Source organism: Ruegeria sp. Ofav3-42 (assembly GCF_022347725.1).
Classification (GTDB): Bacteria; Pseudomonadota; Alphaproteobacteria; order Rhodobacterales; family Rhodobacteraceae; genus Ruegeria.
This window is the reverse complement of record NZ_JAKRGB010000014.1, coordinates 1-114351: the sequence shown is the minus strand read 5'-3', so window position 1 is coordinate 114351 and position 114351 is coordinate 1. Positions and strand designations below refer to the sequence as shown.

The 114351-nt window shown below is 57.8% G+C and carries 109 protein-coding genes and 1 pseudogene (1 of these 110 only partly in view); 43 read left to right on the top strand and 67 right to left on the bottom strand.

Annotation, left to right across the window (positions count from 1 at the left end):
- A protein-coding gene (locus MHN28_RS18935; protein ID WP_239344136.1) for an alpha/beta hydrolase crosses the window boundary here: on the top strand, positions 1 to 81 show its 3' portion. It extends 747 nt beyond the left edge of the window; only the last 81 of its 828 coding nucleotides appear in the window; the start codon falls outside the window, past its left edge; it ends in the stop codon at positions 79 to 81.
- Between the two features lie 344 nt (positions 82 to 425).
- On the opposite strand, the pseudogene MHN28_RS18930 reads toward MHN28_RS18935, so the two are convergent.
- Positions 426 to 1485: pseudogene (locus tag MHN28_RS18930) on the bottom strand (IS110 family transposase).
- Between the two features lie 147 nt (positions 1486 to 1632).
- Here MHN28_RS18930 and MHN28_RS18925 point away from each other — a divergent pair.
- Entirely contained in the window at positions 1633 to 2517 is an 885-nt protein-coding gene (locus tag MHN28_RS18925; protein ID WP_239344135.1) for an ankyrin repeat domain-containing protein, read from the top strand.
- 232 nt (positions 2518 to 2749) lie between these two features.
- Here MHN28_RS18925 and infB read toward each other — a convergent pair whose 3' ends face one another.
- The 8 genes from infB to pip form a co-directional block, all read right to left on the bottom strand.
- Positions 2750 to 5224 (bottom strand): translation initiation factor IF-2, encoded by a 2475-nt coding sequence (gene infB / locus MHN28_RS18920; protein WP_239344134.1) that lies wholly within the window; start codon positions 5222 to 5224, stop codon positions 2750 to 2752.
- Positions 5225 to 5232: 8 nt separating this feature from the next.
- A complete protein-coding gene (locus MHN28_RS18915; RefSeq protein WP_239344133.1) occupies positions 5233 to 5856 on the bottom strand; it encodes an RNA-binding protein in 624 nt (207 codons plus the stop codon).
- A 22-nt stretch (positions 5857 to 5878) separates the two neighbouring features.
- A complete protein-coding gene (gene nusA, locus MHN28_RS18910) occupies positions 5879 to 7498 on the bottom strand; it encodes a transcription termination factor NusA (RefSeq protein WP_239344132.1) in 1620 nt (539 codons plus the stop codon).
- The gene (rimP, locus tag MHN28_RS18905) at positions 7498 to 8088 is read right to left on the bottom strand and encodes a ribosome maturation factor RimP (RefSeq protein WP_171125954.1); all 591 of its coding nucleotides are present in this window, start codon (positions 8086 to 8088) and stop codon (positions 7498 to 7500) included. Before rimP ends, nusA begins: the two co-directional genes overlap by 1 nt.
- Positions 8089 to 8252: 164 nt before the next feature.
- Positions 8253 to 8423: a hypothetical protein gene (locus MHN28_RS18900; protein WP_239344131.1), complete on the bottom strand. Its 171-nt coding sequence runs from the start codon at positions 8421 to 8423 to the stop codon at positions 8253 to 8255.
- A 9-nt stretch (positions 8424 to 8432) separates the two neighbouring features.
- On the bottom strand, positions 8433 to 9350 hold the full coding sequence (locus MHN28_RS18895; RefSeq protein WP_239344130.1) for a hypothetical protein: 918 nt from the start codon (positions 9348 to 9350) through the stop codon (positions 8433 to 8435).
- Positions 9351 to 9443: 93 nt separating this feature from the next.
- Positions 9444 to 10265 carry an ABC transporter substrate-binding protein gene (locus MHN28_RS18890; RefSeq protein ID WP_239344129.1) on the bottom strand — a complete coding sequence of 274 codons (822 nt, stop codon included), beginning with the start codon at positions 10263 to 10265 and terminating at the stop codon, positions 9444 to 9446.
- A complete protein-coding gene (pip, locus tag MHN28_RS18885) occupies positions 10262 to 11239 on the bottom strand; it encodes a prolyl aminopeptidase (protein WP_239344128.1) in 978 nt (325 codons plus the stop codon). Before pip ends, MHN28_RS18890 begins: the two co-directional genes overlap by 4 nt.
- A gap of 48 nt (positions 11240 to 11287) precedes the next feature.
- On the opposite strand from pip, the gene ubiG reads away from it, so the two are divergent.
- Entirely contained in the window at positions 11288 to 12043 is a 756-nt protein-coding gene (ubiG, locus tag MHN28_RS18880; RefSeq protein WP_239344127.1) for a bifunctional 2-polyprenyl-6-hydroxyphenol methylase/3-demethylubiquinol 3-O-methyltransferase UbiG, read from the top strand.
- Positions 12044 to 12064: 21 nt separating this feature from the next.
- Here the strand turns inward: ubiG and MHN28_RS18875 are convergent, their stop codons facing one another.
- The 5 genes from MHN28_RS18875 to MHN28_RS18855 are packed head-to-tail and all read right to left on the bottom strand — an operon-like array spanning position 12065 to position 15103.
- A complete protein-coding gene (locus MHN28_RS18875) occupies positions 12065 to 12754 on the bottom strand; it encodes a hypothetical protein (RefSeq protein ID WP_239344126.1) in 690 nt (229 codons plus the stop codon).
- A gap of 40 nt (positions 12755 to 12794) precedes the next feature.
- The gene (locus MHN28_RS18870; RefSeq protein WP_239344125.1) at positions 12795 to 13235 is read right to left on the bottom strand and encodes a MarR family winged helix-turn-helix transcriptional regulator; all 441 of its coding nucleotides are present in this window, start codon (positions 13233 to 13235) and stop codon (positions 12795 to 12797) included.
- Positions 13236 to 13249: 14 nt separating this feature from the next.
- Complete coding sequence (locus MHN28_RS18865) at positions 13250 to 14080, bottom strand: carbon-nitrogen hydrolase family protein (protein WP_239344124.1); 831 nt, start codon at positions 14078 to 14080, stop codon at positions 13250 to 13252.
- A complete protein-coding gene (gene grxC, locus MHN28_RS18860) occupies positions 14080 to 14337 on the bottom strand; it encodes a glutaredoxin 3 (protein ID WP_239344123.1) in 258 nt (85 codons plus the stop codon). Before grxC ends, MHN28_RS18865 begins: the two co-directional genes overlap by 1 nt.
- Before the next feature lie 37 nt (positions 14338 to 14374).
- Positions 14375 to 15103, bottom strand: a complete 729-nt coding sequence (locus MHN28_RS18855) for a ComF family protein (RefSeq protein WP_239344122.1) — start codon at positions 15101 to 15103, stop codon at positions 14375 to 14377.
- Between the two features lie 16 nt (positions 15104 to 15119).
- Between MHN28_RS18855 and MHN28_RS18850 the strand changes: the two genes are divergently transcribed.
- Positions 15120 to 15950: a methyltransferase domain-containing protein gene (locus MHN28_RS18850; protein ID WP_239344121.1), complete on the top strand. Its 831-nt coding sequence runs from the start codon at positions 15120 to 15122 to the stop codon at positions 15948 to 15950.
- Positions 15951 to 16006: 56 nt separating this feature from the next.
- Positions 16007 to 17056, top strand: coding sequence for a ferrochelatase (hemH, locus tag MHN28_RS18845; protein ID WP_239344120.1), 1050 nt, complete (start codon positions 16007 to 16009; stop codon positions 17054 to 17056).
- A 75-nt stretch (positions 17057 to 17131) separates the two neighbouring features.
- On the opposite strand, the gene MHN28_RS18840 is transcribed toward hemH, so the two are convergent.
- Together MHN28_RS18840 and MHN28_RS18835 are read right to left on the bottom strand one after the other, a co-directional pair.
- Positions 17132 to 17314, bottom strand: a complete 183-nt coding sequence (locus MHN28_RS18840) for a hypothetical protein (protein WP_170379961.1) — start codon at positions 17312 to 17314, stop codon at positions 17132 to 17134.
- Between the two features lie 139 nt (positions 17315 to 17453).
- On the bottom strand, positions 17454 to 18053 hold the full coding sequence (locus MHN28_RS18835; protein WP_239344119.1) for a L,D-transpeptidase: 600 nt from the start codon (positions 18051 to 18053) through the stop codon (positions 17454 to 17456).
- Between the two features lie 169 nt (positions 18054 to 18222).
- Here MHN28_RS18835 and MHN28_RS18830 point away from each other — a divergent pair, with 169 nt between their 5' ends.
- Entirely contained in the window at positions 18223 to 18738 is a 516-nt protein-coding gene (locus tag MHN28_RS18830) for a CAP domain-containing protein (RefSeq protein WP_239344118.1), read from the top strand.
- 66 nt (positions 18739 to 18804) lie between these two features.
- Here MHN28_RS18830 and ptsN read toward each other — a convergent pair whose 3' ends face one another.
- The 7 genes from ptsN to MHN28_RS18795 form a co-directional block, all read right to left on the bottom strand.
- Positions 18805 to 19269 carry a PTS IIA-like nitrogen regulatory protein PtsN gene (gene ptsN / locus MHN28_RS18825; protein WP_239344117.1) on the bottom strand — a complete coding sequence of 155 codons (465 nt, stop codon included), beginning with the start codon at positions 19267 to 19269 and terminating at the stop codon, positions 18805 to 18807.
- Positions 19270 to 19329: 60 nt separating this feature from the next.
- Positions 19330 to 19893, bottom strand: a complete 564-nt coding sequence (gene hpf / locus MHN28_RS18820) for a ribosome hibernation-promoting factor, HPF/YfiA family (protein ID WP_239344116.1) — start codon at positions 19891 to 19893, stop codon at positions 19330 to 19332.
- A gap of 253 nt (positions 19894 to 20146) precedes the next feature.
- On the bottom strand, positions 20147 to 20905 hold the full coding sequence (lptB, locus tag MHN28_RS18815) for an LPS export ABC transporter ATP-binding protein (RefSeq protein ID WP_239344115.1): 759 nt from the start codon (positions 20903 to 20905) through the stop codon (positions 20147 to 20149).
- Complete coding sequence (locus MHN28_RS18810; protein WP_239344114.1) at positions 20905 to 21396, bottom strand: LptA/OstA family protein; 492 nt, start codon at positions 21394 to 21396, stop codon at positions 20905 to 20907. The genes lptB and MHN28_RS18810 overlap by 1 nt, the downstream gene beginning before the upstream one ends.
- Positions 21397 to 21399: 3 nt before the next feature.
- Entirely contained in the window at positions 21400 to 21981 is a 582-nt protein-coding gene (locus tag MHN28_RS18805; RefSeq protein WP_239344113.1) for a hypothetical protein, read from the bottom strand.
- Between the two features lie 33 nt (positions 21982 to 22014).
- Positions 22015 to 22977, bottom strand: coding sequence for an SIS domain-containing protein (locus MHN28_RS18800; RefSeq protein WP_239344112.1), 963 nt, complete (start codon positions 22975 to 22977; stop codon positions 22015 to 22017).
- Positions 22974 to 23588 (bottom strand): ribonuclease D, encoded by a 615-nt coding sequence (locus MHN28_RS18795; protein WP_239344111.1) that lies wholly within the window; start codon positions 23586 to 23588, stop codon positions 22974 to 22976. The genes MHN28_RS18800 and MHN28_RS18795 overlap by 4 nt, the downstream gene beginning before the upstream one ends.
- A 133-nt stretch (positions 23589 to 23721) precedes the next feature.
- Here MHN28_RS18795 and MHN28_RS18790 point away from each other — a divergent pair, with 133 nt between their 5' ends.
- The 8 genes from MHN28_RS18790 to MHN28_RS18755 all read left to right on the top strand — a co-directional run bounded on the left by MHN28_RS18790 (position 23722) and on the right by MHN28_RS18755 (position 30779).
- Positions 23722 to 23985, top strand: a complete 264-nt coding sequence (locus tag MHN28_RS18790) for a metal-sensing transcriptional repressor (RefSeq protein ID WP_239344110.1) — start codon at positions 23722 to 23724, stop codon at positions 23983 to 23985.
- Between the two features lie 3 nt (positions 23986 to 23988).
- Complete coding sequence (locus tag MHN28_RS18785; protein WP_304622134.1) at positions 23989 to 25221, top strand: MFS transporter; 1233 nt, start codon at positions 23989 to 23991, stop codon at positions 25219 to 25221.
- A gap of 34 nt (positions 25222 to 25255) precedes the next feature.
- The gene (locus MHN28_RS18780) at positions 25256 to 25684 is read left to right on the top strand and encodes an Lrp/AsnC family transcriptional regulator (protein WP_239344109.1); all 429 of its coding nucleotides are present in this window, start codon (positions 25256 to 25258) and stop codon (positions 25682 to 25684) included.
- 73 nt (positions 25685 to 25757) lie between these two features.
- Positions 25758 to 26444 carry a transglycosylase SLT domain-containing protein gene (locus MHN28_RS18775; RefSeq protein WP_239344108.1) on the top strand — a complete coding sequence of 229 codons (687 nt, stop codon included), beginning with the start codon at positions 25758 to 25760 and terminating at the stop codon, positions 26442 to 26444.
- 12 nt (positions 26445 to 26456) lie between these two features.
- On the top strand, positions 26457 to 28544 hold the full coding sequence (gene flhA / locus MHN28_RS18770) for a flagellar biosynthesis protein FlhA (RefSeq protein ID WP_239344107.1): 2088 nt from the start codon (positions 26457 to 26459) through the stop codon (positions 28542 to 28544).
- Positions 28541 to 29314 (top strand): flagellar biosynthetic protein FliR, encoded by a 774-nt coding sequence (locus MHN28_RS18765; RefSeq protein WP_239344106.1) that lies wholly within the window; start codon positions 28541 to 28543, stop codon positions 29312 to 29314. The genes flhA and MHN28_RS18765 overlap by 4 nt, the downstream gene beginning before the upstream one ends.
- Complete coding sequence (locus MHN28_RS18760; protein WP_239344105.1) at positions 29311 to 30396, top strand: flagellar biosynthesis protein FlhB; 1086 nt, start codon at positions 29311 to 29313, stop codon at positions 30394 to 30396. Before MHN28_RS18765 ends, MHN28_RS18760 begins: the two co-directional genes overlap by 4 nt.
- On the top strand, positions 30396 to 30779 hold the full coding sequence (locus MHN28_RS18755; protein ID WP_239344104.1) for a hypothetical protein: 384 nt from the start codon (positions 30396 to 30398) through the stop codon (positions 30777 to 30779). Before MHN28_RS18760 ends, MHN28_RS18755 begins: the two co-directional genes overlap by 1 nt.
- 33 nt (positions 30780 to 30812) lie before the next feature.
- Here the strand turns inward: MHN28_RS18755 and MHN28_RS18750 are convergent, their stop codons facing one another.
- Genes MHN28_RS18750 through MHN28_RS18710 form a run of 9 tightly spaced genes read right to left on the bottom strand, consistent with a single transcriptional unit; the run spans position 30813 to position 35381 of the window.
- Entirely contained in the window at positions 30813 to 31343 is a 531-nt protein-coding gene (locus MHN28_RS18750) for a flagellar basal body-associated FliL family protein (RefSeq protein WP_239344103.1), read from the bottom strand.
- 9 nt (positions 31344 to 31352) lie between these two features.
- The gene (flgH, locus tag MHN28_RS18745; protein ID WP_239344156.1) at positions 31353 to 32084 is read right to left on the bottom strand and encodes a flagellar basal body L-ring protein FlgH; all 732 of its coding nucleotides are present in this window, start codon (positions 32082 to 32084) and stop codon (positions 31353 to 31355) included.
- A complete protein-coding gene (flgA, locus tag MHN28_RS18740; protein WP_239344102.1) occupies positions 32084 to 32500 on the bottom strand; it encodes a flagellar basal body P-ring formation chaperone FlgA in 417 nt (138 codons plus the stop codon). The genes flgH and flgA overlap by 1 nt, the downstream gene beginning before the upstream one ends.
- Positions 32500 to 33285 (bottom strand): flagellar basal-body rod protein FlgG, encoded by a 786-nt coding sequence (flgG, locus tag MHN28_RS18735; RefSeq protein ID WP_239344101.1) that lies wholly within the window; start codon positions 33283 to 33285, stop codon positions 32500 to 32502. The genes flgA and flgG overlap by 1 nt, the downstream gene beginning before the upstream one ends.
- A gap of 21 nt (positions 33286 to 33306) precedes the next feature.
- Positions 33307 to 34017 carry a flagellar hook-basal body complex protein gene (locus MHN28_RS18730; protein WP_239344100.1) on the bottom strand — a complete coding sequence of 237 codons (711 nt, stop codon included), beginning with the start codon at positions 34015 to 34017 and terminating at the stop codon, positions 33307 to 33309.
- A complete protein-coding gene (locus MHN28_RS18725) occupies positions 34017 to 34289 on the bottom strand; it encodes a flagellar biosynthetic protein FliQ (protein ID WP_239344099.1) in 273 nt (90 codons plus the stop codon). The genes MHN28_RS18730 and MHN28_RS18725 overlap by 1 nt, the downstream gene beginning before the upstream one ends.
- Positions 34290 to 34293: 4 nt before the next feature.
- Positions 34294 to 34584 carry a flagellar hook-basal body complex protein FliE gene (fliE, locus tag MHN28_RS18720; protein ID WP_239344098.1) on the bottom strand — a complete coding sequence of 97 codons (291 nt, stop codon included), beginning with the start codon at positions 34582 to 34584 and terminating at the stop codon, positions 34294 to 34296.
- 11 nt (positions 34585 to 34595) lie between these two features.
- Positions 34596 to 34982, bottom strand: a complete 387-nt coding sequence (gene flgC, locus MHN28_RS18715; protein ID WP_239344097.1) for a flagellar basal body rod protein FlgC — start codon at positions 34980 to 34982, stop codon at positions 34596 to 34598.
- A 12-nt stretch (positions 34983 to 34994) separates the two neighbouring features.
- Positions 34995 to 35381, bottom strand: a complete 387-nt coding sequence (locus tag MHN28_RS18710; RefSeq protein ID WP_239344096.1) for a FlgB family protein — start codon at positions 35379 to 35381, stop codon at positions 34995 to 34997.
- An 86-nt stretch (positions 35382 to 35467) separates the two neighbouring features.
- Between MHN28_RS18710 and MHN28_RS18705 the strand changes: the two genes are divergently transcribed.
- The 6 genes from MHN28_RS18705 (at position 35468) to MHN28_RS18680 (ending at position 42709) form a co-directional block, all read left to right on the top strand.
- Positions 35468 to 36805: a FliI/YscN family ATPase gene (locus MHN28_RS18705; RefSeq protein WP_239344095.1), complete on the top strand. Its 1338-nt coding sequence runs from the start codon at positions 35468 to 35470 to the stop codon at positions 36803 to 36805.
- Between the two features lie 84 nt (positions 36806 to 36889).
- A complete protein-coding gene (locus tag MHN28_RS18700) occupies positions 36890 to 37729 on the top strand; it encodes a flagellar motor protein MotB (RefSeq protein ID WP_239344094.1) in 840 nt (279 codons plus the stop codon).
- A gap of 98 nt (positions 37730 to 37827) precedes the next feature.
- A complete protein-coding gene (locus tag MHN28_RS18695) occupies positions 37828 to 39123 on the top strand; it encodes a flagellar hook protein FlgE (protein ID WP_239344093.1) in 1296 nt (431 codons plus the stop codon).
- Positions 39124 to 39156: 33 nt separating this feature from the next.
- Positions 39157 to 40608, top strand: a complete 1452-nt coding sequence (gene flgK, locus MHN28_RS18690; RefSeq protein ID WP_239344092.1) for a flagellar hook-associated protein FlgK — start codon at positions 39157 to 39159, stop codon at positions 40606 to 40608.
- Positions 40608 to 41618, top strand: a complete 1011-nt coding sequence (locus tag MHN28_RS18685) for a flagellin (RefSeq protein WP_239344091.1) — start codon at positions 40608 to 40610, stop codon at positions 41616 to 41618. The genes flgK and MHN28_RS18685 overlap by 1 nt, the downstream gene beginning before the upstream one ends.
- Positions 41615 to 42709: a flagellar basal body P-ring protein FlgI gene (locus MHN28_RS18680; protein ID WP_239344090.1), complete on the top strand. Its 1095-nt coding sequence runs from the start codon at positions 41615 to 41617 to the stop codon at positions 42707 to 42709. Before MHN28_RS18685 ends, MHN28_RS18680 begins: the two co-directional genes overlap by 4 nt.
- A 47-nt stretch (positions 42710 to 42756) precedes the next feature.
- Here the strand turns inward: MHN28_RS18680 and MHN28_RS18675 are convergent, their stop codons facing one another.
- From MHN28_RS18675 to MHN28_RS18640, 8 genes are read right to left on the bottom strand one after another with little or no spacing between them, the layout of a single operon-like run.
- Positions 42757 to 43401 carry a DUF1523 family protein gene (locus MHN28_RS18675; protein ID WP_239344089.1) on the bottom strand — a complete coding sequence of 215 codons (645 nt, stop codon included), beginning with the start codon at positions 43399 to 43401 and terminating at the stop codon, positions 42757 to 42759.
- An 11-nt stretch (positions 43402 to 43412) separates the two neighbouring features.
- Positions 43413 to 43679, bottom strand: coding sequence for a hypothetical protein (locus tag MHN28_RS18670; protein ID WP_239344088.1), 267 nt, complete (start codon positions 43677 to 43679; stop codon positions 43413 to 43415).
- Entirely contained in the window at positions 43680 to 45017 is a 1338-nt protein-coding gene (locus tag MHN28_RS18665) for a DUF6638 family protein (protein ID WP_239344087.1), read from the bottom strand.
- Between the two features lie 2 nt (positions 45018 to 45019).
- On the bottom strand, positions 45020 to 45901 hold the full coding sequence (locus MHN28_RS18660; protein ID WP_239344086.1) for a hypothetical protein: 882 nt from the start codon (positions 45899 to 45901) through the stop codon (positions 45020 to 45022).
- Complete coding sequence (locus MHN28_RS18655; protein ID WP_239344085.1) at positions 45894 to 47828, bottom strand: ATP-binding protein; 1935 nt, start codon at positions 47826 to 47828, stop codon at positions 45894 to 45896. Before MHN28_RS18655 ends, MHN28_RS18660 begins: the two co-directional genes overlap by 8 nt.
- A 22-nt stretch (positions 47829 to 47850) precedes the next feature.
- Positions 47851 to 48969: a hypothetical protein gene (locus MHN28_RS18650; protein WP_239344084.1), complete on the bottom strand. Its 1119-nt coding sequence runs from the start codon at positions 48967 to 48969 to the stop codon at positions 47851 to 47853.
- Positions 48962 to 49339, bottom strand: coding sequence for a hypothetical protein (locus tag MHN28_RS18645; protein WP_239344083.1), 378 nt, complete (start codon positions 49337 to 49339; stop codon positions 48962 to 48964). Before MHN28_RS18645 ends, MHN28_RS18650 begins: the two co-directional genes overlap by 8 nt.
- A 21-nt stretch (positions 49340 to 49360) precedes the next feature.
- Positions 49361 to 50440 (bottom strand): hypothetical protein, encoded by a 1080-nt coding sequence (locus tag MHN28_RS18640; RefSeq protein ID WP_239344082.1) that lies wholly within the window; start codon positions 50438 to 50440, stop codon positions 49361 to 49363.
- Between the two features lie 284 nt (positions 50441 to 50724).
- Here MHN28_RS18640 and MHN28_RS18635 point away from each other — a divergent pair, with 284 nt between their 5' ends.
- Entirely contained in the window at positions 50725 to 52200 is a 1476-nt protein-coding gene (locus tag MHN28_RS18635) for an NAD-dependent succinate-semialdehyde dehydrogenase (RefSeq protein ID WP_239344081.1), read from the top strand.
- A 129-nt stretch (positions 52201 to 52329) separates the two neighbouring features.
- Complete coding sequence (locus MHN28_RS18630; protein WP_239344080.1) at positions 52330 to 54513, top strand: esterase-like activity of phytase family protein; 2184 nt, start codon at positions 52330 to 52332, stop codon at positions 54511 to 54513.
- Between the two features lie 346 nt (positions 54514 to 54859).
- On the opposite strand, the gene MHN28_RS18625 is transcribed toward MHN28_RS18630, so the two are convergent.
- Positions 54860 to 57307 (bottom strand): transporter substrate-binding domain-containing protein, encoded by a 2448-nt coding sequence (locus tag MHN28_RS18625; RefSeq protein WP_239344079.1) that lies wholly within the window; start codon positions 57305 to 57307, stop codon positions 54860 to 54862.
- Between the two features lie 329 nt (positions 57308 to 57636).
- Between MHN28_RS18625 and MHN28_RS18620 the strand changes: the two genes are divergently transcribed.
- From MHN28_RS18620 to MHN28_RS18610, 3 genes are all read left to right on the top strand, one after another.
- Positions 57637 to 58266 (top strand): response regulator transcription factor, encoded by a 630-nt coding sequence (locus MHN28_RS18620; protein ID WP_239344078.1) that lies wholly within the window; start codon positions 57637 to 57639, stop codon positions 58264 to 58266.
- A gap of 159 nt (positions 58267 to 58425) precedes the next feature.
- Positions 58426 to 60087 (top strand): arylsulfatase, encoded by a 1662-nt coding sequence (locus MHN28_RS18615; RefSeq protein WP_239344077.1) that lies wholly within the window; start codon positions 58426 to 58428, stop codon positions 60085 to 60087.
- A gap of 68 nt (positions 60088 to 60155) precedes the next feature.
- The gene (locus MHN28_RS18610; protein WP_239344076.1) at positions 60156 to 61163 is read left to right on the top strand and encodes a haloacid dehalogenase-like hydrolase; all 1008 of its coding nucleotides are present in this window, start codon (positions 60156 to 60158) and stop codon (positions 61161 to 61163) included.
- A 334-nt stretch (positions 61164 to 61497) separates the two neighbouring features.
- On the opposite strand, the gene MHN28_RS18605 is transcribed toward MHN28_RS18610, so the two are convergent.
- The 6 genes from MHN28_RS18605 to MHN28_RS18580 all read right to left on the bottom strand — a co-directional run bounded on the left by MHN28_RS18605 (position 61498) and on the right by MHN28_RS18580 (position 67711).
- Complete coding sequence (locus tag MHN28_RS18605; protein ID WP_239344075.1) at positions 61498 to 61965, bottom strand: Hsp20 family protein; 468 nt, start codon at positions 61963 to 61965, stop codon at positions 61498 to 61500.
- A 122-nt stretch (positions 61966 to 62087) separates the two neighbouring features.
- Entirely contained in the window at positions 62088 to 62903 is an 816-nt protein-coding gene (locus tag MHN28_RS18600; protein WP_239344074.1) for a serine protease, read from the bottom strand.
- Complete coding sequence (locus MHN28_RS18595; RefSeq protein WP_239344073.1) at positions 62900 to 63694, bottom strand: serine protease; 795 nt, start codon at positions 63692 to 63694, stop codon at positions 62900 to 62902. The genes MHN28_RS18600 and MHN28_RS18595 overlap by 4 nt, the downstream gene beginning before the upstream one ends.
- 118 nt (positions 63695 to 63812) lie before the next feature.
- The gene (glcF, locus tag MHN28_RS18590; protein ID WP_239344072.1) at positions 63813 to 65132 is read right to left on the bottom strand and encodes a glycolate oxidase subunit GlcF; all 1320 of its coding nucleotides are present in this window, start codon (positions 65130 to 65132) and stop codon (positions 63813 to 63815) included.
- Positions 65133 to 65136: 4 nt separating this feature from the next.
- Positions 65137 to 66237, bottom strand: a complete 1101-nt coding sequence (locus MHN28_RS18585; protein WP_239344071.1) for an FAD-binding protein — start codon at positions 66235 to 66237, stop codon at positions 65137 to 65139.
- Between the two features lie 25 nt (positions 66238 to 66262).
- Positions 66263 to 67711: an FAD-linked oxidase C-terminal domain-containing protein gene (locus MHN28_RS18580; protein WP_239344070.1), complete on the bottom strand. Its 1449-nt coding sequence runs from the start codon at positions 67709 to 67711 to the stop codon at positions 66263 to 66265.
- An 81-nt stretch (positions 67712 to 67792) separates the two neighbouring features.
- Between MHN28_RS18580 and MHN28_RS18575 the strand changes: the two genes are divergently transcribed.
- Complete coding sequence (locus tag MHN28_RS18575) at positions 67793 to 68503, top strand: DUF599 domain-containing protein (protein WP_239344069.1); 711 nt, start codon at positions 67793 to 67795, stop codon at positions 68501 to 68503.
- Positions 68504 to 68538: 35 nt separating this feature from the next.
- Complete coding sequence (locus MHN28_RS18570) at positions 68539 to 68886, top strand: hypothetical protein (protein ID WP_239344068.1); 348 nt, start codon at positions 68539 to 68541, stop codon at positions 68884 to 68886.
- A 4-nt stretch (positions 68887 to 68890) separates the two neighbouring features.
- Here MHN28_RS18570 and MHN28_RS18565 read toward each other — a convergent pair whose 3' ends face one another.
- The 4 genes from MHN28_RS18565 to MHN28_RS18550 all read right to left on the bottom strand — a co-directional run bounded on the left by MHN28_RS18565 (position 68891) and on the right by MHN28_RS18550 (position 71769).
- On the bottom strand, positions 68891 to 69376 hold the full coding sequence (locus tag MHN28_RS18565) for a flavodoxin family protein (protein ID WP_239344067.1): 486 nt from the start codon (positions 69374 to 69376) through the stop codon (positions 68891 to 68893).
- A gap of 1 nt (position 69377) precedes the next feature.
- Positions 69378 to 69848, bottom strand: coding sequence for a 23S rRNA (pseudouridine(1915)-N(3))-methyltransferase RlmH (rlmH, locus tag MHN28_RS18560; RefSeq protein WP_239344066.1), 471 nt, complete (start codon positions 69846 to 69848; stop codon positions 69378 to 69380).
- Between the two features lie 44 nt (positions 69849 to 69892).
- A complete protein-coding gene (rsfS, locus tag MHN28_RS18555; RefSeq protein WP_058276550.1) occupies positions 69893 to 70252 on the bottom strand; it encodes a ribosome silencing factor in 360 nt (119 codons plus the stop codon).
- 164 nt (positions 70253 to 70416) lie between these two features.
- A complete protein-coding gene (locus MHN28_RS18550; RefSeq protein ID WP_370645750.1) occupies positions 70417 to 71769 on the bottom strand; it encodes a mechanosensitive ion channel family protein in 1353 nt (450 codons plus the stop codon).
- Between the two features lie 253 nt (positions 71770 to 72022).
- Here MHN28_RS18550 and leuC point away from each other — a divergent pair, with 253 nt between their 5' ends.
- From leuC to leuB, 6 genes are all read left to right on the top strand, one after another.
- Positions 72023 to 73426, top strand: coding sequence for a 3-isopropylmalate dehydratase large subunit (gene leuC / locus MHN28_RS18545; protein ID WP_239344065.1), 1404 nt, complete (start codon positions 72023 to 72025; stop codon positions 73424 to 73426).
- Positions 73427 to 73463: 37 nt separating this feature from the next.
- Positions 73464 to 74015, top strand: coding sequence for an HdeD family acid-resistance protein (locus MHN28_RS18540; protein ID WP_239344064.1), 552 nt, complete (start codon positions 73464 to 73466; stop codon positions 74013 to 74015).
- A gap of 42 nt (positions 74016 to 74057) precedes the next feature.
- Complete coding sequence (leuD, locus tag MHN28_RS18535; RefSeq protein ID WP_239344063.1) at positions 74058 to 74663, top strand: 3-isopropylmalate dehydratase small subunit; 606 nt, start codon at positions 74058 to 74060, stop codon at positions 74661 to 74663.
- A 384-nt stretch (positions 74664 to 75047) separates the two neighbouring features.
- The gene (locus tag MHN28_RS18530) at positions 75048 to 75827 is read left to right on the top strand and encodes a hypothetical protein (RefSeq protein ID WP_239344062.1); all 780 of its coding nucleotides are present in this window, start codon (positions 75048 to 75050) and stop codon (positions 75825 to 75827) included.
- The gene (locus MHN28_RS18525; RefSeq protein ID WP_239344061.1) at positions 75824 to 76852 is read left to right on the top strand and encodes an endonuclease/exonuclease/phosphatase family protein; all 1029 of its coding nucleotides are present in this window, start codon (positions 75824 to 75826) and stop codon (positions 76850 to 76852) included. The genes MHN28_RS18530 and MHN28_RS18525 overlap by 4 nt, the downstream gene beginning before the upstream one ends.
- 174 nt (positions 76853 to 77026) lie before the next feature.
- Entirely contained in the window at positions 77027 to 78130 is a 1104-nt protein-coding gene (gene leuB / locus MHN28_RS18520) for a 3-isopropylmalate dehydrogenase (protein ID WP_239344060.1), read from the top strand.
- A gap of 58 nt (positions 78131 to 78188) precedes the next feature.
- Here leuB and MHN28_RS18515 read toward each other — a convergent pair whose 3' ends face one another.
- Complete coding sequence (locus MHN28_RS18515; RefSeq protein WP_239344059.1) at positions 78189 to 80372, bottom strand: transglycosylase domain-containing protein; 2184 nt, start codon at positions 80370 to 80372, stop codon at positions 78189 to 78191.
- A gap of 258 nt (positions 80373 to 80630) precedes the next feature.
- On the opposite strand from MHN28_RS18515, the gene MHN28_RS18510 reads away from it, so the two are divergent.
- The 3 genes from MHN28_RS18510 to MHN28_RS18500 all read left to right on the top strand — a co-directional run bounded on the left by MHN28_RS18510 (position 80631) and on the right by MHN28_RS18500 (position 82787).
- Positions 80631 to 80969 (top strand): P-II family nitrogen regulator, encoded by a 339-nt coding sequence (locus MHN28_RS18510; protein WP_170336579.1) that lies wholly within the window; start codon positions 80631 to 80633, stop codon positions 80967 to 80969.
- Between the two features lie 33 nt (positions 80970 to 81002).
- Complete coding sequence (locus MHN28_RS18505) at positions 81003 to 82328, top strand: ammonium transporter (protein ID WP_239344058.1); 1326 nt, start codon at positions 81003 to 81005, stop codon at positions 82326 to 82328.
- A gap of 135 nt (positions 82329 to 82463) precedes the next feature.
- The gene (locus tag MHN28_RS18500) at positions 82464 to 82787 is read left to right on the top strand and encodes a hypothetical protein (RefSeq protein ID WP_239344057.1); all 324 of its coding nucleotides are present in this window, start codon (positions 82464 to 82466) and stop codon (positions 82785 to 82787) included.
- Positions 82788 to 82877: 90 nt separating this feature from the next.
- Here MHN28_RS18500 and MHN28_RS18495 read toward each other — a convergent pair whose 3' ends face one another.
- Together MHN28_RS18495 and sseA are read right to left on the bottom strand one after the other, a co-directional pair.
- Positions 82878 to 84062: an amino acid aminotransferase gene (locus MHN28_RS18495; protein ID WP_239344056.1), complete on the bottom strand. Its 1185-nt coding sequence runs from the start codon at positions 84060 to 84062 to the stop codon at positions 82878 to 82880.
- Complete coding sequence (gene sseA, locus MHN28_RS18490; RefSeq protein WP_239344055.1) at positions 84062 to 84916, bottom strand: 3-mercaptopyruvate sulfurtransferase; 855 nt, start codon at positions 84914 to 84916, stop codon at positions 84062 to 84064. Before sseA ends, MHN28_RS18495 begins: the two co-directional genes overlap by 1 nt.
- An 828-nt stretch (positions 84917 to 85744) precedes the next feature.
- Here sseA and MHN28_RS18485 point away from each other — a divergent pair.
- A complete protein-coding gene (locus tag MHN28_RS18485; protein ID WP_239344054.1) occupies positions 85745 to 86851 on the top strand; it encodes a transporter substrate-binding domain-containing protein in 1107 nt (368 codons plus the stop codon).
- Between the two features lie 113 nt (positions 86852 to 86964).
- Here the strand turns inward: MHN28_RS18485 and MHN28_RS18480 are convergent, their stop codons facing one another.
- Positions 86965 to 87528, bottom strand: a complete 564-nt coding sequence (locus MHN28_RS18480) for a helix-turn-helix domain-containing protein (RefSeq protein WP_239344053.1) — start codon at positions 87526 to 87528, stop codon at positions 86965 to 86967.
- Positions 87529 to 87634: 106 nt separating this feature from the next.
- On the opposite strand from MHN28_RS18480, the gene ilvD reads away from it, so the two are divergent.
- Together ilvD and MHN28_RS18470 are read left to right on the top strand one after the other, a co-directional pair.
- On the top strand, positions 87635 to 89467 hold the full coding sequence (gene ilvD / locus MHN28_RS18475; protein WP_239344052.1) for a dihydroxy-acid dehydratase: 1833 nt from the start codon (positions 87635 to 87637) through the stop codon (positions 89465 to 89467).
- A gap of 115 nt (positions 89468 to 89582) precedes the next feature.
- Positions 89583 to 90032, top strand: coding sequence for an NUDIX hydrolase (locus tag MHN28_RS18470; protein WP_239344051.1), 450 nt, complete (start codon positions 89583 to 89585; stop codon positions 90030 to 90032).
- Positions 90033 to 90041: 9 nt separating this feature from the next.
- Here the strand turns inward: MHN28_RS18470 and MHN28_RS18465 are convergent, their stop codons facing one another.
- Entirely contained in the window at positions 90042 to 90860 is an 819-nt protein-coding gene (locus tag MHN28_RS18465) for a sulfotransferase family protein (RefSeq protein WP_239344050.1), read from the bottom strand.
- A gap of 143 nt (positions 90861 to 91003) precedes the next feature.
- Between MHN28_RS18465 and MHN28_RS18460 the strand changes: the two genes are divergently transcribed.
- Positions 91004 to 92581, top strand: coding sequence for a DUF5928 domain-containing protein (locus MHN28_RS18460; protein WP_239344049.1), 1578 nt, complete (start codon positions 91004 to 91006; stop codon positions 92579 to 92581).
- A gap of 34 nt (positions 92582 to 92615) precedes the next feature.
- Here MHN28_RS18460 and MHN28_RS18455 read toward each other — a convergent pair whose 3' ends face one another.
- Together MHN28_RS18455 and MHN28_RS18450 are read right to left on the bottom strand one after the other, a co-directional pair.
- Complete coding sequence (locus MHN28_RS18455) at positions 92616 to 94112, bottom strand: aldehyde dehydrogenase family protein (RefSeq protein ID WP_370645753.1); 1497 nt, start codon at positions 94110 to 94112, stop codon at positions 92616 to 92618.
- Between the two features lie 18 nt (positions 94113 to 94130).
- Positions 94131 to 95237 (bottom strand): saccharopine dehydrogenase family protein, encoded by a 1107-nt coding sequence (locus MHN28_RS18450; protein ID WP_239344047.1) that lies wholly within the window; start codon positions 95235 to 95237, stop codon positions 94131 to 94133.
- A 422-nt stretch (positions 95238 to 95659) separates the two neighbouring features.
- On the opposite strand from MHN28_RS18450, the gene MHN28_RS18445 reads away from it, so the two are divergent.
- Positions 95660 to 99301 (top strand): flavoprotein, encoded by a 3642-nt coding sequence (locus tag MHN28_RS18445; protein WP_239344046.1) that lies wholly within the window; start codon positions 95660 to 95662, stop codon positions 99299 to 99301.
- On the opposite strand, the gene MHN28_RS18440 is transcribed toward MHN28_RS18445, so the two are convergent.
- The 9 genes from MHN28_RS18440 to MHN28_RS18400 form a co-directional block, all read right to left on the bottom strand.
- Complete coding sequence (locus tag MHN28_RS18440) at positions 99280 to 100455, bottom strand: hypothetical protein (RefSeq protein ID WP_239344045.1); 1176 nt, start codon at positions 100453 to 100455, stop codon at positions 99280 to 99282. The genes MHN28_RS18445 and MHN28_RS18440 overlap by 22 nt on opposite strands.
- On the bottom strand, positions 100456 to 103734 hold the full coding sequence (locus MHN28_RS18435) for an adenylate/guanylate cyclase domain-containing protein (RefSeq protein ID WP_239344044.1): 3279 nt from the start codon (positions 103732 to 103734) through the stop codon (positions 100456 to 100458).
- 132 nt (positions 103735 to 103866) lie between these two features.
- Positions 103867 to 105576 (bottom strand): ABC transporter ATP-binding protein, encoded by a 1710-nt coding sequence (locus MHN28_RS18430; protein WP_239344043.1) that lies wholly within the window; start codon positions 105574 to 105576, stop codon positions 103867 to 103869.
- 4 nt (positions 105577 to 105580) lie between these two features.
- A complete protein-coding gene (locus MHN28_RS18425) occupies positions 105581 to 106531 on the bottom strand; it encodes an ABC transporter permease (protein ID WP_239344042.1) in 951 nt (316 codons plus the stop codon).
- Positions 106528 to 107505, bottom strand: a complete 978-nt coding sequence (locus tag MHN28_RS18420; protein ID WP_239344041.1) for an ABC transporter permease — start codon at positions 107503 to 107505, stop codon at positions 106528 to 106530. The genes MHN28_RS18425 and MHN28_RS18420 overlap by 4 nt, the downstream gene beginning before the upstream one ends.
- A gap of 172 nt (positions 107506 to 107677) precedes the next feature.
- Positions 107678 to 109243, bottom strand: a complete 1566-nt coding sequence (locus tag MHN28_RS18415; RefSeq protein ID WP_239344040.1) for an ABC transporter substrate-binding protein — start codon at positions 109241 to 109243, stop codon at positions 107678 to 107680.
- Between the two features lie 172 nt (positions 109244 to 109415).
- Complete coding sequence (locus tag MHN28_RS18410; RefSeq protein WP_239344039.1) at positions 109416 to 110996, bottom strand: ABC transporter substrate-binding protein; 1581 nt, start codon at positions 110994 to 110996, stop codon at positions 109416 to 109418.
- Between the two features lie 184 nt (positions 110997 to 111180).
- Positions 111181 to 112152, bottom strand: a complete 972-nt coding sequence (locus MHN28_RS18405; RefSeq protein ID WP_239344038.1) for an alpha/beta hydrolase — start codon at positions 112150 to 112152, stop codon at positions 111181 to 111183.
- 155 nt (positions 112153 to 112307) lie between these two features.
- Entirely contained in the window at positions 112308 to 113225 is a 918-nt protein-coding gene (locus tag MHN28_RS18400; RefSeq protein ID WP_239344037.1) for a LysR family transcriptional regulator, read from the bottom strand.
- Between the two features lie 107 nt (positions 113226 to 113332).
- Here MHN28_RS18400 and MHN28_RS18395 point away from each other — a divergent pair, with 107 nt between their 5' ends.
- Complete coding sequence (locus tag MHN28_RS18395; RefSeq protein WP_239344036.1) at positions 113333 to 113635, top strand: DUF1330 domain-containing protein; 303 nt, start codon at positions 113333 to 113335, stop codon at positions 113633 to 113635.
- A 45-nt stretch (positions 113636 to 113680) separates the two neighbouring features.
- Positions 113681 to 114031, top strand: a complete 351-nt coding sequence (locus MHN28_RS18390) for an antibiotic biosynthesis monooxygenase (protein WP_239344035.1) — start codon at positions 113681 to 113683, stop codon at positions 114029 to 114031.
- Positions 114032 to 114351: the final 320 nt, after the last annotated feature.

Genomic DNA, 114351 nt, shown 5'->3' with positions numbered 1-114351 from the left:
GTCAGTTTCGATCTGAAACGGGGTATGCATCATTTCGATATCATCATGCATTCCGGAACGTTTCTGCCCGTATCTCGGTAGTCAGAGGTATTGGGCGTTAGGCAGGTTTGGCCTTTACTTCGCAAACCAAAACAACAATTTCAGACAGCACTTTTAAGGCCGAACCTCGAATGACCGGTTCGAGCCCAGATGTATGAACCGGCTGCTGTTCGCAAGTGAGGTTTTGCGCGTTCTCGGAAGTCGCTGGTATGTATTCGGCCTTTGGGTCGGCGCGATGGCCGTGGCCATTTTGGGGTTACGCGCGCACCTTGGTCTCATTAGCGGACAGGCCGTGATGGCCATCAGGGCTCTCAGACTCTGGGGGCGTGTGGTTTCCGTTCCATGCTGTTTCTCGTTCGCAAACTCCTTCGGGTCATAAGCGGTGTCTAAATGCCGGCCATGACCTCATCTCTTGATACATCGAATAGCCTCCCGTGCCTCAGCACGCTCCAAGCGATGCGTGCAAGTTTAATGGCCAGAGCGATAGCCAGCTTGCTTCGATGCATCCGTGTCGCAGCCTGCGCCAGCCAGTCGCCGAAACTGAAGCTAGGCCAGTGATGGGGGCGCATCAGAACCACGTTGGCGGCCTGAACAAACAACATGCGCAAGTATCGGCTGCCCCGCTTTGAGATGCGTCCAAGCACCGTTCGCCCGCCGGTGCAATATTGCCGGGGGATAAGGCCGATCCAGGTGGTGAAATCGCGTCCTCTGTCGAACGCCTCGCCCTGACCGATTGCTGCAACCATGGCTGTCGAGATCAGCAGGCCAATACCGGGAATGGTCATGGCGTTGGCGCAGTTCTCTTCTGTTCGGCTGATTTCTTCGATCTCCCTTGAGATGGTGTCGATCCGTTCGTCCAGCCACAGCCAGTCGCCGTACAGACCGTTCAACAAGACACGCATGCGAGACGACATCTCATCCTGACGCTCTTCAAGGTTCGTCGGAAACGAGCTCTTCAAAGCGTTCAGCCCATTGCGCACCGTAATGCCCTGTTCGATCAGAAAGGCCCGGATCTGATTGATCGTTGCCGTGCGACGGGACATCAGGCGCGACCGCACCCGGTGTAGCGCCTGCCGGTCCAATTGATCCTGGCTCTTCTCCGCAACGGTCTTCAGGTTCGGGCGAAGCGCCGCCTCAGCAATCGCTTCTGCATCATTAAAGTCGTTCTTCTGACCTTTGATGAAGAGCCTCACGTAAATCGCCGGGAAGATCCATGGCTCAAACCCCAAGCTGCGTAGTGTTCGGCTCACAAAGTGCGCGCTGAGGCAGGCTTCCATCCCGACCGCACAGCGCGTCATAGATCTCCACCAACGCAAATCGCTTGATCTTCTGGCGCAGCACCAAATGGCCGTCATCATCGAAACCCAACAAATGAAAGACATCCTTGCCGATGTCGACGCCGATAACTACCAGTCTGGGCAGGTCTTCTACCTTTTTCACACTCATCGCCATTTCTCCTTCTGCTACGGGTAAATCATTTCAGATTAACCCAACCGAGGGAGCAGCCGGTTCATCCCATTAGCGGACACCTAAAAAGGTTACGCCTGTGATATAGTAGATCCGGCAAGACCCGACACAAGGAGGGAAAGTTTGATGAAACCTCTTGTTTGTTCTCTGGCGCTTTTGGCTTTTCTTATCTTTCCGAGTAGTCAGGTGTCCGCAGACGAAGTAGCTGATGCGGCCCGATCCGGTGACATTGACCGGCTTATTTCGCTTTTAGAGGATGGAGCACCCGTGAGCGGAGACGGGGCTATACAGCCAATTCATTTTGCCTGCATGGCTGGCCAAATTGACGCGGTGCGTGTTTTGCTGGAACGCGGTGCTGATCCGAATGCTTCCTCTCTTCTTGGCACCCCACTGATAATTGCTGCAGGTAGAAAACACGCGGAAATAGTCGAATTATTGCTGAACAACGGCGCCGACTTAGAGCTCGCCGGTGGAAAAGAGAAACACGCTCCAATGCACGCGGCGGCCCATGCTGGCGCTACGGATATCGTGCTTATCCTGATTGACCACGGCGCGGATCCGGATGTTCGTACGAAATACGGTGAACCCGCATTACATCTGGCGGTCAAGCGTGAGCACATCGAAACTGCAAACGTGCTTCGGGACGCATCGAATTGGACACCGCCCTACCCCCCGACCGAAACAGATCTTGCAGTCATAGGCGATGACGTTGCCCGTGAAGCTGTCGAACAGTGTACGCTTTGCCATTCCCTGAAGCAGGGTGAAGTGCACCATGGTCCGCCGCTATGGGGTGTGCTGGGCGGCCCAGTCGCGAGAATCGAAGGGTTCACCTATTCAAAGGCAATGAAATCGGTTGATGGTGATTGGGACATCGCGAGGCTGGATGCTTTCATTGCCGATCCCAGAATGGCAATACCTGGAAATACCATGGCAAAGAGTGGGGATGACATAAGGGTAGAAGACCGCGATACTCGGTGGGCTATCGTCGCGTTCCTTTCGAGACTACAGTAATTACCCTTCCAATCTCCAAATTGAGCTTCCATTGGATAGCCAAAGCGTTGGCTGCTTTGTCCGTATAGCCGACATCAAGCCAGACTCATCTCGTTTTTGGGACAGGATTGTAAGTCGCGCGGTTCTGACTGGAGACAAAAAATCTCACACATACGATCAAAGCCTTGCGACCTTCCCAAAAAAAACAGCGGCCAAAGTGAGCCGCTGTTTTCTATTTCTGTGCAGAACCAGATCAGTCCAGCGTGCGGGTGACTTCTTCGCGCTCGAAGATTTCGATCACGTCGCCTGCGCGGATATCGTCGTAGTTCTCGAACGCCATACCGCATTCCTGACCCGACTGAACCTCGGACACTTCGTCCTTGAAGCGTTTCAGCGTTTTCAGCGTGCCTTCGTGGATCACCACGTTGTCGCGCAGCAGGCGGACGCCTGCGGAGCGGCGGGCAACACCTTCGGTGACCAGACAGCCGGCAACCTTGCCAACACCGGTGACCTTGAAGACTTCGCGGATCTCGGCGTAACCGATGAACTTCTCGCGGATCTCGGCGCTCAGCAGGCCGGAAGCAGCCGCTTTCACGTCGTCCACGAGGTCATAGATCACCGAGTAATAGCGGATCTCAACACCCTTCTGGTTCGCCGTATTCCGCGCCGAGGCATTGGCACGAACGTTAAAGCCAAAGATCGGTGCGCCCGAGGCTTCGGCCAGGCCGACATCCGTCTCGGTAATCGCGCCAACGCCCGAGTGCAGAACGCGTACGCGCACTTCGTCGTTGCCGATCTTTTCCATCGCCTGAACGATGGCTTCGGCCGAACCCTGTACGTCCGCTTTCATCAGAATCGGCAACTCGGTGACGTTTTCGTCTTCCTTGGCCTTCTGCATCAGCTGCTCAAGGGTGGTAGCGGCGCCAGCGGCGGCGCGTTTGTCCTTGGCGGCCTGCTCGCGGTATTCCGCGATCTCGCGGGCCTGCGCTTCGGTCTCGGTCACGTTCAGAACATCGCCCGCTTCGGGCGTGCCGTTCAGACCCAGAACCTCGACAGGAACCGAGGGGCCAGCTTCCTTGACGCGTTCACCCTTGTCGTTGATCAGCGCACGAACCTTACCGTACTGCTCACCCACAACGAAGATGTCGCCCTGATGCAGCGTGCCGTTCTGAACCAGAACGGTAGCCACAGGACCACGGCCCACGTCCAACTGCGCTTCGATCACGGCACCTTGCGCCGCACGGTTCGGGTTTGCCTTCAGTTCCAGAATCTCGGCCTGCAGCGCAATGGCTTCCAGCAACTCGTCCAAACCCTGACCGGTGATGGCAGACACTTCGACGTCCTGAACCTCACCCGACATTTTCTCGACAATCACTTCGTGCTGCAGCAGATCGGTGCGCACCTTGTCCGGGTTCGCATCAGGCTTGTCGACCTTGTTGATCGCCACAATCATCGGCACTTCGGCCGCTTTCGCGTGGTTGATCGCCTCGATCGTCTGCGGCATCACAGCGTCATCCGCTGCAACAACCAGAACCACGATATCCGTGACCTGAGCACCGCGCGAACGCATAGACGTAAAGGCCGCGTGGCCCGGCGTGTCCAGGAAGGTCAGCGTGGTACCGCCATCGGTTTTCACCTGATAGGCGCCGATATGCTGGGTGATGCCCCCAGCCTCACCTGCCACAACACGCGCATCGCGGATCGCATCCAGCAGCGAGGTCTTACCGTGGTCAACGTGACCCATGATGGTGATGACCGGCGGGCGCGGTTTCAGGTCTTCTTCTTTGTCTTCGGCTTCATTGATGACATCTTCGACGTCCGAATCAGAGACGCGTGTCACCTTGTGGCCAAATTCTTCGATGATCAGCTCGGCGGTGTCTGCGTCAATGGTCTGGTTTTGCGTAACCATCATGCCCATCTGCATCAGCGATTTCACAACGTCAGCAACACGCTCGGCCATACGGTTGGCCAGTTCCGAAACCATGATAGCTTCGGGCAACTGAACGTCGCGGATCACCTTTTCCCGCTCGACCGGGCCGCCCATGGCTTTTTGACGCGCGCGTTCCTGCTTGCGCTTCATCGACGCCATCGAGCGCTGACGGTTGCCTTCGCCACCGGTGGCCTGACCCAGTGTCAGCTTGCCCGAACGACGGTTGTCGTCACGACCTTTGCCACGACCACGCTGTTCGCGTTCACGATCCTGCTTGCGCGGGGCCGCAGCAGGTGCAGGTTTGCTCGCCGGGGTGCGGGCCGCTTTGGGCTCTTCCGGTGCAGGCGCTGCAGCAGCGCGTTTGGCGGCTTCTTCCGCCTCTTTGCGCTTGCGCTCTTCCTCTTCGGCCTTGGCACGCGCACGTTCTTCGGCCTCACGCTGTTCGCGCTCCTTGGCCTCTTGCTCTGCACGGCGGCGGGCGCGTTCTTCTTCACGCGCCTTTTCCGCAGCTTCGCGTGCGGCAGCCTCTTCGGCCTCGCGGGCCTTGGCGGCCTGCAACGCTTTCATCCGGCGCGCCATTTCGGCGTCAGAGATACCCGCAGGGCGACGCGACGGATCACCCGAGGGCGTAGCACCGCCACCCGGTTTGCCGGCGCCCGGCTTGGGAACCACCACGCGTTTGCGTTTGGTTTCCACCACGACATTCTTGGTGCGTCCGTGGCTGAAACTCTGTTTCACATTTCCGGGGCGTGCCCCGCCACGAAGACCCAATGTCTTTTTGCCGTCATTATCGCTCATAAAGCTTTTTACCCTTCCGTGCGGCCCCTGCCGCCGTCATCCGTTTCGCGCAAGCCACGCAGGCGCTGCGCTTCCTCTACAACACGTTTGGCGAGTCCGCCAGAGGCCAGCGCCGCATGAATCACGGTTTGGCGCCCAAATGCCTGTCCTAACTCGTCCGCAGTCAGCCAACCGATGTATTTTCCGAAGTGCGGCGTGCTGAGTTTCGACTTGCCGCGCCCCGATCCATCGATGGCCTGAATCAGCACCTGGGCCTCTTCCCGGTCCAGCCACGTCTTGACCTTTTCATATCCTGCGACCGCGTCACCGGACTTGCGCGCAAGGCTCAGCAACTCGATCACACGGCGCGCAACCTGACGTTCCACTTCATCCGCCAGATCCTTTGGCACGCTCACTTGCGCCTTAAAACCACGCGCAAACAGCTTCTTACCAACGGCCTTGTCCAAGGCGCTGCGATCCGCAGCAACATAGACACCACGTCCCGGCAGTTTCGCCGCGACATCCGGAAAGACCTGACCGTCCGGTCCCGTCACAAAGCGGATCAACCCAAATTTAGGTTGAACCTCGCCCGTGGCGATGCACTTGCGTTCAGGTCCTTCGGACCGATCCTTATGGACGCCACCGCGACCCATTCGCGACACCCGAGGCCTGAGTTCAGGCCTCGGCCTCCTCTTCAGTTACTTCGCCGTCAACGTCTTCTTCGGCCTGTTCCAGCTCAGCCGGATCGACCCAGCCCAGCATGACACGGGCGGTCATGACAAGATCCTGCGCTTCTTCCAGCGAAACGCCGAATGGTTCGAGTACACCGTCATCCTTGATTCGCTGGCCGTCGACCGTGGTCCAACCACCGGCCAGTTCCCAGTCGGCGCAGGTGGCGAAGTCTTCCAGAGTCTTCACATCATCCTTGGCCAGTGCCTCAACCATCTGGGGTGTCAGACCTTCAAATTCAATAAGGCTGTCCTCGGCACCCAGCGCGCGGGCGCTTTCCAGCGCAGCCTTGGCTTGCGCTTCCAGGAACTCGCGCGCACGAGTTTGCAGTTCTTGCGCGGTGCCTTCGTCTACACCGTCGATGACCAGAAGTTCGTCGATCTCGACATAGGCAACCTCTTCGAGGTTAGTGAACCCTTCCGCGACCAGCAACTGCGCGAAGAATTCGTCCAGATCCAGGCTGTCCATGAACAGTTTGGTGCGAGCTTCGAATTCCTTCTGACGACGCGCCGATTCTTCGGCTTCGGTCATGATGTCGATGTCCAGACCGGTCAGCTGGCTGGCCAGACGCACGTTCTGACCGCGGCGGCCGATGGCCAGTGAAAGTTGCTCTTCCGGAACCACAACTTCGATCTTGCCGGCTTCTTCGTCCAGAACCACCTTGGAAACCTCGGCGGGCTGCAGCGCGTTCACCAGGAAGGTCGGCTGATCTTCGTTCCACGGGATGATATCGATCTTTTCGCCCTGCAGTTCGTTCACAACGGCCTGTACGCGGCTGCCGCGCATACCAACGCAGGCACCCACGGGGTCGATCGAACCATCATACGAGATCACGGCAATTTTGGCGCGCGAACCGGGGTCACGGGCGACGGCTTTGACTTCGATGATGCCATCATAAATTTCCGGCACTTCCATCTTGAACAGCTCAGCCATGAATTCCGGTGCGGTGCGCGACAGGAATATCTGGTGGCCACGTACTTCGCGGCGGACTTCCTTGATGTAAGCACGCACGCGGTCATTCGGGCGATAGCTTTCGCGGCCGATCTTGTCATTGCGGCGCAGAACGGCCTCAGCCCCACCCAGATCGATGATGACGTTGCCGAATTCCTCGCGCTTAACAGCACCATTGATGATAGTGCCTGCGCGATCCTTGAATTCCTCGTACTGACGATCACGCTCTGCCTCACGGACCTTCTGCAGAATCACCTGTTTGGCCGACTGTGCCGCGATACGGCCCATTTCAACCGGCGGAACTTCTTCCACGAAGACATCACCAACTTCGGGCGATTCCATGTATTGCTTCGCCTGCTCGACGGTCATCTCAGCCTGGTAGTTTTCCAGCTCTTCATCCTCGACCACGGTGCGGACGCGGGTAAAGGTCGCCTTGCCGGTCTTGCGGTCGATCGAAACACGGATGTCCATCTCGGCGCCATAGCGGCTCTTGGCAGCACGGGCGAGCGATTCCTCCATCGCTTCGACGACCAGACCGGGGTCGATCATCTTTTCGCGGGCCACGGCCTCGGCGGTTTGCAAAAGCTCCAGCTGGTTGGCTGAGGTAATTGCCATCAGTTCGTCTCCTCTTCGGACCCTTCGGTCTCAATCTCGTCGAAGGCGTTTTCGTTCAGAGCACCCGCATCTTTGCGTTGGCGCAGCATTTCCTTGATCAGGTCGTCGGTCAGAACCAGCTTGGCGTCACTCAGCCAGTCGAATTGCAGGCCAATGGTAATTGTCTCATCCCCTTCAGGGATGTTGATCAAAACCTCATCACCCTCGATCCCGGCCAGTTCGCCTTTGAATCGGCGGCGGCCATCGATCAGTTCAGCGGTCTCGATCTTGGCCTCATACCCCTCGAAGGTCTCGAAGTCCTTGAGGCGGGTCAGGGGGCGGTCGATACCGGGGCTCGATACCTCAAGCGTATAGGCATCAAGGATCGGGTCCTCGACGTCCAGCGTGGCGCTGACCGCGTTCGAGATTTCGGCACAATCATCCACTTCGATGCCGCCATCGGGCTTGTCAGCCATGATTTGCAGCGTGGTCAGTTTGCCGCTCATCAGGCGGATGCGGACGAGTTCGTACCCCAGATCCTCGATCACGGGGGTGATGATCTCGGCCAGTCGCCGATCAATGGCTGCTTTGGCTATCAGGTCGTTTGTCATCTGGTTCTCTACCCTTCAACCGGGCACAAAAAAACGGGCGCGCGGCCCGTCGATCTTTTCCGGTGGTGCCCCGGACCGTAGCCCGACACGCCGCTGTTAACGGCCATATAGCCGTGCCAATACGAGATTGCAAGCCCACAGCGCCCGCATTGGCAATCACAATATCATTCCGAGATTATCCACTCGCCATCGTCACAGACATACGGACCAACACGAGCCCCGTCTTCGTAAACTTCGCCATCAAAAATGCATTGCCTGTTCTGGGCCGTTGCGGCACCGGTCAGGGCGACAGTTAACACTGAGATGGCGGCGGCCAGAACAACGAATCCTTTCATTCCAAGCTCCTATTCCGCCGATGACGCAAAAAGCGCCGGTTGCGTGTTACGCGGGTAGATGATCACGGACAATGTTCCCCGACCCAACAATTGCTCGGACCGCGCCAACCTGGGAGGAAACAGCTGATCGAAGGCGGCGCGGTTCAACCCCAGCTTCATTTCCGACCCCGAAAGAAACTCAAACGGAGTCCGGGCGGCGCAGGAGTGGAAGACCGCGTTTTGGTTCAACCGGAACTGGCGCATGATGTTGGATGAACCACCTGCCGATTTGACCAGAACAGTGATCCCCTGTTTCAAAAAACTGTCCGGACAGGTGAAAACCATCGGTTTGCCGTTCCCATCCGTCTGAGGCAGCAATACGCCTTCGGCCTTCACTTCGTGCTTGAACGGGCTGAATACCGTCTCTTGCTCGATGAAGTTGGTGTAGAGCGTCGCAAACAGCTGACTGTCATCATGAGGTTCGGCCTTTAGCCCGTCATACAGATCGGCAATGGCTTGCCACATCCGGGAATCGGCCCCGCGCAAAGTTCCGGGCAGAGAGAACGGACCTTCCAGATCATAAAGCACGTCGCGAAGCCGGACCGACAAAGGGTGATCTTTGTCGAGAACGCGAATCTGGTCTGCCAATGCCGTATCGTCCAACGCATAGTAGCCGTGCGACCGCAAAGTTCGCGTCAGAGCCCGCATATCCGAGGTCTTTTGAGCGATACTGTCGGCATCGTCATCCGGGGTCGGTTCGACGGCTTCAAACCCGATGTCCAGTAGTTGGGTCAGCGACTGCCCATCGCGGGCGTCGAAGACGATTGTGCCGTCTTTGCTGACTTTTACCGTCACGTCTTTGCCCGTTTCCAAGGCAAACAGAGCGACATAGGCAAGAACGCCCGATAAAACGATAATTGTTATGTTCTTTAAGACTTCGACTTTCATGGGACTTCTCCCATTCGCGAAACAATTAAGCCAATGATGCATAGACAATAGCAAATATTTGCACAAAATAGAAGTCAGGCGAGTCGTCGGCAGTTAAATCAACCACCATCGTTCAGCGATTCGCCCATCGTCCAGGGGTCGATTCGTTCCGACCTGACGCGGCATGCCGACATGCCCGGCAACAGCCAGCGCCATGTCCGTTTCGCTTGGGAAAAAGCGCAATCCGCGTTGACTGCTCAGCTCCTGCCCCTGCGGCAGCGCCGCGATATCCACGTAACCTTCACGCAATGCTTCGGCGCGGACGCGCGCGTCGGGAATCACGATGATCTCCAACGTTTCAGCCCAGCCTGCTGAACCGTCCTTGTAGTGACCTGCGATCCGACGCCCAAGGAAGTGGCGATCGTCTTCCGCGCGCTCGACGCGATAGCATCCTGTACCATTAGCATGCTGCAACGGCGTCACTCCCTGCCCGTCGCGGGTAATGACAAATCGGCTGTCGGCCAGCAGGAACGGCAGACCCGGATTGGCTTCGACCAACTCCAGTCGCACACGGTTGTCAGCCAGTGCTTCGACCCGCCCGACATCACCCAGCACCGTCATTACATCCAGTACATCCAGAGGGGCACCGTCGTGGAACAGAGCGTTTTCGCGCAGATCAAAGGTCCAGACACGGGCCTTCGCATCAGTTTGCCAACCGGTTGCAAGCTCACCCCGAAGGGTTCCGTCGGGCGCAATTTCGGTGAGTGTATCGAACACGGCTCCGCGGGCGACCTGCTCTAGGCTGTCATCGCGTGGCACCGCCAGACGCAGGGATCCGCCGACCTTGGGCGTATCCGCCAACGAAGCGCCCGTTGCGGCCAGCAGGGCAGCGGCGGCACCAGATGCAAACAAAGCTCGGCGGTCGATCCGGGTCATGATGCGCCCTCTACCACACGGTCCATGATGCGGACAAGTTCAGCGCTGATTCCGGGTTCGGACAGGGCATGGCCAGCCTGACGGACCATCTTCAACTCGGCATTCGGCCAGCGCTCGGCCAGGCTCCATGCGGCCTGCGGCGGGCAGATCATGTCATATCGCCCCTGCACGATGTGGCCGGGAATATGCGCAATCCTGTCCATCTGATCCAGGATCTGGCCATCCCATTTCAGAAACGCCTTGTTGATGAAATAGTGATTCTCAAGTCGCGCAAAGGCGCGGGCATATTCACCCGGACTTTCACCGGTCGCGCCGTGCGAATGGATCGAGGCCAGCGCGTTCTCCCAGCTTGACCAGGCCCGCGCATACAGGATCTCCGTGGCGCGATCACCCGAGAACAGACGCTTATTGTAAGCGCTGATGGTATCACCCAGCTCATTTTCGGACAGCAGCGCGGTGAACTTGGCCCACTGTTCCGGCCAGAACTTGCCTGCGCCACCTCCGTAGAACCAGTCCAGCTCGGCCTGCGTCGCAAGAAACACGCCCCGCAGCACCAACCTGTTCACCCGGTCCGGGTGAGATTGAGCATAGACCAACGCCAGAGTCGCGCCCCAACTGCCGCCGAAAACGGTCCAGTCTTCGATATCCAGCAGGGTCCGCAGCCGTTCGATATCGGCCACCAGATGCCATGTGGTGTTGTCCGTGACCGAGGCATGCGGGCGCGATCGCCCACATCCGCGCTGATCAAACAGAATCACGCGATAGACGTTCGGATCGAAATAACGCCGCATAGCGGGGCTGCAGCCTCCGCCCGGCCCACCGTGCAGAATCACCACGGGAACACCGTTGGGATTGCCGCATTGCTCCATATAAATACGGTGTCCGTCGCCCACATCGACCATGCGCTGATCGAAAGGGTCGATCGGCGGGTACAGATATTGAACTGCGCGCTTTTGGTCCGGGTACTTGTCCATTATGGCCCTATATAGTCCTTAAGCGTAAAAGAGCATACGGAGACAGGAATGCAAGCGCATCCGAACACGGTTGACCCTTCCGAGATCGCAAAATTCGAAGCGATGGCTGCGGAATGGTGGGACCCGCATGGAAAATTCAAACCGCTGCACATGCTCAACCCCTGTCGGCTGGATTATATCACACAGCAGATCGCGGGCGAATTTGATCGCGATTTGAAGGCCGCAAAGCCGTTCGAAGGCCTGCGCCTGTTGGATATCGGCTGCGGCGGCGGGCTGCTGAGCGAACCGATGGCCCGCCTTGGGGCCACAGTGGTCGGAGCCGACGCCGCCGAGGGCAACCTGCCCGTCGCGCGCATCCACGCCGAACAATCGGGGCTGGACATCGACTACCGCCACACCACCGCCGAGGACATGGCCGCCGCAGGCGAACAGTTCGACGTGGTGCTGAACATGGAAGTGGTCGAGCATGTGGCCGATCCGTTGGGTTTCTTGACAGCGTCGCAGCAGTTGCTGAAACCGGGCGGTTTGCTGATCTGTTCCACCATCAACCGCAACCCGAAATCCTATGCGATGGCCATCTTCGGGGCCGAAGTCGTCATGCGCTGGCTGCCGCGCGGCACGCATGAATGGAACAAGTTCATCACCCCGGATGAGCTGTTTGACCTGCTGCGTCACGCCGGGCTGAACCCGGTGGACCGCAAGGGGTTCGTGTTCAACCCGATCCTGTGGAACTGGTCGATCTCGGACCGGGACCTGAGCGTGAATTATGTGACGGCGAGTGTGAAGCCGGGGTGTGATGGGTAACTGCACCCATCATAAAATTGCCTATTTGACAGCCAAACGGTGAAGGTAAAACGCTGATGCAAAACCAGCTTCGTCCAACGCGTGTTTGAGACGCTCATTCAGAAAAACACGACGTGGCACACTGGGGTCACGCCAAATGTCGATCCCGGAAGCAGCATCCGCGTTGCAGACCACATCCCCGGGCTTGGCATCCTTCCATTCAGGAAGCCGGAATAAATCATCCCGATCGGGCCGAGCTCGTCGAAGACCTTTTGACTCTTCGATGTTTAGCGTGCCGGGTTTATTTGCGATCCAAAGGATCGAGTAGTTCTGTTCAATCGGTGTGATCTTGTCTTTTTTAAACAGGTTGACCGGATAAAGCCCTCCTTGCCCCAAGTCGAATTTCTTGAGGACATCGGCTACATCTGATCGAACCGCCAGAATACCAGCCAGATCAATGACAGGAGAATATTTACCGTAATATGGTTCAAAATCATGATCCTCAGGCGCCACACTCTGAAAGAAATTCGGCAAGATATCCTGCTGCTCCAGCGGTGTGCCGAGCCCCTGCCAACGCGCCAGATTGGAGTGATAGCCTGATCCTGGCTGCCACCTGAAGGCCTTGAATCGCTCACTTGGTTCTTCAGGAAAATCGTCAGGAACAAGCGCGTGAAATGGCCTCTGTACGTCAAGTTCAACGGTTATGTCGGAAATCCAAATTTCATCCGTCATCTAATGTCAATTTCCTGTGTAAGCGCCCCGCAGTCACGTCCTACTCCCCCTCCAACTGCAACCGCAAATCCCGCAGCACGGGCAAGGTGCTGCGGACCCGCTCCAGCCCAAGCTCTCCGACCACCTGATTGATCAGCGGCGCGATGGAGGAGATCGCCTGATCCCGCGCCCTCCGGCCAGCCGGGCTGATCGCCACCATTTTGCGGCGGGCGTCGTCCCAATCGGGGCGGATGTGGATGTATCCGGCCCATTCCAGCTTGGCCAGGGTGTTGGTCATCGCGCCTCGGGTCACATGGAACGTATTGGCCAGTTGTGCCGGGCTGCGTTCATCCCCGACGAACACCAGATGGTTCAGCACCGAGAAGTGCGATATTTCCATGCCCTTGGGCAGCACCCGGCTCAGCCGGTTGCGCAATAGCTGGTCTGCGGTCAAAATCTCGCTGAACAGCGTAACCGCGAGGGCATTGGTGTCGTCTGTCATAGTCCGGTTCTGGGTCAGGGCCCGTCGAAGGGCCGCACGTGAGTCAGTGAGGGCACGCGACTGCGCGCCTCTGTCACAGAACTATCATCCAAATCGAAAAAGTGAATGCCCGGATCGGTCCCTGCGTCGATGACGACCTCCCCCCACGGGGCCACAACCATGCTGTGGCCGTAGGTATAGCGTGTTCTTCCTCGGGTTTTTGGATGTTCGCCGGTTTGCGCCGGCGCCAGGACCCAGCAGCCGTTCTCAATCGCGCGCGACCGCAGCAGGGATTCCCAATGCGCCGCACCCGTGACCGGCGAAAAGGCTGACGGGACCGTCAGGATGCGCGCTCCGGCTTGGGCCAAGGCAGAATAGAGGTGCGGGAACCTGACGTCATAGCAGACCGTCATGCCGACTTTGCCGAAATCGGTGTCGGCAATCACAGCCTTGTCGCCGGAGCGATAGTTTTTCGATTCGCGGAAGGTCTCGGATTCGGTGACCTGCACGTCGAACATGTGGATCTTGTCATACCGCGCCACGATCTGCCCCTGCGGATCGATCATGAAGGATCGGTTGGCAAAGCGACCATCCGCGTCATGGGTCTTGATCGCAAGCGACCCGATCAGCAACCATATGCCCAGCGCGGCGGACTGATCCCGCAGGCCCGCCAACGTCTGGTCGTCTTCTTCGTGCTGCAGGACTTCGCGCTGCCGCGTGGTGCTGGTGGACACGCAGTTCGTCACCTCTGGCGTCAGAATGAACTGCGCACCCTCCGAGGCGGCCTCGGCCATCATCCTCCGAACCGTGTTCAGATTTTCGACCGGATCGTCCGACGAGGTGATCTGCAGCAGCGCGGTTTTCATCAGGCCGCGAGCAGGCCGTCCAGCTTGCCCTGGCGCTCCAGCTCATACAGGTCATCACAGCCGCCCACATGCTGCGTGCCGATAAAGATCTGTGGAACGGTTCGTTTGCCACCGGCGCGCTGGATCATCTCGGGCTTGCGCTTGGGGTGCATCAGAACGTCCACTTCCTGAAATTCGACGCCCTTCTGCTTCAGCAGTCGTTTGGCCGCATGACAAAAGCCGCACAGCGGCGAGGTGTAGATTTCTACCGGTTTCATATTCCGTACCTTCGCGTTTCGCATAATCTTGGGCGAATTAGGCATCCTTGGCAACGCGCGCTAGGGTCAACACGAAAATATGATTTGCCCCGGATGCAAGGCAGACACGCGTACAAGCCGCCAAAGTCGCGCCTGAGGTCATTACGTCGTCGACCAGAAGAACATCCCGCCCCTGCATCCGATGTCGCCGCTTTGGATGGGCGACAATCGCATTCTCAAGAGTCTCTACCCGCTCAGCCGCGGTCTTGCCGTCCAGAACCGGCGTCCGCACCAGGCGAAGTAAAAGGTCCGGGCACACCTCAAGCCCAGCCTCTTTCCCCAAATGCTGCGCCAGCAAGGCCGATTGGTTGTATCGGCGTTTCAACAACCGGGACCAGTGCAGCGGCACCGGCGCGATCAGCATGCCCTCCCGGAACAACTCTTGTCCGGCCCGCGCCATCCAGCGCGCGGCGGGGCGGGCCAGTTCGGGCCTGTCACCGTGTTTTAGCGCCAATATCAGCGTCCGCGCCTTGCCGTCGTACAACAGGGCCGACCGTCCATCCCGCCACGGGCGCGGCGCGGCCATGCAATCGTCGCACTCGATCCGATGTCCGTCCGCAGCTCCTGGCAAGGGCACGCCGCAGCTTTCGCAGACGACCCCGCCAATAAAAGGTGTATCCCGCCAACACTTGCCGCAGAGACCGAAATCCGATTCGGTCAGATCCCCGCATCCCAGACAGCGCGGCGGGTAGATCAGCTCGACAGCGGTTTGAATTCGCTGCCACATGCGATAGTTGCGCCCTATGAAACTGCCTGAGTCCAACGCACCCTCATTGTTTGATCGCCCGACGCTTGCCCGGCACCGCGCCCGCGCGCAGGACGACGCTCTGTTCCTGCACCGCGCCGCCGTTGACGAGGTGGAGGATCGGCTCTCCATGGTTAACAAAACCTTTACGGCTCCTGCGATCGTGACCCCGTTTGCGCATATCTGGCGCGATGTGCTACCCGATGCCGAGGTCGTCGCGGATGACGACGTGCTGGCCCTGACCCCGGGCGCGCATGATCTGGTGATCCATGCCATGGCCCTACACTGGGCCAACGATCCCGTCGGGCAACTGATTCAGTGCCACCGTGCGCTGCGGCCCGATGGCTTGCTACTGGCGGTATGTCTGGGCGGCGAAACCCTGCACGAGCTGCGCGCGGCCGTGGGGCAAGCCGAAGTCGAGGTGTCCGGCGGCCTCAGCCCCCGCATCGCTCCCATGGCCGAGCTGCGAGATCTGGGGGGATTGCTGCAAAGAGCGGGTCTTGCCCTGCCAGTGGCGGATTCCGCTCGTCTGACGGCGGAATACCGCGATTTGATCCACTTAATGCATGATTTGCGTGCGATGGGAGAGACCAATAGCCTCTCAGGACGCATGAAGCACCCCACACGGCGGCAAATCTTCGCCCGGGCACAGCAAGTATACGCAGACCATTTCACGACGCCTCAGGGGCGTCTGGCAGCGACTTTCGAACTGATCTGCCTGACGGGTTGGTCTCCGGACGACAGCCAGCAAAAACCGTTGCGTCCCGGATCAGCTCAGGCGCGTCTTGCCGACGCGCTGGGGACAAAAGAAGGCAAACTGTCCAATTGACGAATGGACAATTCCGGTTATCTCAGCCGGAACAGAGAAATCTCAGGAAGCATCAAATGTTTGACGCCACTCGCCCCGATCATGCCCCCGCCGACCACCCCAAGGTCAAAATGGGCCGCGTCGGCATTCTGCTGGCCAATCTCGGCACGCCGGATGACTACAGCTATTGGCCGATGCGCCGCTACCTGAACGAGTTCCTGTCGGATCAGCGCGTGATCGACTATCCCAAGTGGAAATGGCAGCCGATCCTGCAGGGAATCATCCTGACGAAACGCCCGTTCAGCTCAGGCGAGGCGTACAAATCGATCTGGAACCACGACAAGGGCGAAAGCCCGCTGATGACGATCACCAAGGATCAGACGGCAAAGCTGCGGGACGCTATGAAGGAACGCTATGGCGATCAGGTGATGGTTGATTTCTGCATGCGCTACGGCAATCCATCGACCAAATCCAAAGTGCGCGAGATGGTGGCTGCGGGCTGCGACCGCATTCTATTCTTTCCGCTCTATCCACAATACGCGGGCGCAACGACCGCCACGGCAAACGATCAGTTCTTTCGCGCGCTGATGGAGGAAGCCTGGCAACCGGCCGCCCGCACCGTGCCCGCCTATTTCGACGAACCCGCCTATATCGACGCTTTGGCGGGATCTGTTGAAAAAGCCTATGCTGAGATGGAAACCAAACCGGACATTCTGGTCTGCTCCTATCACGGTATGCCTGAGCGGTACCTGCAGCAGGGCGACCCTTATCACTGCCAATGCGCAAAGACGACCCGGCTGTTGAAAGAACGGCTGGGGTGGTCAGACGAGCAGCTGGTCTCGACCTTCCAGTCGCGATTCGGGCCCGAGGAATGGCTGAAACCGTATACGGTCGATCACGTGGCTGATCTGGCGCGGCAGGGAAAGAAAAACATCGCCGTCATCGCACCGGCGTTTTCCGCCGATTGCATCGAAACGCTGGAAGAGATCAACGAAGAGATCAAGGAAAGCTTCGAGGGAGCGGGCGGCGAAACCTTCACCTACACCCCTTGCCTCAATGACGATGATTCGCACATCGCAGCGCTGGGCAAAGTGATTCAGGACAATCTGCGCGGCTGGTTGGATTGACCGGTCCGATCATCCGGACATGAAAAAAGGCGGTGGAGCGATCCACCGCCTTTTCTCTAGATAGTGCTCGTCAAATTAGCTTGCTGCAACAGCTGCGGCAACGACGACCAGCAGGATCAGCGGCAGGATGATGCCCTGCGACGTACCCTGAGTTTCCTCAACAACAACCGGTGCTTCAACAACCGGCTCTTCCAGGTTGCCAGCATATGCGGTCGAAGCAGCAGCAGTCAGTGCAGCGGCGAGAACGAGTTTCTTCATATTAACCTCCAGAATTTGCACGATTCCATATAGCGAAACCGCACACTCAAGACTTACCTCGTGGTTTTTTCTAATCAGCTATCCGGCTGGAATGCAATTGGAACTTAAACCGCAAGCGGGTTCGTGCGCGGAAATGTCGTCAAATTAGCAACACTTGCGTGCCGACCTTCGCCATTGAGAACAGTTCGGCAATGTCCTCGTTAAACAGACCGATACATCCATTTGACGAACGGCGCCCGATTTTGCGCGTATCGTGCGTTCCGTGAATGCGATAATATTTCCAGCTGAGGTACAAAGCGTGTGTTCCCAATGGGTTATCCGGACCCGGCGGAATATAGTCCGGCCATTCGGGATTTCGCTTCTTCATCGACGGCGTGGGGGACCAGCTTGGGCCCTCGACCTTGCGGATGACGCTGGTGCGGCCGCGGCGTGTCAACTCTTCGGTCAGTGGAACTGAAGAAGGATAGAGTTTGTAAACCGATTGGTCGTCAGACCAATAATGCAGCGCCCGCGACACCGTATCGACCAGAATGGCCCCATTTCTTGTGTTCGAAAAGTAAGGCTGCCAGTCGAGCGCTCTGAACCCCGACACATTGCGGCGCACCTCTGGCTCGGGTTCGGGCGCGGGGCGCAGCGGGTCTCCGGGGATGTACTGTGCGATCGCTGGCGACGCCAGCAAGGCAGAGGCACCAGCCAGAAATCCGCGGCGACTTGACGAGGGAATGGTTTTCTTGACCATCACGAGCGGTCCTTTGCTAAAGCTGTCTTGAAATTTTCATGCATTTTATTGCCAGAATGCTTCAATCGCAAATCAAACCGGCAGATTCATGCGAGAATCAGCCATTGCAGGTTTGCCCAAGCCTGCATCGCGCGCTATGCCGTATGTCGACACAATAATCAGGTCGATCATGACGCGTATATTTTCTTTATTGCTCCTTTGCTTTGTTGCGCTGGCTGCATGTACCCCAAGCAGTACTCCGACATACGGGTCGGATGGCCGTCCGCTGCCGACGGTCTACAAGATTCGTGGCAACCCGGAAAAACTGCAGTTCCGCATGCTGGATTCCGTAAATGCGCTGCGCCAGGCGCAGGGATTGCAGGCAGTGCAATTGAATTCTCAACTGAACGCCGCCGCGGCAACACACTCCAAGGACATGGCACGGCAAAACCGCCCCTGGCATTTTGGCTCGGACGGATCGTCACCATTGGACCGCGCACAGCGCGTGGGTTACTACGGGACCTTCCTTGGCGAAGCGATTTCAGAAACCTATGAGACCGAAACCGAGACTTTGGCCGCCTGGATGCAGGAACCCGGCCCCCGCGCCGTAATCTTGGACCCCAAAGCCTCACAGATGGGCTTTGCCTGGCATCAGGAAAACGGCGGGAAAATCTGGTGGACGCTGGAAATGGGCACAGGTGGTTAACTACAGACCACTTCAAACAAAAAAAGCCCCCGAAACTCGGGGGCTTTTTTTGTTGTGTTCGATACGTCAGGCAGCCTGCATGGACTGCGCCTCAGTCAGAATTGCATAGAGCTTGACCGGATCGGGATTGGCACGCAGCTTTGTGCACACGGATGTGTCGCGCAGCGTCCGGGATACCAGCGCCAGGGCCTTGAGGTGATCCACGCCCGCCTCTTCCGGCGCGAAAAGCGCAAATGCAATATCAACGGGCTGCCGGTCTACCGATCCAAAATCAATCGGCTTTTCGAGCATGACAAACACACCAGCAACGGACTCGAGATCAGTCAGCCGGGCGTGCGGTAATGCCACGCCATGCCCAACGCCGGTTGGACCCAGGCTTTCACGTTCCAGCAAACAATCGACGATTGCCTGCGCATCCATACCCAAGGTACCGGCCGCAACATCGCCGATTTCCTGAAACAGCCGCTTCTTACTAGAAGCGGCGGACAATACACGTACTGCTTCGGGCTTTAGAATGCTCGAAAGCTCCATGATCACGCTCCACGGCGATGCCCCCGCCAAAGCAGGGGCGTGCCTTGCTACTCTTGCCTGTTACGGATCGATCCAGCCAATATTCCCGTCCTCGCGACGGTACACGACATTCAATCCGTCCTTGTTCTCATTCCGGAACACCAGCACCGGGGCGCCGGCAAGTTCCATCTGCATTACGGCTTCGCCAACACTCAGCGATGGGATCTTGGTTTCCATCTCAGCCACAATCATGGGCTGCAGCGTGTCGGGTTCGTCAGCCGTTGCCGATTCGTCAGAAGCGAGGATATAAGACGACGCCCCGAAGAGTTCAACAGGCTCAGACCGATCCTTGTGGTGGTCTTTCAGGCGACGTTTATACCGGCGCAGTTGTGTTTCCATCTTATCGCAGCATCCCTCAAACGCCGCGTAAATTTCGGTTGCGTGTGCCTTGGCCTGAGCCGTCAGGCCAGTGGAAAGATGCACTGTTGTTTCGCATACATATTCATGCGCTGAACGGGAAAAGACGACGTTGGCATCCGTAGGACGTTGGGCATATTTGCCCACGACCTCGCCCAGTTCGGTCTGCACGTGAGTCTGCAGTGCCGCACCGATGTCGATCTGTTTTCCGCTGATTTGGTAACGCATGTGATCTCCTTCACAATTCACACCCATTTCTGACGTCACGTAACGCGACGCACTTGTTTTTATCGGGTGGGGGATATCGGCATATCCTGCGGTAGCCGCACCGGTTCCCCTTCCAGGAAGGGGCGTCGTGATCCAGACGGGAACCGAAGAAATGCCATGTGCCAATTGAGGCAAGAGACGACGGAAGAGTCAATCAAAACAGGCGTGTATATACGTGATTTCCGCCATGCACTCGGCGCAAATCTGCGCAAACCTATGAAATACGGAAATTTTCGCCCAGATAGACGCGGCGAACGTTTTCGTTTTCGACCACTTCGTCAGGCGTTCCGGACATCAGGACCTGTCCGTCGTGCAGGATATAGGCGCGATCGACAATTTCCAGCGTTTCCCGGACGTTGTGGTCCGTGATCAGAACACCGATTCCGCGCTTTTTCAGATCTGCGACCAGATGGCGGATATCACCAACGCTGATCGGGTCGACCCCTGCAAACGGTTCATCCAGCAGCAAATACTTCGGGTCGGCCGCCAGACAGCGCGCAATTTCGACCCGACGGCGTTCACCACCCGACAGAGCCAGCGCAGGTGCGCGGCGCAGGTGCTCGATCGAGAAATCGGACAGCAGTTCCTCGAGCCGCTCTTTCCTGCGATGGGCGTGGCTGACCGTTATGTCCAGAACGGCGGCGATGTTGTCCTCGACACTCATGCCGCGAAAAATTGACATCTCCTGCGGCAGATACCCGATCCCCAAACGCGCCCGGCGATACATCGGCAATGTCGTGACGGTCTGCCCGTCAATCGTGACAGTGCCCGCCTCGGGGAACACCAGACCTGCGACGGAATAGAAGGTGGTGGTTTTGCCGGACCCGTTCGGACCCAAAAGCGCAACCACTTCAGACCGGTCCAGCGTCATTGACACGTCGCGGATCACCGTCTTTTTGCGATAAGACTTGCGGAGTTTTTCGATTTTGAGGCCGGAGGCGCCTTCAGCCACAGTCAGATCTGGCTGGGCCATCAGTTGGCCCCCTGTTGCAGGATGGTCTTTACGTTGCCCGTCATCGTCGCTTTACCCGTGGTCAGGTTGGCGTTCATCTGGTCGCCAGCGATCGTGCTTGGCCCCTGCAACAGCAGAACGTTACCCTTCATGACGATCTCGCCCGAGTCGATGGTGTATTCCGCCCAATCACCTTCGGCCGCATCCGGAGGGCTAACCAGGACGACGTCCTCGGTCGCTTCCATCCGCTCAATGCCCGAACGTTCTTCGTTGTAGATGACAAGCACGCGTTCCGCGGTCAGGCGCATTTCGCCCTGAATCACGATCACGTTGCCCAGAAACTCGGCCGAGCCATCTTCCTGATTTACGTTCAGCTTTTCCGACGTCACCTCGACCGGCAGGCTGGGATCAGCATTCGCTGAGCCGAACGCGACCTGTGTTTCTTGCGCGGACGCAGAGATCGCACCGGTTACCAGAGCACAGCTTACAAGGGCTAAACGAAAATAGAACACAGGTTATCTTTCTGCTTTTTGTGGCTCATACACCAACTTCACGCCGTCTGTAAAAATAATATGGACCGGACCGTCTTTTTTTTCCGTTCCAAATGTCATTTTGCCCGCAGTAAAATCACCGATAATACCGGTTCCGTCGACCTGACCTGGCGTGTCACCACGAATTTCGTCCAGCGCAGTGTTCAACAGATCGGTCGTAACGACGATACCGTCCGTTGTTGTTATAACCACATCACCTACAAAGGTAGCCGTATTCTTGTCGGGACGGATCATTCCCGAGTTGGAATCCAGCGTAATCACGCCGCCGCTCAACAGGCCCAGACGGCCGCGAAACTCGGCGGCGGTGGGCGCTTCGCCCCCGGTACCCTGGGTGGCCCTGGTGGCTTCGATCTGAACGTCTTCGCCCTTTCGGGTGGTGCCGCGGTAGTCGGGCTGCGTCACGATCTGATCGGCCAGCCGTTCATCGATGTCCTTCTGCGTAAAAGGAACGCTCACGTTGGTTTCGATACTGCGCGACAGAAGGAACACGGTAGACAGCATCGCGATGGCCACCAGCGGCAGCAGCACCTTGAAGAATTGCACCATGCGTGAGTGACTGTCCACAGGATCGCCCTCCGCCTAACCCAGCCCGACGCGCAGGCAGTCGTGGATGTGCAACAGCCCTTCGGCCGGGCCCTGCGTCTCGGGATCGACCACGAACAGCGAGGTGATCTTGCGATCGTTCATAATCGCCACTGCCTCTTCCGCCATTGCGTTCGGGGCAATGGTCAGCGGGTCGGTGGTCATGACCTCCTTGGCCGTTTTGTCCAGAAGCCCATCCATGTTCCGGCGCAAGTCGCCGTCCGTTACGATCCCCACCAGACGGCCGGTTTCATCGGTTACACCGACGACGCCAAAACTTTTCCGGCTCATGACCAGCAGCGCCTCGCTCATCGGGGTTCCAACGGGCACCAGCGGTAGATCGGAGTGCATCAGATCACGCACCGTGGAAAGCTGCGCACCCAGCTTGCCGCCGGGATGGAAAGCGCGGAAGTCCTCGGGTTGGAAATCACGGTACTTCATCAGCGCAATTGCCAGCGCATCGCCCATAGCCAGCGTCAGGGTAGTAGAAATCGACGGTACCATGCCAAAACCACAGGCCTCGCCCATCGAAGGGATCAGCAGGTGAACATCCGCCTGTTTCATCAACGTGCTTTCCGGCTTGCTGGACAGCCCGATCAGCGGAATGCTGAACCTGCGGGTGAAAGCCAGAAGATTGGCCAGCTCCGGCGCTTCGCCCGAATTGGAAATGGCCAGAACCACATCGCCCTTCGACACCATGCCCAGATCACCGTGACTGGCCTCGGCCGGGTGAACGAAATACGCAGGCGTTCCGGTACTGGCCAGAGTGGCCGCGATCTTGTGGCCGATATGGCCAGACTTGCCGATACCACTGATGATGATGCGGCCCGGTGCCTGCAGGATCAACTGAACGGCCTCGGCAAAGTGTTCGTCCAGGCTTTCGGCCAGAACGTCCAGCGCGCGGGCTTCATCGGTGACGACCTGTCGGGCGGTTCTCAGGAATGCTTCGGTATCGGTCATGAGTGCGCAAAGATATCCGTTTCGGGCCAACCGGCGAGATCCAGTTTCGCACGCATCGGCAGGAAGTCAAAACAGGCCTGCGCCATCTCGGTGCGGCCTTCACGGGCTAGACGCCCGTCCAGCGCATCCCGTAGCTGGTGCAGGTACAGAACGTCAGAGGCTGCGTAATCCAGTTGGGCGTCGGTCAGGGTCTCTGCGCCCCAGTCGCTCATCTGTTGCTGCTTTGAGATATCGACGCCGATCAGCTCCTGACACAGGTTCTTCAGCCCGTGGCGATCGGTATAAGTACGCACCAGGCGGCTTGCGATCTTGGTGCAATAGACCGGGGCGGCCAGCGCACCAAACGCATGATACATCGCGGCAATGTCGAACCTGCCAAAGTGGAACAGCTTCAGCACGTCAGGGTTTTCCAGCATGGCGCACAGGTTCGGAGCCTCGGTCTGCCCTTTTTCCACCTGAACGATATGGCTGTTACCGTCACCGCCAGACATCTGGATCACGCAGAGCCGATCGCGATGCGGGTTCAGACCCATGGTTTCACAGTCAATGGCCACAACAGGGCCCAGATCCAACCCGTCCGGCAGGTCGTTTTTATAGAGATGGTTCGCCACGAGGCTTGTCCTTTGTCGGTATCGCCTTCGAGATAGGGGGTTTGGCCCGCAAACTCAACGGCATCAATGCGTTTGCGACATGACGATACAATTCACGTTGATTTTATCCCCATGGGGGGGATAGGGATATGACATGACACAACACAAACATGCATCCCACCCACAGATCACGGCGCGCCTCAAAAGAGCGCACGGGCATCTGGCCAAGGTCATCGCCATGCTTGAGGACCAGGCACCCTGCACCGACACAGCGCAGCAGCTTTTCGCCGTGGAAAAGGCGATCACCAACGCCAAACGGGTCTTGATACATGACCATATCGATCACTGCCTGTCGCCAGCGGACGACAACAATGAGCCAGACGTGGACGATTTCAAAGCCATCACGAAGTACCTGTGACCGATGCTGAGCGTCCTGAAGAACCGCGTCTATCGCCATTTGCTGGCAGCGCAAGTCGTTGCCCTTACAGGAACCGGGCTGGCTACGGTTGCATTGGGATTGCTTGCGTTTGATCTGGCCGGTGACGCGGCGGGGATGGTTCTGGGAACGGCCCTGACCATCAAGATGGTGGCCTATGTGGTCATCGCCCCGCTGGCGGCGGCGTTTGCCGAGCGGTTGGATCGGCGCAAAATGCTGGTCGTTCTGGACCTCGTGCGGGCGGCGGTTGCCGTTTGCCTGCCATTCGTGACCGAAGTCTGGCAGATTTATGTGCTGATCTTCGTTCTGCAATCGGCCTCTGCCGGTTTCACGCCGGCCTTTCAGGCAACGATTCCGGATGTTCTGACGGATGAACAGGACTACACCAAAGCATTGTCCCTGTCGCGGCTGGCCTATGATCTGGAAAGCTTGATCAGCCCTGCTCTCGCTGCAGCGCTTCTGGTGTTTATAAGCTTTGACAGCCTGTTCTGGGGAACGAGCCTAGGCTTTGCGGCGTCGGCACTTCTGGTGGTGTCGGTGGCCCTGCCATCACCCAAGCCGACAGAGCGAAGGGGAATCTACGACCGGACAACGCGCGGCATCCGAATTTATCTGGTTACAAAACGTCTTCGAGGACTGTTGGCCCTTAGTTGGACGGCTGCTGCGATCAGCTCGATGGTTATCGTCAACACCGTCGTCATCGTTCGCGCCGATCTTGGATTGTCGGAAAGCGCTGTGGCTGTTGCTCTGGCCGGGTACGGAGGTGGGTCGATGCTGGCGGCCTTTGCCTTGCCATCACTTCTGAACAGTTTCGAAGACCGAAGCGTTATGCTGGCCGGCGCGACGTTCGGGACGGTTACGATGGCACTTGCGGCGGGGTTGTTCGCCACTATCCCGATGACCTTGTGGGGGCTCGCAATATTATGGGCCGGCGCGGGGTTCGGTTATTCGGCCACCCTGACACCTTCCGGTCGTTTGCTGACGCGCACAGCCCGCCCCGAGGACCGACCCGCGGTTTTTGCAGCCCAATTTACCCTGTCCCATGCCTGCTGGTTGGTGCTGTACCCGCTGGCCGGGTGGCTCATGACGACGCAGGGCACCGAGCTGGCATTGACCTGGATGACTGTCGCAGCCCTTTTGGGGATTGGCGTTGCGCCCCTGACTTGGCCGCGCTCTACGCAGAAAACCGTGCCGGACGAACACACTGACAAACCTTGAGCTTCCCGAGGGCTTTGCACTACACCTTGACCTCATGGATCAGCTCGACCGCCGCATCATTTCGGCCCTGCAACATAACGCCCGCGAGTCCACGACCAAGATCGCGGCAAAGCTGGGCGTGGCCCGGACCACCGTGCATGAACGTATTCAACGGATGGAAGAACGTGGCGCGATTGCCGGATATTCGGTGATTCTGAACGCCCCCGAAGATGCCCCACGCGTTCAGGTCGTTGTCCTGCTGGAGGTTCAACAGAAAGAGACGACACGCATCATCAAGCGGCTGGAGGCTTACCCCGAGGTCAAACTTTGCCTGTCCATCAATGGCGAGTTCGACCTGCTCTTGTCCGCCGAAGCCCCGAGGATCGAGGATCTGGACATTCTGGTCGACGATTTGGCCAAAATACCCGGCGTACTGCGCACAAATACCAGCGTCGTCTTCGGCCGCCGGATCGACCGAAACTGAACCGGCAATAACCCTCTGTAAACCTTGGCGCGGCTAGCTTGGCCCGGACTGATCAGAATCCCGGACCGGCAGAATGCCAAATCGAACGATCTTAGGACTGACCCTGGCAGCGTTGTTGATTGCGCAACAGGGTTTCGCCATGTCCGATGCACGAGTAGCCAGCGTGTGCGACCAAGCCGCCCAGCGCGCGGCCCGGTCAGAAGGCGTGCCGCTGGATGTGATGCGAGCAATCACCCGTGTTGAAACAGGCCGCACGGTGGACGGTGCGCTGCAGCCCTGGCCCTGGACGATCAATGTCGAAGGCAAGGGCTTTTGGTTCGCCTCGGAATTCGAAGCGAAGTCCTATGTGTTCAACATCTTCAAAGCAGGCAAACGCAGCTTTGATGTTGGCTGTTTTCAGATCAATTACCGCTGGCATGGCAAGGCGTTCCGTTCAATTGACGCCATGTTCAACCCTGATGAAAATGCCACATACGCGGCGCGGTTCCTGAAAAAGCTGTATACGGAATTGGGGTCATGGCCCGCCGCCGCCGGTGCGTATCACTCGCGTACGCCTGCTCTGGCAAACGCCTATATGGGGCGGTTTAAAACCATTTTGGCGCGGCTGGACCACCAAACCCCAACCGCATTGGCCGGGCGTGATCCTTTCACTGGTGCCGCAAGCCCGCTGATCCCGCCGCAAACGCCCGGCAGTAACGGCGCGATGGGCTCTCTTGTGCCAGTGGCCGGTCCCTCCACCGCCTTTATCTCATTCAACTAGGAGCCCCCTTGCGTGCCAAAGATCGACGCCCGTTCCCTGTTCTCTCCGACCGTGCTGTTGGCGCTGGCCCTGATGACGGTCATCGTGATGATGATCCTGCCGATGCCCGCCTGGGTACTGGATGTTGGCTTGTCGGCCTCATTCGCACTGGCAATCCTGATCTTCACGCTGACCCTGTTCATCGAACGTCCGCTCGATTTTTCGTCCTTCCCGACGATCCTGCTGGCCTCGCTGATGTTGCGGCTGTCTCTGAACGTGTCCTCAACAAAGCTGATCATCGGTCAGGGACACACCGGCCCCAACGCCGCAGGCGACGTGATCGAAGGGTTCGCGAATTTCGTCATGGGCGGCAGCATCTTTCTAGGGCTGGTCGTGTTTGGAGTTTTGCTGATCGTGAACTTCATGGTCATCACCAAAGGCGCCGCGCGCATGGCCGAGGTTGGCGCGCGCTTTGCGCTTGATGGCATGCCCGGCAAACAGCTGGCCATCGACAGCGACATGTCCGCCGGGGCCATCGACCACCAGCAGGCCAAGGAACGGCGCGAACGCGAACAGCAGGAAACGACGTTTTTCGGATCACTCGACGGTGCGTCGAAATTCGTCAAAGGCGATGCGGTTGCCGGGCTGCTGATCACGCTGCTGAACCTTGTGATGGGCTTGATCATGGGCGTGATCGTGCACGGTATGCCCGTTTCTTCGGCCTTTGAGACCTATGCCATCCTGACCGTCGGCGACGGGCTGGTGTCGCAGATTCCGGCCGTGATCATCTCGATCGCCTCGGCGCTTTTGTTGGCGCGAGGCGGGACGCAGGGCGCAACGGACAACGCAATTTTCTCCCAACTGGGCCGGCACCCGGCTGCTCTGGGAACGGTAGCGGTATTGATGGTGCTGTTTGCACTGGTGCCCGGTCTGCCATTTCTGCCTTTTATCCTTGGTGCGGGTGTTCTGGGTTACTCGGCTTACGCTGTGCATCGGAAACAAAAGGCCGAGACCGAAGCTGAACAGACCTCAACACCCGAAAATGAAGCCCCTGTTTCCCAGGCAATCGGAGACATTCTGGATCTGGATGATGTTCATCTGGAATTCGCCCCGGACCTGGTTAGCATGGTCCTCAACCCCGGCACCGGGCTGGATGCGCGGATTGCGAATATGCGGACCTATGTGGCCTCAAGCTTTGGTCTCATCCTGCCAGACATACGCCTGACCGACCGCGCGGAACTGCCACTGGGAACCTATGTGATTAAGGTGCAGGGCGTCGAACAGGCGCGCGGTGTGCTGAACCCCGATCTGGTGCTTGCGCTGGTTCAGGATGGCCATGATTTGCTGCCCGAAGGCAATGACGTGACCGAACCAGTCTATGGTGCGCCCGCCCGTTGGATTCTGCCAAAGGATCAGGAGGCCGCGGTGCTGAGCGGGGCAACGATTGTGTCACCGCCGGAGATATTGGCGACGCATCTGCTGGAGATAATAAAGCAGAACTTCGCCCGGCTTCTGACGCTGAAATCTCTGCGCCGCCTGCTGTCCGAGATGACCCGACTCAGCGATCCCGCCCGGGCCGAAGCCAACCGCAAACTGCTGGATGAGTTGATCCCCGACAAGGTTCCGATCGACACTCTACATTCCGTGCTGCGCCTGTTGCTCGAGGAAAAAGTCTCGATCCGCAACATGGCTCTGATCCTGGAAAGCGTGGCCGAAGCGCGCCTGACAACAACCCAACCCGAGGGGATTTGCGAACTGGTCCGGCAAAAGCTGGGATTCCAGCTTGTCGCCGATATGAAACGCGGCGATGGGTCCATCCCCTTGATCCAGCTTGCGCCCGAGTGGGAGGAAACCTTTGCCTCATATCAGATCGACGCGCCCGGCGCTGGTCTGGATGTCGCGCTGCCGCCGAACCTGTTCAACAAACTTGCGGATGGTGTCGTTGACTCTGTGACCCAATCCGCCGATCACGGGCTGTTCCCAGCCGTCGTGACGTCGACGCGCCGGCGCCGACTGCTGCGCACGATCATGCAGGCACGGGGCGTGTCGAACCCCGTTCTGTCCTTCGAGGAAATAGGGTTAGAGGCACGCCCCGCGCTGGTTGGAACGGTGCCCGCGTGATCGGCCTGTCCCCCGCCTTGCTGCCGCAGCTCGGGGACGGTTTGTGGCATGTTTTTGCTGTTTTCCTACGCGTGTCGGCCATGGTGTCCCTATTGCCCGCATTCGGGGAACGCAGCATTCCAGCCCGGGTGAAACTTGGAATTGCTGTCGCGTTCACCCTCGTGATCACGCCCGCCGTCCAGGCCCCCAACTCTGATCCCGCGTTTCTGGCCTTGGTTCGTATGATCGGAACCGAGGTTCTGGTCGGAATCGCACTTGGCATGGGGCTGCGCCTGTTTGTGCTGGCATTGCAAACAGCGGGTTCCATTGCAGCGCAGTCAACGTCCCTGTCGCAAATCCTCGGCGGCGCAGCGGCCGACCCAGTCCCGGCGATGGGGTATTTGTTGACCCTTGCAGGTCTTGCACTTGCCGTTTTGCTGGGCCTGCACATCCGGGTCGCCCAGTTTCTGATCCACAGTTACACCTTGTTTCCAATGGGCGTTGCCGCGCAGGCACCGGATTTGTCGCAATGGGGCGCGCACCAAATCGCGCGCAGTTTCAGTCTGGCCTTCGGCCTCGCCATGCCCTTCGTCATCGCATCGCTGATCTACAATCTTGCGCTTGGGGTCATCAACCGGGCGATGCCTCAGCTGATGGTGGCCTTTGTCGGTGCCCCGGCGATCACCTTCGCCGGTCTGTTTCTGCTTTTTGCCGGTGCGCCTTTGATCCTGTCGGTGTGGTCCGACGCATTGTTCGCCTTCTTCCTGAATCCGCTTGAGGCCACCAGATGAGCGGGCAGGACGATGACAGTGACAAGTCTTTTGAGCCCACGCCGCAAAAGCTTCAGAAAGCGCGGAAAAAAGGCGAGGTCGCCAAGTCAAACGACCTTTCGGTTGTCGCAGCTTACGTCGGGCTGCTGATCGCGCTGCTGGCAGCAGGTCAGTTCGCAGTACAGCGCATGGGGTCCATGTTTGTCGTTTTCATCGATCAGTCGGATGAGTTCGCCCGGTTGCTAACCACTGGCCCGGCGTCCGGCCCTGTGGGCGGGATGCTCCGGTCGGCCTTAACGTCTGCTTCCATCCTGTTTGCTCTGCCCGCCGCAGCCGTTCTGCTCAGCCTCATTGCGCAGCGCGCGCTTGTTTTCGCGCCCAGCAAACTGCAGCCCAAATTGTCGCGCATTTCGATCCCGTCCAACGCCAAGAACAAGTTCGGGCGCAGCGGCTTGTTTGAGTTCGCGAAAAGTTTCTCAAAGCTGGTGATTTACTGTACCTGTCTTGGCCTGTTCCTGCGCGCCAACCTCAGCGAAATACTCTCCGCCAGCGCCGCACCGGCGCGGTCTTCGGTCATGCTGATGATGAACCTTCTGTTTCGCTTTTTTTTCATCGTCATTGCGGTCGCGCTGGCCATCGGCGTGGTCGATTACGTTTGGCAATACGCCGAACACATGCGCAAGAACCGCATGTCGCGCAAAGAAATTCAGGATGAGACAAAAGATGCCGAGGGCGACCCGCATGTGAAACAGCAGCGTCGCCAACGTGCACAGGAAATTGCGACCAATCAGATGATGACGGATGTGCCACAGGCTGACGTGGTCATAGTAAATCCAACCCATTTTGCCGTCGCCTTGAAGTGGTCCAGAACAGCCGGATCTGCGCCGGTCTGCGTCGCCAAGGGGGTGGATGAAGTTGCTGCGGCAATTCGTGAGACCGCAGGACAGGCGGGGGTTCCGATCCACTCGGACCCGCCGACGGCGCGCGCGCTGCACGCAACTGTAGAAATCGGTCAGGAGATTTCAGAAGAGCATTACCGCCCCGTGGCAGCGGCGATCCGGTTCGCAGAGGCGATGCGCAAACGGGCGAAGGAGAAAATTTGATGAAGTGCAAACAGATATCGGATCTGGAAAAGGTCACCGAAGCCGCGTTTCAGCGGGAATACCAGTCCCTGTGCCCAGTTCTGGACGCCGAGGCGCGTGTTCAACACCAGTTGGCCTGTCTCGACGCACAGGTGCAACAGTCTCGGCAAGAGATCGATCTCGCCGAAGGGTATCGTGTCACTGGCACGGATGTACTCTGGAACGGTTGGGAATCTGCGGCCCGACGGCAGTTGAACGTCCAACTCGCCCGCCTTCGGGCGCAAAAACTGGCGGCCCTGGAAGATTTGCGCATCGCATTCGGGCGCAAGCAGGCCGTGGCAAGCCTGGTTGAAAAAAGTAAAGCGGCGCGACGACCTGGGATTGGTAACGGTCCAAAAATCTAAGCAAGACCAGCGCGAAGCAAACCGTTCAATGCGTCAGGTATCCTGACGGCTGACACTCATAATCAGAACCTTTGAAACGTCGTCGCCCAAGTCCTTGCGGGCCTCGCCCAACAGAGCCTTGCGGAGTACGTCAAGATTATCGGATTGGGTGAAGTTGCCGTCAAACCCGCCAGTATTGGCGTGGTCGAACAACACCTGCAGAAAACGGTCCCGCAACTTGGGCTCGACGGCGTAGAGTGACTCGGTCATTCCCGGTGTGACCTCAAGGCTGAGGGACATGGTGACCAGGGCGGCAATTCGGTCCGATTCCACGACCGGAATCACGAATTGCTTTGTCAGCTTCAGATACTCATACGCGCCCGATCCTTCCTTTTTATCCCCCTTACCAGCTTTTAGGGGCTCAGATTTGGAGGCTTTTTCCTCGGATTTTTTTCCTTTGGGGTCCGAGGTCGTTTTGTCGCCAGCTTCTGCTTCTTTCGCGGAAGGGGCCAGGATGAGGCCCGTCGCGATTCCACCTCCAAGGCCCAGCAACAGAAAGATAAACGGGATCAGTTTCTTTATCATGGTTACACCTCAGAACGGCAAAACTGAATCCAGGATTTGCTGCCCATATCGGGGCTGTTGAACATCGGTGATCTGCCCACGGCCGCCGTATGACACACGCGCCGAAGCAATCTTGTCGTAGGTGATCTCATTCTGGCGCGAGATATCCTGTGGGCGCACATAACCAGCGACCAAAAGCTCGCGGAGTTCAAAATTGACCCGCAGTTCCTGCGAACCCGAGATCGAAAGCACACCGTTCGGCAGCACATCAATCACAGTTGCGGCAACCCGCAATGTCAGCTTTTCTTTCCGCTTCACCGACCCCTTGCCCTTGCTGGTCGATGCGGAATCAATCGACACGGCTTCGTCCAGAGATGCACCATCCGGCAACTTCTCCGCCGCGCGCTGCGGCAAACCAAATAGCCCTGGCACCTCAAGGCTTTCTGATCCGCTGCGGGATCGGTTGGTGTCGTTTGAAATTTCGGCCTTTTCATCCAGCTCAATCACGACCGTCAGGATATCACCCTTCTTGATCGCCCGCTGATCGCCCAGCAAGGACTGTTGGCCGCCGCTCCAAAGCGAGGATCTGTCGACGTTGCGCTGAGGCTGGGTATGCAGCGGCAGCCCCGGCCAGAGCATCGCCACATGTTCCGGAGATTCCTCGTTCGGCGTAAAGCTTGGCGGTTTTCCGAGATGATCCATCCGACCACAGCCCGAAACGGCCAAGGCGGCAATCAACAGAGATTTCGAAAGTGCTGACATCATTTTACCTCGATCTGGCCGTCGGAGCGTATGAAACCGGTAACGGTCGTGCGGGACGAAAGATTCATGACACGGATGCGGTCCCCGGCCGCGCCACGCCCCAGCGCGCGACCCTCTGCCGTGATGGACAACGGGCTGCGGTCAAAGACCAACACGACAAGGTCGTTGCGATCCACAATTGCCGGCGGGCCGACATCGCCCTCACGAATGGGACGCCCCGGATACAGCGCTATGCGCGCTTCCTGCCCGATCAGGAATTCCGGATTGGACACCGCGTAGGGCACGACCTGATCCTTGGTTTGCAGATCCGCAGCCGAGATGATCTCTTTGGCCCGAATGGTGCGTTTCGAAACAACGATTTCAGCCTGAGTGGATATAGGTGCCGTCAGGGCCAGAATGACGTAGAAAACCCGCATCAGCGCACCTGCGTTGTTGCGCCCATCATCTGATCGACGGCTGATATGACCTTGGCATTCATTTCATACCCGCGCTGCGCCTCGATCAGTTCGGTTACCTCGCGCACGGCATCAACCGAGCTGTCCTCGAGATATCCCTGCCGCAGTGTGCCCATCCCGTCCTCTCCCGGCGCGCCGACCACGGGGGCGCCCGAGGCCTCGGTTTCCTTGAACAGGTTGCTGCCAATTGCTTCGAGCCCTTTGGCGTTGGAAAAACTGGCCAGTGTGAACTCACCCAACAATTGGCCTTCCGGCGCGTCATCGAAATAGGCGTAAACTTCACCTGAGGCATTGATTGAAATCGACCGCGCGTCGTCGGGAATGGTGATCTCGGGGGCGACGGCAAACCCGTCTGAGGTTACAATTAACCCCTCGGCGGATCGCTTCAGGCTGCCGTCGCGCGTATAGCCGGACTGGCCGTTGGGCAGCGTCACTTCCAGATACCCGCGCCCTTCGATCGCGACGTCCAGATCACTGCCGGTAGCCGAGAGCGCGCCCTGCGATAGTTGCACAGTCACCGCTGCCGGGCGGACGCCCAGCCCAAGCTGGATACCGGTTGGCAGAACCGTTCCGTCATTGGCGTTCACTGCCCCTGCGCGCGCCACCTGCTGATAGTGCAGATCCGCAAACTCTGCCCGCCGCGCGTTAAACCCGGTCGTGTTCATATTCGCCAGGTTGTTCGAGATCGTCTCGACCCGCATTTGCTGCGCCGTCATGCCTGTAGCCGCAATTTTCAAAGCCCGCATATCAAAATCTCCTTATGCAAATCAGCGCACCAGCGCCTTGAGCGCGCCGCGCATGCGTTCGTGTTCGGAATCCAGAAAGCTCTGACCCAACTCGTAGGCGCGCTGGATCTCAACCAGCCGTGAAACCTGCGCGATGGCATTCACGTTCGACCCTTCGAGAAATCGGTGAACGACCACGGGTTCTTCGACAGGTTCAATGTCGCCCTCAGCCCGAAACTGCGTGCTGCCTTCACGCACCAGTGTTTTGGCATCGGCCACGCGATAAACACCGATCTGGCCTAACAACTGTCCGTCGACACTCAGCGTGCCGTCGCTGCCAACATCAATTGACGCCGCGTCCGGTGGGATAAAGACGGGTGCACCATTGCTATCAAGGACACGGTGCCCGCCCATGGTCACCAGATCGCCATCCGCGCTGGGCGAGAAGGCTCCCGCCCGGGTCAGGCGGTTGCCCGCCGGGGTTTCGACCATGAAAAACCCATCGCCCTCGATGGCAAAATCAAACTGTCCACCAGTTTCGGTCAGAACACCTTGCTGCAGCGAGGTATTGCGCACCTCTGCCCGGCTCATGGAGAGGGACGGGTTGCCCGGCATGTCCCGGACGAATTCCGAAAACACCAGCCCCTGCGCGCGGTAGCCGGTGGTGTTGGCATTGGCAATATTGTTCGCCACCAGCCGCATTTCGTTCATCAGACCCGACTGCCGGGACAGGGTGACATAGGCGGTATCCATCAGCGACCTCCTGCGATCAAAGGGATGAGTGTTCCTGTGAAAAACGTGACCAGCGTCTGGGTCATGAACCCCATCGAAATCCAGAACACGATGACGATGGCGATCAGTTTGGGCACGAAGGTCAGCGTCATTTCCTGCACCGAGGTCAGTGCCTGAAACAGGCCAACGATCAGGCCGGAAACCAGTGCCACTGCGAGGATTGGGACCGAGGTGATCACCGCGACCCACAGCGCCTGACGCACGGTGTCATAGAAGAGACCTTCGCTGAACATGGCGTCAGACCGGCATCCGCAGAATTTCCTGATAGGCCTCGACGACTTTGTTGCGTACGATTACCGCCGTTTCCACAGCCAGTTCGGTCTGTGCCAGCGCCTGTACCAGAGCGTGCGGATCAGCTTGGCCAGTCATCGCGGCTTGTGACATTTGTTCGGACTGTTTCAGAGTCGCGGCAAAATCCTGAAAACTCGCCCGCAAGCCTTGTGCCATTCCGGAGTGTTCCGGATCAGCTTGCGTTGCAGGGCGCGCGCCAGCATAACTTTGGGCTGCATTGAGGGCTCGGATATCCATACTGGTGTCCTTTATTTTCTGAGAAGGTCCATCAGGCTCGACGACATCTGTCGTGTTTGGTCGAACATTTTGAGGTTGGCTTCGTAGCTGCGCTGCGCCTCGCGGGCATCGGCAATCTCGATCATCAGATCGACGTTCGAGCCGCGGTAATGACCGGTGCCATCGGCCAGCGGGTGGCTCGGGTCATAAATCCGCGACAGCGTGCGTCGATCCAGCTTGACCCGCCCGGCCTGCACCATTTCTTTGCCATCCTTGTTGATGGCCTCAAATGGGACCGTCTTGCGGCGATAACCCGGCGTGTCCGCGTTCGAGATGTTCTCGGACACATGGCGCAACCGCGCCGCCTGCGCACGCAGCCCGCTGGCCGACGCGGTAAGGGAATGGGAAAAATCGCTCATTCTTCGACCTCCTTATGCCCGACCGAGACTGCTGCGCAGGATGTTCATGGAGGATTTGTAAATCGCCAGGGCGCGGTCATGCTGACGCTTGACCTCGACAGCCTTGAGCATCTCTTCCTCGACCGAGACACCATTGCCGTTCGGATCACCGGACGGCGCAGCCTTGAACTCGGCCCAAGGCTTGTGGCCGCCAGTGCCGTGAAGATGACCTTGTCGCGTCGAGGTCATTTCGACCTCACGACCAGAGTTTTCGAATGCTCTCTGAAAGGCCTCAATATCGCTGGGCTGGTAGCCCGGCGTATCCGCATTGGCCATGTTGCGCGCAATCACTGCCTGTCGTTGCCCGGCGTGGGTTGCCATTGCGTACGCGGTCTTAAAGACGTTCAGGTCATAGAACATCGGGGCTTCTCCCTCGATCAATTTCAATCAAGGCTTAACCCCGATTCCTTTAGAAACCGTTTTCAGAAACCGTTGGAGAACCCACGATGTCCGATCTCGACCCGATACTTCTGAAACATGAATTCGGCCGGTTGTCTGCTGTGCGCCACATGGGGCGCGTCGTCAGCGTCGCGCGCGGGGTCATAGAAATCGAAGGCCTGCAACAACATGCCCGGATCGGTGACCACCTGACTTTGCGCCGACGCAATGCGCCCGATCTGGCGGGCGAAGTTTTGCATGTCGAATCGGATCTGATTCACATGTTGCCTGCTGCGGCACCGGATGGTGTTTGCCTGGGCGACCGGGTGATTCTGAACCAGACACCCGCCTTTGCACCTGGAATGCACTGGCTCGGCCGTGTGGTCGACCCGTTCGGCAAACCGCTGGACGGAAAGCCATTGTTGTCGGGCACTCAGGAGCAGGACATCATGCGAGCCCCGCCCTCCGCGGTCGCGCGCAAGCCGCTGGGCGCGCGGATGGAAACCGGGCTCGCGATGCTCAACACTATGCTGCCTGTTGTTCAGGGTCAGCGTGTTGGTCTGTTTGCCGGTTCCGGCGTTGGCAAGTCCACTTTGCTGGCGACGCTGGCGAAATCGATGCAAGCGGACGCGGTTGTCGTGGCGTTAGTGGGCGAACGCGGGCGCGAAGTGAACGAGTTTGTCGAGCATGCGCTTGGGGCCGAAGGAATGAAGCGGTCTGTGGTCGTGGCCGCAACTTCGGATCAATCCGCATTGGCTCGCAGGCGCTGCGCATGGTCGGCGATGTCCGTGGCGGAATATCTGCGTGATCAGGGGCTGAATGTCCTGTTTCTGGCCGACTCGGTAACGCGTTTTGCTGAAGCGCACCGTGAAATCGCCGTTGCGATGGGCGAACAACCCTCGCTGCGGGGGTTTCCGCCCTCGGTCACCCCCCTGATCGCCGGCCTGTGCGAGCGGGCTGGCCCGGGAACGGCGGAACAGAGCGACATCACAGCTGTATTTAGCGTGCTGGTCGCCGGGTCCGATATGGACGAGCCCATCGCGGATATCCTGCGCGGTGTATTGGACGGTCACATCGTGCTGAGTCGCGACATTGCCGAGCGTGGCCGGTTTCCGGCCATCGACCTCAGCCGTTCCGTCTCGCGCAGCCTTCCCGGCGCGGCATCGCCAGAGGAAAATCAGATGATCTCGGAAGCCCGCAGGTTGGTTGGCAGCTATGAACAGTCCGAAGTGATGATCAAGGCCGGGCTTTACTCGGAGGGCGCTGATCCCCTTCTGGATCAGGCAGTACGTGTGCATGATGAGCTGGACGCCTTTTTCGCGAAACCCGAAACGGATGGCGTCAAGAACAGCTTTAATCGCCTGCGATTGATTCTTCGGCGGGCGGGCACCGCGCTGGCACATTAGGGAATTCCGGACAGTTTTAAGTGTTAAGCCCACCTTAAGACCTGCACTGCTACCCCGGTGGCGGGTGATAAAAAGGTGGTGGAGATGGGTGCGCAATCCAATGCGGCGCCAATCATCATCAAGAAGAAACGTGTGTCCGGTGGCGATGGTCACCACGGTGGCGCGTGGAAAGTCGCATATGCCGACTTTGTCACGGCCATGATGGCGTTCTTCATGTTGATGTGGCTGCTGAATGCAACGACGGAAAAACAACGCAAAGGGCTGGCAGATTATTTCTCGCCAACAATCCCCGTGAACCCGGTATCGGGTGGCGGCGACGGAGCCTTTGGTGGCAACAACATGTTTTCGGAGAAGACCATGGTTATGGACGGTTCGGGTGCCAGCCAGAAAAGTCCAACAGTTGCCCGCGAAGCGCGCGGCTCGGTCGGTGTGAACATGGACGGCGGTGGGAAAGAGAGTTCCGAAGACTTCTCCACGCTCGAAGCCGCACTTCTAGGGCGCACAGGTGAAAGCATGGTGTCGGACAAGGTCCTGAAACACATCGTCACGCGCGTCACTGACGAAGGCCTGGTGGTTGAGCTGTTCGACACGGAAGATCAGCCTCTTTTCGAATCGGGCACCGACAATCCGACAAACATCATGCGTGCCCTGACTTTACTGGTCGCTCGGTCTTCGGATCTGGTGAAAAACGCAATCGCGGTTGAGGGCCATGTCCGCGCGTCGCCGGTGGTTTTGGTCCACAACCCGGCCTGGGACCTGTCGACAGCGCGCGCGCAGACCATTCGCCAGATGTTGCAGGACAAGGGTGTAACGGCCCAAAGGCTGGATCGGGTCACGGGGCATGCGGATCGGGAACTGTCTGTCGAAAACCCGATGGCGGTTCGCAACAACCGGATCGAGATCATCTTCTTGCGAAACCCCTGAGACCAAATGGATAGAACGCATTTTACCTGTTAGCGTGCTGTTAAGGGCAAGCACGTTAGCTGTTGCATCAAGATTTGACGCAACAGAAGGGCGTACCAATGACAATTTCCTCTTCGCTGAATGCTGGTGTGGCCGCGTTGAAGGCCAATGCCAACCGGCTGGCGACCATCTCCGACAACATCGCCAATTCGTCCACCTTTGGCTACAAGCGGGTCGAGACCGATTTTCATTCGATGGTCACATCCGGTCAGGGTGGCAGCTACTCGGCGGGCGGCGTCAGAACCACTAGCCAGCGCATGATCGATCAACGTGGGTCGTTGGTGACGACAAGCAACTCGACCGACCTTGCGGTGCGCGGGCGCGGCCTGCTGCCGGTACGGCCCAGTTCTCAGATTGCATCAAATTCGAACGAGATGTTGCTGACCACAACCGGCTCGTTCCGCACCAATGAGCAGGGGCATCTGGTCACGCAATCAGGGCTCGTCCTGCTGGGCTGGCCCGCGGGACCGGACGGGTCGATCCCCACCGTACCAAGGGATACGCCCGCAGCGCTTGAGCCTGTCAAGCTTAGCGTGAATCAACTGACCGGATCGCCGACCACCAGTATGAATCTGCGCATGAACCTGCCTGCAACGGCGACGGATGCAGGCGCTCCGGGCGACACGCAGCCCCTGTCGGTCGAGTATTTCGACAACCTCGGCAAATCCGAGTCCGTTAATATCGAGCTTGTGCCAACGGTTCCGGCCACCGGGTCAAGCAATGAATGGACCATGACGCTACGGGATTCCGCATCGGGCGGCGCCGTGATCGGAGAATATCGGCTGACCTTCACTGACAGCCGTACGGCCGGTGGCACTCTGGCCAGCGTCACTGCCATTTCAGGCGGGGCTTACGATCCCGCAAACGGCAGCTTTGTCGTGAACGTTGATGGCGGCCCGATGGAGATCAATATCGGCCAGATCGGCGACAAGGCCGGGATTACCCAACTGTCAGATACCTTTGCTCCGGTGTCGATCACGCGCGACGGGGCGCCGGTTGCAACGATGACCGGCGTCAAGGTGGATGAGAAAGGATACGTCTATGCGCAATACGACAGCGGTGTCAGCCGACGCGTGTATCAGATTCCCCTTGTCGATGTTCCCAACCCGAACGGTCTGAAGGCGCTGGACAACCAGACCTACGCACCCTCGCGCGATAGTGGCACGTTCTTTCTGTGGAACGCGGGCGAAGGACCAACCGGCGATCTGATCGCCTTTGCGCGCGAGGAATCCACGACCGATGTGGCGACCGAACTAACCTCGATGATCCAGACGCAGCGCGCCTTTTCGTCCAGCGCCAAAGTGATCCAAACAGTTGATGAAATGCTGCAGGAAACCACAAACATCAAACGCTGATCCTGGCTTTGAGCTAACGAAAGGACCTGTCCGATGAACATGACGACAGCATTGAACAACGCGTTAGGTGGTCTGACCGCCGCAAGCCGCGGGGCCGCCGTTGTCTCGGGCAACATTGCAAACGCATTGACGCCGGGCTACGCGCGCCGTTCGCTTGAACTGGCGACCAGCCCGATTTCTGGCAACGGAGTGCGCACCGCCGGTGTCACGCGCCATCAGGATCCGGTTCTGACCGCCAATCGACGCGATTCCGACGCAAATCTGGCAAGCGCAAACGCGATAGCAGATTTCCACACCCGTTTCGAAAAGGCTGTGGGGTCCGTTGACGATCCTAAGTCGTTTGCCGCGCGATTGACTGCTTTTGAAAACAGCCTGACCACGGCCGCAAGTCTGCCCGACTCGAAAGTGCGGCTGGATCAGGCTGCGCGCGCCGCGCGCGATCTGGCGGATAGTCTGAACTCGGCGTCCGAAGGATTGCGTCAGGCCCGGTCGGATGCCGACAGGAGCATCGGCAATCAGGTCAACCGCCTAAACCAGAGTTTGCAGGATATCGAAGTTCTGAACAACAAAATCCCCAGCATCAAAAACTCAGGCGGTGACGTCAACGCCTTGCTGGATCAGCGTCAGATTCTGATCGACCAGGTAAACGAACTGATCCCGGTGAACGTTGTGGCCCGGGATAATGATCGCGTGTCCCTGTATTCCGATGGTGGGCTGATCCTTCTGGAAAGGGCGGCCGCACTGTTCGACTTCACGACGACAGGCGAAACCAAGTCGCACATGACGGTTGCGAACAACCTGCTTTCGGGTCTGGAAATGAATGGTCAACCAGTACGCACAAGTGGCGACACGGCGCAAATCCGGGGCGGTGCGCTGGCGGCTCAGTTCGAAATTCGCGATGAGCTGGCGATTGAGGCACAGGTTCATTTGGATACGGCCGCCCGTGATCTGATCGAACGGTTCGAAACCGCTGGTCTGGACCCGACGACAGCGGTGACTGACCCTGGCCTCTTCACTGACGATGGCAATCGTTTCAATGCGGCCAGTGTGACCGGGTTGGCTTCGCGCATCAGCCTGAATGTGGTGGTCGATCCCGATGCCGGTGGAAACAGCTGGAAACTGCGTGCAGGTTTGGGCGCGGCCACACCAGGAGATCCGGGTGATGCGACACAGCTCGGGGCGTTTGGATCGGTGCTCAGTGATGCGCGCCCTGTATCAGGCGGCCTGTATGGCACCGGCAATATGCGCGCCGCAGAAATTGCCGAGGCGATGTTGTCAAAGGCAGGGGCAAATGCCCACGCCGCCGAAGGGCGCATGACTTTCGCGAAAAACTCGCAACTAGAAATGGCCAAGATCGAAGCCGAACACGGCGTCGATACAGACACCGAACTGCAAAACCTAATGCAGATCGAAAAAACCTATGCCGCAAATGCACGGCTCATCTCGACAGTGGACGAGATGATGGACACTCTTCTGAGGTTGTAATGATGAATCTGACTTCCATTGGTGATCTGGCCCGAGGGTTGACCTTGCGCACCCGGTCGACCGAAATCAAAAATCAGATCGAAACGCTCTCTTACGAATTGTCGTCGGGAAGGGTTCAGGATCTGTCCGGTCACCTGGACGGCGACTACTCTCACCTTCTGGATCTGGATCGCAGCCTTTCCAGATTGGATGCGTTCAAAGTGTCAACGGCCGAAGCCGGGCTGTTCACCGATGCAATGCAGTTAAGCTTGAACACGGTTGCCGGGTCCGTCGAGAATGTCACCTCGTCGCTGCTGTCCTTTGGAACGTCGAACCAGGCCGTGACCCACGAAAACGCATCGGTTCAGGCCAGAAACGAACTGGATTCGATCATGTCGGCGCTGAACACCCGCGCCGGTGGGCGCAGCCTGTATTCCGGCACCGCAACCGACGTCTCGCCGCTGCCATCCTCAGACGACCTGATCAACGCGCTCAAGACGGAACTGACCGGGGCGACCACGGTAGCGGATATCAGGCAAAGAGCCGAGGACTGGTTCAATGATCCCGCCGGATTTGATGCGGTGATCTATCAGGGTTCCGACACGACTTTGGCGCCCATGCAGGTTTCCGAGAACGAAAGCGTCTCGATTCCCGTAACCGCAACCGATCCGGCCATCAAAGCCGCACTGAGGGATATAGCGGTCGCAGCGGTCGTCTCGGACAGCGGTCTGAATGTCCCGACCGAGCAGCGAACGGCATTGTTCAAACAACTCGGCGTCGATCTGGTCAACGCAAAGGATCAACTGGTGAAGCTAAGGGCGGATGTCGGCGCGACCGAGGCGCGGATTGAGCAGGCTGAAACGCGAAACACTGCAGCACGTACAAGTCTGCAAAGCAGTCGGAATACTCTGGTCGCGGCAGACCCCTACGAAACAGCCACGCAGCTGAAAACGGTCCAGTTCCAACTGGAAAGTCTGTACTCTGTAACCGTTCGCAACGCGAACCTTTCGCTGGTGAACTTCCTGAGATGAGGGTTCTTGTTTTTCTGCTCTTGCTGCTTCCCGGCTTGGCCTCTGGCGGTGCGATCCGGTTGAAAGATCTGGTGGATTTCGACGGGGTGCGTGGCAACGATCTGGTCGGTTATGGCCTTGTCGTCGGGTTGAACGGAACGGGTGACGGGCTCAGAAACTCGCCCTTTACCGAAGAGATCATGTCAAACATCCTGGAACGGTTGGGTGTCAACGTAAACGGTGAGGATTTCCGCCCCAAAAACGTGGCAGCCGTATTGGTCACAGCCAGTCTGCCGCCGTTTTCTCGGGTCGGGGGCCAGATTGACGTCACCGTTTCGGCCATCGGTGATTCCAAAAGCCTGCTGGGTGGAACACTGATCATGACGCCTCTGAACGCCGCAGATGGTCAGATTTATGCAGTCGCTCAGGGCACAGTGCTGGCTGGTGGCGCCGTTGCAGAAGGTGAGGCAGCCTCAGTCGTGCAGGGGGTCCCAACTTCCGGCGTGATCCCCTCCGGCGCGCGCGTCGAGCGTGAGATTGACTTTGACCTTTCGACTCTGACCCAGATGCGTTTGGCGCTGAGGGAGCCCGATTTCACAACCGCAGGCCGGATTGAGACTGCAATCAACTCTGAGTTCAATCGCGCCGTGGCCATCATGCGCGATTCCGGAACGGTGGAGTTGAATATCGCTGCAACCGAGGCGATTTCCACAGCCCACGCTCTGGGGCGGATAGAGAACATTCTTGTCGAACCCGAAACCAAGGCCCGCGTCGTGGTTGATCAACGTTCTGGCACAATCGTCATGGGGCAGGAGGTTCGGATTTCCCGTGTTGCGGTTTCACAAGGCAACCTGACCCTGACGGTCGAAGAAGCACCGATTGCGGTTCAGCCCAACCCGTTTGCACGCGGGGAAACCGTTGTCGTGCCCAGAACAATAGCGGGCATAGAAGAGGAAGAGGGCACCGGTCTTGCCGAAATCCCCGAAGCCACAACTCTGTCCGAGGTTGTGGCTGGCCTGAACGCACTTGGCGTGTCCCCCCGCGACATGATCGATATTCTGAAAAGCATCAAAGCCGCCGGGGCATTGCATGCCGAGTTTGTCGTCAGGTGATCTGGCGGTCAAATGTCATAGCTGGGACAGGCGGGTCCCAACATTCGTCACTTTGACTTCCAGCTGTTCAGCCATTTCCTGAACTTTCCACCCTGCTCTTCGATGGCGTCGCCGGCGGCATAGAGGCCGTCCTCCACATTCTCCATCATTGGATCGATACGCGCCTCGCGAAATCGGCGCCAACGCACCCAAATGGCCCAAACCAGAGCGAAGAAAATAGTCAGGAAAATGATGTTAAACCACGGGATGATACGGACATCCGGGCTGTCCACCTGCCAGATTTTCACAGCATTCGGGAAGATCGACAGGAACTCGCTGCGCCAGCCGTAGTGGCGTACAACCACCCAGCGGGGCGCCTCTGTCGTGGACTTCAGATCCGCCGCTTCGGCCTGTAGGTTTGAGGAGTTCAGCTTGAAATAGGGCGGCCAGCCCCAACCTGTATCCTCGTTCCGGTAGACCATGACCTTGCCGTTGGTCTTGCGGGTCTGAATGAAGAACACATCGCGGTTTGGCGTGGTCGGATCGCTGCCGACATCATGCACCGACCAGAAGATGCTGTTCTCACCGGGGTCGATCCGTTTTTCATAAGTGTCCGAGATCCGGACCACGTCATGTTGCGGCAAGGTGTAGTTCAACACCGCCGCTATCGTGCCCCAGAACAAGATGATGATGGCCCATTTGACGTAACGCATCAGCGCAACCCTCACATGAAATTCGAAACATAAATCAGGATCGCAATCAGGCCCAGCGGCACGACATAAATCCCCAGGATCAGTTTGCGGCGAAACGATCCATCGTATTTTTTCAGCCCGCGCTGAACAAAGGCGTCCCGGTCGCCGGTCATGCCCTTTTTCTCCCAATGTGCGATCAGTTTACCGCGCCGTACCCAGCGGGAATAGATTGATACGCCCACATACAAAACCGTCAGCACGATCAGCAACGGGATCAGAAAGCGGAGTGCGACCAACATTTAACTTCTCCCTACTGCGCCCCAGGGACCAACGCGCGCGATAACCTCATCGCTGACCCGGTCATTGCCGCTCATGTCGGGCTCATGCCCGAACAGCGCGGCCCGAGCGCCTGCCTTGTCCACCTGATACTCTCGCGCAAGGAACTCGGCAACATAGGCTTTTTTGGTTTCCGGCCAGGTCGCATAGGTGCGGTAGAACAGCTCCTTGTGGCAAATGAACATCTGACGCGGGTCCAGCGGCGCCAGTTCGGCCAGCAACATGTTCACCAGATCGCGGTTCGGCGTGTTGGTTGCCCGCAGGGTATAGAAATAGGCCGGGTGATCCGAGGTGATGCGCGGCCACGGGCCACCATCCTTCGCCCAGCGCAACAGTTGCGCCAGCCCGTGATAGGCTTCGGGCAGGCGATCCGCGTGATTGCGGGCCAACCGCCGCATGTCGCCACGATCCTGCCCTGTCAGATCCACGCCCGCATCCGCCGCAGCGTCGATGGTCAGGAAGTCCATCTTCTGTTGCAGAATCGCGGCGGAGTTGACACCGCGCGCCTCGATGATCGTTTCGACCAAATCGTTAAGCCCAAGGAACTTTGCGATCTGGTTCCGCTGGGAAGGATCAAAAACGTATTTGATGGGCATGTCGCCTGGCTTTTCGCCCATACAGATCGCTGCCGGGTGATCCAGATCCGGGAACAGGTACAGCCCGCCGAAATGCGCCGTCCAGAAATTGCGCTGCTCGAATGCGGTGTGGCGAAGACGGACGGGGTTGCGCGTGACGTCGCCGGTTTCTTTGGCTGTTTCGATCATCCTGGCGATCAGCACATCGTCGAACCAGGCGTCCTCTTTGGTTTTGAACTGTTCGACCATGCTCGCAAGTTGCTGAGCTTTGCGCAGGGTGCCGCCCGCGGTGTCGGCCTCAATCTCGATCTTGCGTAGGTTCAGCAGGTCGCGCGGCGTGGTGAGTTTGATGACCGAGTTCACCAGCTCTCCGGCCACCGCATCAGTGGCGGTCAGGGCAAACAGCTGCGCCTCGTTCATCTCGATGAATTCGCGCAGGATATCGCGCGAGGTCGAGAACTTAACGTTCAGCAAAGGCGCGCGTTTCTGCTCGGTCGTCAGCAGGATGAACTGCCGGTTGACCCCGTTGGGGTTGAGATAAAGTTCGTCCTCCAGCTCAATCCCCACCTCCGGCGAATAGCCCGAGATATCGACATGGAAATCCGTCAGCGCCGTGGTCTTGCCCGCCAGATGCTGCAGCGCGCGGTTATACCGCTCGACCAGAGCCGGGCTGGAAATGTGGACGAGGTTGCCGAACATCAGGCCTTTTTCGATGAGGCGGATCATGACTAACCGTTACTTTCCTCGTAAACCCGCGTTGTTATCTCCCTTAATAGCGCCGTTGAGCGGTATATTTTCAAATCACTCAGGTACATTTTCCCAGCCAGCGTTAACCTGTCGTAGTTTTCCGGCAGGCCATCCAAGTAATAGCGTATTTCTTGCAAATCGGCCTTTTGGTTGAAAAAACCTTTTCGGATGCTGAGTTCTAGATCCAAGCGATCTTCATTTAGACGCGCAATCGTTTCCTCGAGGCACTCATTTAGGTCTAAGAAAAACTCTAGTTCTGTTTCATACTTTCCCCTTGGAACAATTCTGCCTTCTATATGGGCATGGGGAGAATCCTTCGGGTGAGCGAAGTAAGTAATTGTCTCAGTGTTTAAATGCTCAAGACGACGCTTCACACCTAGTAGTACTGCTGCCTGATCTACGACTTCTTGTTGACCTACTAAGAGGCGAACTTGGGCGCTTTGCGATTCAGCCATTTCCTGAGTAGCTTTACTTTGCTCCCTCATTTCGATTCTGTTTAGCACAAGCTCCTTTCGTTGAGCAGAGAGTTGTTTTCCTTGAAGTACTACTGTCACAATCAACCAAAAAAAGGCAATTGACCCAGAAATACCCGCCAAAGTGTCACCAATTTCGTTGGGTCGAGCTGACCAGAAATATGTGTATTTCGATCCGGTACAGGTCGCTTCTTGAGCGCAACCCGGTGCGAACGAAAAGAGAAAGATTAAAACAAGAAAGCTGACGGTTACCCAGATCGCAAACCTAACGGTCGGATCGAGGTTTCTCCATAGTCTTTGAGAATACTTGAATCTCGTTTCCAGAGGCCATTTTTTGAACGGTCTGGGCAAACAAAGCACTGAAATAATGGCGGCTATTGCGTTACGCATTCTTCCCCTCCAGATACCGCCGCTTGGCCTCTTCCATCCGGCCCATCTCACGCACCGCGTTCTCGATGGCGACCTCGTCGCTCTTGTCGGCATAGCGGAACTCGCTGTCGGCGTAGCGATTGATCTCTTGCATCACCATCTCGACCGTGATCGGCTGGCGCAGGTCTTCGATCATCGCTTTCTTTGTATCGTAGTCGCGGAACAGGAACAGGTCGGGGTTTTCCATCCACTCGTCGGGCAGTTCGAAATCCATCGCGCGGACCTTGACCGCGTCGGTGATGTTCTTGATCGCGCGGCCGGTGAACCGCTCATCCGCCTGCTGGATCGCCTTGAGGTAGGTGCCCAGTTTGGCGATCGTGTCCATCTGGCCAATCTCGCCGGAGACCCGGTCATAGACCTGCAGCAAAGCGTCCTCGTGCGGGCGGGAGTGGCTTTCAAAACTGGCGGCGACGGCCTTTTTGATTTCCTGCGCGGCGTAGGCTTCGTGCTGGCCCAGCGGGATGTCGTGGTTGCGGCCCATCAGCAGGTGCAGGATGTCGATGTAATCCTCGCGCGTCTGCGGCCCGTCCACCAGGAACCGCGCGCCCGCCCGCTGGCGCAGGGCGTCGTCCACATTCTCGGGGTAGTTCGAGAACATGCCAAACGTGCAGTTGCCGCGGACGACGGTGTTGGCACCCGCAAAGCTCTCCATCAGAACGGCAGTGATTTCCAGCTGTCCAGCCGACGACTGCCGGTCGCCGCGTTTGCCCGCCAGTTGGTCGATATCGTCGATGGTGCCGAAGCCGATGACCGAGGGGTCGATGATCGCGTTGATAAAGGCTTTGGCGTTCTGGCCGGATTTGCCCTGATAGCTGTCAATATTGTCGGTGCTCAGGTTCTGATAGCGGAACGGATAGCCCGCGTTCTGGCAATAGTCGTTGATCAGCCCGGCCATCATCTGGATCAGGGTGGTCTTGCCGGTGCCCGGTTTGCCATCCCCCATAAAGGTAAAGATGAACCCGCCGAGTTCGGCAAACGGGTTCAGGCGGCGGTCGAAGTCATAGGCCATGACCATCTTGGCCAGCTTCATCGCCTGATACTTGGCGATATGGTTGCCGACAACCTCGTTCGGTTTCTTGAACGTCATGGTGAGGGTGGTGGATTTGGCCTTGGAGGCCGGTTCGAACCCCCGGATCGTCAGATCATCAGCCTCGATGTGCCATGCGGCGTTCTGGAACGGGGCCAGATGGCCTGCTGACTGCGCGCGCAGCGCGGCCTTTTCCATCAGTTGTTCGGCATAGGCGCTGGTCGCAGCGATCAGATGAGCATCGTCGGGCGCGTGTTTGGCCAGCGTCTGATCCAGCTCCCACAGCGCGCCGTGCAGGGCGAGTTGGCCGTTGTCGGTTAGGACCTCTTCGATCTCACCAATATCGGCGGTGGTTTCACCCAGATGCGAGGACATCAGATAGGCCAGCGCATTGCCGAAGGTGTGCGACGTGATCAGCGCCTCGGCCGTCAGCAGTTCCGAGAATTCGGTCTTGCGGGCGGCGGGCAAGTCGCCTGCCAGGTTCGCGCGTTTCAGATCAGCCAGCGGGGTTTGTTCCGCGTAGGCCTCGGCCACGGCCAGAGCGATGGCAACGGCGCGGCGAATGGCCTGCTGCGTGGTGGCCTGCGGCGGTGACACCAGCGCATCGCCATCATCCGAGGCTTCTATCCGTTCGACCAGATGCACCCCATCTGCTCGTAACGTGCGCCGTGTCACCAACCCCGGCGTTGTCGACCGAAACCTTCGGCCCGTGGACACGCCCGGAGACCGTTCAACGGCGGCCTCAACCGCCTTGGCAATCCGCGGCGCGTGTTCGAACCCGTTCAGCAAGGCGGTCGCCGCCGGATAATGCTTGCGAATGTCGTCTTCGCGCAATTCCATCTGATCTGACGTCAAACTCATTTCAAAATCGCCTTTGCTGTCTTCAATATCTCAACACCTGTCCGGTCTTGCTGACGACGAACTTGCGTACATCGGCAAAACCTGGCGGGTTGCGCTCGGCCAGCACCTGAAACGGGCGCTGGGGCAGGATGATAGACCGTTGGGTGCGCGTGGCCCCGGTTTCGGCCCCCTGCCCGCCGAACGGGTCGAGCGCGAAGACCTCGCGTTCAACGGTAGAAAACCACCCGGCGCGCTCTTCGATAACTTCTTCGCTTTCCAGCTCTTCGGTGGTCCAGGCCAGGGCCCAGTCCTGACCTTCGGGCGCTTGCGCGTCCTCCAGCACCTGCCGCAGGGGGCCGGACTGTTCGGTATAGGCCGAGGAATACATCGGCCCCACATGGATACGGCGCAGGTGTTTGGGGTGCAGATCGTCAAAATCCTGATCGAAGCCCTTGGCAATCGTCACCAGTTTCAGCCCGCCCAGAGACTGCGCCATCAGATGCGCCTGCACCTCGGGCCAGCGGCGCTGGTCTTTGGGCAGGGCTGTCTTGCCGCTGTCCTCAAGCTGCATCAGGTAGATGACCGGCAGGTTGATCTGGCTGTCATAGACTGCCCAGTGGATCATGAACTTGCGCCGCTCGCCCTCATTCCCGATCCAGTGGCATTCGGGATCATTGCGGGCCCAGAACAGTTGGCCTTTCAGCAATTCCTCGTAATAGAGCCTTTGTGACAGTGCGAACTGCAGCTTGGTGGGGATTTCCTGATCACCAATGATCGTACGCACCATATCGGTTTTCAGGTCGTCCTCGGAGGGCATGTTCGCCAGATGCACCTGCGCCTGCTGCGCGTCATTGGCCATGGTCAGCAACTCGGCCGCCACCGGAAACCCGCTGTCGCGCTTGTCCATGGCGAGGCTGCCAAAGAACCGCCCCGTATCGCGCCCGACCAGCAGGTATTTCATGGACAGCGCGCGGAAGGTGTAGAGCAGCCCCGAGAGGTAACGCGACACGATCCGCACCTCTTGTTTTGAGATCGCGCCTTCGGCCTCCATCGTTGCGGCTACGCGCAGGAGGTGGACGGTGATCACCTCGAATTTGCGGAAATACCGGCGCGAGGCGAAAGTGTCGGTCAGGCCGACATGGTCTTGGGTGGGGTCAGTCATAAGCTCTTTCGCGTTCCAAAGCTTGCGCTACTTCACGATGCAAAAAAGGCCATTTCCCTCTTTCGCTGTGCTTAGCCATAGGATCGCCAAGGATTTGTTTGCCGAACCAAGTTCCGAGTTTGATCCCTAGTATCCACTCAAACAGACTTAGATACTTCCAGAAAACCCACAGAAACAATGGCAAGAACACATTGAACATCCAAACCCAAAGCCATGCTAAAATTGGCATTGCTAGCCCGATGGCAGATACGATCTGAATGAGCTGCCAATTGACTGTTCCCGCAGATTGGTAAGTCGCGAAACCAATAATCAAGCAGGTTAGTCCGGTCAGTGACAAGACCGTTGCGAGCAATAGAGTAGTCGTTTTCATATCGGCTTCCGACCCTCTACCTCACCCCCCATACAAATTCTTATCATGCTTCTCGACAATCGAGGCAAACCGCCGGGCAAAGCGTTCATCCGCCTTGGCCTTTTTCTCCAGCACGTCGCGGGCAAAGACCATGTGGTCCTCATGCGCCTCAAGCATGTCGGCCATTTTCTGGTTGGTCGCGGTGCCGATGGCGGCCATCGCCGTCTGCGCCTCTTGGTCGGTCTGCACACCGATCTCGTTGATGCGGTGGGCCACGTCCTGCTGCTGCGCGGTTTTCAGCGATTTGGTCAGGGCGTCATACAGCACCACGCGCTGCTGCGTATCTGTCTGCAGCTTGTTGATCAGCACCATCTGCGTCGCCGCCTGGTTCTGCAGTGAATCGACCCAGGTTTTGCCTTTTTCGATATAGCGCTCCAGCGTCTGGGACTTGGCCAGTTTGACCTGCTCTTCCTGAACCTTGGCGTTGTATTGCTTATTCAGCTCGGCCAGTTCCGTCTCCAACTGGGTCCGCGCGGCGGCGTCCTGTTCGACGCTGATCTTGTTTTCCAGCGTGATGATCGTCGGGTCCATACCCTGAATCTCGGCGCGCAGCGCCTCCAACTCGGCCACGGTGGCCTCGCGGTCGTCCAGCGTGCCGGTCAGGTTCTCCTCGACCTTCACGCGCTGCTCTTCCAGCACCGACAGCTGGCCTTCCAGCAGCTTCACGATCACATCCGACTTGGCAATCAGGTCCTGCAGCTTGTCGTCGATATTGGCGGTGCGCATCCGCTCCTGCCGCATCGACTCGGATTTAGCCTTGGCGAAGATGCCCACAAACGACTCCCACCCGGTTTTCGAGCGCATTTCGTCGAAATCCTTGGAAAACGCGTTGGTGACGTCGTCCAGACCCATGATCAACTCGGCGATGTTCGCGTTCATCGCCTCGGTATGGGCGTGCACATCCTCAAGCGTTGCGTTTTCGATGTCGATATCCGCCTCATTCGTGCCAATCTTGGCGCGCGCGGCCTCGATCCGCGAGGTCAAACCTTCAATCTGCGACTGGCTTTCGCGCACTTTTTGCTGCGTTTCCTGAATCAACGCGTCAAACTGCTGGTTCGACATCTGTCCTATCCCTTTTTTTACTTATGCACCCAATAAGATAGGGAATGTTACGATGATTTACATCCCCTTGGGCATCAAATACCAGCAGGACTTTGGCAAACTCCGGAGAAAAAAGATAGGCGGCTTGACACTTACGCCGTAGATCGCATGAATGCGCGCGGTAGGCAAAAAACGTCACGTTTACCATACGAAAACTGGATTGATCTGACCGCACGGGTGGCCATAGACAATCCGGAGGGCACCTGTTTGAGTGCTAACAAATTTTTACTGCCGGAGGCTGACCTATGCTGGACGCGACAACCGACCTGAAATCCATTCTTAAAAACCCCGATCTGCTGGTGACCAAAGCCTATATCGGCGGTCAGTGGGTCGATGGCGACAATGGCACCTTTGCCGTAACAAACCCGGCACGCGGTGACGTTGTAGCCGAAGTCGCGGATCTGAGCCGCGCACAGGTCGCCGGTGCGATTGCGCAGGCCGAAGCGGCGCAAAAGGAATGGGCCAAGCTGACCGGCAAAGAGCGCGCCGTGATCCTGCGCCGCTGGTACGACCTGATGATGGAAAACGCCGAGGATCTGGGCAAAATCCTGACCGCCGAGCAAGGCAAACCTCTGGCTGAAGCCGTTGGTGAGATCGGCTATGGCGCGTCCTTCATCGAATTCTTCGGCGAAGAGGCCAAGCGTGTTTATGGTGAGACGATCCCCGGCCACCAGCGCGACAAGCGGATCATGGTGCTGAAACAGCCGATCGGCGTTGCGGCCTCGATCACGCCCTGGAACTTCCCGAATGCGATGATCACCCGCAAGGCGGCCCCGGCGTTGGCTGCCGGTTGTGCATTTGTCGCCCGCCCAGCCAAAGAGACCCCGCTGTCTGCGTTGGTCATGGGCGTTCTGGCTGAACAGGCCGGCATCCCTGCGGGTGTGTTCAACGTTCTGCCATCCTCCAGTTCCAGCGAGATCGGCAAGGAATTCTGCGAAAACCCCGGCGTGCGCAAACTGACCTTTACCGGCTCGACCGAAGTGGGTCGCATCCTGCTGAAACAGGCTGCAGATCAGGTTATGAAATGCTCGATGGAACTTGGCGGCAACGCTCCGTTCATTGTGTTTGACGATGCCGATCTGGATGCGGCCGTCGAAGGCGCGATGATGTGCAAGTTCCGCAATAACGGCCAGACCTGCGTCTGCGCCAACCGGATCTATGTGCAGGCCGGCGTTTACGACGAATTCGCGGCCAAACTGAAAGCGGCGGTCGAAGCGTTGAAAATCGGCGACGGCCTTGCCGAAGGCACAACCACCGGCCCACTGATCAACGAAGAAGCAGTCGCCAAGGTCGAGGAACACATCAAGGACGTCACCGACAAGGGCGGCGCGGTTCTGACCGGCGGTCTGCCGCACGATCTGGGTGGCACCTTCTTCCAGCCGACCATCGTGACCGGCGTGACGCAGGACATGATGGTTGCGCAGGACGAGACATTCGGCCCGCTGGCCCCGCTGTTCAAGTTCGAGGACGAAGATGACGTAATCGCAATGGCCAACGACACAATCTTTGGTCTGGCCTCTTACTTCTACGCCAAGGACCTCAGCCGCGTCTACAAAGTGGCTGAGGCGCTGGAATACGGCATCGTCGGTGTGAACACGGGCATTATCTCGACCGAGCTTGGTCCGTTTGGCGGTGTCAAGCAGTCCGGCCTTGGTCGCGAAGGCAGCCACCACGGCATGGAAGATTATCTTGAGATGAAATACGTCTGCCTGTCGGTCTGATCCAACAAGGCCCTGGCGCAAGCGCGCCGGGGCCATTCGGTTTGTCACAAAACTGCAAACAAACCGTCACATTCCTGCAATGACCCGCGTTCATCCCCCTTTCATCCAAGTGAGAGAGGATACCAACCGATGTCATTGCGCTTTGTCTGCCTGACATCTGCCCTTGCCCTGACCGCCGGTCAGGCTGCGGCAGAAATGAACTTCAACCGAATTGCGTCATTCCCCGTCGTCAAGAATATGGCCGACGGGGCCGATACCACCCGTGAGACCTCACCCGAGATCATCGCGGCGACCGCGGATGGTATGACGCTGGTCTATACTGACAGCCCGTTGGGCGTGATTGGCATGGTCGACATCACAGATCCTGCGAATCCCGCGCCGCTGGGTGCGATGGAAGTGGGTGGTGAGCCGACCTCGGTTGGGATCATTGGCGAGACGGCTTTTGTGGGCGTGAACACTTCGGAAAGCTACACTGCCCCGTCCGGCAAACTGATCTCGGTCGATATCGCGGGTAAGGCCGAAACCGGAGCTTGTGATCTGGGCGGTCAGCCCGACAGCGTCGCCATCGCCCCTGATGGCAGCTTTGTTGCCGTTGCCATCGAAAACGAGCGTGACGAAGACCTGAACGACGGCGTGATCCCTCAGCTGCCCGCCGGGTCGTTGGTGTTGGTGCCAATGAAAGACGGCGTGTTGGATTGTGGCGGCATGAAGATGGCCTCGCTGACCGGTCTGGCCGAAGTTGCCCCCACCGATCCTGAGCCGGAGTTTGTCGACATCAACAGCCTGGGTGAGACCGTCATCACCCTGCAGGAGAACAACCACATCGCTGTCGTCGACAAGGACGGCAACGTGATCAGCCATTTCTCGGCCGGCGCGGTTGATCTGGAGGGCATCGACGCTACAGATGAGCGCGGCGCGCTGATCTTCACCGAAAGCCAAAAGGGTCGCCTGCGCGAGCCTGATGCGGTGAAGTGGATCGACGACAACCACTTCGCCACCGCCAACGAGGGCGACTACGAAGGCGGCTCGCGCGGTTGGACGATTTTCCACAAGGACGGCACCGTCGTTTATGAAAACGGCACCGATTTCGAGAAAGCCATCATCCAGATCGGCCACTACCCGGACAAACGCTCGGACAGCAAAGGCGTTGAGCCGGAAAGCGTGACCGCTGCAACCTTTGGCGGCACGCCGATGATCTTTGTCGGGGCCGAGCGCGCCTCGGTCGTGGGTGTTTACGACGCTACCGATCCTGCGAACCCGGTGCTTAAACAGCTACTGCCCTCGGGCGTCGGCCCGGAAGGCTATGTAGCGATCCCCGAGCGTAACTTGCTGGTGTCCGCTAACGAAAAAGACCTGATCGAAGATGGCGGCCCGCGTGCGCATGTGTCGATTTTTGAGTATCAGGACGCCCCCGCCAACTATCCGCATCTGACCTCGGAAGGCGCGGATGAGCTGATCGGATGGGGCGCTCTGTCCGGTCTGGTCGCGGATGAAGACGGCATGATCTACGCGGTCAATGACAGCTTCTACGGCTTCCAACCGTCGATCTTCAAGATCGACCCCAGCCGGACTCCGGCCCGTATCGTGGACGTGATCCGCATTCACCGTCAGGACGGCAACCCGGCGCAGAAGCTGGACCTTGAGGGCATCACGCTGGATGGCGAGGGTGGCTTCTACGTCGCCTCCGAAGGCCGTACCGACCGTGTCATCCCGCATGCGATCTACCACGTCTCGGCCGAAGGCAAGATCAAGGACCGCAAGGGCGAAATCGGCCTGCCACCAGAGCTGATGGCTGTGGAAAAGCGTTTCGGCTTTGAGGGCATCACAAAGGTTGGTGACACCCTGTGGATGGCCGTTCAGCGTGAATGGAAGGACGATCCGAAACACCACGTGAAACTGGTGGCCTACAATCTGGACACCAAGGAATGGGGTGCTGTGCACTATCCCAAGGCGGACCCGGAAAAAGGCTGGGTGGGCCTGTCGGAAATCGTGGCCTTTGGTGACCATGTCTATGTCATCGAACGCGACAACCAGCACGACCACCGCGCGGTAACCAAAAAGATCTACCGCATCCCGCTGTCCGAGATGACCCCAACCCCGCTGGGCAGCCCGCTGCCTGTGGTCAGCAAGCAAGAGGTCCGCGACCTGCTGCCCGATCTAGCCTCGACCGGCGGTTACGTTTTGGACAAGATCGAAGGTTTGGCCATCCTGCCATCGGGCGAGGCGTTCGTGATGACCGACAATGACGGCGTCGACGATGCTTCGGGCGAGACGATGTTCTGGTCAATTGGGTCGGTTACGGCTGGGAATTAAGCTACTTTCTAAACGTTGAGGGACCCCGCACGAAATTGTGCGGGGTCATTTTGTTTCTTTGGTCGGCTTTGAGCCCAAAGTGTCAGATGCTGTATCAAGTGCAAATTAGCGCTAAGCGCGCAAAGTTGACGTTTTCGTCGGCGAGGCAAATGCAACGAGAATTTAGGCCTTTATGGACGCTTTGGAGCTCAACCGCTTTTAGGCTGGCCACTTTCCAGAGGTTTCAGCTTTGCCTCGTTGATCCAAAAAAGACCAATTAGCGCCGACATCGGGTGCACAAGGCGACCCCAAACAGCGTTTAGTCTCAGGCTTCACCAGATTAGTCTTTGGGACGCTGCTTGTGCTGTCATAAGTTGCTTTCAGATGGGCTTGTGACCGCCACGTCGTCACTTTGACGGTTTTGTTCTGTAGCTGGCAGAGTGAAATAGAACCGGTTTCCACCTTCTTTCATCCCAGCGGCTCCGGCAGTGCCGCCCAATCGCTCGGCGATGCGTCGTACAATAACTAACCCCAACCCATGCCCTTGCACTCCATCGGTGTTCAGACGACCGAATGGAACAAATAGCTGACTTATCTCATCTGACGTTAGCGTGGGTCCGTTGCTGGTAACCCAGTAACGGGCAACGTCTGGAGACAAATACTCGCCGCCAAGTTCAACCTGCGCCGGGCGTTGAGCGTATTTGAACGCGTTGCTGAGATAGTTCAGCCAGATCTGTTCGACCCACGGGGCATGACCCACGGCATCGGGCCAGGTGTCGGGCAGGGAAATTTCTGCTTCGGCCTCTTCCCACATCGGTTCCAGAACCTGAAGGGATCGGTCAACGATTGACTGCGTGTCGATTTCTTCGGTGTCGATATCCTTTGTCGAAACCATGGACATCAACAGCAGATCATCGACCGTTTCACCGCTCGACCTGAGGGTTTCCAGGGTTTGTGCCAGCAGCTTGTCCTGCTCCGGATCGAAGTTCCCGGAGCGGTACTGCTTGAGGATCTCGACGAAGTGCGACGCAGCGGCAAGGGGTGATTTCAACCCATGTGCGATGGTGTGGGCATAAGCCTCCAGATCCGCGTTCATTTCATTGAGCCGGGTATTCTTACTCTGAAGATTGGTTTCTGCCGCCACCCGTCTGCTGACTTCGCGAGAGAGCCGGCGGTTCCAGTAAACAATCAGCGCCGTTACCACGAGAAGCGGAACCAGCACGCGCCATAACAAGCTGTAGTCGAAGCCCTGCTCGTAGCGGAACGCGATCCAACGCTGCCGAAACGCGGAGATATCGCTTTCAGGTATGGCGTTTATGGCTTTTTGCATGATTGACGCCAACGTAGCTTGATCGGGGCGGGTGGCCATCGCAAGACGTGTGGAATAAGGTGTTTCGCCGACAACCTTGATCTGGGTCAGACCGACTTCTCCCAGATAATAGCTGGTTGTCAGAAGATCGCCGACAAAGGCATCGACATTCCCCAATGACAGCTCACGAACGGCTTCCGCCGAGTTACCGAATTCAACAAGTTCAATCGATGGAAACTCATTCGAAATCTGCGCTGCAACCGGATCGCCTGTCAGAACGGCGACGGCTTTCCCGCTCAGTTCCTGCAAGTCGGACACGTAAGGTGTCGCGGGGCCCGCGAAAATTGCGACGGGAAGGGTCATGTACGGCGCGGTAAACGAAGCGTTTCCCTCTTGTTTCGGCGCACGGCCAAGCGCGGCGACGAGGTCGGCGATTCCGTCTTCAAGCTGCCGAAGAAGCTCTGTTGACGTTGGGTAGGTCGAGATCTCGAATGTGACAGGCAGAGCTTTCTCGATCCACCTGAGTATGTCGATGGAGACGCCCTGTGCTTGCCCCTCTGCATCCGAAAACCCTATCGGTGCCATTTGCCCATGCGCGGCCACGTGAACGACTGGGTTCTCGGCCAGCCACGCGACCTCTGCATCGCTCAGCGAAAGCATCGCCTTTTGTTCCGGTGGCTGATCGAGATTTACCCACTTCTTTCTGATTACCAGATGCTCTTTCTCGGTAATCGAATCCAGCGCCTTGTTGAGAATGGCGACGAATATCGGCCAGTCATTCCGCACTCCCATGTGCCAATCCGAGGGCTTGTCTATTTGACTGCTTGCCACCTTGAGATTGACAATCTTCAGACGTCGAATTTCATGCGCAGCTGTCGCTATGCCAACGACGGCGGCATCCGCTCCGCCGATGGCAACGGCCTCAAGCGCTTTGGCGACATCGTTAAAATAAGCCGGGATGATCTGCGGGTTCGCCTTCATCGTCTTTTCAGCCAGATTGTGACCTTCGACAAGCGCGACGGTCTTTCCGCTCAGCGCGTCAACGTCTGGAATTGACTCGTATCCCACCCGAGTGAAAATCCCGTCGCCAAATCCCGAGAAATATCCGTCGGAAAACAGCAGAAACTCCTCGCGCTCAGGCGTGATGTGGAGGCCGGGCAGCAGATCGAGGGTCTTGTGCTTGGCGCGTTCCGTCAGTTGCTTGAATTTCGGTTCGACGACATGCTCGAATGTGATACCCAGGCGCTCGCCAACGACCCGCACATAGTCTGGCATGACGCCTTTGTATTCCCCATTCTCGTCGATGTATTCCCATGGCGGAAATCCGGGATCGACACCAAGACGGATTGTAGGATGTTCGGCAAGCCACTCCAGTTCATGATCTGTCAGATCGAGTTCAGGCGATTGCGCCCAAGCTGAGACAGCCGACACCAAAACGCCCAATCCCGCTGCCACAACAAAAACCGCATGTCTGACACTGGCGTTCAGAACGTTAATCCGGAGCATGGTCACGCATCTTTCCCTTCCCGCGCCTTCCGGCAAGGTTTTGGTTGCTTGCACCTGCATAACAGCCCTGATTCAATTCGCAAAATTCTAAACAACAGATTAAGTATGTCAGGGAATGTGATCAGGAACTTTTCGAGAATCCGGGACTGTGATTGTTCCCAGGCGGGCGTTCTTCGGGAAACTCCTGTTGTTCTCCCACATCGTCAATCCGGCCACAGCACCGTATTACGAAAGTGATAAAGAATGGGGGTCGGCAGCCCATGAGGAGAATAGACTACCGCGCGCCAACCTATATTCTGATCTTATGCCAACGTAACCTGAGGGCCATGATGCCGCTGAGAGTTCTGCACGCCGATGACCACGCGATGTTCAGGGAAGGGATCCTCTTTTTCCTGCGGCTGATCGACGAGTCGGTTGTTGTGACCACGGCCAGCACGTATCAATCGACGCTTGATCAACTGGCAATTGGCGGGCCGGTAGATCTGCTGCTCTTGGATCTGTCGATGCCAGGCATGGCAGGGCTTGAAGGTTTTTTTGCCATCCGTCAGGCCCATCCGGACCTGACCATAGCGGTGCTGTCCGGCGCCAACGACGCACGAACCGTTCAGGTGGTTCTGGACGGTGGTGCGCGCGGGTTCATTCCCAAACTGGCCAGTTCCGAGGAATTGTTAAGCGCCCTGCGCAGGATCGTGGATGGAAAAACCTATGCCCCCGAAGCAATGCTGTCATCACGTGCCTCCAGCCATCACCTCGGGTGTGGATCGGTCGATTTGACCGACCGTCAAATAGAGATTTTGACGCTGCTGGCGGATGGAATGCCCAACAAGATGATCGCGCGGGCGCTTGGCATCACGGAAGGAACCGTGAAGCAGCATCTCAAGCTTTTGTTCCGCCGCCTCGGGGTCAAAAACCGCGTTCAGGCAGTCCAGGCCGCAAGACGTCTGGAATTGCTGGACTGAATCCCGGCCACATACCCCCAAAAGTGATACTCCCCTCCCCGGAATGGGAATGTAAGGGCTCCTCCGGTCGCCGCATACTTGCCTCAGGAAAGACCCGCCTCGGCACTGTTTCGAATTTGCCGGCGTCGGGAACGGATCAGTTCAGGGAGCAAGAAACTCATGAAACTCAGACCATTAACACTCACACTAGCGGCGTCACTGCTTGCTGGTGGAGGTGCGTTTGCCCAACAGGACAAGCCCAACATCATCATCATCACCGGTGATGACATCGGCTGGTCGCATTTCGGTGTCTACAACAACGGCCTGATGTCGGTGGAAACACCGAACATCGACCGCATCGCCACCGAAGGCGCGATGTTCACCGATTACTATGCCGAAGCCAGTTGTACGGCGGGGCGGGCCAATTTCATCACCGGCCAACTGCCGCTTCGGACTGGTCTGACGACAGTAGGACAGGCCGGTCAGGAAATCGGCATGCCTGATACCTCGCCGACGATTGCGTCGGCTCTGAAGGATCAGGGCTATTCCACCGCGCAGTTCGGTAAGAACCACCTTGGCGACAAGAACGAATACCTGCCGTGCGTGCATGGATTCGATGAGTATTTTGGCTGGCTCTATCACCTCGACGCGATGGAGGACCCGTTCAATCGAACCTATCCGAAAGAACTTCTCGACGAAGTTGGCCCCCGTAACCTGGTGAGTTGTGTCGCAACAGATACAGACGATCTCACCAACGACAAACGCTGGGGCCGGGTCGGAAAGCAGAAAATCACCGATGAAGGCCCGATGCCTCCTGGGCCGAAGGGGACGTCCGGCGACACCTGGACAACCGAAGGGCATGATTTCAAATACGACATGACAATGATTGACGATGAGGTCACCCGCAGGACGACCGAGTTTATCGACAAGGCCCATGCGGGCGACGAGCCTTTCTTTATCTGGGTCAACCCGGCGCGGATGCACGTCTACACCCATCTGGCCGATGAATATCTGGACAGGATCACGCCCGAAAACGGCTGGACCCTGCAAGAGGCCGGCATGGCCGAATTCGATGATGTCGTTGGCACGATCCTTGCCAAACTTGATGATCTCGACATCGCCGACAACACGATCATCGGTGTCACCAGCGATAACGGGGCCGAAGTCTTCAGTTGGCCGGACGGTGGGATGACGCCTTTCCGTGGAACCAAGGGCATGATCCTCGAAGGCGGCTTCCGCTCGCCTCTGGTTCTGCGCTGGCCGGGCAAGATCGAAGAGGGCCGGGTTATCAACGACATCGTCTCTGGGCTCGATTTCTTTCCGACACTGGTCGCTGCGGCTGGCGGTTCGGCAGACATCGCGGCAGACCTGAAAGACGGTGCCACGATCAACGGCAAGGAATACAAGGTGCATCTTGACGGCTACAACCAGATGGACCTGTTGACTGGCGAAGGAGAGTCCAAACGCCGTGAGGTGTTCTACTTCGGTGAAGCCGATCTTGGTGCCGTGCGGGTTGATGACTTCAAATACATCTTCATCGATCAGCCCGATGGTTGGTTCGGCGAGAAAGTAACGCTCGACTGGCCAAAAATGGTCAACCTCCGCCTCGACCCTTACGAGCGCTGCATCGATTTCGATGACTGCCCCGCGGCAATGATGAACTGGTGGGCGCATGAATTCTGGAGGTTCGTTCTGGCGCAAAAGGTTGTGGGCGAGTTGGCGAAGACATTCATCGACTTTACACCACAGCAGGCACCGGCATCGTTCAACCTTGACCAGGTCAAGGCAAAGATCGCCGAAATGCGACACAAAGGCGCCAAAGCGTCGGCCGTTCAGAACTGATCTGCAACGAAAACGGGCGCCCGCTTTCTCAGGGCGCCCGTTCCCCAATCAAAAACTCGGAAAATGCTATGACACAGCAATTCAGATCTTTCTCGATGATGCGAATTCTCGGGTTGATTACCCTGATTTCCGCCGCTCTGATATTCCATCCCGCTCTGGCCGCCGACGATCCGTTGCCATCCTGGAATGACGCCGAAAGCAGGAAGGCTATTGTCTCCTTCGTCGAGCGGGTCACTGATATGTCTTCGGACGGGTACGTCCGGCCAGAGGACCGCATTGCCGTGTTCGACAATGACGGCACCCTGTGGAATGAAAAACCACTCTACATCCATTTCTTCGCCATCGTTGATCGCATGAAGGAACAGATGGCCGCTGACCCCACCCTGAAGGACCGCGAGCCCTACAAGGCGCTGGCGACGAAAGACAAAGCCTATTTTACCGATCTCAATGAAAACATGGCCTTCGATACACTTGTGGGTGATCTCATGGCCGTTCCGTTCGGTGGTATGACCACCAAGGAGTTCGATACCTGGGGGCGCAGCTGGCTTAAGGGATGGAAGCACCCGAAATACAATGTTGGGTATCAGGACCTGGTTTATCAGCCGATGGTCGAACTGATCCTGTTTCTGGAAAGCAACGGCTTCCAGGTCCACATTTTCACCGCGGACGAAGCCGCATTCCTTCGTCTGGCAGCAGAAGAAATCTATGGCCTGCCCACCGAACAGGTGCATGGATCGTCGGTGCGGCTGGAGTATCTCGTTGAGGGTGACGAAGCCAACCTGATGCGGACCTACCGCATGGACTATATCGACAACTGGGACGCCAAACCCCGTCTCATCAATCAGGTTCTCGGGAAACCACCGATCTTTGCGGCAGGCAACTCCAACGGCGACCAGCACATGCTTCAGTATACCGCTTTGAATGGTGGTATGTCCGTGCTGGTTCATCACACCGATGGCGAACGAGAAGACAAATACGATGCCCACACCGACAAGGTCATGCCTTTGGTTCAAAAGGAGAGCTGGACTGTCATTGATATGGAGAACGACTGGAAGCGTGTTTTCCCATATCAATAAGCGTCGCAGTTTGTCGGAAAGGAAAACTGACGGATGTCAGGGAAGGGAAGGCCACATTGGACCTTCGCATCCACAAATTTCAAAGTTCAATTTGGACAAAGAGATCGCGGGTAGTGAAATCCGCGATCTCAGACGCCCCACTCGAAGATTTTGCCGCGATAGTCGCGATGGATAGTTAGCTGCCATTGGGTCACGCGCGGCGAAAGCTCGCTTCGTCCACACAGCAAACATCTCGGTCCTACAAAAAAACAACGCCCCGCGTCTGGAGGAACGCGGGGCGTATGGTGCGATAATCCAGAGAGGAACGATTATCGCGGCGTGGTGATCAACCGCCTTAGTTCACGGCTTTGGCGTCGACCACGTCTTTTTCGATGGCCTTGGCCGAAGTGATCTCGATCCGGCGCGCTTTTAGTGCTTCGGGCACTTCACGCTTCAGGTCGATGTTCAGCATACCGTTTTCGTGGCTCGCGCCGGTGACGCGCACGTGATCGGCCAGCGCAAAGCGGCGTTCGAACGCGCGGGTGGCGATGCCACGGTGCAGATAGCTGCGCTCTTTGTCCTCGGCGGCTTTCTTGCCGGCGACGACCAGCGAGTTTTCCTTTACTTCGACCGACAGGTCATTTTCCGAAAAACCGGCGACAGCCACAGAGATACGATAGGTGTCGGCATCGGTCTTTTCGATATTGTACGGCGGATAGCTGGGCTGAGCCCCGTCATTTGTCAGAACGCGATCCATAATGTCGGCGATCTGGTCGAAACCAACGGTGGCGCGGTGCAGCGGTGCAAAATCAAAAGTACGCATGTGTCATATCCTCATATCAGAGCGATGTACGTTTTGCCCTCCGTTCGGACGGGCGATGAGTTGTGCCAGGCCCCGTTCGTGGCGACCCGGTACAGTTCACATGGGTAGCGGTTTGATTGAGTTCAACCCCCGCCGGAGCTGATGAATTTGGCACCTGTATTCGACTTGCCCGAGCCGACCTGCAACCGGCGGATTGTCGCCTGTGGTCGGGGTGCATCACGCCGTAAATCTGCCTTGAGATCAGACACTATTTCAGCCAATTCCATCCCATATCCGACTTTCCTGCGGCCATCCCATCCCACGGCGGAGACAACGGACAGTATTTGCCAGCGTGGTCCGTTTTTGGTCAGAATGGCCGACCCTGACGACCCGAACGTTACATCGCAGTTAAAGCTGATGATACCCTGTGCTCGTTGCAGGATTCTGCAAGACCGTTGACGCGTAATCGCCTCGGCTCGCCCCCGCCCATAGGACGCAACGCTGATTTCATTGCCTGAGACCCGGCCACTGTGCAGGGCAAAGGGATCGGCTATGGAATAGGGGATCGGCTCTTCCAGACGCATCAGAGCCACATCAACACGAACGCGCGGGGCCGACACCGGTCCGTTCGCGACAAAATCAGGGTGGGCCGCAATCTGGACGACTTTGCGGTCAGCCAGAGAGTCGCCGTTGCTCAGCCCAGCGCGGAATGTCACCTTCCCCGGCGGGTATGGCTTGCCTGTGGCCTTGTCCATGGCACAGTGCGCTGCCGTCAAAACCAGGTCCTGCGCAATCAGAGTACCGGTGCAAAACCCCTGTTCGCCTATGTCCAGACGGCCGACCGCCTCCCACCCATAAAGATCGTCGCGATCTGTCAGCTTGCGCTTGACGCTTTGGGCATATGAGGCTGAGGCAGATATCGAAAGAAATAAAAGAATGTTCAGAATGTAACGCATCATGGTTTGATGAACCTTGCACCTATGTTCCGTCTCGTCCCGCCCTGCGACGTGGACGCACCAAATCCGCGACCGGCGGTCAGCTCTGCCTGCAACAGTTCCAAAGCGTTCTCGACCGCAGTGCCGACAGCGACACGCTGCCCGTTGTATTCAGCCTTGGCCGCAACCACCGAGACGATGCGCGGCCGGTCCCCTTCAAAGGAAAACACGGGGGCGCCCGAGGACCCGAATTCGACATCACAGGACAGAATCAGAACGTTGGACCTTCGGGTCATGACCGAGCACACTTCCTGCAGCGACGGCGCCTCGGCCCGATCCTGAGCGTAAGACACAACACCAACCTCAGCACCGCGCGAGGGGCGTTTTCCGGTCTCGAACGGGATCACCGTCGTGTTCCGGATCGGTTGCCACAGCTCGATCAGTGCGATGTCGTTGTACACGCGAGAGGCCGTGGCCTCAGAGCTGTATTCATAGTCCGGGTGGATAACGGCCTGACGCGCGGCACGGTAAGCCGATGCCCGCCCAAGGCGCCAGGCGGCAAGAAACTCGACCTCGGACAGGTCAACGCGCTGACCCGTAGCCTTGTCAAAAAGGCAATGTGCGGCTGTCAGAACAAGTGTCGGAGAGATCAGCGTTCCAGTACAAAAACCCGCACCGTTCTTGATATCCAGCCGACCGACGGCCATCCAGGCACGGCCAGCATCGGTGGTATCCAGACTTTTCAGCCCAGTATCCTGGGCTGCGGCGACCATTGGCATCAAAGCCAGCGCCAATGCTATGATCCAGTTTCGCAAATGGCTCTCCGGCTTTGCTGTTGGCATATCTTCGTACGCCCAGCGTGCGGCGAAAATAGGGCGGTTTTGCCATGGCCGAGTTCGCCCGGAGACTGATGCGCGGCTGCATCAGCCGCCGTTACTTTAGGATTGGCACCTCAGGATTGGGCCTTTGTTCTTGCATCGCCCGAGGCACAGGGCCACCGGTTGCCCAATCCAACAACTCGACCGTGTGCAAAATGGGCAGGCCAGTACCCGAGCCGATCTGCATCATGCACCCTATATTGCCCGCAGCGATCACATCCGGGTTCTTTGCCTCAAGCGTTCTGACCTTGCGCTGTTTCAGCTTGCCCGAGATTTCAGGCTGCATCAGGTTGTAAGTTCCGGCGCTACCGCAACACAGATGGCTGTCCGCAGGTTCGACCACGGTGAATCCGGCTTGTTTCAGCAAGGTTTTGGGATGCGTTTTGATTTTCTGGCCGTGCTGCAGTGAACAAGCCGCATGGTATGCTACGGTCATTTCTTTGTTTTTGCCTTCGGGCATATCCAGCTGCACAAGTAACTCGCTGATATCCATCGCAATCGATGAGACCCGAGCAGCGTCCTTGGCCATAGAATCATTTCGGAACATATGGCCGTAATCCTTGACCGTAGTACCGCAGCCCGACGTATTGATGACGATCGCGTCCAGCCCGTCAGCGTCCATTTCTGCGGTCCAGGCTCTGATATTGGCTTCCGCGGCTTTGTGGCTTTCGCTGGTTTTGCCCATGTGATGGGTCAGTGCGCCACAGCACCCGGCCCCGTCGGCCACCACGACCTCGCACCCCAAGCGCGTCAGCAATCGGATTGTAGCGTCGTTGATGTCGGTGTTCAGCGCTTTTTGCGCACATCCGGTCATTAGCGCCACACGTTTGATACGCGGACTTTTGGAAGCGAAGGTCTGCGGGTCGTCATTTCGACTGACCGGCGGGATGTGCTTCGGGGCCATATCTAACATCGCGCGCAATCGCGCATCCGGCATCAGGAAACGGAATGGGCGACCCAGCTTCGCCCCGATCAAGGCCCAACGGAATCGCGTCGGATAGGGCAGGATCTGCGCCAAAACCCAGCGCAGCGCGCGATCCGTGAATGGGCGCTGGTAGTTTTCTTCGATGTATTCCCGCGCGTGATCGACCAGATGCATATAATGCACGCCCGAAGGGCATGTGGTCATGCACGCCAGACAGGACAGGCAACGGTCGATATGCTTGACCGTTTTCTCATCGGGGACACGCTCATTCTCCAGCATATCCTTGATCAGGTAGATGCGCCCCCTGGGGCTGTCGAGTTCATCTCCCAGAACCTGATAGGTTGGGCATGTGGCTGTACAGAACCCGCAATGGACGCAGTTTCGAAGGATCTCATTTGACCGCTGGATCGCCGGGTCTTGCAGCTGTTTTTCGGTGAACGTCGTCTGCATCAGCCTACCCCATCAGTCCCGGATTGAACAAACCGCGCGGATCAAATCTTTGCCGAAGTCCTTTAGTTAGAGCCGCAATACCAGCGGATTCCGGTTGATAACGCCCCAAGCGCGTCACGGTCTCGGGGTCGGCCCGTACAATCGTGGCATGGCCATCAAACGAACCCATTCGCGCCCGCACGTCGGTTCCATGCGGCATGAGAACCCAGATCAGCCCCCCTCCCCAATCGAACAACGTCCTGTCAGCCTGGATGCGCGCGGCAATTTCAGGGGCATCAGTAGGTTTGATGGAAATCCGCCAGACATCGCCTTCCTGCCCGTGAAAGGCGGACACGTCGCGTATTGCCGACCAAAGGGCTTCGGGTTGCGCAACCTCGGCAACATCGCCGAGACCCGACAGCACGCCCTTCAATTGTTCTGACCTGTAAGCCACCGAGTCTGAGAACCCTTCGAGACGCAACAAAGCGCGGCATTCTTCAGGATCAAAGGCGGCGGCGCTTACTTCAAACGGGGATTTCAGAGCGGCCGAGAGAGCCTGAACTCCGACAGCGACGTCAGGAACCGCAATGGACAATGTTGCTGAGGCTTCCGGTTTGGGCAGCACCTTCAACGACACTTCGGTCAAAACACCCAGCGTCCCCCATGAACCCGCCATCAGCTTGACCAAGTCATAGCCGGTTACGTTCTTCATCACCCGGCCGCCATTCTTGACGATTTTCCCCATTCCGTCGACGTATCGCACGCCTAGCAGGAAGTCGCGGCACGCACCTGCCTGAATGCGTCTCGGGCCCGAAATGTTTGCTGCGACGACTCCTCCGATCGTCGGCGTACCATTGGTGCCCAACAAACCCCGGTGGTCCATCGGCTCAAACGCCAATTGCTGACCTTCCGCTGCCAGTGCGGCTTCGATCTCGGCCACCGGCGTTCCCGCTTGCGCGACAAGCGTCAGTGCACCGGGTTCATAAAGGGTGATGCCGCTCAACCCGCTGGTCTCAATCACAGCGTCCGGTCCAGCAATTCCCCGTGTGCCGCCGCCGGCAACACGCACCGGTTCATTCAGGCCGGCCACCATGTCGGCCAGTTCGGCTTCTGTCTCAGGTTTCATCACAATTCTTCTTTGTTAGAGCCGATTATTCTGCAGCAATCCGCGCTTCACGACGAGCCTCGGACGCATCCAGCGGGAATACCTTGGCGGGGTTCAGCAACCATTTGGGATCGAACACATCCTTGACGGCCATCTGCGCCTCAAGGTCCACAGGCGCGTATTGATGAGACATCAGATCGCGCTTTTCGATGCCGACGCCGTGCTCACCTGTCAGACAACCGCCAACATCCACGCAGAGCTTCAGTATATCGGCACCGAAGGCTTCGCATTTCTCAAGATCACCCGGTTTGTTGGCGTCGAACAGGATCAGCGGGTGCATGTTGCCGTCACCTGCGTGGAACACGTTGCCGACCGGCAGGCCGTATTCCTTGCTCATCTCGCCGATCCGGCGCAGAACTTCGGGCAATGAGGACACCGGGATCGTACCATCCAGACACATGTAGTCGTTCAACTGCCCCATCGCGCCAAAGGCCGATTTGCGCCCCAGCCAGATTTTCGCGCTTTCTTCGGCGGACTGGCTTTCGCGCAGCTCGACCGGGTTGTGGCGCTTGGCGATCTCGATGATCTTTGCCAGTTGAAAGTCAATTTCAGCCTCGGACCCTTCAACCTCGACAATCAACAATGCGGTGCAGTCAGGGTAACCCGCATGGGCGAAATTCTCGCAGGCCTGGATGCACAAGGTGTCCATGAACTCGATCGCCACCGGCAGAATGCCGGATTTGATGATATCCGAAACGCATTCCCCCGCGACCTCGTTGTCATCAAAGCCCATCAGCACGGGCCGCGCGCCTTCGGGTTTGCGCAGAATGCGCAGCGTGGCTTCGGTCACGACACCCAACTGGCCCTCAGACCCGCAGATGACACCCAACAGGTCCAGCCCGCCGGAATCCAGATGAGCACCGCCGATGTCGACGACGCTGCCGTCCATCATGACCATCTTCACGCCCAGCAGGTTGTTGGTGGTCACGCCATATTTCAGGCAATGTGCGCCGCCAGAGTTCATGGCGATGTTGCCAGCAATGGCACATGCCAATTGCGACGACGGATCGGGCGCATAAAAGAAGTCATCCTCCTCGACTGCCCCGGTCACGCTCAGATTGGTACGCCCAGTCTGTACGCGGATGAAACGGTTGTCATAGTCGACCTCCAGCACCTCATTCATCCGGGCGATGCCCAGGATGACGCAATCCGCCGTTGGCAATGCGCCGCCCGCCAACGAAGTACCTGAGCCACGCGGTACAACGGGCACGCCTTCTTCATTGCAGATTCGCAAAACGTCCGAGACCTCTTGCGTGGTGGAAGGTAGAACCGCCAGCATCGGAGGGCATTTGTACGCCGTCAACGCATCGCATTCATATGCGCGCGTCTCAGACGGCTCGTGAATCACTGCGTCTTCGGGCAGGACATGCAACAAACGTTGAAGAACCACGGCCTTACGGCGCAGAACGTCAGGATTTGGCGTTGGCATTTCCATGGCTGATCCTCCATTTGGTAAAATAATATTACCAATTTCTGCGTCTGGCAAGTTCCGATCTCTGGTCCTAATGTCGCGGGCATGACATGGATCGACCGGGCACAATTGTTTTCGCCGCTAGATTATGCGGCCATCGCCGTGTTGCTGATCGCGTGGTTGTGGATCGGCTGGCGGATCGAGAATCCGTCGCCGAACAAGAACTCAGTCACGATGATGATGGATGACTATCGCCGGGACTGGATGCGGGAAATGGTTACCCGGCAGCCCCGGATGTTCGACGCGCAAGTCGTCGCAGCGATGCGGCAAGGCAGTACGTTCTTCGCCTCGACCATGATGATCGCGATCGGGGGCGGGCTGGCCTTGCTCGGCAACACCGAACGCCTTGCTGGTGTGGCCAACGATCTGGCCATCGGCCGCGCACCGGCCATGGTTTGGGAGGTCAAGATCCTGATCGTCATCCTTTTTCTGGCCAATGCGTTCCTGAAATATGTCTGGGCTCATCGGTTATTTGGCTATTGTGCCGTTCTGATGGCAGCGGTCCCCAACGATTCGTCAGACTCGCTGGCTTACCCCCGCGCCGCACAGGCAGCCGAGATCTGCGTCACTGCCGCGCGCAGCTTTAATCGTGGTCTGCGCGTGACCTATTTCGCATTGGCGTCCGTTGCATGGATTCTTGGCCCCGTGGCCCTGATACTGGGAACGATGGTCACATTTGGCGTCCTCTATCGGCGCGAGTTTGCCTCGCATTCCCGCCGGGTCCTGCTGTCTCAGCCGCGTAACACAGATTCGTGATCGCGATGCGGCCTGTGACACCCTACAGTCGCCACATGCGATACTTGATTCTCAGCCTTCTTCTGGCCAGCCCGGCCGTGGCCGACCCTTCAATGATTGAAAATGTGACCGCAAGTCAAAGCGGCGATACATGGCGATTCGATGTTACGATCCGACATCCCGATACTGGATGGGATCACTTCGCGGATGGCTGGCGCGTTCTGGACATGGACGGCAACGAACTGGGAATGCGCGTGCTGCACCATCCGCACGAGAATGAGCAGCCCTTCACCCGGTCGCTGGCAGGGGTCGTGATCCCAGATGGTACCGCGCAGGTCCAGATTCAGGCGCGGTGCAATGTCGACGGCTGGGGTGACGAGAAAACGCTGGTCACCCTGAACTGATCCTTCAGAACACACCCAATGTCAGGCCCGCGCCCAGCGCCGCACCGACATCTCGGCATTGGTCCAGCTGATCCTGCGGAATGGTCTTTTCAGCGAGAATAGCCTCGGGAGTCTGAGCATGCGTGCAGATGATCAAAGGGGGTTGCACCTCTTTCAATCGCCAACCCGTAGCGATGCGCGCGGTTTGCCGGGCCGCGTTTTCACCGTCTGAACCCGCACAGATCATCTGGGCGTAAGGACGCCCCTCAATTCTGCCCAGCACCGGGTAATAGTTGCGATCAAAGAAATCCTTCATGACCCCCGAGATCGCCGCCAAATTCTCGGGCGCACAAAAGATATAGCCGTCAGCATTCAGCAGGTCTTCGGGGCAGGCTTGATCTGCAGGTTTCAAGGTGATCTCAGCTTCTTCACGCGCGCCCTCTGCTGCGGCTTCGGCCATCTGGCGGCTGCCGCCAGTGCGCGAATGGTAGACGATCAACAGCTGCGCCATGTCAGACCCGGTGATAAGGGCCGCCGGACAGAATGGTCGCGGCCCGATAAAGTTGTTCGGCCAGCATCACACGGACCAGCATATGGGGCCAGACCATCGACCCGAAGGAGAGGGAAAATTCGGCCTCAGCCCGCAGATTAGGGTCTATTCCGTCGGCTCCGCCAATGATTAGCGCCAGATCCTGCCGCCCGGCATCGCGCCAACCACCCAGCTTTTGTGCAAAATCCGGCGAGGACATCACCCGCCCCCGTTCATCCAACGTGCAGATCACCGCACCCTTGGGCAGCGCCTTGCGCAACAGAGCGGCCTCGGCGCCCATGCCTGCGTTTTTCTTGTCCTCAACCTCGATCACGCGTGCGGGACCAAGCCCCAGCGCGCGGCCGGTCCGGTCAAATCGGGTCAGGTAATCGTCAAGCAGGGTCTTCTCCGGTCCGGCACGCAATCGCCCGACCGCACAAATGCTTATACGCATATTTCTCTCGCCTCCGGCCTGTTAATGCAGGCCGGGATGGCGCCTCAGTTCGCCGAGGCGCTGCCGCCCTGAGGCAGCCACATCTTTTCCAGCTGATAGAATTCACGCACTTCGGGGCGGAAGATATGGACGATCACGTCGCCCGTATCGATCAGCACCCAGTCGCCGGCATCCTTGCCTTCGACCTTCGAGGTGAAACCGAATTCCTGCTTGATGCGATCCGTCAGCTTTTCCGCCATGGCCGAGACCTGACGGGTCGACCGACCCGAGGCAATCACCATGTGATCCGCAACAGACGATTTGCCCTGCAGGTTGATCTGCACGACGTCTTCGGCCTTGTCATCGGAAAGTGAGGAAAGGATACGTTCAAGCAGCTTGTCGCTGATTGACTGAGAGTGGGCCATTACACTGGCCCCGTCATCGGCGGGCAAACCCGCCTGGGTATGTAGAGACAGGACATAGTCCTCCTTTGCTGCGCGCCGCCAAACCCCGGCGCAGGGGTACTAATAAGGTAACAAGCGGATTGCAACATTTCAATGAAAGGGCGCTGGCAGGGCCGCACGGGCGGTCACTCTTTGGCGATCTGTTGCTGCTCTGCGTCGTCGGACAGCAGCCGAACTTCGCGCTGCGGGAAGGGGATTGATATCTCTTCGGCTTTGAACGCATCCCACAATGCCAGATAGACATTGCCCCGGATATTGGTCAGCCCCTTGGTCGGATCACTGATCCAAAACCGCAAAACATAGTCCACGCTGCTGTCGCCAAATCCGGTGATATGGCAAACCGGTTCGTGCGAGCCACCGCTGAGGACACGCTTGACTGCTTTCACCGCCCGGATCGCCGTTGCGCGCACCTTGTGCGGGTCGTCGTCATAGCTGGTTCCAAAATCCAGATCCAACCGGACGAATTTGTCCGAATGCGACCAGTTCACCACCTGATTGGTGATCAGATCTTCGTTCGGGATCAGATACTCCCGCCCGTCCCGTGTCACGACCGAGACGTATCGCGCGCCCAGCGCATTGATCCAACCGAAGGTGTCGCCCAGCGAGATCACGTCTCCGGGTTTGATAGACCGGTCCATCAGAATGATGATCCCGGAGATCAGGTTGGACACCACCTTTTGCAACCCAAAACCGATCCCGACGCCGATGGCACCCGACAGAAGCGCGATGCCGGTCAGGTCGAATCCAAGCGTCCGGATGGCAACCATAAAGACCGCGCCATACAGCAGAACCTGAATGCCCTTGGCCAACAGGACCTGCATTGATGGGGTGATGTCGTCATTGTTCATCAGCCCGCGCTCGGCCGCACGAGTGCCCAGGCGGGCCAGCGTCAACAAGACACCGATCAGCAAAATGGCCTTGAGAATACCCAGCGCCGAGATGTGCAGATCACCGATAGAAATCGCTACACCGTCCAGGAAACCGGCCACGTCATCGGTGAGATTCAGCGCAATCAGCGTTGCATAGACCCACATAGCCCATTTGAAGATGCGCCTCAGGGTGCGATTCCGCACCAGCCGCGCCACCAGGGCAATCGCCAGCCACGCAATCGCCAGAGTTGCGATCACGCCAATGATATAGCTGCGCGACGGCCACGTGACATGCTGCATGATCAGGTAGAGCGACCAGGACATGACTACGAAATAGACCAGCGTCAGACGCCGCATCAGCTGCACCAGAACGCGCAGACGCCACTTGGGCCAGCCTGTTCGTGCGCGCGCCCATGCGTCCCAACGCCCTTGTGTCATCAGCTTCAGGATGAAGGCCAGCGCCCACAGAAAAAGAATGATGATCAGCTGGTATTGTCGCCAGCCCGGCGTGACGATCAGTTCGACCAGATTTCCCAATTGCGAGGAAAACCCCGCAACCATGTTGTCATAGAGATCTGCTAGAGAACTGGGAATAAGGTCTTGGTTCATGAACATCTCCTGCGGGCCAGCTTGGACAGCGTTGCCGCGCGATGCAAGCTGGACGCAGGATTGAACCTTGATTGACGCGTAAGCCCGATATATCTGAGGCGCATGAGAGTCGATCTGACCCCAGCACCTACGTTGCAAGACCGCACGCGCCTGCGTGAACGGTTCTTTGGGGCCGCCCGCACGGTTCTGGCACGCCTATAAGCGGCGTCCAGCCACTCGCCAGCTATTTCTCATTACATACGGGAGAGGACCAATGTCCCCCAAAACACTCTATGACAAGATCTGGGATGCCCATGTCGCGCACGAAGCCGATGATGGCACCTGCCTGCTGTATATTGACCGCCATCTGGTGCACGAAGTCACAAGCCCGCAGGCGTTCGAAGGCCTGCGCATGGCGGGCCGCAAAGTGCGCGCACCCGAAAAGACCATCGCCGTGCCGGATCACAACGTTCCCACCACGCCCGACCGGGTGAATGGGATCGAAAACCCCGAATCGCGCATTCAGGTCGAAGCGCTGGACAAAAATGCCAAGGATTTCGGTATTCACTATTATCCGGTGAATGACGTCCGTCAGGGGATTGTGCATATCGTCGGCCCGGAACAGGGCTGGACTCTGCCCGGCATGACCGTTGTCTGTGGCGACAGCCACACCGCCACCCATGGCGCGTTCGGTGCACTGGCTCACGGCATCGGTACGTCCGAGGTTGAGCATGTTCTGGCCACGCAGACACTGATCCAGAAGAAATCCAAGAACATGAAGGTCGAAATCACCGGCAAATTGCAGCCGGGCGTGACCGCCAAGGACATCACTCTGGCCGTGATTGGTGAGACCGGCACAGCTGGCGGTACCGGTTATGTCATCGAATATTGCGGTGAAGCGATCCGCGATCTGTCGATGGAAGGCCGCATGACCGTCTGCAACATGGCGATCGAAGGCGGTGCCCGCGCTGGCCTGATCGCGCCGGATGAAACCACCTTTGAATATGTCAAAGGCCGCCCGCATGCTCCGAAAGGTGCCCAGTGGGAAGCGGCTCTGAACTGGTGGAAAACTCTTTTCACCGACGAGGACGCGCATTTCGACAAGGTCATCACCCTGCGTGGCGAGGACATTGCGCCGGTCGTCACATGGGGCACCAGCCCCGAGGATGTTCTGCCAATCACCGCAACCGTGCCGCAGCCCGAAGACTTCGAAGGCGGCAAGGTCGAAGCAGCCCGTCGCTCGATCGAATACATGGGTCTGGAAGCCGGTCAAAAGCTGAGCGATGTGGAAATCGACACTGTTTTCATCGGCTCGTGCACCAACGGCCGTATCGAAGACCTGCGTGCTGCAGCCGAGATTTTGAAGGGCAAAAAGATCAAAGACGGCATGCGCGCCATGGTCGTTCCCGGTTCTGGACTTGTCCGCGCGCAGGCCGAAGAAGAAGGCCTGGCTGAGATCTTTAAGGAGGCCGGATTCGAATGGCGTCTGGCAGGATGCTCGATGTGTCTGGCGATGAACCCGGATCAGTTGCAGCCGGGCGAGCGCTGTGCCGCAACCTCGAACCGCAACTTCGAAGGCCGTCAGGGTCGTGGCGGGCGCACCCATTTGCTGAGCCCGGCAATGGCTGCCGCGGCGGCAATCACAGGACGGCTGACAGACGTGCGTGAATTGATGTAAGGTCCCCTCATATCTAGATATTTGAGGGATTGAAAACATGAGTGACTGGGTCAAATGGCTCCTGCTGGGGCTTCTATCTATCGCGTTCGGCATCTTTGTGCTGGGCGCGCCATATGTGGCGTCGATTGCCGTCACCGTGGTCACGGCCGTGCTTTTGCTGATCTCCGGCGCCCTGCAGGTGGTCAGCGGATTCTCGGTCGAAGGGGCCGGTAACAAGATCCTGTCTTTCATCATGGGGGCGGTGATGCTGTTTCTGGGGTGGTCGTTTCTCGACAACCCGCTGGAGGGCACGCTGACCTTGGCCACGGTGGTTCTGATCCTGTTCATGGCGGGCGGAATCGCCCGGATCTTTCTCTCATTTCAAATGCGGGGAACGCAGTTTTTCTGGCCAACGCTGATCTCAGGCATCTTGTCGATCATACTGGCAGGTATCATCTGGTCTTATGCAGCGGCAGAGCCGTCAGTTCTGTTGCGTCTGCTAGGCATTCTGTTGGGTATCGAGATGTTGTTCAACGGGTTCGGATTGGTCTTCATGGCGCTTTTCGTCAAAAACGCGCCAAACGAAACGACAGAAGCAAAAGAAGCTTAAACGCGGGATACGGGCGCGGCCCTCTCTCGCAGGAGTGTAGACATGGAAAAGTTTGACAAAGTCCACGGGGTGGCCGCCCCAATGCCGCTGATCAATATCGACACCGATATGATCATCCCAAAGGTACACCTGAAAACAATCAAACGGTCCGGCCTTGGCGTCGTGCTGTTTGACGAGATGCGCTATCACGATGACGGTCAGGAGAACGAAGAGTTCATCCTGAACAAACCCGCCTATCGCGAGGCCGAGATTCTGGTCGCGGGCGACAATTTCGGCTGCGGCTCGTCGCGGGAACACGCGCCGTGGGCGATCAAGGATTTCGGCATCAAGGTTGTGATCTCGACCAGCTTTGCCGACATCTTCTTCAACAACTGCTTCAAGAACGGCATCCTGCCCATCGTGGTTGAGGAAGAGCACCACGCCGTTCTGATGGAAGACGCGCAAAAGGGCGAAAACGCCCGCATGACCGTGCATCTGGAAGATCAGCAGATCACCACATCGGATGGCGTTGTGATCGCCTTCGATATCGACCCCCACCGCAAGCACTGCCTGCTGAACGGTCTGGACGATATCGGTCTGACGATGGAGAAAGACCACCACATCGACAAATTCGAAGATCACGCAAGCCAGGCCCGCCCCTGGGTGTGATTCCAAGAACGAATCTGTGGATACTCAACTTATCGGGGTCGCTGCGGCGGCCCCGTTCGCATTCTTGGGGTTTTAGCTTCAGCAACCACAACATGTAGTGAGCGGTCGCTGATACACGTCCAATTTGCGACACAAATGATGCAAAGGCGCACCAGTTTCGCCATCATTTTGCCCGAAATCACATGTTTTCTGCACCTTGGCTTGAGCGGATTGCCGCTTATCGCCAGTGTTGGCGATAATAGAGGTCTCCGGCGGAGAATGCGTCGGATGCAAGATGGGACAGAGCCGTCAAAGAATAAGAAGCGGCCAATCCGGTGTGAAAGGGTTTGGATAGTGATTGCGCGCACAACAGGGGCGGCGATTCGGGGACTATTGGTTGCACTAATGGTGCTGACACCCGCGTTGTACCTGCCTGTAACGTCTACGAATGGGACCGAGATCGTCGTCTTTCTCGCCATTCTGGCGTTCTTCCTGACGTTTGCGGAATACAACTCTGCCTTTCCCAGCTTTATCGAATTCCGCGACGCGCCCCCTGTGAACCGTTTGCGTTTTGTCGGGCTGATGTCGATGATCACGTTCCTGACGCTGATCTGCAAAAACGCGTATGCGCCGACGACTCTGACAACAACATTCTATTCAGTAGGACTGGGTGTCGCCAATGTGGTCGATTTCCCGTATTCGCCCGTTCGGCTGATCATCCTTATGCTGCCCGCCGACGCAAGCGCACATTTGATCGAACTCGTTCGCATTTCCGCCAGCGTCGCTTACGTCGCCGCCTTAGTCACCATTGGCAGCTTTGTATATGCGGTGAAAGTGCGCGGTTGGCCCACGGGGAATGGTGCCTTCAATGTCTGGACCAATCTGCCGTTGTTTGACCCAACCAAGGGTGGAGACGTGGTAACGCGCCTTCAGCGTGACGGACGCCTGAACATTTCAATCGGAATTCTGCTGCCGTTCCTGATCCCGGCCCTGATCAAATTGCTGACGGAATACGCGGACCCGATTTCGCTAAGCAATCCTCAGACCCTGATCTGGACCCTGAGCGCATGGGCGTTCCTGCCTGCCAGCATGATCATGCGCGGTATCGCGACCCTGCGGATTGCGAACCTGATCGTCGAAAAACGGCGAGCCTATTCCACAGCCGAGTCCACGCAGACCGCATGATCCGCATCCTTATCCTGCTACTGTTGCCCGTTCTGGCGCAGGCAGAGACGGTGCGTGTTGCCACCTATAATACCGAACTCAGCCGCGACGGGCCGGGCTTGCTGCTGCGCGACATTCGTCGCGGTGAAACCCAAGTCATGGCAGTTGTCGATGTTCTGGCTCAAGCTCATCCCGATATCGTCGCTTTGCAGAGCATCGACTGGGATTTGGATGGTCTGGCACTTTCGGCCCTAGCCGACCGGTTGCGGGAAAATGGCGTCGATTACCCTTACCAATTTGCGATCCAGCCAAACTCGGGCATGGAAACTGAACTGGATCTGGATGGTGACGGCCGCACCCACGGCCCAGGCGACGCGCAGGGTTGGGGCCGTTTCACCGGACAGGGCGGACTGGCCGTGTTGTCGCGCTATCCCATCGCTTTGGAAGAAGCACAGGATTTCTCGACGGTGTTGTGGCGGGATTTACCTGGCGCAGAACTACCCGCGACTGACGCAGGTCCCTACCCTTCTGAACAGGCGCAGAGCATTCAGCGGTTGTCTTCTGTGGCGCATTGGATTCTACCCATCAACACGCCGGTCGGGCCACTTGATCTGATGACCTTTCACGCCGCGCCGCCGGTGTTTGACGGGCCAGAGGATCGTAATGGCCTCAGAAACAGAGACGAAATTCGTCTGTGGTCCGCGGTGTTGGATGGAAAACTCGGGCACACGCCGGGCGGCCCGTTCGTAATCGCCGGGGACGCCAATCTGGACCCGTTTCGTGGAGACGGGCGCAAAGAAGCAATCCTGGGCTTGTTGGCCGATCAACGCCTGCAAGATCCACAACCCGGTGACCCTGCGGGAGCGTTGACGACCGTAGTTTGGAAAAGCGTCGGTCCGATGCGGGTTGATTACGTTCTGCCCTCTGCCCATTGGACGGTGGTGGACGCCGGGGTGTACTGGCCCGCGGCAAGCACGAAAGAACGCGAAGCCGCCGAGGCCGCCAGCCGCCACCGGCTGGTGTGGGTTGATCTGGCAAAGAACTAACGCTTCGGAGCGCTGCAAAATGGCCCAGAGAATCAGGGCTGCGCAATATTTAGCCCTGGAACAGAGCCTCTGAGACATAAACTTAAATTTCCCCGCAAACAGACAGGTTCGTCTCATTGACCCGATGCCGCGCAAGCGCTAGGGCCTGTGCTGTAAAACGCAAGGAGATCCTTCATGTCCAACCCCTCGCTCCTCATCCTGCCCGGAGACGGAATTGGCCCCGAAGTCATGGCCGAAGTGCGCAGAGTCATCGACTGGTTCGGTGCCAAACGCGGCCTGGAATTCGACGTGAGCGAGGATCTAGTGGGCGGTGCGGCCTACGACGCGCACGGCAAGCCCCTGTCGGACGAAACCATGGCCAAGGCGCAAGAGGTTGATGCGGTTCTTCTGGGTGCCGTAGGCGGCCCGAAATACGACGATCTGGATTTTAGCCTCAAGCCCGAGCGTGGCCTGCTGCGCCTGCGCAAGGAAATGGATCTGTATTCCAACCTGCGCCCTGCCCAGTGCTTTGACGCGCTGGCCGATTTCTCGTCGCTGAAGAAAGACATCGTTGCCGGCCTCGACATCATGATCGTGCGCGAGCTGACTTCGGGCGTCTATTTCGGTGAGCCTCGCGGTATCTTCGAGGAAGGCAACGAACGTGTTGGCATCAACACCCAGCGCTATACCGAATCCGAGATCGAACGCGCCGCGCGTTCGGCCTTTGAACTGGCAATGCGCCGGAACAAAAAGCTGTGCTCGATGGAGAAAGCCAACGTGATGGAATCGGGCATCCTGTGGCGCGAGGTCGTTGACCGTGTCGCCAAGGATTACCCCGAGGTCGAACTGAGCCATATGTATGCTGATAACGGCGCGATGCAGCTGGTGCGCGCGCCCAAGCAGTTTGACGTCATCCTGACCGACAACCTGTTCGGCGATATCCTGTCCGACTGTGCCGCGATGCTAACCGGGTCGCTAGGCATGCTTCCTTCGGCGTCGCTGGGTGCCCCGATGGCCAATGGCCGTCCCAAGGCGATGTACGAGCCGGTCCACGGTTCGGCCCCCGACATTTCTGGTCAGGGCAAAGCCAACCCGATCGCCTGTATCCTCAGCTTTGCAATGGCACTGCGTTACAGCTTTGATCAGGGCGCTGAGGCGGATCGTCTGGAAGCCGCGATCGAGAAGGTTCTCGCTGACGGAGTCCGCACCGGCGACCTGCTGGCCGATGAAGGCGTCACGCCCGTTTCGACTACAGAGATGGGTGACGCCATTCTGGCAGCCCTCGACGAAAGCCTCTGATCAGGTCTTCACTATTTGAAAAGGCGGTGCCCACTGCACCGCCTTTTCCTTTGCCCAGTCAATTGCCGAAGATGTTGTTCAGCAGGTTATTGATGGCCCGATCCAACCCGGTTTCTTTCTTTCGGCGCTGTTGCTGCGGCTGCGCCGTGCGCACCGGAGGTTCAGGCGCCATCATTGGCAGCGGCGTCGGCGTCATACCCTCGGTCACGCGCAGCATGGTTTCTTTCCAGATTTCAGCCGGCAACCCGCCCCCGGTCACACCAGACAAGGGGGTGTTGTCATCATACCCCATCCAGACACCTGTTACGTAATCCGCCGTAAAACCAATGAACCAGGCGTCCCGGGCAGCCTGAGTGGTGCCGGTCTTACCGGCCACCTGCCAACCGGGCAGCTGCGCGCGCCCACCGGTGCCCTGAGACACCACACGTTCCATCATCCAGGTCAGTTGCTTGGCCGCGCTATCGTTGATGACCCGCTCGCCGATACCGCTTGTGGTCACCATCATTGGCGTTTCGTCGCCCAGCAGTTTCAGCTCGGACAGACCATAGGGTTCAACGGCCGACCCCCCGTTTAGGATACCGGCATAAGCTCCCGTCATCTCGATCAGCGTGCTTTCCGACGCGCCCAGCGCCAACGCCGGACCTTGGGCCAGATCACTTTCAATTCCGAACTCGCTGGCAACGGTGCGGACATTATCCAACCCGGCGATTTCGGCCACTTTGACGGCTGGAATGTTCAGCGAGTTTTTCAGCGCATCCGCCAGAGTGACCCGACCGTAGTACTTGTTGGTATAGTTCTTTGGGCACCACTGACCCGAGCCGGGAATGTTCCAGCATGTGGGTTCATCCACAACAATGTCCAGCGGTGAATAGCCCAGTTCCAGCGCCGTTGCGTAGACAAACGGCTTGAACGAAGACCCGGTCTGCCGCAAAGCCTGCGTCGCCCGGTTGAACGCGCCAGACACCCGCGTCTTGCGCCCACCGACCATCGCGCGAACGGCACCGTCCGCAGACATTACGACAATTGCTGCCTGTGCCTTGGATCCTTCGCGCACCTTTTCCTGAAAGATGAACTTCAGCGCCTCTTCCGCCGATTGCTGCAGGCGTTGATCCAGTGTGGTCTTGATCACCACATCATCCGTTGTATCCGAGCCAAAGAAACTGGGTAACTCGGTGATGACCCAATCGGCGAAGTAACCCCCTGCCCGCGCAGCTGCGGCCTCGGACAGTTGTGCAGGTCTGCTGCGCGCACTGCTGGCCTGCGAGGCTGTCAGATAGCCTTGCGCCTCCATCAGCCCGATCACCAATTGCGCCCGATCCTGAGACCGTTTGAGGTTATTCGTTGGGGCATACCGTGTGGGGGCCACCAGCAGACCGGCCAGCATGGCGGCCTGTGACGGGCTCACCTCGGCTGCCGAGATACCGAAATAGCGTTGGCTGGCCGCCTCGAACCCACGCGCGCCAGCGCCAAGGAAGGCCCGGTTCAGATAGATGGTCAGGATTTCGTCCTTGGAGTATTTCACCTCCATCGCCATCGCATAGACCGCTTCCTTGGCTTTGCGCCACAATGAGCCCTGACGGCAATCCGATTCATACGCGGCCTCGGATTCCCATTCACTGGGTACGTAAGGCACGCCCAGACACAACAGTTTGGCCGTCTGCTGCGTTATCGTTGACCCGCCATGGCCAGACAGCGGGCCGCGCCCTTCGCTCAGGTTGATGCGCACGGCGCTGGCAACACCGCGCGGGCTGACGCCGAAATGGCGGTAGAACCGCTTATCCTCGGTCGCGACCACCGCGTTCTTCAGGTGGGGCGAGACGGTATCCGCCGTGATGACGCCGCCGAACTGGTCGCCGCGCCAGGCAAAGACCTTGCCATCGCGATCCAGCAGAGTCACCGATCCGCGCGCGCGCCCGTCCAATAATGCGTCGACATCTGGCAGGGTGGAATAGACGACGCCCACGGCCAGCGCCAACAGCAAAGCGGCCACTGCGCCCATGCGCCAGGTCACACCCCAGATCACCCGCCAGACCCAACGGAACAGCCGGCGGAAGAAACCACCGCCGCCGCCAGACGTCTTGCGTGTTTTCTTTCGCGCGGTCTTGCGCGTTGTCGTTTTCCGAGCCGTCGCCTTTTTACCGGCGGGCTTTGCGGCACGTTTTGTTGCCGTGGGTTTACGCCCCTTCGAAGGGTATCTTTTGTCCGCAACAAGCGGTGTCTTTCGGCGCCTGGACTCAGTCATGCTCAAACTCTGCCCGGTTATCATTTTGACGCACCATACCCTGCCATAGCCATGAAGTAGAGGTATGATTTTCCCTTTAACACCCTCCATACTTCGCCCTCTTTTTGGGCAGAAGCGTTTTTTTGTGCAAAAATTGTGCACCTAAGCCCTGTTTCCCCTGCGTCCCGCAGCCCTTGCCGTTTCTTAACACGGTCAGGCGCGCTCTTTTTCTGCAGGTGCAAACAAACCGGGCAGACCGGGGAAGCAGAGGGGAAAGACGTGAAACTGATCATTGCGACAATCAAGCCGTTCAAGCTGGAGGAGGTGCGCGAGGCACTGACCGACGCGGGCGTGCGCGGCATGATGGTGACCGAAATCAAGGGCTTCGGCTCGCAATCCGGTCACACGGAAATCTATCGCGGCGCCGAATACGCCGTGAACTTTGTACCCAAGATCAAACTGGAAATCGTGGTGCCCGCCACGATGGCCGACCAGATCGTCGAGACCATCACCAAAACCGCCAAGACCGGCAAGATCGGTGACGGCAAGATTTTCGTCCTTGATGTCGAGCAGGCCCTGCGCGTGCGGACCGGGGAAACGAACGAAGAGGCGCTGTAAGCGCCGCCACTCACATACATTCGAGGAAGTCACATGAACCTGATGAAATCTCTCATCCCTGCCGCTGCGATCGTCGCGCTGCCGCAGATGGGCCTCGCGCAAGAGGCCGCCGCTGGCGAAACCGCGCAGCACACGCAATACATCCTGACGTCGCTGCTGTTTCTGGTCGGCGGCTTCCTGGTGTTTTGGATGGCGGCGGGCTTTGCCATGCTCGAGGCCGGATTGGTGCGCTCCAAAAACGTTGCCATGCAGTTGATCAAGAACATGGGCCTGTTTTCATTTGCCGCCATTATGTACTGGCTGGTCGGCTACGGCCTCATGTACCCCGGCGACGGCTGGATGATCCCCGGCGTGCTGGGCGCGATCTCGCCTGCATCGCTTGAGGCAGTTGGTTTGGACGGTGTGAATGCAGACCTGTCCTACGCAACAGTTGGCTCGGACTTCTTCTTTCAGCTGATGTTCTGCGCGACCACCGCGTCCATCGTTTCGGGCACCGTGGCCGAGCGGATCAAACTGTGGCCCTTCTTCGCCTTCGTGATCGTCCTGACAGGCATCATCTACCCGATCGAAGCATCCTGGCAGTGGGGCGGCGGCTGGTTGTCCGAGATGGGCTTCAGCGACTTCGCAGGCTCGACCCTGGTGCACGCAGCTGGTGGATTCGCAGCACTGGCCGGTGCCATTGTGCTGGGCCCGCGGATCGGCAAGTACAACAAAGAGGGCAAGGTTGTTCCGATCCCCGGCTCGAACCTGGCGCTTGCCACTCTGGGTACGTTCATCCTGTGGCTGGGTTGGTTCGGCTTTAACGGCGGTTCGCAGCTGGCCATGGGCACCATTGGTGACATCGCCGATATCAGCCGCATCTTCGCCAACACCAACATGGCCGCTGCAGCGGGTGCCGTTGCTGCCCTGATCCTGACGCAGGTGATGTACGGCAAGGTTGACCTGACCATGGTCCTGAACGGCGCGCTGGCCGGTCTGGTATCGATCACCGCTGAACCGCTGGCCCCGTCGCTGTTCCAGGCGCTGATCATCGGTGCCGTGGGTGGCGTGATCGTTGTCCTGACCGTTCCGATGCTGGACCGCATGAAGATCGACGACGTCGTCGGTGCCATCCCGGTTCACCTGATCGCAGGCTTCTGGGGCACCTTCATCGTTGCCTGGACCAACGGCGACGCGTCCTTCGTGACCCAGATCATCGGCTTCGCTGCCATCGGTATCTTCGTCTTCGTGGTCAGCTTCATCCTCTTCTCGATCCTCAAGGCTACGGTTGGCCTGCGGGTTGGCGAAGAAGAGGAGATCAACGGCCTGGATATGGGCGAGCTGGGTATGGAAGCGTATCCTGAGTTCTCCAAGGGTTAAAACCAGAGTTAACCACTCGAAGGCCGGGCGTTCGCGCCCGGCTTTTTCGTTTTTTGGTTATTAAACTTGTGGAAAAAGTCGTCCGTTTAGGGTCTGATCTTCACAACCCAAAACTCCCGAGCTCCTTGTATTTAGTTGACCAAATCATCAGACACACCACGGTTGCAGCTGTCCCGCCTTCGTGACATCGGCTGGAAGCTATGGGACCCTATTGGTCTGCTGGGACCTGAAGACAATTGGCAGGACGAAGAATGCGCGCCGTTCGCTGACGAATACGACACATATCTGCAAAGGGCCGCGGGAATGCTGCGCAGGGGAGAAGAGCGCCGAAGAGTTGTCGACTACCTTGTTCAAATCGAAACTGTGCACATGGGTTTGGGAGAGAGGAAAAGCTCTCGCAAACGAGCCGAGGACGTGACGGACGCAATCATCGACGACAAAGAGCTTTGGACCCGGTGACCGCAGTAAACCTGATCGGCCCTGCCGTTCAAACCCCAAAAAAGAGCCGCGCTGGGTAGCGCAGCTCTCTGTCATCATTATCGATAGCGCTCAGACGCCGACGTCGACAATCGCCTTGGCCAGGATCGGCACGGTGTTGGCGTTGAGGCCCGCAATGTTCAAACGGCTGTCGCCGACCATGTAGATGCCGTGATCAGCGCGCAGCTTTTCGACCAACTCCGGGGCCGCCCCCAGACGCGAGAACATGCCGCGGTGCTGTGCGACAAAGCCAAAGCGGTCGGACCCGCTCAGGCGCTGCAGCTCGTCGGCCAGTTGCTGACGTAGGCCCAGCATCGAGAGGCGGACCTCTTCCAGTTCAGCCGCCCAGTCAGCGCGCAAGGCTTCGTCGTTCAGGATCGTCGTCACGACCCGCGCGCCGTGATCCGGCGGGAACGAGTAGTTCTGACGGTTCAGAAACGCCAGGGTGGACTGGTTCAAGGCCGTCTGCGCCGGATCATCGCTGATCGCCATCAACAGGCCGGTGCGCTCTCGATAGACACCGAAATTCTTCGAGCACGATGCCGCGATCAGGCAGCGCTTGACTGACGAGGCCACCAGGCGGGTCGCCTGTGCGTCTTCTTCAAGACCGTCGCCAAAGCCCTGATAGGCAATATCGATCATTGCCACGAGGCCGCGCTCGTTGATGAGGTTCACGACCTCCTGCCACTGCACCATGTTCAGGTTTGCGCCCGTCGGGTTGTGACAGCAGCCGTGCAGCAGAACCACGTCGCCTGCTTTCGCGGTCTTCAGATCCTCGATCATGCCGTCGAAATCGACGCCACGGGTTTCACCGTCAAAGTACCGGTACTGGACTGTCTCCATGCCCAGGTAGTTCAGGATCGACAGGTGGTTCGGCCAGGTAGGGTTCGATACGAACACACGCGCCGAAGGGTTGGCCATGCGGATCATCTCGAACGCTTGCCGACAAGCGCCAGTGCCGCCCGGTGTCGCAACAGCGGCGATATTGCCGCGCGGGACCGAAGTGCCGAGGATCAGGCCAATCATCGCGTCGGCATAGGCCGGATCACCCGCCAGACCGGTATAAGCCTTGGACTCCTGCTCTTCGAGGATACGCTTTTCCGCCGCTTTCACCGCACGCATCACCGGGGTCACGCCCTCGGCATTCTTGTAGACGCCAACACCCAGGTCGATCTTCTGATCGCGCGGGTCTTCGCGATACGCCTGCATCAGCGCCAGAATCTTGTCGGCAGGCTGCGGTTTGAGGTTTTCGAACATCAGTTCTCTCCGGTTGCGACGGGCAGGGTCGGGAAGGCACCCCATTCAGCCCAGGAGCCGTCATAAAGCGAGTGGTCTTTCTTGCCTATGCGTTCAAGCGCAAGGCTGAGGATCGCGGCAGTTACGCCCGACCCGCACGAAGTGATCGCCGGTTTCGACAGGTCGACGCCAGCGGCCTCGAACACGGCACGGCAATCGTCGGGCGATTTCATCGTGCCGTTCTTGTTCAGCAACGTCCCAAAAGGCACGTTGCGCGATCCCGGAATGTGACCCGAACGCAGGCCCTCGCGCGGTTCGGTCCCGGTTCCGGCAAAGCGGTCGGCCGAACGCGCGTCAATGATCTCGTGATCTGCCAACTTGGCGGCGGCCGATACCTGCGTGACATCGCGAACAAGGTGGTTCTGGACCCGAACCGTCATGTGGCGGTCGCGGATCACGGGCGGCAGGTCTTCGATCTCACGTCCTTCAGCCTGCCATTTGGGCAGACCGCCATCCAGAACGGCGATGTTTTCCTGCCCCATTAGCCGGAACAGCCACCAAACGCGGGCTGCCGACATCAGACCTGCGCCGTCATAGACAACAACCTGATGACCGTCGCCTACGCCCATGGCCCGCAAGCGCGACATGAATTTCTCGACCGGCGGCGCCATGTGAGGCAGGTCCGAGCGGTGATCGGAAATCTCGTCGATATCAAAGAACCGCGCACCGGGGATGTGGGCCGTGTCATATTCGGCCTTTGCGTTGCGTCCCTGCTGCGGCAAATACCACGACCCGTCCAGCACCCGCAGATCCGGGTCCTTGAGATGGGCGGCAAGCCATTCGGTAGAAACGAGGGTTTTCGGATCGTCCTGCATCAAAGCCTCCCCTAAACGCGCTTGGTTTGTCCCTATACGCGCGCGCATGAGGGTTCAAGGCTGGATGGGATGTTGTACCGCTAACGGGCGTGTCCTGAGTGGAAAAACTGAATAATCCTGCGATGGACATGACGGCGCAAGCCGCTCAGGGTCATCATGGCGTACACCAAAAAAGAACAGAACGGACGCAAACCGTGCAGCGGTTGGGAAAGAGCCATCGTGATCGAGTTCAGGCGAGATAATTTGCGCCGTTTTCCTCGTATTTCCTCGTAGGTCGATTCTTAAACATCGTTTCCCACGCTCTGGTAAACCTCGCAAAATGGCCTGACGGCTGAATTCCGTCTGAGAGGCCAAATCTGTTTGGCTCAGAGGGCGGATTACAATACATATCTGATTTTATTGTCAGAAATGATTACGCCTGAAAATTCTGTAGCCGGGTCACTCCGTTCAAAGCCAATTCTTGCAGTTAGTCCCAAGCAACATATCTGTGGCTCCACCGAAGGTTGAGCGTAAAAATGCGCCTTTTTTGCCTAAAAATAGCCGGTTTTCCCAACGTCACTTGGGCCTGGAGAATCTGCAATACTGCCTGCGCGATGTCTGCAGTTTTCACCACCACAACCACCGCACTCTGCGCAGGGAATACGAGAGATTTTGTTAGATAGGAAATACGTGTTTCTCGGATCCCCATCCAATTTGGAATTGGTGTGTCGCTACATTCCCAGCAAGCCAGAACCGCAAGGATAATGGGCGACCGTAACAGGGCAATAGAACAAAAAAATCCCGGGGCCCTTTTGCAACCAAAGAATACTCACCCAACAGGAGAACGAAATGAATAACGCTGGAATTAAGTTTAGCCTCATGGCCCTGGGCCTGGCCGCCTTAATCTCGCCAATCAGTGCCTCGGCACAGGTCGCATGTGAGCCGTATACAGTAAAAGTAGGGGATACGCTGGCAACCATTTCAGAAACTGCCTACGGCTCCAGGGATTACCAGATCATTTTTAACGCGAACCGGAATGCCGTTGCCGGAAATCCGAACAATCTGACACCCGGGACGGTCCTGAATCTGCCTTGTGCAGACGGTCGTCTGACTGCAACAACGCAGTTCAATGAGGTTGTTGAACGAGAAGAAGAAAAAGCCGCAAAGATCAAACCCAGAAACGTATATGAGCCTCCGATCCGTCTTTTGGCCGGCAACGATTGGGCGCCTTATACAGACGAAGGCCTGTCGGGCGGCGGATTCCTGATGCGACTGACGACAACTGCGCTTCATCGTGCTGGCAACAAACGCGAATTCAATCAAGGCTGGGTGAACGACTTTAACTCGCATCTGTATACGCTGCTGCCCGCCGGGGCGTATGATATCGCGGTTGCATGGGTCGTTCCGGACTGTGCAAAAAACCCCGATGCGATGGGCGAGGACAGTCTTTATCGTTGCAACGGGTTTTATGCATCCCAACCTCTGTATGAATCCGTGGTGGGATACTTCACCTTGCCTGACAGCAAATACGCCAGCGCGACCTCCATCGAAGAGCTGGAAGGCGCCGTATTCTGCCGAATGGAAGGGTTCTTCACCAACGACCTGGAAGAAGCCGGTCTGGTTGAGCCCAAGATCACTCTTGTCCGCCCCCGCACCCCTGAAGAGTGCATCGAAGCGGTCATGAATGGTACGGCGGATGCAACGGGGATGGCCATCCAGCAAGCCAACGGCGCGATTGCGGCGGTGGGGATGGAGCACGAAGTTGTTCAGAATGAGAACTTCACGCACCTGTCCACCATCCGTCTGCTGGCGCACAAGTCCAACCCGTACGGGCTGCAGTACATCTCGATGCTGAACAACGGCCTGAATGAGATGCGCCAGTCCGGCGAATGGTACGATATCGTTTCCAGTTCGCTGGCCGAATACAGCGCCCAGAACCTGGCTGCGTCCAACTAATGGCCCCAACCCTCATGCACAGCGCTGTTTAGGCGCTGTGCATTGCCTCGGCATAGGACCACGCTCGGCTTAGTCGCCTGCACTCAGCGAAGTCACACCAAACTCACTTGAAATTAGCTACTCGGCACCGCATCCGCAGGTTGCGCGTAATGATGCATATTCAGAAATACCGCGCCATCCGCCCCGGCGCGATAGCCGTGCGGCAGATCCGCCGCAAAGCGCAAACCCTGCCCCGCCTGCAACGGAACCCAGTCTCCGTCGCGCAAGATTTCCAGCGAGCCGTTCAGCACAAAGACTTCTTCGGTGACGCCGGCGGCATGGGCTGGGGACTCGTGGCTTTGGTTCGGTGCAAGGTCGACGTGAAACGTCTCGGCCCCCAAAGCGGGGTCAAAGGGAAAGACGATCTTGACCTCGATGCTGCCGGGAAAGGTCACAGTCCGGAAGACGCCATTGCTGGTCGTGTCGCGCAGCGCCCCGGACCCGATCAGGGCACTCAGCGGCAGCTGGAACCCCTTGGCAATTTTCCACAGCGTTGCGATGGTCGGGCTGGATTCGCCACGTTCGATCTGGCCCAACATGGCTTTGCTGACCCCGGTCATCTCGGCGACTTTGGACAGGCTCAGCCCCGAGGCCGCCCGCACATCCCGTAGCTTCAGCGTTATTTCGTCCGGTGCCATTGTCTCGTCTCTCGAATCCTCTTGTGCGTTATAGCGCACATGTGGTACGTGCGCTATAACGTACGCATCCCGAATATCGCAACCGGGGCAAAAGGGAAACAGCATCATGCCAATGTACCGATCCAGAACCTCTACCCATGGCCGCAATATGGCCGGTGCCCGTGGCCTGTGGCGCGCCACAGGTATGGGCGATGACGATTTCGGCAAACCGATCATCGCCATCGTCAACTCATTCACCCAGTTTGTGCCTGGTCACGTGCACCTGAAGGATCTGGGCCAGATGGTTGCGCGCGAGGTTGAGGCCGCAGGCGGTGTTGCGAAAGAGTTCAACACCATTGCGGTGGATGACGGTATCGCCATGGGTCATGACGGCATGCTTTACTCGCTGCCCTCGCGCGAAGTCATCGCGGATTCGGTCGAATACATGGTGAATGCGCACTGCGCCGATGCGATGGTGTGCATTTCGAACTGCGACAAGATCACCCCGGGCATGCTGATGGCCGCCATGCGCCTGAACATCCCGGCGATCTTTGTCTCGGGCGGTCCGATGGAGGCCGGCAAGATCGACATCGCCGATCTGGACGTCAAGAAAATCGATCTGGTCGATGCCATGGTTGCCGCGGCGGACGACAAGTTAACCGACGAACAGGTCCAGCATATCGAAGAAAACGCTTGCCCGACCTGTGGGTCATGTTCCGGTATGTTCACCGCAAACTCGATGAACTGTTTGGCCGAAGCGCTGGGTCTGGCGCTGCCGGGCAACGGCTCGACGCTTGCCACGCATGCCGACCGTAAGAACCTGTTCCTAGAGGCCGGTCGTCGGATCGTTGAGATCACCAAGCGGCATTACGATCTGGACGAAAAAGGCTTCCTGCCCCGCGAAATCGCCACCTTCGACGCGTTTGAAAACGCGATGAGCCTGGATATCGCTATGGGTGGTTCGACCAACACGGTTCTGCACCTGCTGGCCATTGCGCATGAGGGCGAGGTGCATTTCACCATGTCCGACATGGACCGCCTTAGCCGTCAGGTGCCATGCCTCTGCAAGGTCGCTCCCAACACCGAAAACGTTCACATGGAGGACGTGCACCGCGCCGGTGGCATCTTCTCGATCCTCGGCGAGCTTAGCCGCGCCGGTCTGCTGCATGAACACTGCAGCACCGTGCATTCGGCCACGATGGGCGAGGCGATTGCCAACTGGGACATCAAGATTGCCAACAACCCGGCGGCGCAGGACCTGTTCAAAGCGGCGCCGGGTGGCGTGCGCACAACGCAGGCCTTCAGTCAGTCGAACCGGTACAAAGAACTGGACACCGACCGCGAAGGCGGCGTGATCCGGTCCAAGGAGCACGCGTTCAGCCAAGACGGCGGTCTGGCGGTTCTGTTCGGCAACATCGCGCGCGACGGCTGTATCGTGAAAACCGCGGGCGTGGATGCAAATATCCTGCAGTTCACCGGCTCGGCCTATGTCTGCGAAAGCCAGGATCAGGCGGTTAACGACATCCTAACGGGCAAGGTCAAAGAGGGCGACGTGGTGGTGATCCGCTATGAAGGCCCGCGCGGTGGTCCGGGGATGCAGGAAATGCTGTATCCGACCTCGTACCTGAAATCCAAAGGTCTGGGCAAAGCATGCGCGCTTCTGACCGACGGTCGCTTCTCGGGCGGTACATCGGGCCTGTCGATTGGCCATGTTTCACCTGAGGCCGCCGAAGGTGGTGAGATCGGACTGGTTAAGAACGGCGACAAGATCGAGATCGACATTCCAAATCGTACGATCCATCTGGCCGTTTCAGACGAAGAACTGGCGGCCCGTCGCGACGAGCAGGACGAAAAGGGCTGGGTGCCCGCCGCGCCGCGCAAGCGCAAAGTGTCTACCGCACTCAAAGCCTATGCCAAGCTGGCAACAAGCGCTGCGAAAGGTGCTGTGCGCCAAGTGTGACGACGTGGTTTTCAAGCCACTAAAACTGCAATAGCTTCAAAGGCCCCGCTGATATGGTTAGCGGGGCCTTTTTCTTTTGCATTCAATATTACCCACAGCACAATCGGTGAGAAAAATGACATTCTGGCGCCCGCATAAAGGTATCCGCGTCAAAGCCATCGGCTTGCATTGGCGGGGGGACAAACTCCTCGCTGCTGAAGTTCCGGATGACACCGGCCGTATCAAGGGCGTGCGTCCTTTGGGTGGATCGGTCGAATTCGGCGAAACATGGCACAACGCCCTGAAACGTGAGTTCAGGGAAGAACTTGATGTAGCGGTTGAGATCAGTGGGCAACCAATGGTGATCGAGAACCTGTACCAGCACGAAGGCCATCAGGGGCATGAGGTCATCTTTGTGGCAGAGGTGACAAGCGCCGAGCTACTGGCCCGTCCTGACGGTCCAATCTTATTCGCCGAGGATAATGGGATGCGGTGCACAGCACGATGGTTCGACCCCGAGACGCTGGATATCGGCGGTCCGGAACTCTACCCAACAGGCCTGAAAGAACGTCTAGTCAATCGCTGAACCGTTCGCTCAATCGCCCAGCTTAGCGTGAACTTCGTCCAGATCGATCTCGCCAATGGGCATCTTATTGGCCGGGTTTTCAAAGTCGTATTTGAACAACTCGAAATCCTGTTTGTAGATTTCATAGACCAAGTGCATCGACAGATCATCAAAGTAGTCCTCGACCGGATGCTGCCGCTTGGGCCCATGCCCTTCGGATTCATTGAAACGCGGGATTTCGGACAAGTTCACCGCGTGCGGCGTCTCCAACTCATCCAATACACCCTGCATTCCGTCGTTGAACTTCTCGGTCCAGAAAATCTGATCATACCGCCCGCCGTTCACGATGAAAGTCGAGACATGGCCTGACATGGCCGACCAGTGAATGTCAGGATCCATCGGGCGCCGCCAACGGATCGTATCGCGCGCGAATAGCAGGAATCGGCGGAAGCTGGCGATCTGATCGAACTCACCCTTGCCGTCATCGCCGCCGACCTCAATCCCGTAGTTGTAGATCAGTGTGGGCACCAGATTGCCGCGATACCGCTTTCCGTTACGCTGGATGCCGCAGATCTTGTCGAAGAACGAGCTGAGGATCCGGGTGTAGGGATTGCGCACGCAAGTAAAGGCCAGGGACTTGTGATCCCGCACATTGCCCGAGATTTGCGCCTGGCTAGGGCCGAATGCCCATTTGTGCATCCCGTCCTTCGCGTCGTGAATATCGCCGTCAAAGAAATGCCCATGATCCGAATAAAACATAATCTGACCAATGGTCGAGCACGCGCATTTCGGCACCACACGGTAAACCATGCTTTCGCTTTCGGTCATCCATGTACCGGGAAAACCCATATGCTGTGCCTCCTTTGCCGATCTGGTCTCAAAATGACGCGCCAGCATTTGAAACCAAAAAACCAAAAATATTCTGTTTATTCAATCGTTCATCCTCAGTATCACGGTTGGAAACAGGCAGAAACGGAAAACAATGGGCTGAAATGGCGAGGATTGCCTACATATTGCTGTGTCATAAAGACCCGGATGCGATCATTGCGCAGGCGGAACAACTGACCGCCGCCGGGGATTGCATGGCAATTCACTTTGACGCACGGGCCAGCGCGGTTGCTTACACGCGGATTCGTGAGGCATTGAAGGACAACCCCAACGTCACGTTTGCAACCAAGCGTATCAAATGTGGTTGGGGTGAGTGGTCGCTGGTTCAGGCCACGCTGTATGCCGTGATGGCAGCCGTGGATGCATTTCCCCGCGCTACCCATTTCTATATGGTGTCCGGGGATTGCATGCCGATCAAATCGGCTGAGTATATCCATCGCTTTCTCGAGGAAAACGACAAGGACTTTGTCGAAAGCCACGATTTTCTGGTGAGCAACTGGATCAAGACCGGAATGGTCGAGGACCGGCTGATCTATCGGCACTATTTCAACGAACGTACCCAAAGCCGACTGTTCTATTCCTCGTACAATCTGCAGAAACGATTTGGCCTGACGCGTGAGATTCCGGCGGATGTTCAGGTCATGATCGGCAGTCAGTGGTGGTTGTTGCGCCGCAGGACCATTGAAATGATCCTGGACTTCCTGCAGCAGCGCCCGGATGTGACCCGTTTTTTCTCGACCACCTGGATTCCGGACGAAACCTTTTTTCAGACCCTGGTCCGTCACCTGATCCCGAAGAACGAAATTGAAAACCGAACGCCCACTTTCCTGATGTTCTCGGATTATGGCATGCCGGTGACCTTCTATAATGATCACTACGACATGCTGCTCGCTCAGGACTACCTGTTTGCGCGCAAGATCAGTCCCGAAGCGCATGAGTTGAAGGATCGGCTGGGCCAGATGTACGCAAGCGAGGACGGCACGTTTCATATCTCAAATGAAGGGCGCAACCTTTATGGGTTTTTGACCGGGCGCGGTCGTGTCGGGCGACGCCACACCCAGCGGTTCTGGGAGGCAAGCAATTCTCTGGGTGCAGAGCGTGACGTGTATCTGGTCGTGTGCAAAAAATGGCACGTGGCAAAGCGTCTGGTCGACCAGATCGTCTCGGAAACAGATATCCCCTGCGTGGAATACCTGTTCAATGAAGAAGATACTACCCTGCCTGATCTGGGCGGAATCGAAACGTCCCTGGCCAAGCGCTCGCGTCACCGGCGCGCTGTGGTGCGCATGCTGTTTGACAGTTTCGAATCCGACAAATTGATTTTTTGCGTAGACCCTTCCAGCCTCGATATCATTCAGGATTTTTGCTCGGTTCAGGCCCGCACCCATGTTCTGGAAATCGAGTGCGAGTATTCCGACGACTATCTGATCGGTCACGCCCGTCGCGTGGGGTTGGCCGGTGACAGCAGCCCAAGAGAGACCGTAGCCCGTCTTGTCCCGGCGCTGCGCAATTCTCTGGTCCATGAATCCGAACTGATCCGCGAAGCGGAATTCGACGGATATCTGCGTATCCGGGAATCCAACTTGCGGGCAGAAAACGAAGCGGCGATTGCCGAGTTTCTTGGGGTGTCACAGGACAAGGCGCAAGCAGTCATGCGCCTTGATTACCTGTTTGCGGACTGATCCGGCGGCGCATCAGCACCGCCGGACCATTGACTCAGATGTCGAACTTGACGCCCTGCGCCAAGGGCAGTTCGGCAGAGTAATTCACCGTATTCGTCTGGCGACGCATATAGGCCTTCCAAGCATCCGATCCGCTTTCGCGACCACCGCCGGTTTCCTTTTCGCCACCGAATGCGCCACCGATCTCGGCACCTGAAGGCCCGATATTGACGTTGGCGATTCCGCAATCCGATCCGGCTGCGGTCAGGAACTGTTCGGCCTCGCGCATGTTCAGGGTGAACACGCAGGAAGACAGACCCTGCGGCACGTCATTCTGCAGCTCAAGGGCGTCGTCGAAACGGTCGTAGCCCATGACGTAGAGGATCGGCGCAAAAGTCTCGGTCTTCACAACATCCGGCTGGCCGGGCATCTCAACAATGGCGGGTTCCATATAGACGCCTGCAGGTACGCCATCGGTCACACGATCGCCACCGAACACGGTGCCACCCTCGGCCTTCGCGGCCTCCAACGCGGCGATCATTGCCGCGCCAGACGCCTCATCCACCAGCGGGCCGACCAAAGTATCGTCGGCCAGCGGGTTGCCGATGGGCAGACCTGCGTAGGCCTTTTTCAGTCGGCTCACCAGTTCTTCGCGGATCGAATTGTGCACGATCAGGCGGCGCAGCGTGGTACAACGCTGCCCGGCAGTACCAACGGCCGAAAATACGATGGCGCGGACGGCCATTTCCAGATCGGCCGACGGGCCAACGATCATCGCGTTGTTGCCGCCCAGCTCCAGAATGCACTTGCCGAAGCGTTGCGCCACAATGGGCGCGACAGCACGGCCCATGCGGGTGGACCCGGTGGCCGAAATCACCGGAACGTCTTCGCTTGCAACCAGCGCTTCGCCCAGCGCGGCACCGCCGATCAGCGTTTGCAGCAGACCCTCGGGTGCGTCGCCGAACCGGGCCAATGCGCGTTCAAAAATCTTTTGGCAGGCCATTGCGGTCAGCGGAGTTTTCTCGGACGGTTTCCAGATCACCGGATCACCGCAAACCAGCGCCAGCGCTGCGTTCCAAGACCAGACCGCGACGGGGAAGTTAAAGGCCGAGATCACGCCAACTGGACCTGCAGGATGCCAGGTTTCCATCATCCGGTGGCCGGGGCGTTCGGATGCGATGGTCAGACCGTAAAGCTGCCGCGACAAACCAACGGCAAAGTCGCAGATGTCGATCATCTCCTGCACTTCGCCCAAACCTTCGGACGTGATCTTACCCGCCTCCCAACTGACCAGAGCACCCAGATCGTCTTTGGCCGCGCGCAGTTCCTCACCCAACAAGCGGATCAATTCGCCCCGACGCGGGGCCGGGACAACGCGCCATGCCTTAAACGCGGCCTTTGCGTTGGCGAAAATGGCATCCATCTCTGACACAGGTGTCTCGTGGACCTCTGCCAACAGACTGCCGTCAATCGGAGAAGTCACCTTGAGCGTTCCGCCCGTCAGTTCGGCCTCTGTCAGGTCCAGATTTGCAAGTGTGGTTTGCGCATTCATCACGATGTCTTTCATAGCTCAGGCCGCCTTGTTCTGTTCGGTTACATCACCGGCGCGATAGAGCCGGCCAAATTCAGTGTTGAGGAAATCGGCAAGCTTCACCTGCTCTTGCCGGACAAACCCTTTGGAAGGCAGCGCACCTGTCCGCATCAGATCGACGACGCCCAAAACGCCTGCGGCAGTTGTGACCTGAATGGCGCTCCAGACCTGTCCGTTGATTGTGCGGGCAAAGCTCTTGTTGATCAGGGATTTCTCGCGCAGCGTTCCGTCGATCATGCCTTTGGCTGTGCAATAGACCAGAACCACATCCTGATCCGTACGGGGCAGCGCGGTTTCAAAAATGTCCTTCAGCAGATCGCGGCGGTGTTCCAGCCCCAGATCCTTGAGCAGCAGTTTCAGGATGTCGCAATGACCCGGATACCGGATCGAGCGGTAGGACACCGCCCGCGCCCTACCATCCAGCGTTTCCGGCAGCGTGCCCAGCCCGCCCGAGGTATTGAAGCATTCATACTCCACACCGTCATGACCCAGCAGTTCGTAATCTTCCAACGGCGCGGTCTTGACGCGCTCACCGTTTACAATGGCATCACAGGGATTGCAGTATTCGTTGATCAACCCATCGGTTGACCAGGTCAGATTGTATTTCAACGCATTGGTCGGATAGAGCGGCAGCGCGCCCACCCGCATATGCAGACTGTCCAGTTCATCGAACTCTGCCGCCAGCGAAGCGCCAGCGATACCGACAAAGCCCGGAGCCAGCCCGCATTGCGGCATGAACGCCGTATCACTGTCTTTCGCCAGTTCGCGTACGGCGTTGGTGGCCGCAACATCCTCGGTCAGGTCAAAGTAATGCGCACCTGCAGTCTTGGCCGCCTTGGCGATGTTTGGCGTCAGAAAGAACGGGGCCGCCGAAATGACAGCATCAAAACCAGTAAGCCCCTCGGCCAGCTTAGTGTCGTCATCCACATCGATTTGACGGGTCGAAACCCCCTGCTTATTCAATGCTGACAGCGCAGCCAAATCCCGATCGGCCACTGTGACCGAATAGTTGGACGATGATTGCAGCAGGGTGGCGATCATCTGACCGATCTTGCCTGCTCCGATGACACAAATATTCCAGCTCAAACCGCGCCTCCTCTTTCGGGTTATTTAAAGTATGAGGCCGCATCTGTTCGAAATGCAGGGGTAATCTTGACGAAACAGCGGGAGAGGTTGTCATTTTAACGACGTATTCGACATTTTGCCAAACTTGCGCACGAAACGTCGCATTTGACAAATCGACGAGACACCCGACCAACCCTTGGTTGCAACTCAGTTGGCCACATCAACAACGCCAGTGATTTTTATATTCAAATATTATACGGTGCAGTGAATTGGGCCGTATTGTTCGCACAAATACCTACAGACAATCGGCCCGCCCAACGCATGAATTCACGTCGGGCCGGTCTAGTTATTCTGATTGACCGGTGGGCGCCTGACACCAGAAACAAGTTTCAGCGTTGGTTCTTTGACGACTTTCACGGCGAAGCTCAGAGGGGGGACAAGGCGTGCCTAAAGATCCAATTGAAAGCTCAATTCCATTCGATCCAACCCAGGAAGACCTGAAACTGATAAACGAAGTGCTACCCTCAGAGGACCCTTCGACAATCAGGCCATATTTCGAGTTTTTTGAAGTCCCCGCAGAAACGATACTGCCGTCGCAGGGCATGTTTGTGGTTCTCGGCGGGGTTGTCCAGTTGCGGCAGGGCCAATCTGTTCTGGCGACGGCAGATACCGGTGACTATTTCTACGAAGAACATCTGGAAATCTCTGACATTCCCGTCAGCCTCGAAGCGCTTGCAACGCCCGGAACCCGACTGGCTTACCTGTCGAGAAGTCGGTGGTCGGAGATCCCGAAAAAGATCAGAGCAGCTTGTTACGACACGCTGTTCGGCGATCTGGTCAGTGTCCACCTGCAAAACTTTCAACAACCGATCAATTGCTGCAGCGTGACTGCGGCGGCGCTCAGCATGTCGGCGCTTGGCTTCAGTTGCGAGGTCAACGACATCTTCCGCGAATGCGGTTTGCCGACCTCGTTTGTAGTCAATGACGGGATTTCGCTGGGTGAGCTTTTTGATGTCGCCTGCACCTTCATCCACTCGCAGGGCCTGCGCGATGTCGTTCAGGTGCAGGCCTATTTCATGGACGAGACTACGACCTCAGTTGATCTGCTGCTTGAGGCAATCGACGAATCCAACCGGCTGGGAGGGGACAACGACATCCTCGTCGCAAATTTCCAGGTTGGCGTGGCGCATGGCAAAGACAACATGCCAGGCGGCCATTTTGCGATCATCGCAAAGTGCAATCCCAGCACGGGTCTGGTGCATATGATGGATGTCCACCCTGAGAAATACGGCAAGCTGTGGGTCACCACCATCGATCGCCTGTGGGCCGGGATGTCCGATCGCGACGGAACCTCGATGCGGTCGCGGGGCATCCTGCGGTTCTCGGCGCGGGAGGCGGTCAAAACCCACCTGCAAACGCTGCAACAAGACTGCAACTATGTCGACAGCACGCTCTATCTGGCCAAGGACCCCAAAAAGCGGCGCAATCTGTTCCGGCGTGCCAGCCCAAATATGAACTCGATGGGCGTTCTTGCCGAAAGCCTTGCCATTCTTGGCGATGACAACGTCGACGAAGACAAGTTGCTGATGGCGACGCAGGTCGATCTGACCGATGCACTCAGTCGCGTCTCCACAGCCAGGGAAATGCACGCGATGGCCCAGCGGTACCTCATCCAGGAACCGGACGTCGATCTGGGCAGCGCTTTCCGCAGCTTTGACGAGCGTCCTGACAAAAGTATCCAAGCGCCCGAAGACTGGTTTCGCAATCAGTTGCACAGCCTGAATGAACATGACGACCGCCACCTGATGATCAACATCGACTTCAACAAGGTTCTGGGGTCCAAAGTCATTCGCCCCCCGGCGTATGCGTATCGGGAAACGGCCCTGCTTGAGGAATTCTGGTGCCTTTGCATCGCCTATGACGACGAAACTGAACTGGTGACCGTCGTGGACATGAGCCCGGCAACCTCGCAGGTCTGGCAGGCGCCGCGCAGCCATATCTTCCGCGGTCTCCGCGACCTGAAAGATCCGGCGCTGCTGGTGATCGAAGAACAGGAACCACCCGAAGACCCCAGCGACGTGGTCCGCATCACCAAAAAACATCCCCTCGTGTTGTTCTATGCGGATGAAGACCCGTGGTCCTACATGCTGCGCAGTATTCTCGCCAATATTGGCATTACCGATATCAAGTTGATCGATGTCGAAGGGCACGGGGCCAATGTCATGAAAATGCGGCGGCAACTTATCTCGATGACCGGTAAAGAATCCGTCCCTTATCTGTTTTTCCAGGGCGAGTGCCTGGGCAGGAGACAAGACATCGTCGACAGGATCCTGAAAGGTCAGTTTCAAAAGGACGTAAAAGAGGCCGGACTGCCGGTCTTGCTGCGCCACGAGTCCCCCAGCCTGGACAAGAACATCTTCGGCTATCCCAAAGGCGGGCTGACCGATGCGCCCTGCGAAAAGCGCAATGTCCTTCTGTGCGCCTGCGGGTCTTCTGCCGCAGATAAGGTGCCCCAACTGGTGAAGAAGATCACCGCCGCCGGCCATAACGTAAAACTCATCCCGTCCGTTTCGGCCGAGAAGTTCTTTCGCGATATCGAGATTGAAAAGGGCGTCGAGATCGAGAGGGGATACGAGCCCGAGAAGGTCGAGGATTACATCTCGCACAACGACTATTACCGCGACGATGACGAATGGAACTTCCGCTATACCCAGTTCGGAATGCCGCTGCGTGCCTCGCATCTTGCCCTGTGTGACTGGGCCGATTGCGTGATCGTGGCGCCGGTGACCTGCAACACGATGGGCAAGATCGCCAACGGTATCGCCGATAACCTGCTGACCTCGGTCTTTGTCGCCTGGCAGTACCGGAACAAACCCGCGATCCTCTGCCCGGCGTGCAACACAAACATGTGGAACAACGTCACCACCCAGAGGAATGTTGAAAAGTTGCGGGACCTTGGCGTTGACCTTGTGGGTCCGCGCAAGGGGCGGCTGTCAAACGGCATGATGGGGATCGGTATGATGGCGACCCCGGATCAGATCATGGACGTTCTGGACGAAGCGTTCGAGGAACTGGCCGACCAGGAACACAATATCTGCAAATGGGCGCAAGAGGCCGCCGCGTCGGACGAGTTCGCACAATGGAGCCGCGTGTTCGACGCCATTGATAACGGAATGGCCGGGATCGACATCGTGGATGACCAGAACGGCGACACTCTGCTGCACTACGCGGCTGGCGGTGAAGGCGAGGTGCATGAGAACGGTAAAAACCATGGAAAGCCCGATCTGGCGGCCGCAAATGAGCTGATAAAACGCGGTATCAACGTCAACGCCACCAATGATCACGGCTTTACCAGCCTGCATGTGGCGGTGATGAACAACTCGGTCGACATGGTCAAAGCCCTGCTGGGCGCGGATGGGATCGACGCAAGCGCATGCATCCACTTCCTGCAGAACCCCCAAAACGCCAAGGACGTCAGAGAAGCCGATGTTTCGGAAGAGATACTGACCATGTTGGAAGACTGGGCCAACACGCACACATTGACCGAACTGGAGGAAGAGGATGAAGCCTGTCTGGTCGAAGACCGCGAACGAACCTATCTCTACTTCACCTACGGCTCGCTGAAAAAAGGCTTCCCAAACCATGAGGCCCATGTCGAATTTCTGGACGACTTTGTGGGTGAAGCCGTGACCCGGCAGCGCATGCCCCTGATCGTCCCGCATGAGCCGTTTTGCGACAATCCGAACTGTGGCTACCTGCACCGGATGGCAACGCTGGTCGACCAGAAAGGGCGCGGCAAACCGATCCGTGGAGAGGTGTATCGGGTGAATTCGTCGGGGTTGAAAGAGCTGGACAAGCTGGAAGGCTATCATGGTCCCGGATCGCCTGAGAACGTCTATGTCCGCAAGCGGATCAATGTGATGATCAATGGCGTAAAAAAACCCGCCTATGCCTATGTGATCGCGCATCCCACCAAATACCTGGATCAATGGGAACAGGGCACCTCTGGGATTGTCGCGGAATACACGCTGGACATGGCAAAAGGCACACCCAAGCCCGGATTTCAGCCGCCTGCCTCGTCGTGACGCTGTATCACAACCTCATCCTCGGGTTCTTCCTTGAGGCTGAGGTTGTAGGCCGTGATGATTACCATGCACAAAAGGACAAAAGGCCAGAACGCGGCCTTGGGGATAAGGTTGTCCTTGTAGTGGATGAACCACAAGGACGGCACGGCCTCGGCGGCAAAGAAATATGTATTCACCGACACGGCCAGCAGCAGGAAGTACATCAGGAAAAAGAACGACTCCATGTAGATCACCGGTGATCCGGCAAACCCCTCGCGCAGCTGTACGTGCGCCAACAGGATCACGAAGAACAGGACCGAGCAGGTTCCGATGACGGTCGAGGTGCTGAAATCGTGCCGTTCCACCAGATTGGGTCGGCGCGTGACGGTCATGACGGCCCCGAACAGCAGCATAGTCACCACGATCAATGGAATCATGTGGACGATGAAAGCATTCGCAAAGTTCCGCTTGATGACAAAGTTATAGTGCAGCTCGGGCAAGTTGGTCTGGTACTCGTTCTGACCGATGCCCAGCGTGGTATCCAGATCGGACAAGCGATAGTCGAAATAGGTGTTTTCACGGTCCCATGTGCCCATGACGATGCGGTTGTCGATGCCAAAAATGTCATCGGGCCCAGTGGCCGGATAGGCCGAAAAGTCCGGTATTAGAGCCACATCAATCTCAAACTGACCCGGCCAGAACCGAACCCAGACGGTTTTGTGATCGAACGGGTAGCTGGTGTAATCAAAAGACTGACGCAGGGTCTGTTCAAAGTACCAGCCGATTAGCTCTGATCCACCCTGATTTATGCGATAAGCCTCTTTGATCAGGCCATTCGCGGCGTCTGCGGCTTCCGGCAGGATGAACCCGACTTCGCCTTCGGCTGGTTTGATTGAATCGTGCACACCCTCCTCGTAATGCTGCCATATATAGCCGCTGATGTGGACGTCGCTGGCCCCGGTAAAGCTAAAGGATTTTATGAAGATACCCGTTCTGATCTGATGCTCCGGCATACGCGGAAGGTCCTGCAGGTAGGCATCGACCGACGCCTGATCCGGCAATTGCGTCGGGTCCTCTTCGAAATGGTTCAGGTCACTCCAGAGCTTGATCAAAAGAATGGCCAGACCCAGTGTGATGGCACCCGATATCAACCAGACTTTCTTTTCGATGCTCATTCAGCCCCTCGCCTGCCAGTCCAGCCGCCCGACCAGCGACTGCGTGATGCCCAGGTCCTGAAACCGGGCGCTCAACTCCTCGAACCCCTCATGCGCCGCCAAAGGAATGCCCCAGGCCCCGCATTCGGCCAGCGTTCGAGCCTGTTGGACGGACAGTTTGACCATCGGAAGGGGCTCATCCGCGGTAAACGCCGCCAGCGCATCTGCATAACGCGAGGCTTCATCCCATTCCTGCCGCGCCAGCATGACGGCGCTGGCATCTGTATAGAAATGCAAGTGGCTGTGGCCAACGCAGCCTTCTGCGATGATCTGCTCGCCAAGCTTGAGATGTTGAGCTTGTGCCTCCGCGTCCTCTTCGGCCAGCGCCAACGCGGACAACGCTTTTGGCCCAACAAAATTCCGGCCGTGTTCAAGGGCAATATCGACGGCTCGCCTTCCGGTTTCACGGGCCTGCTCCATTTGCCCCGCATAAACCTGTGTACGGGCAAGATGCTCCAGCGCTTGCGCCTCGAGCCGTTTCGCACCAACGCGGTTTGCAATCTCAGCGGAAAGGGTAAAGGCATCCAGCGCCTGATCCAGCTCTCCCAAAAAGGTGTGCGCAACGCCCAGACAGGTCTGCGCCACGCATTCCGGAACAAAGGCAAAGTACTTCTGCGACACCTCAATGGCCTCCTGCGCATCCAGCTTGCCCTGCGCCACATCACCGGTGTAGCTGCGCGCCACGCTCAGATTGTGCAAATTCGCAGCCAGATCGCGAACCAAACCCTTTTCCCGTGCCCGCTCGACTGCTTGCGTGTAGAACCCTGTCGCCGTCTGCATCGTGGCATTCATGAAATTGGCATCGCCGAACCCACTCAACGCGCCGACCTCAAGGCGTGCCGATTCCAGCTTTCTCGCCAGTGTTAGAGCCTTTTCATTGCTCTCAAGCGCTTTCTGTACCTGCCCCAACGGGAAGTACACATTGCCGCGCACATAGTTGATCTGTGCGATGTCTCGGTCAGATCCGCAACGTTCGGCGGCAGCCTCGGCGATGTCGAGGCTTTCCAGGGCTTCTTGGTACAGGCTGGCCTGCCGCGCGGCCTGCGCCAGACCGATCTGCACCCGGCAGACTTGCTCATCCGTATCCGCCAGTTCAGCGGCTTCCTTGAATTCGCGCAACGCATCGTCCGACAGGCCCTGCAACCTGTGTGTTTCACCTCGGGCGCAGAGCAGATCGAAACGCACGCCAGCGGGCGCGGGCAGTTCCAATGCCCGTTCGATCAGTGGACTCGCATCGTCAAATTGGAAGGCCAGGATCAATTTGTCAGCAGCCTCCAGATAGGCTTGGGCCGCGTTCGTCGCGCCTGCACGGTCCAAATGTTGCGCACGTAAGGTCGCGTCGCGGTCTTCGAACCATTTCGCTGCCTGACGATGCAGTCGCGCACGTTCAGATTTCACCAGAGTTGCATATGACCCATCGCGGATCAGTGCGTGGGCAAACATCAGATCGGCCTCAGCCTCGCGGATCAGGGCCGACCGGATCAGCGTCGAGGTGTCCAGATGCCCTTCACCCAAAAGGAAATTCAGCACCTCGGGCGAGAACCTCTGCCCAAGCACGGACGCGGCCTGAATAGACGTCCGACTGGCCCGATCCAATGAATCCAAACGGGACTGCACAATGCCCTGAATGCTGCCCGGAACTGATTCCTGTTTCAGCACGTCGATATTGCGCAGCAACTGCTCCAGAAACAACGGATTGCCCCCGGCGCGTTTCACGCAGGTATCCAGCAACTCGGGATCGATTCCGGTGAATTCCTCGACCAGCTTACGGGCCTGTTCATCGCCCATCGGGGCCAGTTCCAGTTTGGAAATCAGCGCCCCATCCGTTGCCGATTGCCATTCGCGGTTGATCGGGTCGCCTTCCACCCGGCTGGTCATCATCAGAACACAAGGCAGATCACGCGTCATCGCCGCGATATGCGCGCAGGACGTCAGGATCTCGGGTGCAGCCCAGTGGATGTCTTCGATCTGGATCAGCAGCGGGGTCTCTTCACTGCGCGCAGCGATCAGCTCGTCGAGGGCTTGACGCCGCCCCCGCAGGCGGGTTGCATTGTCCATCACCGCATAGACCTCAGCCACGCCGGGATCTTGTTCCAGTTCCAGCAACGCTTTAAGGTGAGCCGCGTTGGCTGGCGATACCCAACCCTTGCTGATCGCATCATCTGCTGCAGCCGCGCTCATTGAGGGGTCATCCGACGATTCCAGTCCCAGGATACTGCGCGTCACGGATTGGATGGCCGAGTGCCCCTCGCGTGCGCCGAAATCCATAACAACTCCATTGTGGATGGAGTAAGACAGGCTGTCGGCCAGCTCGGCAACTTGTTCGGACAAGTGGGTCTTGCCGATGCCGGGTTCGCCCAAAACGATGTGGACTTCGCCCTTACCATGCCGCTGGCACCGGTCGAAGGTAGCCGAAAACAAGGACAGCTCGCGTTCGCGGCCCACAAAGCGATGTCGGCGCGACCGGATGTTTCGCGCCATACGGTCCAGCCGCCATAGCTCGACCGGGTCGCTGAGACCTTTGATTTCCTTTTCGCCCATGGACTCGCCGACAAAAAGCGGCCCTAACGCACGCTGAATGTCATGGGAAACCAAGGTTTGCCCGGGCACTGCCATATCGGTAATGCGCGAGGCCAGATTCACGCCATCACCTGTCACGGTATATTCGGTATGCGCCTGACTGCCCGTCGTGCTGGCGATAACTTGCCCCGAGGCAATCCCGATATGGCAGGACAGCGGAGGGCTCAGGCTGGGCAATACTGCGTGGATCTCCAGCGCTGCCCGTGCGGCCCTCTCGGTATCATTTGTATGCGAAATGGGCGCGCCAAAAACGGCCATGACGGCATCGCCTATGTGCTTGTCGATCCGGCCGCCGTATTTCTCGACCACGTGGTCCACCTTGGTGAAGAAGGCGTTGAGCAGAGCGTGCATGTCCTCGGCATCCAACTCGCTGGTCAAACGAGTGAACCCGGTCAGGTCAGCAAACATGACCGTCACCTGCCGCCGGGCAGGCTCCAGCGGTGCGTCCGGTTCATAGGGTTGAACGGTTTCAACCGTCTCAAGCTCGGCAATCGCGCGCAGCAACCTCCGGCGGTCGCCGACGGCAGTTACTCCGATTTCGGTCAGATCTTCACCCGTCAGGTCGGGTAAAATTGCGAAATCAATTTTGTTATCCAAAAAGGCTTGCGCGTAGTCAGATAGTCCAAGTGCGCTTAGCCAGTCCCTAAGGTCCTGAGACATTTCGCCCCTCTGAAGTCCCCAACTCCAGAAACAGACCTAGCACAGCAGACCCTCATGAGTCTGCAAAGTTTGAATATTTTAATGTTTATGCACACCCAATTGCCCAAGTGGCGGGCAATTGGGCTTACAAGCTCAGGCCTCGGCCTCCAATCCGTCGGTCGACAGATCGTCCAGTTTCGGCATCAGCCGCAGCAGTTCCGCCGCATATTCGGTTTGCGGGTTGGCAAACAGCGCGTTGGTCTCCTGCAACTCGACAACCTTGCCTTGCTTCATCACGGCCACCCGATCGCACATCTGGCGCACCACCGGCAGGTCGTGACTGATGAACAGCAAGGTCAGGCCCAGATGCTCCTGCAGGTCCTTCAGGATGTTCAGGATTTGCGCCTGAATGGAAACGTCCAGCGCACTGGTCGGTTCGTCACAGATCAGGAACCGCGGCTGCGTGGCCAGTGCGCGGGCAATAGAAATCCGCTGCCTTTGGCCGCCCGAGAACTCGTGCGGGTATTTCATACCTGCCTCGTACCCCAGACCGACCTGATCCAGCAATTCGTCAACGCGGCGCTTGATATCAGCCCCGTCCATCAGTTTGTGATGGCGGATCGGCTCGGCCACGATGTCGTCCACCCGCATACGCGGGTTCAGCGACGAATACGGGTCCTGGAAGATCATCTGGATGTTCTTGCGATACGCATCCAGTGCGGCCTTGTTTGTCAGATCGCTGACCACCTGCCCCTGGAACGAGATCGTACCGCCATCCACGGGGTACAGCCCTGCGATCATCCGCGCGACGGTCGACTTGCCCGAGCCGGACTCGCCTACAACACCAAATACTTCACCTGCGCGGATGTCGAAGCTCACTTCGTCAACGGCGGTGAAATAGGTGCGATCCCACGGCAGAAGACCTTTGCGTTGCAGGAATTTCTTGGTCAGGTTGCGGATTTCGAACACCGGTTTACTGGCGTCATTGTCCACCTTGGGCCAATGGCGCGCCATGTCTTCGATCGCGAACCGGGTCTCACGCCCGCCATAGCTGATCTGCGGAAAGCGGTGCAGTTTCAGCGTCGGGCGCGGAACTGCGGCGATCAGCGACTTTGTATACTCGTGGCTAGGCTGGCCCATGACCTGCGAAGTCGGGCCGGTTTCGACCACCTTGCCCGCGTACATGACCGTCACCTTGTCAGTGGTATCCGCGATCACGCCCATGTCGTGGGTGATCAGGATAACGCCGACCTGACGTTCCTGCGCCAGTTCCTTGATCAGGTCCAGAATCTGCGCTTGAACCGACACGTCCAGCGCCGTGGTCGGTTCGTCCGCGATGATCACATCCGGCTCGGTGCACAAGGCCAGCGCAATCACAACGCGCTGCCGCATCCCGCCCGAGAACTGGTGCGGGTACTGATCCAGCCGCGTGTCCGGATCAGGAATACCAACCCGGTCGATCAGATCACGAGCACGTTGGTTTGCTTCGGCATCGGTTCCGCCCAGATGGGCCTGAATCGTCTCAACCAATTGCTCGCGCACCGTGAATAACGGGTTCAGCGAGGTGAGCGGGTCTTGAAAGATCATCGAGATCTTCTTGCCGCGCAAGCCGCGCATCGCGTCGGCGTCCAGACCACTGATCTGGTCGCCGCTCAGCCTGATGGTGCCGCTGGCAATCCGGCCGGGCCGGTCCAGCAAACCCATGATGGCCGCACCGATGGTGGATTTACCTGCCCCGGATTCACCTACAAGACCGTGGATTTCACCCGGTTCAACGGACAGGTCCACGTGGTCCACAGCCGTGAACAATTGGCGGCGCGTCGGAAATTCGACCGTCAGGTCGTTGATTGTCAGAAGGCTCATGAAATCACCGCAGCTTGGGGTTCAGCGCGTCGCGCAGCCAGTCGCCCAGCAAGTTGACTGAAAGGGCCAGCGCCAGAAGGGTGCAGGCCGGGAAGAACAGGATCCACCACTCACCCGAGAACAGGAAGCCCTGCCCGATGCGGATTAAAGTACCCAATGATGGTTGCGTCGGAGGCGCACCCACACCCAGAAAGCTGAGCGTCGCCTCGGCAATAATCGCCAGTGCCAGCGAGATCGTGGCGATCACCAGAACCGGGCTGAGAACGTTGGGCAGGATGTGACGGAACATGATCGGGAAGGACCCCCGCCCGATCAGGCGCGCGGCCTGAACGTATTCCTTGTTCTTTTCCACCAGCGCAGCACCACGCACGACCCGGGCGAACTGCACCCAATCGGACAGCGCGATTGCAATGATCAGGACATAGATCGCCATCTCGTTCCGGTATTCCGGGGGTGTCACACCCTTGGCGATACCAAAGATCAGCATCGCCACCAGAATGGCCGGGAAGGTCAGCTGCACATCCGCAATCCGCATGATCAGCGTCTCGATCCAGCCACCGAAATAGGCGGCGATCAGACCCAGAACCACGCCGATGATCATCGCCAGAAGCACGGCGGATACGCCCACGAACAACGAGATGCGCATGCCATACAGGATGGTCGAAAACACATCGCGCCCCTGATCGTCCGTACCCAGCAGGAAGGTCTCTTGCGTAAAGGCGTTGGGCGTTCCCGGAGGGGTAAAGCCGTTCATCAGGTTCAGCGACCCGGGGTCGAACGGGTTGTACGGCGCCAGAACGGGGGCGAAAATCGCCGCCAGAACAAGGATCAGCACCACCAGTGAGGCGATCATGGCAACCGGCGAATGCCGGAAGGACCAGGCAAAGTCGCTGTCCCAGAATTTGGCAAAGCGCGACTTGGCGGGGGCTTTGGGGGTTTCGATAGTATCGGTCATGTGGCCCTCGCGTCGACACGCAGGCGCGGGTCAATGGCATAGTAGAGAAGATCCACGATCAGGTTGATCGTGACGAACATGACCGAAATCAGCATCAGATAAGCGGCCATGACGGGGATATCGACGAACTGGATCGCGTTGATGAACAGCAGTCCGACGCCCGGCCACTGGAACACCGTCTCGGTGATAATGGCAAAGGCGATGATCGAACCCAGTTGCAATCCGGTGATGGTGATCACGGGAACCAGAGTGTTCTTCAGCGCGTGTCGGAAGTTGATTACCCGATCCGATAACCCGCGGGCGCGGGCGAACCGAACATAATCGGCGCGCAGGACTTCAAGCATTTCCGACCGGACCAGCCGCATGATCAGCGTCATTTGATAAAGGCCCAGCGTAATCGCGGGCAGGATCAGGGCCTTGAGGCCCGAGGCCGTCAGAAAGCCGGTGGACCAGCCGCCAATCATAACGGTTTCGCCCCTCCCGAAGCTGGGTAAGAGGTCTAACTCAACCGAGAATATGTAGATTAGTAATATCCCGATCAGGAAGGTGGGCAGGGATACCCCGATCAGGGATACGGTCATGATGACATTCGCAGCGATCCCCTGTCGTCGGATAGCCGTGAACACGCCCAGCGCGATGCCCATGGTGATGGCCAGAAAACCCGAGACAAAGGCCAGTTCCAGCGTGGCCGGCGCGCGTTCGGCGATAATGGTCGAGACCGGTCGTCCCTGACGGTAAGACACGCCAAAATTACCTTGCACGGCACCTTTCAGGAACTTGTAGTACTGAACCGGAAACGGCTGATCCAACCCCAGCTCAGTGCGCAGCCGGTCGATATCAGCTTGCGTGCGTTCCTGACCCAGCATGTTGTCGATCGGATCGCCAACAAACCGGAACATAGAAAATGCGACCAGACCCACGACCAATAGTACGATCACGGATTGGAACATTCTTCGGACGATATATGCGAACATTCACTTTCCCCATTGATCCGCTTCTCTATGCACGGGTTGACCAGATGGTCAAGGTATCGCTAACGGATGCTATCATAGCGATCCTTTTTCCTTGTGTTGTCGGTTGTACACAGTGTGCGGCGCAGATTGGCGCTGCCGAACCGGTCGGCGCCAATCCTATGTTAAGGCGACTTCAGTTCACCGTCACCCAACGCAGCAAAAAGAAGTTGTCGGGGCGCTGTGTCAGCTCGATGTTGCTGCGTGTGCCCCAAACCAGAGGCTGCACGTACATGGGCACATAGACCTGCTCGTCCTGAATGATCTGCGCAACCTCATCCAGCATGGTCTGACGCTTGGTCTGGTCCAATTCGGACTGGATTGCGGGCAGCAATTCGTCCACGCGCGCATTCGAGAAGCCACCGAAGTTCCAGCTGCCCAGCTTTTTCTCTTCGTTCGGAGTTGCAACGAGGAATCGAATGGGGTGCTCGGCATCAAAGGTACCCGGGCTCCAACCCAGCAGGTACATGTCATAGTTATCCTCGCGCAGCTCGGGCCAGTAGTTGCGCACGGGCATCGCTTCCAGCTCCGCCGTGATCCCGATCTGGGCCAGCATGCTGACGACAGCCTGACAGACAGCTTCGTCATTCAGATAGCGGTCGTTGGGACACTTCAGCCCGAACGAAAACCCGTCTGCATATCCGGCCTCAGCCAACAGAGCCTTGGCAGCCTCGACATCAAAGGCGGGGCGTTCGGCATTGGCCTCGGAATAGCCGCTCATTGCGGGGCTGACGAGCTGGGACGCGGCTTCGGCATTGCCGCGCATGATCGTGGCCAGAATGGCATCGACATTCACGGCCTGCGCCACCGCCTTGCGGACGCGCGGGTCGCGGAAGGGGTTCGGCTTGCCTTCATCGTCGGTGTATTTCAACGTCTCGGCCTGATGGTCAAAGCCCAGCATGATCACGCGTGCTTCGATTCCCTGAATGACCTCGACATCGCCGTTTTCCTGCAGGCGCGCCACGTCCTGAATCGGCACCGGGTTGATCATGTCCACATCACCAGACAGCAACGCCGCGACAGCCGTTGCCGGGTTCTGAATCGGGTTAAATTCGGCGCGGGTTATGTTGTGCTCGACATCACCCCACCAGCCTTCATGCGGTTCCAGCACGGTTTTCAAACCCGGCTCACGCGCCGTAACTTTGAACGCGCCGGTACCGTTGGCGTTTATCGTCGCGTAATTGCCTGCCTCTTTGTCCGGCACAACAGCGTCATTCGCCTCGGTCCAGCCCTGATCCATGATCATCCAGTTGGCAATAGACGACGGGAACAGTGGGTTCGGTGCGGTCGTCATGATATCGACGGTATAATCGTCGACCACGATGACTTCGCTGACCGGCGCAAACCAGCTACGGGTATCTGCGGCCTCACCCGAGGCGCGCTGATAACTGAACAGGACATCCTGCGCATCAAAGGTGCCGCCATCGTGAAAGGTCACGCCTTCGCGCAGCTTGAACCGCCATCCTTCGCCCTCACCAATCGGCTCCCAGCTGACTGCCAAAGCAGGTTGGACGCTCATGTCCTTGTCGCGGCGAACCAGACCTTCGTAGACATTGTTGAGGAACCCCAAAACCGGAGCCGAGTTGACCGCGTGCGGGTCCATAGTTTGCGGGTCGGTGGTCGAGGCCCATTTGAATTCTGCGGCGTGTGCGGTGGCGGCAACCAGCATCGCCAAGCCAATGGCGCTGTTCCTGAGGATCATGGTGAAATCTCCCTGTTTATTGCCTGAGTGTTCTAGGTTTTTGGCACAGGCGCAAGGAAATCTCAGGCAGCAACCGTCAACGCCGGTTTTAGCCTTACGGATTGAGGAATAGCCACCCAAAACAAAGCAGGGCGCGAAAACCGCGCCCTGCCAAATCACAATCGTGATTGCTTTAGTTCATAGTGAAGTATTTGATCTTCGGCGAATCTTCCGGCTCGACCACGGTGCCGACATTCGACTTCATACCCCAGTTCAGAACCTGGTGGTGGATCGGGATGTAAAGCTGCTCATCCTGAACAACCTGCCAGATTTCCGCGATCTGCTTGTCACGCTCGGGCAGGTTGGTTTCGGAGGCCAGCCCCTGGATTTTCGCGTCCAGGTCCGGGTTGCTGTAACGCGTGCCGTTCCACGAGCCGTACTTCTCACCCTTGGTGTGCGCCAGGAAGTTGAAGATGTATTCCGAGTCATATGTCGGAACACCCCAACCCAGCATGTAGAAGTCGGTTTCCAGGTTGTTGATCAGCGGGAAGTGCTGCGCCTTGGGTTTGGCATCAAGGTTCACCGTCACACCGATTTGCGCCAGCATGCCGACCGCCGCCTGACAGATCGCTTCATCGTTGATGTAGCGGTCGTTCGGGCAGTTCAGCGTCAGCGAGAAGCCATCGGGATAACCCGCTTCGGCCATCAATGCCTTTGCCTTTTCGATGTCTGTGGAGGACGAGCTGTCCATCGCTTCGTCCCAGCCATTCACAAACGGCGGAGCGATCATGCCTGCAGGCTCGGACTGGCCACGCATAACGACCTGCTTGATCGCATCGCGGTTGATCGCCATCGACATCGCCTGACGCACACGGACGTCGGACAGAGGGTTCTTGCCGTCGACGTTGTCCGAGGTCAGATCCGCATCACCCATGTTCATGCCGAAGAAGATGACGCGGTTCTGCGGTGCAGTTCGCACATCCAGACCATCGGTACCGGCAACGCGCTCAAGGTCTTGCACCGGAACGTCCTGGATAAAGTCCACCTCACCCGACAGCAGGGCCGCGACGCGGGTCGCTGCGTTCTGGATCGGCGTGTAGACGATCTCGGTCACTTGCATCGGGAACTCGCCAGCGCCCCAATAGTTCTCGTTTGCTGCCAGAACCGTTTTCACATCCGGCTCGCGGCTGACCAGCTTGTAGGGGCCGGTGCCGTTGGCGTTCTTGGCCGCGAAAGTGTCTTCGCCGCCTTCATAGTCCTGCACCTTGACGGCGTTGTTTGCCTCGGCCCAGCCCTTGTCCATCATGAACATGTTGGTCAGGTTGTTCGGCATGATCGGGTTGGGACCATCGGTTTCGATCTCGACGGTGTATTTGTCCGTCGCACGCACCTCTTTCACCGAAGCCAGCAGTTCCTTGTAATCGGAATCCGGTGTCATCGCGCGGTTCAGCGAGAACACGACGTCTTCGCTGTCGAATTCGGCACCGTCATGGAAGGTAACGCCTTCGCGCAACTTGAACACCCAGATATTCGGGTTTTCTTCGGAAGGTGCCCATTCGGTGGCCAGCGACGGCACCAGAGCACCGGAATGGTCGCGCATGACAAGCGTTTCCATGATCTGGTGGGCCAACGCCGAGGTCGGGCCTTCGTTCTGTGCGTGCGGATCAAGCGTCAGCGAGTCCCCGGCACGTGCCCAACGCAGCGTTTCAGCCGATGCGCCTGCCGCCATCAATGCAGTCGCACTGGCAGCAATCATCAGGTTTCTAAGGATCATTATAATCTCCCCGTTTTTAGTTAGCACCGTTTCGTAGAACGGCAGACCGTTTCAACGGTCTTGGTGGTGCTGATCATCCAGATCATTTTGGCAGTTGCAACACCAGATTGTGAACTAACCGAAAATCCGATCAAATTTGACAGACCGTAAGCCCATGCGGACAAGCTTTTGGGTAATCCCGCCGTCAGCCCAAAATGACCGAACGTTGATGCGGATCATCCGGAAACACCCGCCCGGATTGCACACACTGAAAGATGTGTCGGAACACCAGCCCGGCTTCACCTCCGGGTGACTTTGGACCGAAATATTTGTGTCCGGTTGGCGTGTCATACAGGGTGTTCACGTCGTCACAATCCACCTGGAACACATTGTGTGGTGTTCGGTCGATGTTTTCCGGCCCGGTGTGGCCCAGACGGCGCGAAGCGATCTTGTTTTTGAGGTTTGCGGCCTTGCTGGCCCGCAGGGCCAGATCGTCGGATGCAAAGTACACGACCACATTGCGCGAAGCGTGGCTGATCAGAACGCCGGGCTCCTGTTCATGCACGCTTTCATTGACCACATCGGCCGCGACCATGAAGGTGTTGCGAAACAACAGCGGTACACCTGAGGCCAGGTCATATCTGTCCCATTCGATCAGCGTCTGTCGCAGCACCCTGTTGCCCATTGAATGTGCCAGCAGATTGATCCGCTTCAGGCAGGGCGCCGTTTCGGGCTCGTTATCCTCGCTATTGCGCCATTCCAGAAACCGTTCCAACACACGGGCAAATGAAAACCCGCTCTGATCTGCGGATTTTTGATCGTCCCAGTATTTCTGCACGATCCCCTGCTTGTTGTCGCTGGGCCAGATTAGCGGCAAAACCAGAACTTCGTCTGGCTTGGTCTGATCGCACAGGCGCTGAAGTTCGGCCGTCGTTTCGAACACGTCGTCTGGCAGGTTGTTGAAACCGTGAAGATAAAGAAGGACCTGACGGCACTGACTGTCACGCACGCGCCGCAGCAACTCCTTGCTGGTGATTTCGGTGTGATGTTCTGCCTCGCCCTTTTCGCAGTAAAAGACCGAGTTTGACGGCGCATTGTTATCAAGGTCAAAGGTAAAACGGCGCCCCTTGCGGGTGCGGATACTTTGGGTCGGGAATCTGTTTGTAATAAATAACATCGGAAGAACTCTCCTATTCCGCTGGGCGCAAGCCTAGCATGCCAACTGCACGTGTTGTGATGCGCTCACAGCAGTGTTGGCGTTCAACGCAACGTCAGGTGTTCCTGCGCCCCCCCCCTTAACAACAGCTTCGATCAGATGAATTTGGCGCTTTCCTACTGAGACACTTTTTCGATCCATGCGGGACTCCGCCCGATCCGTTCGAGCAAAAAGTCCATGAATATTCGCACCTTAGCGGAAAGCACGTTGGCTTGTGGATAGATCAGCCAAAGCGCGGTGTCCGCCACGCACTCATATTCTGGCAGCACGCGAACAAGGTCTCCGGAAGATAACTCCTTGTGGATGCTCCACAGCGAATTTGGCGAGATCCCGGCTCCGGCAAGAGTTGCTATTTTGTGGCTATGACCATCATCGATTACCAAATTGCAGCGCCCCGCATTTGGATTGAACTCTGCGAAGGTGCCATCGGTTTTGACCATCCGAAGTGTTGCATCGTTTCCAAAAGCCACCAACCTGTGCTGGCCAAGCTCTTCCGGCGATTTGGGATGCCCGTGGTTCTTTAGATATTCCGGGGATGCACAGAGAACGCGCGTGTCATCCGCGAGTTTTCGACCACGAAGCGTTGAATCCTCAAGTGCTGCATTTCGCAGGGCCAAATCAAAGCTTCCGTCGATAAGGTCAAATTGCTTGTCTGAAAGCCGCAGGTCCAAGCTGAGTTCAGGGTGAACTTCTATGAAGTCTGGCAGTATCGGCGCGATGTATAACTGCGCAAATGTGCTTGGTGCAGTAAATCGCAGCGTTCCGGAGACCTGCGCACGCCCTTGTCCAAGCGCGGCGCGGGCTGCATCTTCACGCGCTACGATGTCTCTTGCGTACGGCAGAAATTCCAACCCCTCCGTTGAGAGAGCAACTTTCCGCGTCGAACGGTGGAGCAGATCTGCACCAATGCGCTTCTCCAACTTGTTCATCCAGGCGCTGGCGACAGAGGGGGCCAGGCCAAGCTCGCGCCCTGCCGCGCTGATGTTCAGCTTATCGGCAGCGAGAACGAACAGACGAAGTGTATCGGTTTCCATATTATATCCAATTTCGGAATTCTAATTCCATATTTGGACCCGTTTATTCTGTAATTGCAACAGATGATATATGCCGCACACAAATGCCAACGACAGGAGAATTCTTCATGGCTTTTTACTCCGTTCTCGCCGTCACACCTTCCAGCGAAGATTGGATTCCGGACTATTTGCCGACAGCCAACCAACTGGTGGCAAAGCACGGCGGAAAATACCTGGCACGCACCGCGTCACACGAGCAGGTCGAAGGCACCGATCACCCCGCCGCGCTGCGCATCATCCTGGAATGGCCGTCGAAAGAAGCAGCCATGAACTTCATGAATGACCCTGAATACACACCACATCTGGAAGCTCGAACCGCTGGTTCAGAAAGCTACCACTTCGTGATCGAAGGCAAAGACGACCTGGCGTGATCGTCATCAGGCCATCGAAACCATCACCTAAAGAAGGAAAAAGCGGTGTTTGAAAACCTTGGTTGGATCGTTGAAGCTCAAGTCAAAGAAGGTCGGCAGAACGACTTCAAGGGGGTCGTTGAAGAAATCGTCGCCGCCACGCGGGCCGAAGGCGGTACACTGAACTACCAGTACTATATAGCAGATGACGGTTCAGTACTTGTGTACGAGCGTTTCGCAAATATTGAGTCAGCGCACACGCACATTACCAACTGGGACAACTTTGCAGAGCGTTGGCTGGATGCCGCCCCGTCGACGCGCATGGTCTATTTGGGCGACATTCCCCGGGAAATCCAAGATCGCCATTCGGCAATCAGCCCGAAAGTTTACAAACCTTACAACGGTTTCGCGCGCTGATAGCCCGAGCCTGGCTCGGCGCTCAGGGGAATGGCGGCATACCACTCAGCTGGAACTGCAAAACAGGGCGAGCGATGCGCCAACTGCGCATCGCTCGGCCAACTCAGATCCGCCAAGTCCGTTCGGTTTCGATTACTGTTTCACACCGCTCGTCGGAATGGATGGGCCCCGCTGCTCTGTTCGTTATGGGTTGTTGTTTAGTTTACGGCAGCGTTTATGGGTGTTGTTATGAGCGATGGAGTGATTTGGCTGATTGTTCTGCCCCATCGTGTGACGGGGTTTTCGGCGATGAAGATGATGTCGTTGTTGCGCAGTTCGAA

Excerpts from the sequence above, each read along its gene's own strand:
- MHN28_RS18925 (WP_239344135.1), top strand. The coding sequence starts at position 1,633 with ATGAAACCTCTTGTTTGTTCTCTGGCGCTTTTGGCTTTTCTTATCTTT.
- infB (WP_239344134.1), bottom strand. The coding sequence starts at position 5,224 with ATGAGCGATAATGACGGCAAAAAGACATTGGGTCTTCGTGGCGGGGCA.
- MHN28_RS18915 (WP_239344133.1), bottom strand. The coding sequence starts at position 5,856 with ATGGGTCGCGGTGGCGTCCATAAGGATCGGTCCGAAGGACCTGAACGC.
- nusA (WP_239344132.1), bottom strand. The coding sequence starts at position 7,498 with ATGGCAATTACCTCAGCCAACCAGCTGGAGCTTTTGCAAACCGCCGAG.
- rimP (WP_171125954.1), bottom strand. The coding sequence starts at position 8,088 with ATGACAAACGACCTGATAGCCAAAGCAGCCATTGATCGGCGACTGGCC.
- MHN28_RS18900 (WP_239344131.1), bottom strand. The coding sequence starts at position 8,423 with ATGAAAGGATTCGTTGTTCTGGCCGCCGCCATCTCAGTGTTAACTGTC.
- MHN28_RS18895 (WP_239344130.1), bottom strand. The coding sequence starts at position 9,350 with ATGAAAGTCGAAGTCTTAAAGAACATAACAATTATCGTTTTATCGGGC.
- MHN28_RS18890 (WP_239344129.1), bottom strand. The coding sequence starts at position 10,265 with ATGACCCGGATCGACCGCCGAGCTTTGTTTGCATCTGGTGCCGCCGCT.
- pip (WP_239344128.1), bottom strand. The coding sequence starts at position 11,239 with ATGGACAAGTACCCGGACCAAAAGCGCGCAGTTCAATATCTGTACCCG.
- ubiG (WP_239344127.1), top strand. The coding sequence starts at position 11,288 with ATGCAAGCGCATCCGAACACGGTTGACCCTTCCGAGATCGCAAAATTC.
- MHN28_RS18875 (WP_239344126.1), bottom strand. The coding sequence starts at position 12,754 with ATGACGGATGAAATTTGGATTTCCGACATAACCGTTGAACTTGACGTA.
- MHN28_RS18870 (WP_239344125.1), bottom strand. The coding sequence starts at position 13,235 with ATGACAGACGACACCAATGCCCTCGCGGTTACGCTGTTCAGCGAGATT.
- MHN28_RS18865 (WP_239344124.1), bottom strand. The coding sequence starts at position 14,080 with ATGAAAACCGCGCTGCTGCAGATCACCTCGTCGGACGATCCGGTCGAA.
- grxC (WP_239344123.1), bottom strand. The coding sequence starts at position 14,337 with ATGAAACCGGTAGAAATCTACACCTCGCCGCTGTGCGGCTTTTGTCAT.
- MHN28_RS18855 (WP_239344122.1), bottom strand. The coding sequence starts at position 15,103 with ATGTGGCAGCGAATTCAAACCGCTGTCGAGCTGATCTACCCGCCGCGC.
- MHN28_RS18850 (WP_239344121.1), top strand. The coding sequence starts at position 15,120 with ATGAAACTGCCTGAGTCCAACGCACCCTCATTGTTTGATCGCCCGACG.
- hemH (WP_239344120.1), top strand. The coding sequence starts at position 16,007 with ATGTTTGACGCCACTCGCCCCGATCATGCCCCCGCCGACCACCCCAAG.
- MHN28_RS18840 (WP_170379961.1), bottom strand. The coding sequence starts at position 17,314 with ATGAAGAAACTCGTTCTCGCCGCTGCACTGACTGCTGCTGCTTCGACC.
- MHN28_RS18835 (WP_239344119.1), bottom strand. The coding sequence starts at position 18,053 with ATGGTCAAGAAAACCATTCCCTCGTCAAGTCGCCGCGGATTTCTGGCT.
- MHN28_RS18830 (WP_239344118.1), top strand. The coding sequence starts at position 18,223 with ATGACGCGTATATTTTCTTTATTGCTCCTTTGCTTTGTTGCGCTGGCT.
- ptsN (WP_239344117.1), bottom strand. The coding sequence starts at position 19,269 with ATGGAGCTTTCGAGCATTCTAAAGCCCGAAGCAGTACGTGTATTGTCC.
- hpf (WP_239344116.1), bottom strand. The coding sequence starts at position 19,893 with ATGCGTTACCAAATCAGCGGAAAACAGATCGACATCGGTGCGGCACTG.
- lptB (WP_239344115.1), bottom strand. The coding sequence starts at position 20,905 with ATGGCCCAGCCAGATCTGACTGTGGCTGAAGGCGCCTCCGGCCTCAAA.
- MHN28_RS18805 (WP_239344113.1), bottom strand. The coding sequence starts at position 21,981 with ATGGTGCAATTCTTCAAGGTGCTGCTGCCGCTGGTGGCCATCGCGATG.
- MHN28_RS18800 (WP_239344112.1), bottom strand. The coding sequence starts at position 22,977 with ATGACCGATACCGAAGCATTCCTGAGAACCGCCCGACAGGTCGTCACC.
- MHN28_RS18790 (WP_239344110.1), top strand. The coding sequence starts at position 23,722 with ATGACACAACACAAACATGCATCCCACCCACAGATCACGGCGCGCCTC.
- MHN28_RS18785 (WP_304622134.1), top strand. The coding sequence starts at position 23,989 with ATGCTGAGCGTCCTGAAGAACCGCGTCTATCGCCATTTGCTGGCAGCG.
- MHN28_RS18780 (WP_239344109.1), top strand. The coding sequence starts at position 25,256 with ATGGATCAGCTCGACCGCCGCATCATTTCGGCCCTGCAACATAACGCC.
- MHN28_RS18775 (WP_239344108.1), top strand. The coding sequence starts at position 25,758 with ATGCCAAATCGAACGATCTTAGGACTGACCCTGGCAGCGTTGTTGATT.
- MHN28_RS18760 (WP_239344105.1), top strand. The coding sequence starts at position 29,311 with ATGAGCGGGCAGGACGATGACAGTGACAAGTCTTTTGAGCCCACGCCG.
- MHN28_RS18755 (WP_239344104.1), top strand. The coding sequence starts at position 30,396 with ATGAAGTGCAAACAGATATCGGATCTGGAAAAGGTCACCGAAGCCGCG.
- MHN28_RS18750 (WP_239344103.1), bottom strand. The coding sequence starts at position 31,343 with ATGATAAAGAAACTGATCCCGTTTATCTTTCTGTTGCTGGGCCTTGGA.
- flgH (WP_239344156.1), bottom strand. The coding sequence starts at position 32,084 with ATGTCAGCACTTTCGAAATCTCTGTTGATTGCCGCCTTGGCCGTTTCG.
- flgA (WP_239344102.1), bottom strand. The coding sequence starts at position 32,500 with ATGCGGGTTTTCTACGTCATTCTGGCCCTGACGGCACCTATATCCACT.
- flgG (WP_239344101.1), bottom strand. The coding sequence starts at position 33,285 with ATGCGGGCTTTGAAAATTGCGGCTACAGGCATGACGGCGCAGCAAATG.
- MHN28_RS18730 (WP_239344100.1), bottom strand. The coding sequence starts at position 34,017 with ATGGATACCGCCTATGTCACCCTGTCCCGGCAGTCGGGTCTGATGAAC.
- MHN28_RS18725 (WP_239344099.1), bottom strand. The coding sequence starts at position 34,289 with ATGTTCAGCGAAGGTCTCTTCTATGACACCGTGCGTCAGGCGCTGTGG.
- fliE (WP_239344098.1), bottom strand. The coding sequence starts at position 34,584 with ATGGATATCCGAGCCCTCAATGCAGCCCAAAGTTATGCTGGCGCGCGC.
- flgC (WP_239344097.1), bottom strand. The coding sequence starts at position 34,982 with ATGAGCGATTTTTCCCATTCCCTTACCGCGTCGGCCAGCGGGCTGCGT.
- MHN28_RS18710 (WP_239344096.1), bottom strand. The coding sequence starts at position 35,381 with ATGTTCTATGACCTGAACGTCTTTAAGACCGCGTACGCAATGGCAACC.
- MHN28_RS18705 (WP_239344095.1), top strand. The coding sequence starts at position 35,468 with ATGTCCGATCTCGACCCGATACTTCTGAAACATGAATTCGGCCGGTTG.
- MHN28_RS18700 (WP_239344094.1), top strand. The coding sequence starts at position 36,890 with ATGGGTGCGCAATCCAATGCGGCGCCAATCATCATCAAGAAGAAACGT.
- MHN28_RS18695 (WP_239344093.1), top strand. The coding sequence starts at position 37,828 with ATGACAATTTCCTCTTCGCTGAATGCTGGTGTGGCCGCGTTGAAGGCC.
- flgK (WP_239344092.1), top strand. The coding sequence starts at position 39,157 with ATGAACATGACGACAGCATTGAACAACGCGTTAGGTGGTCTGACCGCC.
- MHN28_RS18685 (WP_239344091.1), top strand. The coding sequence starts at position 40,608 with ATGATGAATCTGACTTCCATTGGTGATCTGGCCCGAGGGTTGACCTTG.
- MHN28_RS18680 (WP_239344090.1), top strand. The coding sequence starts at position 41,615 with ATGAGGGTTCTTGTTTTTCTGCTCTTGCTGCTTCCCGGCTTGGCCTCT.
- MHN28_RS18675 (WP_239344089.1), bottom strand. The coding sequence starts at position 43,401 with ATGCGTTACGTCAAATGGGCCATCATCATCTTGTTCTGGGGCACGATA.
- MHN28_RS18670 (WP_239344088.1), bottom strand. The coding sequence starts at position 43,679 with ATGTTGGTCGCACTCCGCTTTCTGATCCCGTTGCTGATCGTGCTGACG.
- MHN28_RS18665 (WP_239344087.1), bottom strand. The coding sequence starts at position 45,017 with ATGATCCGCCTCATCGAAAAAGGCCTGATGTTCGGCAACCTCGTCCAC.
- MHN28_RS18660 (WP_239344086.1), bottom strand. The coding sequence starts at position 45,901 with ATGCGTAACGCAATAGCCGCCATTATTTCAGTGCTTTGTTTGCCCAGA.
- MHN28_RS18655 (WP_239344085.1), bottom strand. The coding sequence starts at position 47,828 with ATGAGTTTGACGTCAGATCAGATGGAATTGCGCGAAGACGACATTCGC.
- MHN28_RS18650 (WP_239344084.1), bottom strand. The coding sequence starts at position 48,969 with ATGACTGACCCCACCCAAGACCATGTCGGCCTGACCGACACTTTCGCC.
- MHN28_RS18645 (WP_239344083.1), bottom strand. The coding sequence starts at position 49,339 with ATGAAAACGACTACTCTATTGCTCGCAACGGTCTTGTCACTGACCGGA.
- MHN28_RS18640 (WP_239344082.1), bottom strand. The coding sequence starts at position 50,440 with ATGTCGAACCAGCAGTTTGACGCGTTGATTCAGGAAACGCAGCAAAAA.
- MHN28_RS18635 (WP_239344081.1), top strand. The coding sequence starts at position 50,725 with ATGCTGGACGCGACAACCGACCTGAAATCCATTCTTAAAAACCCCGAT.
- MHN28_RS18630 (WP_239344080.1), top strand. The coding sequence starts at position 52,330 with ATGTCATTGCGCTTTGTCTGCCTGACATCTGCCCTTGCCCTGACCGCC.
- MHN28_RS18625 (WP_239344079.1), bottom strand. The coding sequence starts at position 57,307 with ATGCTCCGGATTAACGTTCTGAACGCCAGTGTCAGACATGCGGTTTTT.
- MHN28_RS18620 (WP_239344078.1), top strand. The coding sequence starts at position 57,637 with ATGCCGCTGAGAGTTCTGCACGCCGATGACCACGCGATGTTCAGGGAA.
- MHN28_RS18615 (WP_239344077.1), top strand. The coding sequence starts at position 58,426 with ATGAAACTCAGACCATTAACACTCACACTAGCGGCGTCACTGCTTGCT.
- MHN28_RS18610 (WP_239344076.1), top strand. The coding sequence starts at position 60,156 with ATGACACAGCAATTCAGATCTTTCTCGATGATGCGAATTCTCGGGTTG.
- MHN28_RS18605 (WP_239344075.1), bottom strand. The coding sequence starts at position 61,965 with ATGCGTACTTTTGATTTTGCACCGCTGCACCGCGCCACCGTTGGTTTC.
- MHN28_RS18600 (WP_239344074.1), bottom strand. The coding sequence starts at position 62,903 with ATGATGCGTTACATTCTGAACATTCTTTTATTTCTTTCGATATCTGCC.
- glcF (WP_239344072.1), bottom strand. The coding sequence starts at position 65,132 with ATGCAGACGACGTTCACCGAAAAACAGCTGCAAGACCCGGCGATCCAG.
- MHN28_RS18585 (WP_239344071.1), bottom strand. The coding sequence starts at position 66,237 with ATGAAACCTGAGACAGAAGCCGAACTGGCCGACATGGTGGCCGGCCTG.
- MHN28_RS18580 (WP_239344070.1), bottom strand. The coding sequence starts at position 67,711 with ATGGAAATGCCAACGCCAAATCCTGACGTTCTGCGCCGTAAGGCCGTG.
- MHN28_RS18575 (WP_239344069.1), top strand. The coding sequence starts at position 67,793 with ATGACATGGATCGACCGGGCACAATTGTTTTCGCCGCTAGATTATGCG.
- MHN28_RS18570 (WP_239344068.1), top strand. The coding sequence starts at position 68,539 with ATGCGATACTTGATTCTCAGCCTTCTTCTGGCCAGCCCGGCCGTGGCC.
- MHN28_RS18565 (WP_239344067.1), bottom strand. The coding sequence starts at position 69,376 with ATGGCGCAGCTGTTGATCGTCTACCATTCGCGCACTGGCGGCAGCCGC.
- rlmH (WP_239344066.1), bottom strand. The coding sequence starts at position 69,848 with ATGCGTATAAGCATTTGTGCGGTCGGGCGATTGCGTGCCGGACCGGAG.
- rsfS (WP_058276550.1), bottom strand. The coding sequence starts at position 70,252 with ATGGCCCACTCTCAGTCAATCAGCGACAAGCTGCTTGAACGTATCCTT.
- MHN28_RS18550 (WP_370645750.1), bottom strand. The coding sequence starts at position 71,769 with ATGAACCAAGACCTTATTCCCAGTTCTCTAGCAGATCTCTATGACAAC.
- leuC (WP_239344065.1), top strand. The coding sequence starts at position 72,023 with ATGTCCCCCAAAACACTCTATGACAAGATCTGGGATGCCCATGTCGCG.
- MHN28_RS18540 (WP_239344064.1), top strand. The coding sequence starts at position 73,464 with ATGAGTGACTGGGTCAAATGGCTCCTGCTGGGGCTTCTATCTATCGCG.
- leuD (WP_239344063.1), top strand. The coding sequence starts at position 74,058 with ATGGAAAAGTTTGACAAAGTCCACGGGGTGGCCGCCCCAATGCCGCTG.
- MHN28_RS18530 (WP_239344062.1), top strand. The coding sequence starts at position 75,048 with ATGGTGCTGACACCCGCGTTGTACCTGCCTGTAACGTCTACGAATGGG.
- MHN28_RS18525 (WP_239344061.1), top strand. The coding sequence starts at position 75,824 with ATGATCCGCATCCTTATCCTGCTACTGTTGCCCGTTCTGGCGCAGGCA.
- leuB (WP_239344060.1), top strand. The coding sequence starts at position 77,027 with ATGTCCAACCCCTCGCTCCTCATCCTGCCCGGAGACGGAATTGGCCCC.
- MHN28_RS18515 (WP_239344059.1), bottom strand. The coding sequence starts at position 80,372 with ATGACTGAGTCCAGGCGCCGAAAGACACCGCTTGTTGCGGACAAAAGA.
- MHN28_RS18505 (WP_239344058.1), top strand. The coding sequence starts at position 81,003 with ATGAACCTGATGAAATCTCTCATCCCTGCCGCTGCGATCGTCGCGCTG.
- MHN28_RS18495 (WP_239344056.1), bottom strand. The coding sequence starts at position 84,062 with ATGTTCGAAAACCTCAAACCGCAGCCTGCCGACAAGATTCTGGCGCTG.
- sseA (WP_239344055.1), bottom strand. The coding sequence starts at position 84,916 with ATGCAGGACGATCCGAAAACCCTCGTTTCTACCGAATGGCTTGCCGCC.
- MHN28_RS18485 (WP_239344054.1), top strand. The coding sequence starts at position 85,745 with ATGAATAACGCTGGAATTAAGTTTAGCCTCATGGCCCTGGGCCTGGCC.
- MHN28_RS18480 (WP_239344053.1), bottom strand. The coding sequence starts at position 87,528 with ATGGCACCGGACGAAATAACGCTGAAGCTACGGGATGTGCGGGCGGCC.
- ilvD (WP_239344052.1), top strand. The coding sequence starts at position 87,635 with ATGCCAATGTACCGATCCAGAACCTCTACCCATGGCCGCAATATGGCC.
- MHN28_RS18470 (WP_239344051.1), top strand. The coding sequence starts at position 89,583 with ATGACATTCTGGCGCCCGCATAAAGGTATCCGCGTCAAAGCCATCGGC.
- MHN28_RS18465 (WP_239344050.1), bottom strand. The coding sequence starts at position 90,860 with ATGGGTTTTCCCGGTACATGGATGACCGAAAGCGAAAGCATGGTTTAC.
- MHN28_RS18460 (WP_239344049.1), top strand. The coding sequence starts at position 91,004 with ATGGCGAGGATTGCCTACATATTGCTGTGTCATAAAGACCCGGATGCG.
- MHN28_RS18455 (WP_370645753.1), bottom strand. The coding sequence starts at position 94,112 with ATGAATGCGCAAACCACACTTGCAAATCTGGACCTGACAGAGGCCGAA.
- MHN28_RS18440 (WP_239344045.1), bottom strand. The coding sequence starts at position 100,455 with ATGAGCATCGAAAAGAAAGTCTGGTTGATATCGGGTGCCATCACACTG.
- MHN28_RS18435 (WP_239344044.1), bottom strand. The coding sequence starts at position 103,734 with ATGTCTCAGGACCTTAGGGACTGGCTAAGCGCACTTGGACTATCTGAC.
- MHN28_RS18430 (WP_239344043.1), bottom strand. The coding sequence starts at position 105,576 with ATGAGCCTTCTGACAATCAACGACCTGACGGTCGAATTTCCGACGCGC.
- MHN28_RS18425 (WP_239344042.1), bottom strand. The coding sequence starts at position 106,531 with ATGACCGATACTATCGAAACCCCCAAAGCCCCCGCCAAGTCGCGCTTT.
- MHN28_RS18420 (WP_239344041.1), bottom strand. The coding sequence starts at position 107,505 with ATGTTCGCATATATCGTCCGAAGAATGTTCCAATCCGTGATCGTACTA.
- MHN28_RS18415 (WP_239344040.1), bottom strand. The coding sequence starts at position 109,243 with ATGATCCTCAGGAACAGCGCCATTGGCTTGGCGATGCTGGTTGCCGCC.
- MHN28_RS18410 (WP_239344039.1), bottom strand. The coding sequence starts at position 110,996 with ATGATCCTTAGAAACCTGATGATTGCTGCCAGTGCGACTGCATTGATG.
- MHN28_RS18405 (WP_239344038.1), bottom strand. The coding sequence starts at position 112,152 with ATGTTATTTATTACAAACAGATTCCCGACCCAAAGTATCCGCACCCGC.
- MHN28_RS18400 (WP_239344037.1), bottom strand. The coding sequence starts at position 113,225 with ATGGAAACCGATACACTTCGTCTGTTCGTTCTCGCTGCCGATAAGCTG.
- MHN28_RS18395 (WP_239344036.1), top strand. The coding sequence starts at position 113,333 with ATGGCTTTTTACTCCGTTCTCGCCGTCACACCTTCCAGCGAAGATTGG.